Annotated in this window: 100 protein-coding genes and 1 riboswitch (2 of these 101 running past the window's edge); of the genes, 56 read left to right on the top strand and 44 right to left on the bottom strand. The window is 69.4% G+C overall.

Annotated elements, in window-relative coordinates:
* Positions 1-696, bottom strand: the 5' portion of a protein-coding gene (locus K0H49_RS19050; protein WP_219215808.1) for a metallophosphoesterase. Its footprint begins 111 nt before the window's first position; only the first 696 of its 807 coding nucleotides appear in the window; it begins with the start codon at positions 694-696; its stop codon lies beyond the left edge, outside the window.
* Positions 697-841: 145 nt separating this feature from the next.
* Here K0H49_RS19050 and K0H49_RS19045 point away from each other — a divergent pair, with 145 nt between their 5' ends.
* Complete coding sequence (locus K0H49_RS19045) at positions 842-1,015, top strand: hypothetical protein (protein ID WP_183028416.1); 174 nt, start codon at positions 842-844, stop codon at positions 1,013-1,015.
* A 7-nt stretch (positions 1,016-1,022) separates the two neighbouring features.
* Here K0H49_RS19045 and K0H49_RS19040 read toward each other — a convergent pair whose 3' ends face one another.
* On the bottom strand, positions 1,023-2,018 hold the full coding sequence (locus K0H49_RS19040; RefSeq protein ID WP_219215894.1) for a LysR family transcriptional regulator: 996 nt from the start codon (positions 2,016-2,018) through the stop codon (positions 1,023-1,025).
* Positions 2,019-2,128: 110 nt separating this feature from the next.
* Between K0H49_RS19040 and K0H49_RS19035 the strand changes: the two genes are divergently transcribed.
* Positions 2,129-2,674: a hypothetical protein gene (locus K0H49_RS19035; RefSeq protein ID WP_219215805.1), complete on the top strand. Its 546-nt coding sequence runs from the start codon at positions 2,129-2,131 to the stop codon at positions 2,672-2,674.
* Between the two features lie 71 nt (positions 2,675-2,745).
* On the opposite strand, the gene K0H49_RS19030 is transcribed toward K0H49_RS19035, so the two are convergent.
* The 3 genes from K0H49_RS19030 to K0H49_RS19020 form a co-directional block, all read right to left on the bottom strand.
* Positions 2,746-4,596, bottom strand: coding sequence for a phosphoenolpyruvate carboxykinase (GTP) (locus K0H49_RS19030; protein ID WP_219215803.1), 1,851 nt, complete (start codon positions 4,594-4,596; stop codon positions 2,746-2,748).
* 264 nt (positions 4,597-4,860) lie between these two features.
* Complete coding sequence (locus K0H49_RS19025) at positions 4,861-5,013, bottom strand: hypothetical protein (RefSeq protein ID WP_183028413.1); 153 nt, start codon at positions 5,011-5,013, stop codon at positions 4,861-4,863.
* 90 nt (positions 5,014-5,103) lie between these two features.
* Positions 5,104-6,303 (bottom strand): threonine ammonia-lyase, encoded by a 1,200-nt coding sequence (locus tag K0H49_RS19020; protein ID WP_183028412.1) that lies wholly within the window; start codon positions 6,301-6,303, stop codon positions 5,104-5,106.
* A 114-nt stretch (positions 6,304-6,417) separates the two neighbouring features.
* Between K0H49_RS19020 and K0H49_RS19015 the strand changes: the two genes are divergently transcribed.
* The 3 genes from K0H49_RS19015 to K0H49_RS19005 all read left to right on the top strand — a co-directional run bounded on the left by K0H49_RS19015 (position 6,418) and on the right by K0H49_RS19005 (position 13,112).
* Positions 6,418-8,742: an ATP-binding protein gene (locus K0H49_RS19015; protein ID WP_219215801.1), complete on the top strand. Its 2,325-nt coding sequence runs from the start codon at positions 6,418-6,420 to the stop codon at positions 8,740-8,742.
* Positions 8,743-8,825: 83 nt separating this feature from the next.
* Positions 8,826-10,397, top strand: coding sequence for a S41 family peptidase (locus K0H49_RS19010; RefSeq protein ID WP_219215799.1), 1,572 nt, complete (start codon positions 8,826-8,828; stop codon positions 10,395-10,397).
* 225 nt (positions 10,398-10,622) lie between these two features.
* Positions 10,623-13,112, top strand: a complete 2,490-nt coding sequence (locus K0H49_RS19005; protein ID WP_219215797.1) for a YadA family autotransporter adhesin — start codon at positions 10,623-10,625, stop codon at positions 13,110-13,112.
* 97 nt (positions 13,113-13,209) lie between these two features.
* Here the strand turns inward: K0H49_RS19005 and recQ are convergent, their stop codons facing one another.
* Positions 13,210-15,045 carry a DNA helicase RecQ gene (recQ, locus tag K0H49_RS19000; protein WP_374122382.1) on the bottom strand — a complete coding sequence of 612 codons (1,836 nt, stop codon included), beginning with the start codon at positions 15,043-15,045 and terminating at the stop codon, positions 13,210-13,212.
* 670 nt (positions 15,046-15,715) lie between these two features.
* Here recQ and K0H49_RS18995 point away from each other — a divergent pair.
* The 11 genes from K0H49_RS18995 to hutG all read left to right on the top strand — a co-directional run bounded on the left by K0H49_RS18995 (position 15,716) and on the right by hutG (position 27,999).
* Positions 15,716-16,732, top strand: coding sequence for a TauD/TfdA family dioxygenase (locus K0H49_RS18995; RefSeq protein ID WP_257624999.1), 1,017 nt, complete (start codon positions 15,716-15,718; stop codon positions 16,730-16,732).
* 49 nt (positions 16,733-16,781) lie between these two features.
* A complete protein-coding gene (locus K0H49_RS18990) occupies positions 16,782-17,717 on the top strand; it encodes an ABC transporter substrate-binding protein (protein WP_257624998.1) in 936 nt (311 codons plus the stop codon).
* A 13-nt stretch (positions 17,718-17,730) separates the two neighbouring features.
* Entirely contained in the window at positions 17,731-18,870 is a 1,140-nt protein-coding gene (locus tag K0H49_RS18985) for an amino acid ABC transporter permease (protein ID WP_219215791.1), read from the top strand.
* Between the two features lie 14 nt (positions 18,871-18,884).
* The gene (locus tag K0H49_RS18980; protein WP_219215789.1) at positions 18,885-19,628 is read left to right on the top strand and encodes an amino acid ABC transporter ATP-binding protein; all 744 of its coding nucleotides are present in this window, start codon (positions 18,885-18,887) and stop codon (positions 19,626-19,628) included.
* 4 nt (positions 19,629-19,632) lie between these two features.
* Positions 19,633-20,445 (top strand): histidine utilization repressor, encoded by an 813-nt coding sequence (gene hutC / locus K0H49_RS18975; RefSeq protein ID WP_219215787.1) that lies wholly within the window; start codon positions 19,633-19,635, stop codon positions 20,443-20,445.
* Positions 20,446-20,539: 94 nt separating this feature from the next.
* On the top strand, positions 20,540-22,111 hold the full coding sequence (gene hutH / locus K0H49_RS18970; RefSeq protein ID WP_219215786.1) for a histidine ammonia-lyase: 1,572 nt from the start codon (positions 20,540-20,542) through the stop codon (positions 22,109-22,111).
* 23 nt (positions 22,112-22,134) lie between these two features.
* Positions 22,135-23,847 carry a urocanate hydratase gene (hutU, locus tag K0H49_RS18965; protein ID WP_219215784.1) on the top strand — a complete coding sequence of 571 codons (1,713 nt, stop codon included), beginning with the start codon at positions 22,135-22,137 and terminating at the stop codon, positions 23,845-23,847.
* 16 nt (positions 23,848-23,863) lie between these two features.
* Positions 23,864-24,439 (top strand): HutD/Ves family protein, encoded by a 576-nt coding sequence (locus K0H49_RS18960; RefSeq protein ID WP_219215891.1) that lies wholly within the window; start codon positions 23,864-23,866, stop codon positions 24,437-24,439.
* Positions 24,440-24,441: 2 nt separating this feature from the next.
* Positions 24,442-25,656, top strand: coding sequence for an imidazolonepropionase (gene hutI / locus K0H49_RS18955; protein WP_257624997.1), 1,215 nt, complete (start codon positions 24,442-24,444; stop codon positions 25,654-25,656).
* Positions 25,657-25,795: 139 nt separating this feature from the next.
* Positions 25,796-27,181 carry a formimidoylglutamate deiminase gene (locus K0H49_RS18950; RefSeq protein ID WP_219215780.1) on the top strand — a complete coding sequence of 462 codons (1,386 nt, stop codon included), beginning with the start codon at positions 25,796-25,798 and terminating at the stop codon, positions 27,179-27,181.
* Positions 27,178-27,999, top strand: coding sequence for an N-formylglutamate deformylase (gene hutG, locus K0H49_RS18945; RefSeq protein WP_219215778.1), 822 nt, complete (start codon positions 27,178-27,180; stop codon positions 27,997-27,999). Before K0H49_RS18950 ends, hutG begins: the two co-directional genes overlap by 4 nt.
* Before the next feature lie 151 nt (positions 28,000-28,150).
* On the opposite strand, the gene K0H49_RS18940 is transcribed toward hutG, so the two are convergent.
* Complete coding sequence (locus K0H49_RS18940; RefSeq protein ID WP_219215776.1) at positions 28,151-28,939, bottom strand: class I SAM-dependent methyltransferase; 789 nt, start codon at positions 28,937-28,939, stop codon at positions 28,151-28,153.
* Between the two features lie 519 nt (positions 28,940-29,458).
* Between K0H49_RS18940 and K0H49_RS18935 the strand changes: the two genes are divergently transcribed.
* Together K0H49_RS18935 and K0H49_RS18930 are read left to right on the top strand one after the other, a co-directional pair.
* Entirely contained in the window at positions 29,459-29,896 is a 438-nt protein-coding gene (locus K0H49_RS18935) for a GNAT family acetyltransferase (RefSeq protein ID WP_219215774.1), read from the top strand.
* Positions 29,897-29,967: 71 nt separating this feature from the next.
* Positions 29,968-30,243, top strand: coding sequence for a hypothetical protein (locus K0H49_RS18930; RefSeq protein ID WP_219215772.1), 276 nt, complete (start codon positions 29,968-29,970; stop codon positions 30,241-30,243).
* Between the two features lie 80 nt (positions 30,244-30,323).
* Here K0H49_RS18930 and K0H49_RS18925 read toward each other — a convergent pair whose 3' ends face one another.
* The 20 genes from K0H49_RS18925 to K0H49_RS18830 all read right to left on the bottom strand — a co-directional run bounded on the left by K0H49_RS18925 (position 30,324) and on the right by K0H49_RS18830 (position 50,964).
* Positions 30,324-31,190 carry a fumarylacetoacetate hydrolase family protein gene (locus K0H49_RS18925; RefSeq protein WP_219215769.1) on the bottom strand — a complete coding sequence of 289 codons (867 nt, stop codon included), beginning with the start codon at positions 31,188-31,190 and terminating at the stop codon, positions 30,324-30,326.
* Positions 31,187-31,984 carry a short-chain dehydrogenase/reductase gene (locus K0H49_RS18920; RefSeq protein WP_219215767.1) on the bottom strand — a complete coding sequence of 266 codons (798 nt, stop codon included), beginning with the start codon at positions 31,982-31,984 and terminating at the stop codon, positions 31,187-31,189. The genes K0H49_RS18925 and K0H49_RS18920 overlap by 4 nt, the downstream gene beginning before the upstream one ends.
* Positions 31,985-32,023: 39 nt before the next feature.
* Positions 32,024-32,989 carry a Bug family tripartite tricarboxylate transporter substrate binding protein gene (locus tag K0H49_RS18915; protein ID WP_219215765.1) on the bottom strand — a complete coding sequence of 322 codons (966 nt, stop codon included), beginning with the start codon at positions 32,987-32,989 and terminating at the stop codon, positions 32,024-32,026.
* A gap of 36 nt (positions 32,990-33,025) precedes the next feature.
* Positions 33,026-34,372: a metal-dependent hydrolase family protein gene (locus K0H49_RS18910; protein WP_219215764.1), complete on the bottom strand. Its 1,347-nt coding sequence runs from the start codon at positions 34,370-34,372 to the stop codon at positions 33,026-33,028.
* Positions 34,369-35,223, bottom strand: coding sequence for an alpha/beta fold hydrolase (locus K0H49_RS18905; protein ID WP_219215761.1), 855 nt, complete (start codon positions 35,221-35,223; stop codon positions 34,369-34,371). The genes K0H49_RS18910 and K0H49_RS18905 overlap by 4 nt, the downstream gene beginning before the upstream one ends.
* 43 nt (positions 35,224-35,266) lie before the next feature.
* Positions 35,267-36,433, bottom strand: coding sequence for a CaiB/BaiF CoA transferase family protein (locus tag K0H49_RS18900; protein WP_219215759.1), 1,167 nt, complete (start codon positions 36,431-36,433; stop codon positions 35,267-35,269).
* Entirely contained in the window at positions 36,430-37,275 is an 846-nt protein-coding gene (locus K0H49_RS18895) for an IclR family transcriptional regulator (protein WP_219215757.1), read from the bottom strand. The genes K0H49_RS18900 and K0H49_RS18895 overlap by 4 nt, the downstream gene beginning before the upstream one ends.
* A complete protein-coding gene (locus tag K0H49_RS18890; RefSeq protein WP_219215755.1) occupies positions 37,272-38,432 on the bottom strand; it encodes a thiolase family protein in 1,161 nt (386 codons plus the stop codon). Before K0H49_RS18890 ends, K0H49_RS18895 begins: the two co-directional genes overlap by 4 nt.
* Before the next feature lie 20 nt (positions 38,433-38,452).
* On the bottom strand, positions 38,453-38,875 hold the full coding sequence (locus K0H49_RS18885; protein ID WP_219215753.1) for a Zn-ribbon domain-containing OB-fold protein: 423 nt from the start codon (positions 38,873-38,875) through the stop codon (positions 38,453-38,455).
* A 170-nt stretch (positions 38,876-39,045) separates the two neighbouring features.
* Complete coding sequence (locus K0H49_RS18880) at positions 39,046-39,732, bottom strand: ferredoxin reductase (protein ID WP_219215751.1); 687 nt, start codon at positions 39,730-39,732, stop codon at positions 39,046-39,048.
* The gene (locus K0H49_RS18875) at positions 39,729-39,965 is read right to left on the bottom strand and encodes a hypothetical protein (RefSeq protein ID WP_219215749.1); all 237 of its coding nucleotides are present in this window, start codon (positions 39,963-39,965) and stop codon (positions 39,729-39,731) included. Before K0H49_RS18875 ends, K0H49_RS18880 begins: the two co-directional genes overlap by 4 nt.
* A gap of 18 nt (positions 39,966-39,983) precedes the next feature.
* Complete coding sequence (locus tag K0H49_RS18870; protein ID WP_219215746.1) at positions 39,984-41,699, bottom strand: flotillin family protein; 1,716 nt, start codon at positions 41,697-41,699, stop codon at positions 39,984-39,986.
* Positions 41,700-41,739: 40 nt separating this feature from the next.
* Positions 41,740-43,845: an ATP-binding cassette domain-containing protein gene (locus tag K0H49_RS18865; protein ID WP_219215744.1), complete on the bottom strand. Its 2,106-nt coding sequence runs from the start codon at positions 43,843-43,845 to the stop codon at positions 41,740-41,742.
* Positions 43,832-44,659, bottom strand: coding sequence for an ABC transporter ATP-binding protein (locus tag K0H49_RS18860; RefSeq protein WP_219215742.1), 828 nt, complete (start codon positions 44,657-44,659; stop codon positions 43,832-43,834). The genes K0H49_RS18865 and K0H49_RS18860 overlap by 14 nt, the downstream gene beginning before the upstream one ends.
* Positions 44,656-45,918: an ABC transporter substrate-binding protein gene (locus tag K0H49_RS18855; RefSeq protein ID WP_219215740.1), complete on the bottom strand. Its 1,263-nt coding sequence runs from the start codon at positions 45,916-45,918 to the stop codon at positions 44,656-44,658. Before K0H49_RS18855 ends, K0H49_RS18860 begins: the two co-directional genes overlap by 4 nt.
* A 43-nt stretch (positions 45,919-45,961) precedes the next feature.
* Positions 45,962-46,999, bottom strand: coding sequence for a branched-chain amino acid ABC transporter permease (locus K0H49_RS18850; RefSeq protein ID WP_219215738.1), 1,038 nt, complete (start codon positions 46,997-46,999; stop codon positions 45,962-45,964).
* Positions 46,999-47,940, bottom strand: a complete 942-nt coding sequence (locus tag K0H49_RS18845; protein WP_219215736.1) for a branched-chain amino acid ABC transporter permease — start codon at positions 47,938-47,940, stop codon at positions 46,999-47,001. Before K0H49_RS18845 ends, K0H49_RS18850 begins: the two co-directional genes overlap by 1 nt.
* Before the next feature lie 33 nt (positions 47,941-47,973).
* The gene (locus tag K0H49_RS18840; protein WP_219215733.1) at positions 47,974-49,251 is read right to left on the bottom strand and encodes a metal-dependent hydrolase family protein; all 1,278 of its coding nucleotides are present in this window, start codon (positions 49,249-49,251) and stop codon (positions 47,974-47,976) included.
* Positions 49,252-49,294: 43 nt separating this feature from the next.
* Positions 49,295-50,080, bottom strand: coding sequence for an alpha/beta fold hydrolase (locus tag K0H49_RS18835; protein ID WP_219215731.1), 786 nt, complete (start codon positions 50,078-50,080; stop codon positions 49,295-49,297).
* Between the two features lie 14 nt (positions 50,081-50,094).
* On the bottom strand, positions 50,095-50,964 hold the full coding sequence (locus K0H49_RS18830; protein ID WP_219215730.1) for a fumarylacetoacetate hydrolase family protein: 870 nt from the start codon (positions 50,962-50,964) through the stop codon (positions 50,095-50,097).
* A 228-nt stretch (positions 50,965-51,192) separates the two neighbouring features.
* Between K0H49_RS18830 and K0H49_RS18825 the strand changes: the two genes are divergently transcribed.
* The 3 genes from K0H49_RS18825 to K0H49_RS18815 all read left to right on the top strand — a co-directional run bounded on the left by K0H49_RS18825 (position 51,193) and on the right by K0H49_RS18815 (position 54,134).
* The gene (locus K0H49_RS18825; RefSeq protein ID WP_219215729.1) at positions 51,193-52,134 is read left to right on the top strand and encodes a helix-turn-helix domain-containing protein; all 942 of its coding nucleotides are present in this window, start codon (positions 51,193-51,195) and stop codon (positions 52,132-52,134) included.
* Between the two features lie 74 nt (positions 52,135-52,208).
* Positions 52,209-53,243: a homocysteine S-methyltransferase family protein gene (locus K0H49_RS18820; RefSeq protein WP_219215726.1), complete on the top strand. Its 1,035-nt coding sequence runs from the start codon at positions 52,209-52,211 to the stop codon at positions 53,241-53,243.
* 90 nt (positions 53,244-53,333) lie between these two features.
* The gene (locus tag K0H49_RS18815) at positions 53,334-54,134 is read left to right on the top strand and encodes an SH3 domain-containing protein (RefSeq protein WP_257624996.1); all 801 of its coding nucleotides are present in this window, start codon (positions 53,334-53,336) and stop codon (positions 54,132-54,134) included.
* Here K0H49_RS18815 and K0H49_RS18810 read toward each other — a convergent pair.
* Positions 54,131-55,048 carry a LysR family transcriptional regulator gene (locus tag K0H49_RS18810; RefSeq protein WP_219215724.1) on the bottom strand — a complete coding sequence of 306 codons (918 nt, stop codon included), beginning with the start codon at positions 55,046-55,048 and terminating at the stop codon, positions 54,131-54,133. The genes K0H49_RS18815 and K0H49_RS18810 overlap by 4 nt on opposite strands.
* A gap of 102 nt (positions 55,049-55,150) precedes the next feature.
* Between K0H49_RS18810 and K0H49_RS18805 the strand changes: the two genes are divergently transcribed.
* From K0H49_RS18805 to K0H49_RS18790, 4 genes are all read left to right on the top strand, one after another.
* Positions 55,151-55,597, top strand: a complete 447-nt coding sequence (locus tag K0H49_RS18805) for a PACE efflux transporter (protein ID WP_219215722.1) — start codon at positions 55,151-55,153, stop codon at positions 55,595-55,597.
* Between the two features lie 46 nt (positions 55,598-55,643).
* Positions 55,644-57,863, top strand: coding sequence for an ATP-dependent DNA helicase DinG (gene dinG, locus K0H49_RS18800; RefSeq protein WP_219215721.1), 2,220 nt, complete (start codon positions 55,644-55,646; stop codon positions 57,861-57,863).
* A 529-nt stretch (positions 57,864-58,392) separates the two neighbouring features.
* Positions 58,393-58,469: riboswitch (S-adenosyl-L-homocysteine riboswitch) on the top strand.
* 23 nt (positions 58,470-58,492) lie between these two features.
* A complete protein-coding gene (gene metH / locus K0H49_RS18795; RefSeq protein WP_219215719.1) occupies positions 58,493-61,255 on the top strand; it encodes a methionine synthase in 2,763 nt (920 codons plus the stop codon).
* Positions 61,256-61,406: 151 nt separating this feature from the next.
* The gene (locus K0H49_RS18790) at positions 61,407-62,075 is read left to right on the top strand and encodes a glycine zipper 2TM domain-containing protein (protein ID WP_374122380.1); all 669 of its coding nucleotides are present in this window, start codon (positions 61,407-61,409) and stop codon (positions 62,073-62,075) included.
* Between the two features lie 3 nt (positions 62,076-62,078).
* Here the strand turns inward: K0H49_RS18790 and K0H49_RS18785 are convergent, their stop codons facing one another.
* Positions 62,079-63,047 carry a LysR family transcriptional regulator gene (locus K0H49_RS18785; protein ID WP_219215715.1) on the bottom strand — a complete coding sequence of 323 codons (969 nt, stop codon included), beginning with the start codon at positions 63,045-63,047 and terminating at the stop codon, positions 62,079-62,081.
* Positions 63,048-63,170: 123 nt separating this feature from the next.
* Here K0H49_RS18785 and K0H49_RS18780 point away from each other — a divergent pair, with 123 nt between their 5' ends.
* Both K0H49_RS18780 and K0H49_RS18775 read left to right on the top strand, forming a co-directional pair.
* A complete protein-coding gene (locus tag K0H49_RS18780; RefSeq protein ID WP_257624995.1) occupies positions 63,171-64,034 on the top strand; it encodes an oxidoreductase in 864 nt (287 codons plus the stop codon).
* A 147-nt stretch (positions 64,035-64,181) separates the two neighbouring features.
* A complete protein-coding gene (locus K0H49_RS18775) occupies positions 64,182-64,595 on the top strand; it encodes a hypothetical protein (protein WP_219215714.1) in 414 nt (137 codons plus the stop codon).
* A gap of 36 nt (positions 64,596-64,631) precedes the next feature.
* Here the strand turns inward: K0H49_RS18775 and K0H49_RS18770 are convergent, their stop codons facing one another.
* Positions 64,632-65,546: a LysR family transcriptional regulator gene (locus K0H49_RS18770; RefSeq protein WP_219215712.1), complete on the bottom strand. Its 915-nt coding sequence runs from the start codon at positions 65,544-65,546 to the stop codon at positions 64,632-64,634.
* A 145-nt stretch (positions 65,547-65,691) separates the two neighbouring features.
* Here K0H49_RS18770 and K0H49_RS18765 point away from each other — a divergent pair, with 145 nt between their 5' ends.
* Positions 65,692-67,227: an MFS transporter gene (locus K0H49_RS18765; protein ID WP_219215710.1), complete on the top strand. Its 1,536-nt coding sequence runs from the start codon at positions 65,692-65,694 to the stop codon at positions 67,225-67,227.
* Positions 67,228-67,299: 72 nt separating this feature from the next.
* Here K0H49_RS18765 and K0H49_RS18760 read toward each other — a convergent pair whose 3' ends face one another.
* Positions 67,300-68,046: a sterol desaturase family protein gene (locus tag K0H49_RS18760; RefSeq protein ID WP_219215708.1), complete on the bottom strand. Its 747-nt coding sequence runs from the start codon at positions 68,044-68,046 to the stop codon at positions 67,300-67,302.
* Positions 68,047-68,354: 308 nt separating this feature from the next.
* Between K0H49_RS18760 and K0H49_RS18755 the strand changes: the two genes are divergently transcribed.
* Positions 68,355-69,173, top strand: a complete 819-nt coding sequence (locus tag K0H49_RS18755) for a zinc ribbon domain-containing protein (RefSeq protein ID WP_219215706.1) — start codon at positions 68,355-68,357, stop codon at positions 69,171-69,173.
* Positions 69,174-69,177: 4 nt separating this feature from the next.
* On the opposite strand, the gene K0H49_RS18750 is transcribed toward K0H49_RS18755, so the two are convergent.
* From K0H49_RS18750 to K0H49_RS18740, 3 genes are all read right to left on the bottom strand, one after another.
* On the bottom strand, positions 69,178-70,365 hold the full coding sequence (locus K0H49_RS18750) for an amidohydrolase family protein (protein WP_219215705.1): 1,188 nt from the start codon (positions 70,363-70,365) through the stop codon (positions 69,178-69,180).
* A complete protein-coding gene (locus tag K0H49_RS18745; protein WP_219215703.1) occupies positions 70,311-71,075 on the bottom strand; it encodes a TetR family transcriptional regulator in 765 nt (254 codons plus the stop codon). The genes K0H49_RS18750 and K0H49_RS18745 overlap by 55 nt, the downstream gene beginning before the upstream one ends.
* A 149-nt stretch (positions 71,076-71,224) precedes the next feature.
* Positions 71,225-71,998, bottom strand: a complete 774-nt coding sequence (locus K0H49_RS18740) for a ferredoxin--NADP reductase (protein ID WP_183029137.1) — start codon at positions 71,996-71,998, stop codon at positions 71,225-71,227.
* 342 nt (positions 71,999-72,340) lie between these two features.
* Between K0H49_RS18740 and K0H49_RS18735 the strand changes: the two genes are divergently transcribed.
* The 11 genes from K0H49_RS18735 to K0H49_RS18685 all read left to right on the top strand — a co-directional run bounded on the left by K0H49_RS18735 (position 72,341) and on the right by K0H49_RS18685 (position 86,039).
* Complete coding sequence (locus K0H49_RS18735) at positions 72,341-73,963, top strand: 6-hydroxynicotinate reductase (protein WP_219215701.1); 1,623 nt, start codon at positions 72,341-72,343, stop codon at positions 73,961-73,963.
* A gap of 13 nt (positions 73,964-73,976) precedes the next feature.
* On the top strand, positions 73,977-74,876 hold the full coding sequence (locus K0H49_RS18730) for a UPF0280 family protein (protein WP_219215699.1): 900 nt from the start codon (positions 73,977-73,979) through the stop codon (positions 74,874-74,876).
* 22 nt (positions 74,877-74,898) lie between these two features.
* Positions 74,899-75,540, top strand: coding sequence for an amino acid synthesis family protein (locus K0H49_RS18725; protein ID WP_219215697.1), 642 nt, complete (start codon positions 74,899-74,901; stop codon positions 75,538-75,540).
* A gap of 28 nt (positions 75,541-75,568) precedes the next feature.
* A complete protein-coding gene (locus K0H49_RS18720) occupies positions 75,569-76,153 on the top strand; it encodes an amino acid synthesis family protein (protein ID WP_219215695.1) in 585 nt (194 codons plus the stop codon).
* Between the two features lie 55 nt (positions 76,154-76,208).
* Positions 76,209-77,414 (top strand): ABC transporter substrate-binding protein, encoded by a 1,206-nt coding sequence (locus K0H49_RS18715; protein WP_219215693.1) that lies wholly within the window; start codon positions 76,209-76,211, stop codon positions 77,412-77,414.
* A gap of 98 nt (positions 77,415-77,512) precedes the next feature.
* Positions 77,513-79,435, top strand: coding sequence for an ABC transporter permease (locus tag K0H49_RS18710; protein WP_219215691.1), 1,923 nt, complete (start codon positions 77,513-77,515; stop codon positions 79,433-79,435).
* An 88-nt stretch (positions 79,436-79,523) separates the two neighbouring features.
* Positions 79,524-80,321, top strand: coding sequence for an ABC transporter ATP-binding protein (locus K0H49_RS18705; protein WP_219215689.1), 798 nt, complete (start codon positions 79,524-79,526; stop codon positions 80,319-80,321).
* A 2-nt stretch (positions 80,322-80,323) separates the two neighbouring features.
* A complete protein-coding gene (locus tag K0H49_RS18700) occupies positions 80,324-81,058 on the top strand; it encodes an ABC transporter ATP-binding protein (RefSeq protein ID WP_219215688.1) in 735 nt (244 codons plus the stop codon).
* A 34-nt stretch (positions 81,059-81,092) separates the two neighbouring features.
* Positions 81,093-81,800: a bifunctional nicotinamidase/pyrazinamidase gene (gene pncA / locus K0H49_RS18695; protein WP_219215686.1), complete on the top strand. Its 708-nt coding sequence runs from the start codon at positions 81,093-81,095 to the stop codon at positions 81,798-81,800.
* Between the two features lie 13 nt (positions 81,801-81,813).
* Positions 81,814-82,290, top strand: a complete 477-nt coding sequence (locus tag K0H49_RS18690; protein WP_219215684.1) for a (2Fe-2S)-binding protein — start codon at positions 81,814-81,816, stop codon at positions 82,288-82,290.
* Entirely contained in the window at positions 82,287-86,039 is a 3,753-nt protein-coding gene (locus K0H49_RS18685; protein WP_219215682.1) for a molybdopterin cofactor-binding domain-containing protein, read from the top strand. The genes K0H49_RS18690 and K0H49_RS18685 overlap by 4 nt, the downstream gene beginning before the upstream one ends.
* Here K0H49_RS18685 and K0H49_RS18680 read toward each other — a convergent pair.
* Positions 86,036-86,944, bottom strand: a complete 909-nt coding sequence (locus K0H49_RS18680) for an acyltransferase (RefSeq protein WP_219215680.1) — start codon at positions 86,942-86,944, stop codon at positions 86,036-86,038. The genes K0H49_RS18685 and K0H49_RS18680 overlap by 4 nt on opposite strands.
* A 213-nt stretch (positions 86,945-87,157) precedes the next feature.
* On the opposite strand from K0H49_RS18680, the gene K0H49_RS18675 reads away from it, so the two are divergent.
* Positions 87,158-88,342, top strand: coding sequence for a fumarylacetoacetate hydrolase family protein (locus K0H49_RS18675; RefSeq protein ID WP_219215678.1), 1,185 nt, complete (start codon positions 87,158-87,160; stop codon positions 88,340-88,342).
* Between the two features lie 19 nt (positions 88,343-88,361).
* Here K0H49_RS18675 and K0H49_RS18670 read toward each other — a convergent pair whose 3' ends face one another.
* Entirely contained in the window at positions 88,362-89,891 is a 1,530-nt protein-coding gene (locus K0H49_RS18670) for a YifB family Mg chelatase-like AAA ATPase (protein WP_219215676.1), read from the bottom strand.
* 218 nt (positions 89,892-90,109) lie between these two features.
* Between K0H49_RS18670 and K0H49_RS18665 the strand changes: the two genes are divergently transcribed.
* From K0H49_RS18665 to K0H49_RS18615, 11 genes are all read left to right on the top strand, one after another.
* A complete protein-coding gene (locus tag K0H49_RS18665) occupies positions 90,110-90,841 on the top strand; it encodes a TorF family putative porin (RefSeq protein WP_219215885.1) in 732 nt (243 codons plus the stop codon).
* Positions 90,842-90,899: 58 nt separating this feature from the next.
* On the top strand, positions 90,900-91,238 hold the full coding sequence (glnK, locus tag K0H49_RS18660) for a P-II family nitrogen regulator (protein WP_140844855.1): 339 nt from the start codon (positions 90,900-90,902) through the stop codon (positions 91,236-91,238).
* Positions 91,239-91,272: 34 nt separating this feature from the next.
* Positions 91,273-92,688 (top strand): ammonium transporter, encoded by a 1,416-nt coding sequence (locus K0H49_RS18655; RefSeq protein WP_219215674.1) that lies wholly within the window; start codon positions 91,273-91,275, stop codon positions 92,686-92,688.
* 212 nt (positions 92,689-92,900) lie between these two features.
* Positions 92,901-93,824 (top strand): SMP-30/gluconolactonase/LRE family protein, encoded by a 924-nt coding sequence (locus tag K0H49_RS18650; protein ID WP_219215673.1) that lies wholly within the window; start codon positions 92,901-92,903, stop codon positions 93,822-93,824.
* Positions 93,825-93,865: 41 nt separating this feature from the next.
* On the top strand, positions 93,866-94,972 hold the full coding sequence (gene glcE / locus K0H49_RS18645; protein WP_219215883.1) for a glycolate oxidase subunit GlcE: 1,107 nt from the start codon (positions 93,866-93,868) through the stop codon (positions 94,970-94,972).
* Between the two features lie 10 nt (positions 94,973-94,982).
* Positions 94,983-95,789 (top strand): YoaK family protein, encoded by an 807-nt coding sequence (locus K0H49_RS18640; RefSeq protein ID WP_219215671.1) that lies wholly within the window; start codon positions 94,983-94,985, stop codon positions 95,787-95,789.
* Positions 95,790-95,836: 47 nt separating this feature from the next.
* Positions 95,837-97,063, top strand: coding sequence for a glycolate oxidase subunit GlcF (gene glcF / locus K0H49_RS18635; RefSeq protein ID WP_219215669.1), 1,227 nt, complete (start codon positions 95,837-95,839; stop codon positions 97,061-97,063).
* Positions 97,064-97,137: 74 nt separating this feature from the next.
* A complete protein-coding gene (locus K0H49_RS18630) occupies positions 97,138-98,157 on the top strand; it encodes an AraC family transcriptional regulator (protein WP_219215667.1) in 1,020 nt (339 codons plus the stop codon).
* A 52-nt stretch (positions 98,158-98,209) separates the two neighbouring features.
* Positions 98,210-99,109 carry a LysR family transcriptional regulator gene (locus K0H49_RS18625; RefSeq protein WP_219215666.1) on the top strand — a complete coding sequence of 300 codons (900 nt, stop codon included), beginning with the start codon at positions 98,210-98,212 and terminating at the stop codon, positions 99,107-99,109.
* 207 nt (positions 99,110-99,316) lie between these two features.
* Entirely contained in the window at positions 99,317-100,126 is an 810-nt protein-coding gene (locus K0H49_RS18620; RefSeq protein WP_219215664.1) for a hypothetical protein, read from the top strand.
* Positions 100,127-100,257: 131 nt separating this feature from the next.
* Positions 100,258-100,689 (top strand): carboxypeptidase-like regulatory domain-containing protein, encoded by a 432-nt coding sequence (locus K0H49_RS18615; protein ID WP_219215662.1) that lies wholly within the window; start codon positions 100,258-100,260, stop codon positions 100,687-100,689.
* Positions 100,690-100,704: 15 nt separating this feature from the next.
* On the opposite strand, the gene K0H49_RS18610 is transcribed toward K0H49_RS18615, so the two are convergent.
* Complete coding sequence (locus K0H49_RS18610; RefSeq protein ID WP_219215660.1) at positions 100,705-101,190, bottom strand: glutathione peroxidase; 486 nt, start codon at positions 101,188-101,190, stop codon at positions 100,705-100,707.
* 37 nt (positions 101,191-101,227) lie between these two features.
* Entirely contained in the window at positions 101,228-102,532 is a 1,305-nt protein-coding gene (gene lplT / locus K0H49_RS18605) for a lysophospholipid transporter LplT (RefSeq protein WP_219215658.1), read from the bottom strand.
* Positions 102,533-102,708: 176 nt separating this feature from the next.
* On the opposite strand from lplT, the gene alr reads away from it, so the two are divergent.
* Positions 102,709-103,815 carry an alanine racemase gene (alr, locus tag K0H49_RS18600; protein ID WP_219215656.1) on the top strand — a complete coding sequence of 369 codons (1,107 nt, stop codon included), beginning with the start codon at positions 102,709-102,711 and terminating at the stop codon, positions 103,813-103,815.
* Between the two features lie 6 nt (positions 103,816-103,821).
* Here the strand turns inward: alr and K0H49_RS18595 are convergent, their stop codons facing one another.
* From K0H49_RS18595 to K0H49_RS18580, 4 genes are all read right to left on the bottom strand, one after another.
* Positions 103,822-104,814 (bottom strand): 2-dehydropantoate 2-reductase, encoded by a 993-nt coding sequence (locus K0H49_RS18595; protein WP_219215654.1) that lies wholly within the window; start codon positions 104,812-104,814, stop codon positions 103,822-103,824.
* Between the two features lie 21 nt (positions 104,815-104,835).
* Complete coding sequence (locus K0H49_RS18590; protein WP_219215652.1) at positions 104,836-105,579, bottom strand: class II aldolase/adducin family protein; 744 nt, start codon at positions 105,577-105,579, stop codon at positions 104,836-104,838.
* Between the two features lie 240 nt (positions 105,580-105,819).
* Positions 105,820-106,809, bottom strand: coding sequence for a Bug family tripartite tricarboxylate transporter substrate binding protein (locus K0H49_RS18585; RefSeq protein WP_219215650.1), 990 nt, complete (start codon positions 106,807-106,809; stop codon positions 105,820-105,822).
* A 169-nt stretch (positions 106,810-106,978) separates the two neighbouring features.
* Positions 106,979-107,794: an aldolase/citrate lyase family protein gene (locus tag K0H49_RS18580; protein WP_219215649.1), complete on the bottom strand. Its 816-nt coding sequence runs from the start codon at positions 107,792-107,794 to the stop codon at positions 106,979-106,981.
* Positions 107,795-107,883: 89 nt separating this feature from the next.
* On the opposite strand from K0H49_RS18580, the gene radA reads away from it, so the two are divergent.
* The 3 genes from radA to K0H49_RS18565 are packed head-to-tail and all read left to right on the top strand — an operon-like array spanning position 107,884 to position 111,273.
* Entirely contained in the window at positions 107,884-109,275 is a 1,392-nt protein-coding gene (gene radA / locus K0H49_RS18575; RefSeq protein WP_219215647.1) for a DNA repair protein RadA, read from the top strand.
* Positions 109,276-109,300: 25 nt separating this feature from the next.
* Entirely contained in the window at positions 109,301-110,818 is a 1,518-nt protein-coding gene (locus K0H49_RS18570; protein ID WP_219215644.1) for a BCCT family transporter, read from the top strand.
* Positions 110,819-110,844: 26 nt separating this feature from the next.
* On the top strand, positions 110,845-111,273 hold the full coding sequence (locus tag K0H49_RS18565; protein ID WP_219215643.1) for a glycerate kinase: 429 nt from the start codon (positions 110,845-110,847) through the stop codon (positions 111,271-111,273).
* Positions 111,274-111,282: 9 nt separating this feature from the next.
* Here K0H49_RS18565 and K0H49_RS18560 read toward each other — a convergent pair whose 3' ends face one another.
* Entirely contained in the window at positions 111,283-112,542 is a 1,260-nt protein-coding gene (locus K0H49_RS18560; protein ID WP_219215640.1) for an O-antigen ligase family protein, read from the bottom strand.
* 2 nt (positions 112,543-112,544) lie between these two features.
* A protein-coding gene (locus tag K0H49_RS18555; RefSeq protein WP_219215639.1) for a recombination-associated protein RdgC crosses the window boundary here: on the bottom strand, positions 112,545-113,346 show its 3' portion. 173 nt of this gene lie beyond the right edge of the window; only the last 802 of its 975 coding nucleotides appear in the window; its start codon lies off the right edge, out of view; its stop codon occupies positions 112,545-112,547.

Raw genomic sequence — 113,346 nt, 5'->3', positions numbered from 1 at the left:
GCAGTGCAGGTGGCCGTGCAGCCACAGCTGGGCGCGGGGCAGCAGTTCGTCCAGGCTGTTGCAGAAGCCGGCCGTGCCCGGGCGCAGGCCGTAGCGCGGATCGGCGCTGGCCAGGGTGGGCGCGAAGTGCGTCACGGCCACGGTGGTGCCGTCGAAGGGTTCGTCCAGTGCCTTGGTCAGCCAGTCCTGGCACGCGAGTGAGTGCTCTCTTTGCTGGGCCGCGAGAAAGGGATGGCCACCGCGCGTGGCCGCCGCCTTGACCAGGTAGAAGTCGGCCGCGCGCATCGCCTTGCCGCGCTTCTTGAGGCGCTCGCCCAGGTCGTCGGTGGGCGCCACCAGCGCGTCGAAATCGGCCCAGAGCGTGGTGCCGACGAAGCGCACGCCGCCGTGCACCACCGTCTCGCGTTCGAGCCAGGTGATGTCCAGTTCGGCGCACAGCGCGCGCAGGCGGGCGTGGGTGTCGTCGAGGTCCGCGCCGTCGTACTCGTGGTTGCCCGGCACATAGAAGACCGGGGTCGGCCAGCCATGGCGCGGCGAGAAGCGGGTCAGACCGAAGTCGTCGCCGGCCAGCCGGGAGCCCTCCTGGTAGGAGCCGACGTCGCCCGCCAGCACCAGCAGGTCGGCGCCCGGCGCGGGGGTGATCTGCAGGTTCGGGTGCGATTCCAGGTGCAGGTCGGACAGCAGTTGAAGCTTCATGGCCTCAGTCTAGAGGCTGCGGCCGCGGCGGGTTTCGGATCGCCCTATGCACAAGGCGCATGAAGTTGGCGTTGAAAGACTAGGGATAACCCTTATTCTTAAGGCAGTCCTTCCAACACCAGCGCGGGCAGGCCGCGCAAACACCATGTCCAGTCTGATCGCCCAAGTGGCCAGTTTCTTCCGTTCCTCCACCGCCCAGGTGCCGGCCAGCTACGCCGCCACGCTGATGGAAAGCGCCGACCTGCGCGCCGGCCTCGACGCGCACCACGCCCAGGAACTGCGCGAAGCCGCCAGCGCCTGGCTGCGCGTCGTCCGCTGAGCGTTCTTCAGCTTTTTTCGGCCCCGGCCACCGGGCCGGACCCCAGCAGCGAGCGCGCGAAAGCCGCCGCCGCCGAGCGCACCAGCGCCGCGCGCAACCATTCGTGCGCATGCCCGTGCTGTGCGCGCCGATGCCAGACCGCGTCCACGTGGACCAGCGGCTGGTCGAAGGGCAGGTCGCGCAGCACCAGTTGCGCGTCGATGCCGGTCACGCTCACGAAGTGGCGCGGCAGCACCGTCAGCAGGTCGGAATTCGCGACCACCCGGCCGGCGGTGAAGAACTGGTTGACCGTGACCACGATGCGCCGCTCGCGCCCGAGCGCCGCCAGCGTCTGGTCGATGAAGCCGTAGGGCCGGCCCGAAAAACTCACCAGCAGGTGGCGCGCGGCGCAGTAGTCGTCCAGCGTCAGCGGCTTCTGCGCCAGCGGATGGTCGCGCCGCATCACGCACACGTACTGGCCCACATAGAGGCGCTGGGCCTCGAAGGGCACGGCCACGCCGGTCTGGCCGCGGGCCGTGAGGCTGGCGATCACGGCCGGGAAATAGCCGACCGCCATGTCGGCCTCCTCGTTCTCCAGCAGCTGCCGCGGGTCGCGCGTGGTCAGCGGCACCACGCGCACCGAGATCGCCGGCGCTTCGGCTTCCAGGATCTGCATCAGGCCCGGCATCAGCTCGGCGGCGGTGGCGTCGGCCATGGCCAGCACGAAGGTGGTGTCGGCCACCGCGGCATCGAACTCGTTGGGCGCCAGCGTGTGCTGCAGCTGCAGCAGCGCGTCGCGCACCGTCGGCCAGAGCGCCAGCGCACGCGGCGTGGGCTCGACGCCCGCGCCCGCGCGGCGCACCAGTTCGTCGCCCAGCACCTCGCGCAGCCGCCGCAGCGCGTTGCTCACGGCCGGCTGCGTCAGCGACAGGTTGCGCGCCGCGCGCGTCAGGTTGCGCTCGGCCATCACCTCGTCGAAGACGCGCAGCAGGTTGAGGTCCAGCGTGCGGAAGTTGACGTTCATCATCGTTGTGAATGATAAACATCAAGAAGATAAAGTGGCGGAACACTAGGGTAAGCCCTAATATTCAGTCCATCGGCTTCGGCCATTCACCCCTTTGGAGGGAAATTCTCATGACCAGCTTTGTCCACGTTGATCAACCGGCGGCTCACCCGGGCGTCACCCGCGCCGAAGCCGTTTTTGACCATTTCCGTACCACCAGCCATGACGTCGACGGCTCGCGCGGCCTCGCGGCCCTGCTGCTCGCCGCCGTGGTCTCGGCCCTGCTCGTCGTTGCCGACAAGCTGGTGTCGAACATCGACGAAGGCGGCCTGATCGTCGCCTGGCTCGTGATGTGGGCCGTCGCCTTCGTGGTGCTGGCCTTCTTCGCCGGCACGGCCCGCACCCTGGCCGCCCGTGCGACCCAGGGCTGGAGCGCCTATGCCCAGCGCCGTGAAGCGGCCCGCAGCGATGCGCGCTTCCTGGCCTACGCCCAGCACGACGCCCGCATCATGAACGACATCCAGGCCGCCGTGACCCGTCACGAAGCCCTGACCGGCGAACCCGCCAAGGTGCCGGCCCAGTTGGCCCGCGCGATCGTTGCCCAGCGCTCGGCCGACGTGAAGGTGCCCACGCTGTACGAAGCGATGCGCCGCGTGAACCTCGGCAAGTACTATTGATCGCGGCTCCGGCCCCATGAAAAAACCGCCCCGAGGGGCGGTTTTTTGTGGGCGCTCGCTGGCTGGCGATCTCAGGCCGCGAGGCGCTGCTCGATCTCGGCCTTGGTGGCCGGCAGTTCCTTGGGCAGGTGGTGCGCCAGCTGCTGGAACAGCTCGCCGTGCAGCTGCAGCTCGGCCAGCCAGGCGGCCTTGTCGGTGCTGGTCACGGTCTCGAACTGTTCGGTGCTGAAGTCCAGGCCGGTCCAGTTCAGGTCCTGGTAGCGCGGCGACACGCCGAAGGCGTGCTCGGTGCCGGCGGCCTTGTCCTCGATCCGGTCGATCATCCACTTGAGCACGCGCATGTTCTCGCCGTAGCCCGGCCAGGCGAACTTGCCGTCGGCGCCCTTGCGGAACCAGTTGGTGGTGTAGATCTTCGGCAGCGTGGCGCCCGAGGCCTCGAGCTTCTTGCCCAGGTCGAGCCAGTGCTGGAAGTAGTCGCTCATGTTGTAGCCCATGAAGGGCAACATCGCGAACGGGTCGCGGCGCACCACGCCGGCCTGGCCGGTGGCCGCGGCGGTGGTTTCCGAGCCCATGGTGGCGGCCATGTAGACGCCTTCGGTCCAGTTGCGCGCCTCGGTCACCAGCGGCACGGTGGTCGAGCGGCGGCCGCCGAAGATGAAGGCGTCGATCTTCACGCCCTTCGGGTCGTCCCAGGCTTCGTCGAGCGCCGGGTTGTTGGTGGCGGCCACGGTGAAGCGGGCGTTGGGGTGCGCGGCCTTGGCGCCGGTTTCCTTGGCGATGGCCGGCGTCCATTCCTTGCCCTGCCAGTCGATGGCGTGGGCCGGGGCCTCGCCCATGCCTTCCCACCAGACGTCGCCGTCGTCGGTCAGCGCGACGTTGGTGAAGATCACGTCGCGGTTCAGGCTGGCCATGCAGTTGGGGTTGGTCTGCTCGTTGGTGCCCGGGGCCACGCCGAAGTAGCCGGCCTCGGGGTTGATGGCGCGCAGCGAGCCGTCGGCCTGGGGCTTGATCCAGGCGATGTCGTCGCCGATGGTGGTGACCTTCCAGCCGTCGAAGCCGGCCGGCGGGATCAGCATTGCGAAGTTGGTCTTGCCGCAGGCGCTGGGGAAGGCGGCCGCCACGTGGTACTTCTGGCCCTGGGGATTGCTCACGCCGAGGATCAGCATGTGCTCGGCGAGCCAGCCTTCGTCGCGGCCCATGGTCGAGGCGATGCGCAGCGCGAAGCACTTCTTGCCCAGCAGCGCGTTGCCGCCGTAGCCCGAGCCGTAGCTCCAGATCTCGCGCGTTTCCGGGTAGTGGACGATGTACTTGGTCTTGTTGCAGGGCCAGGCGACGTCCTGCTCGCCCGCGGCCAGCGGCGCGCCCACCGTGTGCACGCAGGGCACGAATTCGCCGTCGGTGCCCAGCACGTCGTACACGGCCTTGCCCATGCGGGTCATGATCTTCATGTTGACCGCGACATAGGGGCTGTCGGACAGCTCGATGCCGATGTGCGCGATCGGCGAGCCCAGCGGGCCCATCGAGAAGGGCACGACGTACATCGTGCGGCCCTTCATGCAGCCGTCGAACAGCGGCTGCAGCGTGGCGCGCATCTCGGCCGGCGCCATCCAGTTGTTGGTCGGGCCGGCGTTTTCCTTGGTGGCCGAGCAGATGTAGGTGCGGTCTTCCACGCGCGCCACGTCGGTCGGGTCGGAGGTGGCGAGGAAGGAGTTCGGGCGCTTGGCCGGGTTGAGCTTCTTGAAGGTGCCGGCGTCGACCAGCTGCTGGCACAGGCGGTCGTATTCCGCGGTGCTGCCGTCGCACCAGTAGATGTTGTCGGGTTTGCACAGCGCGGCCATCTCGGCCACCCAGGCGATCAGCCTGGCGTTCTTGACGTGCGGGGGCGCCTGAATGGGCAGGCCATTCATCACAGGTGCGTTCATCGAAAATCTCCGGAGTTGAAAATTCGTCTTTTCGAGCGGGGCTCGGAGTCGGCGGGAGAGCCGTTTGAAAAAACGTTTTCGGTCGGAGAGGCGATGGGGCGCAGGTGCGCGGGCGTTCGCGCTAAAGCCCGATCAGGCGCGGCACGAAGGCTTGAGATGACCGTCGCGAGCGGTCCGAGCTTGCGCCGAGGATCGCAGCCGTACTCCGGTACGGCGAGAACCGCAGGTGCGAGATCGGTCCGCGCAGCAGGTCAGCTCAAGCCTTCAAGCCATGTAGACGGCGATGGAGGCTAGCAACAGCATCAGCACGCCACCGACCAGCGGCAGCACGATCGGCATCAGGTGCACGACCGACTCGACCGCGTCTTTTTCAACGGTGGCAGCGTGGCCGGGTTCGACGGGCGTAGGGTTGGACATGGGGGATTCCTTTGAATTCTGGCAAGGCAAGACTGCCCGCATTTTAGCCAAGGGGCCCCGGCCGCCCTGCGAGGGCTTGCCCGGAGCAGGTCAATGCTGCTCCTCGGCCTCGAAGCCCGCCTGTCGCAAGGCGGACAGCACCGCCGCCAGATGCGCGCGCCCGCGGGTCTGCAGCACCAGTTCGATGTCCACGTTCTGGGCCGCCAGCATGGTGAAGGCGCGCTGGTGGTGCACCTCGTCGATGTTGGCGCCCGCTTCGGCCACGGTCGTGGTGATCCGGGCCAGCATGCCCGGCACGTCGCGCGCGCTCACGCGCAGCCGGGCGAGCCGGCCGGCGCGCACCATGCCGCGTTCGATGATCGCGGCCAGCAGCAGCGGATCGATGTTGCCGCCCGACAGCACCAGCCCCACGCGCTTGCCCTGGAAGCGCGCCGGATGCCGGATCAGCGCCGCCAGGCCGGCCGCGCCCGCGCCCTCGACCAGGGTCTTCTCGATCTCCAGCAGCATCAGCACCGCCTGCTCGATGTCGCCCTCGTCGACCAGCAGCAGGTCGTCCACATGTTTTTCGATCACTGCGCGGGTCAGCACGCCGGGCGTGCCCACGGCGATGCCTTCGGCGATGGTGCTGGTGCCCTGCGGGTGGTGGGTGCCCTGGACGGCGTTGACCATGGCCGGGAAGCGCGTGGTCTGCACGCCGACGATCTCGATGCCGGGCTTGCGGGCCCGCGCCGCGACCGCCATGCCGGCGATCAGGCCGCCGCCGCCGACCGACACCACCAGCATGTCGAGGTCGGGCACGGCGTCGAGCATTTCGAGCGCCACCGTGCCCTGGCCGGCCATGATGGCCTCGTCGTCATAGGGATGGACCAGCGCCAGGCCGTCGCGCTCCGACAGCTCGACCGCATGGGCGCGCGCCGCGTCCAGCGTGTCGCCGTGCAGCACCACTTCAGCGCCGAAGCTGCGCGTGCGCTCGATCTTCACGCCCGGCGTGAAGCGCGGCATCACGATGGTCGCGCGCATGCCCAGGCGCTGCGCATGGTAGGCCACGCCCTGGGCGTGGTTGCCGGCCGACATGGCCACCACCCCCTGGACGCCGCTCTCCGACAGGTCGACCAGCTTGTTGCAGGCGCCGCGCTCCTTGAAGGAGGCGGTGAACTGCAGGTTCTCGAACTTGAGGAACACCTGGGCGCCGACGATGTCGGACAGGGTGCGCGATTCGACGCAGGGCGTGGCCAGCAGCTGCCCTTGCAGGCGGGCCGCGGCGCGTTCGATGTCTTGGATACCGATCATGCATGGCATTGTGGAGGGAATTGCAACATCGGGACATTTACCGATGCGCTGTCTTCCACAACGCAAAACTCTGCGTTATGGTCGCGCTGGGATTCCTTCATTGGAGGTCGTCGAATGGTCAAGCGCGCGGGTATCGATGCGGTGACTGCTCCCTTGCGCGGGCAGGCACTGCCGTCGCCCGGACTCAAGGAAGCACCGGTGCTCGAGCTCATGTGTTCGCACTTCGTGCTGACGCTCGCGGCCAAGCAGGGCCCGCGCTTCAACGTGCGCCGCGACCTCAACGGCCTGCTCTCGCTGACCGGCCGCCACCTGGTGTGGCCCGCCCCGGTGCTGCAGCGCCTGCGCGAATTCCTCGGCCGCCGTTGCGCCGGCAACGAGGTCTGGAAGGGCGTCGAGGCCTTCGACGGCCGCACGCTGCTGGAGCGCCACGGTGTCTGGCGCGGCCCTTATGAAGAGGGCACGCTGTTCTTCTATCTCGACGAATACGTCAAGGACCAGCCCAAGGACCTGCTCACGGTGCTGTCGGTCACCCGCGACTGGCTCACGCATGCGCTGCGCAAGCAGTCGACGCTGGTCGAGAAGAACATCGAGGCGCTGGCCGGTTTGCTGCAGCTCAACAAGGCCGAACGCGCGCTGCTGCTCTACGGCACGCTGGCGCGCTACCAGCGCGACCTTCGCTCGCTGCTGGTCGAGTTCAAGGTCAACAACGCGCCCGAGGCCTATGCCGCGATCGCCGAGGTGGCGGGCGTGAGCGCCAGCGACGTGGGCGAGGCGCTGCGCGCCGGCTCGCGCCTCGAGCGCATCGGGCTGGTCGAGAACCTGATCTCCGAACACAACATCACCGACCTGGCCGACCTGATGAAGGTCAGCGAGAAGCTGCCGCCGGTGCTGATGCGCGAGTACCGCGACCACAGCGAGCTGATGGCGGTGTTCACCCGGCCGTCGGCCAAGAGCACGCTCACCATCGACGACTTCTCCTTCGCGGCCGAGGACGCGCGGATGCTGGTCACGCTGTTGCGCGCCGCGGTGTCGCGCAAGGAGCCGGGCGTCAACGTGCTGCTCTACGGGCCGCCCGGCACCGGCAAGACCGAGCTGGCCAAGGTGGTGGCGCAGGCCGCGGGCCTGGACCTGTTCGAGGTCGAGTACGCCGACCGCGACGGCAATTCGCTCTCGGGCCGCGACCGCTACCGCTCGCTGCAGATCGCCCAGGTCTTCCTCAAGGGCAGCGCCCAGGCCGCGCTGCTGTTCGACGAGGTCGAGGACGTGTTCCCGCCGATCAGCACCGAGGCCGCGCAGTTCATGGCCCGCGCCGAGCAGATTGCCGCGCCCGCCAGCGGCAGCGTGAGCGGCAAGGCCTGGGTCAACCAGATCCTCGAATCGAACGCCGTGCCCACGCTGTGGGTCACCAACCGCATCGAGCAGATCGACCCGGCCTTCCGGCGCCGCTTCGCCTACCACCTCGAGCTCAAGTCGCCGCCGCCCGGCGCGCGCGAGCAGCTGGTGCGCAAGACGCTCGAGGGCGTGACGGTGTCCGACGCCTTCACCGCCAAGCTGGCCGAACGCAAGGGCCTGACGCCCGCGCAGATCCGCACCGCGGTGCGCTTCGCGCAGCTGGCCAAGACCGACGACGCCTCGATCGAGGGCCTGATCGAGCGCCAGCTGAAGAACGCCGACCTGGCGCTGGGCACGCTCGACAAGGCGCACGGCGCGCGCCGCAGCGTGACCACCTACGACCTGGGCATGCTCAACGTCGAGACCCGCTTCGAGATCCCGCGCATCGTCGAGGCGCTGCGCGTGCGCGGCCACGGCACGCTGTGCTTCTACGGCGCGCCCGGCACGGGCAAGACCGCGCTGGCCGAGCACATCGCGCAGGCCATCGGCCGGCCGCTGATCGTCAAGCAGGCCAGCGACCTGATGAGCAAGTACGTGGGCGAGACCGAGCAGAACATGGCCGCCATGTTCAGGGAAGCCGAAGCCGAAAAGGCCGTGCTGCTGCTCGACGAGGCCGACTCCTTCCTGCAGGACCGGCGCGGCGCCCAGCGCACCTACGAGGTGACCGAGGTCAACGAGATGCTGCAGGGCATGGAGCGCTTCGGCGGCATCTTCGTCTGCACCACCAACCTGCTCGACCGGCTCGACCAGGCCGCGCTGCGCCGCTTCACCTTCAAGATCAAGTTCATGCCGCTGACCGCGCCGCAGCGCGAGCGCATGTTCGTGGCCGAGGCGCTGGCCGGCGACGCGTCGCTGCTGGATGCGGTGCTCCGGCAGCGGCTCGCGCGCCTGACGCAGCTGTGCCCGGGCGACTTCGCGGCGGTGAAGCGGCAAACGGATATCCTCGCGGCCGAGTTCTCGGCGGCCGAATTCCTCGACCAGCTCGAGGCCGAGCACCGCATCAAGCCTGAAGTGCGCGAATCGCGCGGCATGGGCTTCGTGCAATAGTCCGTACGGCGCAGGTCACACGGAGACAACACCTGAAACGGGCGCGCCACGAAGCGCCACCACCAGAAGAGAAAGAGGGAGTCATGGATCACCGGAATTCGGAGGGCGGCGCGCACGTCGCCCTGCAGGGCATGGCCCTGGCTGTCGTGTTGTCGATCGCCGGCTGCGGAGGCGGTGGCGGGGGGGGAGGCGATGCAGCGGCGCCGACGTCCGGCGCCGTCGCGCCGACCGCACAGGGCTCGGCCAGCCTGGCCGGTCTCTGCGCCGCGCCGCGCACCGGCATCGACCCGGGCACCGGGCGGGCCTTTGCCGATCGCGCGGGCACCGTGGCCGACGAAAAGAACTGGGTCCGCAGCTGGATCGACCAGACCTACCTCTGGTACGACGAGGTGCCGGCGAACCTCCTGGCCACCAGCTACACCACGCCGGTCGCCTACTTCAACGTGCTCAAGACGCCGGTGCTCACCGCGTCCGGCCGCGCCAAGGACCGCTTCCATTTCAGCTATCCCACGGCCACCTACGGCGATGTGCAGCAAGGCACCGAGGTCGGCTACGGCGTCGAGTTCGCCTTCCTGCAGCGCACGGCGCCGCGCACCATCCGTGTGGCCTATACCGAACCGAACTCGCCGGCGTCGCAGGCGGGCATCGTGCGCGGCGACACCCTGCTGGCCATCGACGGGGTCGACGCGTCCACCGCCAGCAGCCAGGCCGAGGTCGACCGGCTCAACAGCGCGCTGGCGCCGGCCACCAACGGCCAGAGCCACGCCTTCAAGCTGCGCGCCAAGGACGGCAGCGAGCGCACGGTCACGCTGGTGTCCGCCGGCATCGAGCGCTCGCCGGTGCAGAACGTGCGCACCCTCGACACGCCCGGCGGCCGCGTCGGCTACCTGCAGTTCAACGACCACGTCGCGAAGTCCGAAGCCCAGCTGGTGACGGCGATGGGCCAGTTGAGCGCGGCCGGCGTGACCGACCTGGTGCTCGACATGCGCTACAACGGCGGTGGCCTGCTGGGCATCGCCAGCGAGGTGGCCAGCATGATCGCGACACCCCAGGCGAGCCAGGGCGCGGTGTTCGAGAAGCTGCAGTTCAATCGCAAGAACCCTTTCGGACTGTCGCCCGCGGGGTCGTCGGTGCTGTTCCCGAGCACCACGCGTGGCTACTCGGTCACGGCCGGCCAGCCGCTGCCGCGGCTCGGCCTGTCGCGCGTGTCGGTGCTGGCCGGTCCCGACACCTGCTCGGCCAGCGAGTCGGTGGTCAACGGCCTGCGCGGCATCGGCGTCACGGTCGACCTGATCGGCGCCGCGACCTGCGGCAAGCCCTATGGCTTCTATCCGCAGGACAACTGCGGCACCACCTACTTCGCGATCCAGTTCCAGGGCGTCAATGCCAAGGGTTTCGGCGACTACGGCGACGGCATGGCGCCGACCTGCACCGTGTCCGATGACTTCGAACATGCATTGGGCGACCCGGCCGAGGGCCGTTTCGCGGCGGCATTGAGCTATCGCGCCAGCGGCGCCTGCCCGGTACCGGCCCAGGCCTCCGCGGCCCGGCGCAGCGCCGTGGCGGCACCGCTGCCCGAAACGACCGGCACGCCCTACCTCGATCGCAATGTGCTGCGTTCCAATCGAATCGTGGAGTCGATGGATCAGCCTTAGGGCGCGCGAATGCTGCGCGGAAGATTTGTAAACGCTTAGCGCAAATAGCGCACAAATCAATCCGATCACGGTTCGGAAGATGAGCCAATTCGTAGATTAAGTCACGAATTGCGGATGCGTTGCTGCCTCTCGGCCTATGGCGCCTGAGGAACCTCCCTACGATCCCCCCGGCGCGGCAACGCAGGGTGCGCGGTCGCCGTTTTAAAAAAACATTCAGGGATTGCAATGAAAACTCACTTTCGCCTCACGGTGCTGGCCGCCGCATTGGCCGTCTGCACCTTCAACACCTCGGCCCAGGCCGCGGTGACGAGCGTCATCGTCCAAAGCGGCACCGATTCCACTGCGGTGACCCCCACGGGCACCACCACGACCACCACCGCCGGCAATCCGCAACGGATCTACAGCACGGCCGATGACGGCCAGGGCAATGTGTCGCAGACCACCATGACCACGACGGCCACCGGCACGGTGGTCAATGACAGCGCCGGCAATGCTTCGGGAATCAATCAGACGGCGACGAATGCCAACTCTCAGGTCCGAGACGGTTCCGGCAACGCGTCGGCGATCGATCAGACAGCGACGACCAGCACAGTCGGGGTGAAAGACGGTAGCGGGAACCAGGCGGCGCTCTTTCAGACGGCGACGGGTTCGACCTCTTATGTCAACGACAGTGCCGGCAATCTGGCGACGATCGACCAGACGGCGACCGGCCATGCCGTCACGACGAAGGACAACAACGGCAATCTGGGATCGCTCCATCAGACGGCGACGAGCAGCGACGTTGGGGTGAATGACAACAACGGAAACAAGGCGTCGCTCAGTCAATCGGCGACGACCTCCAACTCTGTGGTCCAAGACGGCAACGGAAACCGTGCAACGCTCGAGCAGACGGCGACGGACAGCTCTCTCAGAGTGAACGATGGGAACGGAAACCAGGCGTCGCTCAATCAGACGGCGACGAGTTCCAGCACGGCGGTCCGCGACGCGGCCGGCAATGCGTCGGCGCTCGGGCAGACAACGACGGGCACCGTTCTCGGAGTGCTTGACACCGCGGGGAACTTTTCCGCCGTCCAGCAGACAGCGACGACCTTCAAATCGACCGTCCAAGACAGCGCCGGCAACTACACGCAGATCAACCAGACGCCCACGGAGATCTCGTTGCAGAGCCCGTCGTCGTCGGGGAACGGGGGGGGCTCGGTGGTCAACGTGCAGCCCGACGCTGCGCAGCTGCTTCACTTCAACGGTACGGCCCCCATCATCACGGGCACCGTTGCTGCCGATGCAGGGACCACCACTGGCACTTTCGACAACGGGACGGGCCGCCTGCTGAGCGGGACCGCCTCCGACTACGACGCCGCCAGCGGCACGAGCACCACCAGCACCGGCATTTTCTCCGGCGCTTCCCCGAACGCGTTGACCACTGGCATCCGCAGCAGTGGCGCCACGGGCACCAACACGATCCTGGGCAGTACCACGCTCACCGACAACCTGACGGTGCGGGGCACCACCACCACCAACGGCATCACCAACACGGGCGACATCAAGACCGACACGCTCACGACCACCGGCGCGGCGACCGTCGGTGGCACCTTGAGCGTGGCCGGTGCCACCACCACCAACGGCATCACCAACACGGGCGACATCAAGACCGACACGCTCACGACAACCGGCGCGGCGACCGTCGGCGGCACCTTGAGTGTGGCCGGTGCCACTACCACCAACGGCATCGCCAACACCGGCGATGTCAAGACAGACACGCTCACGACCACGGGTGCGGCCACGGTCGGCGGCAACCTGAACGTGGCCGGTACCACCACCACCAACGGTGTCACGAACACGGGCAACCTCACGACCGACACGCTCAAGACCAACGGCGCCGCCACCGTGGGCGGCAACCTGAGCGTGGCGGGCGCGAGCACGACCAACGGCATCACCAACACCGGCGACATCAAGACAGACACGCTCACCACCACGGGCGCGGCCACGGTCGGCGGCAACCTGAATGTGGCCGGTGCCACCACTACCAACGGCGTCACCAACGCGGGCAACTTCAAGACCGACACGCTCACCACCACGGGCGCGGCCACCGTAGGCGGCAACCTGAGCGTGACGGGCGCCACCACCACCAACGGCCTCACCAACACCGGCAACATCGCAACGACCACGCTGTCGACCACCGGTGGCGCCACGGTGGGCGGCAACCTGAGCGTGAGCGGTGTGACGTCGACCCAGGGCATCAACAACAACAACAAGACCATCAGCGGCGTCGCGGCCGGTGTGGCGGGCACCGATGCGGCCAACGTGAACCAGCTCAACCAGGTGGTGAACGACCAGGCCGTGGTGAACAACAACCAGGCCGTGATCAACAGCAACCAGCGCGTGGTGAACGCCAACCAGGCGGCCTTCAACAATGCGCAGGGCAATGCCAACGCGGCGCAGGCGCGCACCAATGCGCAGGTTCAGCAGCAGCTCAGCGACAACCGCAAGGTTTCCGGCACCGGCGTCGCGATCGCCGTGGCGGCCTCGTCGATGCCGGCGCTCGAGGCCGGCAAGAACTTCGGCATGGGCGTGGGCGTGGGCACCTTCGACGGCCGCTCGGCGGTTGCCGTGGGCCTGGCGGCGCGCATTTCCGAGTCGCTGCAGATCAAGCTCAACGTCGGCACCGGCACCGACGGCCGTGCGGCGGCGGGCGTGGGCGGCATGTTCTCCTGGTAAGCGGAAGGCGACGTCTCCACGGCGCCAGGCGCGCCGTCGGCGTCTTCAAAACCCGGCAGGCCTCAGGTCCGGCCGGGTTTTTTTATGGGTCGGAGGCTCAGAACGCGCTGCACACCCGCAGCACATCCGCCCCGTAGGCCTCGAGCTTCTTGGTGCCGATGCCGCTGATGCCCTGCAGGTCTTCCAGCGTGGCGGGAGCGCGTTCGGCAATGGCGGCCAGCGTGGCGTCGTGGAAGATCACGTAGGCCGGCAGGTTGTGTTCGCGCGCCACCTCGGCGCGCCAGGCCTTGAGCGCGGTGAAGCGCTTCTGGCCGGCGTCGTCCAGCGTGGCCGCCGCGGGTGAAGGCGCGCCGCGTGCCGCCTTCTCGCGCCGCGGCTTGCGCTCGGCCGGCGTCGACACCGACTCGCGCAGGCTCACCGCCTGCTCGCCCTTGAGCACCGCGCGCGAACCGTCGGTGAGCTGCAGCGTGTTGAAGGCTTCCGAATTCACCGCCAGCGCGCCGGTCGCGATCAGCTGGCGCAGCACGCCGCGCAGCTGCACCTCGCTGAACTCCGCGCCCAGGCCGAAGGTGCTGATGCTCTCGTGGCCGAACTGCTTGACCTTCTCGGTCGGCTTGCCGCGCAGGATGTCCATGATGTGGCCGGCGCCGAAGCTGATGCCGCTGTGCTGGTTCACGCGGTAGATGGTCGACAGCAGCTTGCGCGCGGCGTCGGTGCCGTCCCAGACCTGCGGCGGCGTGATGCAGTTGTCGCAATTCCCGCAGGGCGTGCTCTGCTCGCCGAAGTAGCCCAAGAGCCGCACGCGCCGGCAGTCGCTCGCCTCGGCCAGCGACAGCAGTGCATCGAGCTTGCCGCGCATGACCTGCTTGAACTCCTCGCCGGCCGGGCTCTCGTCGATCATGCGGCGCTGGTTCACCACGTCCTGCAGGCCGTAGGTCATCCAGGCGTCGGCGGGGGCGCCGTCGCGGCCCGCGCGGCCGGTTTCCTGGTAGTAGCCCTCGATGTTCTTCGGCATGTCGAGGTGGCCGACGAAGCGCACGTCGGGCTTGTCGATACCCATGCCGAAGGCGATGGTCGCGACCACCACGATGCCTTCCTCGCGCAGGAAGCGGTCCTGGTGCTTCTGGCGCACCGCCGAATCCAGGCCCGCGTGGTAGGGCAGGGCGTTGATGCCCGCGTCCTGCAGCGCGACGGCCACGTCTTCCACCCGCTTGCGCGACTGGCAATAGACCACGCCTGCATCGCCCTCGTGCTCGCGCTGGATGAAGCGCAGCAGCTGCGTGGTGGCGTCCTTCTTCTCGACGATGGTGTAGCGGATGTTGGGCCGGTCGAAGCTCGAGACGAACTGCTGCGCTTCCTCCAGCTGCAGTCGCTCGACGATGTCGGCGCGCGTCAGGTCGTCGGCCGTGGCCGTGAGCGCGATGCGCGGCACGCCCGCGTAGCGCTCGTGCAGCACGGTGAGCGAGCGGTACTCGGGGCGGAAGTCGTGGCCCCACTGGCTCACGCAATGCGCCTCGTCGATCGCGAACAGGCTCAGCTTGCCGCGTTCGTGCAGCGAGTCGAGCTGCGACAGGAAGCGCGGCGTGTTGAGCCGTTCGGGCGCGGCATAGAGCAGCGTGATCTCGCCGCGCAGCATGCGGCGCTCGACGTCCTGGGTCTGTTCCCAGTCGAGCGTGGAATTGAGGAAGGCGGCGTTCACGCCGGCTTCGTGCAATGCGCCGACCTGGTCGTGCATCAGCGCGATCAGCGGCGACACCACGATCGACACGCCATGCCCCGCACGCTGCCGCGCGATGGCCGGGATCTGATAGCACAGCGACTTGCCGCCGCCCGTGGGCATCAGCACCAGCGCGTCGCCGCCGCCCACGACGTGGTCGACGATGGCCTGCTGTGCACCCCGGAACTGGGTGTAGCCGAACACCTCGTGAAGGATGTCCGCGGGCGTGGCGCTGCCCTGGTTGTCGGTGGGATGGGGGAGGGTGGCGAGGGACACGCGGCCATTGTCCCCGATCGGTCCGTGTCGTGGCTGGCACGCGCTTTGCAATGTGTAGACATGAATGTCACAGAGGTTGTCTAGACAGACCGACTGGGTTCCTCCACCGTTGCCGGAGCGCTGTGACCAAGAATTTAACCTCTCATGTATAGACCAGAACATCGTCCGACCAGAATTCGCTCGTCTCCCCGGAGGCAGCCGCCTTCGGCCGATGTCGAAACCCCGATGTCATTCCAGATCAAGGCGATCCGGAACAGGGCCGGCAAGGCCGCGAGGGGCGCCCTCGCGGGCACGGCCGCTGCCTGTGGGTCAGCGCGTGGGAGACGGGCCCGCGGCCCTATTGCACCGGCGGCGTGCGCATGGTGCGCGAATGTCGTGCACGAGTGCCTCGCCGCGGTGCGTTTTTCGCAGGCGAAAATCCTGCCTAAGTGTTTCCCCTAGAACAAGCATCAACCAATTGCAAACCGCCAGGGGCGCGCGTATTGTCCAGCCTTGTCTAGTCAAGACTAGACAACAAAATTACCTCCCATCCCATTTGTCTCTTTCTCCTGGAGAACTCATGTCTGAGTCGAACTACATACAAGGCGCCTGTGTTTGGAAAGGCGCCGAGATGGTCGAGAACCATCGCTGGGTCAAGCAGTTTCCGGCGGCCGTGCTGGAACAGATCGATGCCGCGGTGGCGCAGTCCGCAGGCATCGATTGGAAGCACATCAACCGTCAGAACTTCCCGCTGCCCGGCTCCGAGGCCTACTTCGACGACGTGCGCGAAGAGCTCGAGAACGGTTCCGGTATGGTCAAGATGCGCGGCCTCGATGTGAGCCGCTACGACCAGGAGCAGCTGCGCCGCATCTGGTACGCGATGGGTGCGCACCTCGGCACGCAGATGTTCCAGAACAACCGCGGCGAAGTCATGCGCGAGATCAAGGACGAGGGCATGGGCGTGGGCGCCAAGCTGTATGGCGCGACGGTCGATGCTTCCGGCCGGCAGTTCCTGTCTTCAGGCGCACGCACCCTGTCGCCGGGCCAGCTGCGCTTCCATACCGACCGCTGCGACGTGGTGGGCCTGTTGTGCGTGCGCCAGGCGTCCGAAGGCGGCGTCAGCAAGCTGGCGAGCAGCGCCACGGTCTACAACGAGATCCTGCGCCGCCGCCCTGACCTGCATGCGCTGCTGTGCCAGCCCATCGCGCGCAGCCGCTTCGGCGAAGAAGCCGGTGGCGAGCACGTGGCCTACGACCTGCCGATCTTCGGCGTGCGCGACGGCAAGTTCACCAGCCATTTCTCGCTGACCTACATCGAGAACGCCCAGATGCTCCCCGGCGTGCGCAAGCTCACGGCTGCCGAGCACGAGGCCATCCAGATGCTGATGGCCGTCGCCGAAGAGCAGTGCTTCGAAATGCGCTTCGCCCCCGGCGACATTCAGCTGCTCAACAACCATGTGGTCTACCACGGCCGCACGGCCTTCAAGGACGACGTGAGCACCGGCCAGGACCGTATGCTCATGCGCCTGTGGCTGTCCATGCCCAACTCGCGCGCGCTGCCCGAAGACCATGCGGTCCTCTGGGGCGACGTGTCGGCGGGCAAGCCGCACGGCGGTATCGCGCAGCCGGCCGTGCCGGTCGCGGCCTGAGGCGCTTCGGCGCAACCCCCTCGGCATGTGCCGGCGCCTGGCGCCGTGCATGCCGCTGGGACGTAGATCCTTCATCCAACCATCGGCATCCCTCGAACAGGAACCCCCCATGAAGCAACTCGAAATCTCCCGCGCTGGTGCCGCCGTGTCCCGGCTGCGCAGCGCCCTCGTTCCCCTGGTCCTGATCGCATCGGCCGCGACTGCATCGGCGGCGCCGGACTATGGCAATTGCGAAGTGACGGGCGAAAAAGGCAGCGTCAAGTTGACGACCGTGGTGCCGGGGGCCCTCTCTGTTCGTCCGGCACTGCCGGCGCCCGGCTGGTGGAACGGCGACTCGCTCGACACCATAAAGGATGGCTTCGAGTACTGCATGGCCGCCAACATGGCCTACCGTGCAGGCCTCGACCGCGTGATCGTGGTGAGCCGCTCCTTCGCACAGATCCTGACCGGCCAGGCCCAGGGCTTCGACATCGCGCTGAGCGAGATCACCATCACCGAAGAGCGCAAGAAGGTCGTGAACTTCACCGAGCCGTACTTCGATTCGGACCAGGCCGTGCTCGTGAAGACCGGCACCAAGGTCGACAGCGAGAGCATCCGCAAGCTGCGCCTCGCCGCGCGTCAAGGCAGCACGACGCTGCAGTACGTGATGGAGAACATCAAGCCCGTCGAGCACCCGAAGGTCTATGCCGAGAACTCCGCGATGTACGCCGCGCTCGCGGCCGGGCAGGTCGATGCGGTGCTGTACGACACACCCAATGTGCTGGCACGCGCCAAGCAGTCCAACGGCATGCTGGAAGTCGTGGGCCGCTATCACACGGGTGAACAGTGGGGCGGCATCGTCAACAAGGATTCGCCGAACCTGCCGGTGTTCAACAAGCTGATCGCGGACTTCAAGAAGGACGGCACCTTTGAACGCCTCGCCGCTAAATGGCTCTCTCCCACCCTGGGCATGGATCCTTCCAAACTGCCCGTCCTGAAGCCCTGAGCACGTCCATAGCATGAGCAATGCAACACCTCGCGCCGTCGGCGCGACGGGCGGGCCGTCCGAGCAAGGGCGGCGCCTGAACATCGGCGGCCCTCCGGCCGCGCCCAGGGTCCTGTGGTTCACCGCGCTGGTCGTCGTGGCGATCGCGGTGGCCGCGAGCTGGTACACGATCGTCTCGGCCCGCAACGCGCTGCTCGGCAACGCGTTCGGCGGCTTCTGGATCGACCTCGTCGCGGTGCTCCTGGCCGTGGCGTCGGTGGTGGTCGTGTGGCCGCTGGCCAAGGCCTTCGGCCGCTGCAGTGCGGTGCGCCGCGCCGCCGCGGCCAAGGACATGGTCGCCGGGCGCGTGGCGCGCTCGGAGGCGCGCGACCTGAGCTGGATCGCCATCGGCTATACGATGGCCCAGCTGATCGTGGTGCTGGCCTTCCAGTTCCTGCTGGCCAACAACCAGGCGGTGGCGAAGACCTTCTTCCTGGTGCCGCTGATCACCAAGACCTTCCCGCTGGTGCTCAGCGCCTTCTGGGTCAACGTCAAGATCTTCCTGATCGCCGAAGTGCTGGTGCTGGTCTGGGGCCTGATCGTGGCGCTCGCGACCTTCGCCCCGGGCGCCGCGGGCAAGCCGCTGCGCATGATGGCGACCACGTACATCGACGTGTTCCGCTCGATGCCTGCGGTGCTGGTGATCTACCTGATCGGCTTCGGCATTCCGCTGACCGGCGTGCCGATCCTCAAGGACCTGTCGCTGACCACCTATGTGGTGATCGCGCTCACGCTGACGGTCGGCGCCTATGTGGCCGAGATCTACCGCGCGGGCATCCTGAGCATCCACTGGAGCCAGACCGCGGCGGCGCGTTCGCTGGGGCTGTCCCACATGCAGACGCTGCGCTTCGTGGTCGTGCCGCAGGGCGTGCGCCAGATCATCCCGCCGCTGCTCAATGCGTTCATCGCACTGCAGAAGGACACCGCGCTGGTCAATGTCGTCGGCGTGATCGACTCCTTCAACCAGTCGATGCTGATCGCGTCCAACTACTACAACCTGTCGGCCGTGACGACGGTGGCGTTGCTGTTCATCGCCATCTCGATCCCGCAGACGCGATTCGTCGAACGCATGATGCGACGCGACCGGGCCCGCATGCGTGCCGGCGGCGCTTGAGGAAAGAAATCGAAATGTCGTTCATTGAAATCCGGGACATCTCCAAGTCCTACGGCGACGTGCCTGTGATCAACGGCCTCTCCATGTCCGTCGAGCAGCACCAGGTCGTGAGCCTGATCGGCCCTTCGGGCTCGGGCAAGTCCACGCTCCTGCGCTGCATCAACGGGCTCGAGCCGATCCACAGCGGCGAGATCCTCGTGCACGGCGACCGCATCACCGGCCCGGGCGTCGACGTCGACGCGCTGCGCCGGCAAATCGGCATCGTGTTCCAGGGCTACAACCTGTTCCCCCACATGACGGTGCTGGAGAACGTGACGCTGGCACCGATCCAGGTGCTCAAGCAGCCCCGCGAAGCGGCCGAGGAGCGCGCCATGACGCTGCTCAAGCGCATCGGCCTGGCGCACAAGGCCAAGGAGTACCCGGACCGCATGTCGGGCGGGCAACAGCAGCGCGTGGCCATCGTGCGTGCGCTGGCCATGGACCCGATGGTGCTGTTGCTCGACGAGATCACCTCGGCGCTCGATCCGGAACTGGTGTCCGAGGTGCTGAACATCGTGCGCGACCTCGCGCAGGAAGGCATGACCATGCTGCTCGCGACCCATGAAATGGGATTTGCGCGCGAGGTCTCTTCCAAGGTGTGTTTTCTGTGCGATGGTTCGGTCTATGAAGAAGGCCCCCCGGAACAGATCTTTGGCGACCCCCAGCGTGAACGCACGCGCGGGTTCCTCCGCAGCATCCGCGAAGCCAAGCGCATCTGACGCCATGAACGCACGTGCCGGAGTCAACTCCAAGACCGCTGTCCGCGCGCGCCATGGTGCGGTGCCGGCGGTGGCCACCGGTGGCCAGCTGACGAGCGGCGGCGCGACGACGCTGCACGAACAGATCAAGGCCTACGTGACGCAGAAGATCCTCGATGGCACCTGGGCCACGGGGCATCGGCTGCCTTCCGAGCACGAGCTGGTTGCGCAGTTCGGCGTCTCGCGCATGACGGTGAACAAGGCGTTGCGCGAACTGGCCGGCAACGGCCGGATCGTGCGCGTCGCGGGCGTCGGCACCTTCGTCGCCGAGGCCAAGCCGCAGTCGACCCTGCTGCAGATCGCCAACATCGCCAACGAGATCCGTGCCCGCGGCCACGACTACAGCTGCCATTGCCTGCTGCAGGAGCGCGTGTCCGCGCCGCCGGACATCGCCGCCTGGCTGGGCCTGCTGCCGGGCCAGTCGGTGTTCCACGTGCTGTGCATCCACCTGGAGAACGAGGTGCCGGTCCAGTTCGAGGACCGCTACGTCAATCCCAAGATGGCGCCGGAGTTTCTCGACCAGGACTTCACGCGAACCACCCCCAGCGAATACCTGGTGGCGCACGTGCCGGTGGACCAGGTCGAGCACTTGGTCGATGCCGTGCTGCCGACGGCCGATCAGGCGCGGCGGCTCGAGATGGCGGTCGAAGAGCCTTGCCTGCAGCTGACCCGCCGGACCTGGTCCCAAGAGGTGCCGATCACCTGGGTGCGCTGCCTGCACCCGGCCTCGCGCTATCGCCTGGGCAGCCGCTTCCGGCCGGGGCCCGACCAAGAGTAAAAAAGCGGCTTCGGCGAGACGCACGCGCTCGACGTGCGTCTCGACTTGCGCCATACTTCGTCCTGACTTGTATATACCTGTCTAGAGCTAAACCATGACAAAGCCTTCCCTTTCGACCTTGACGCTGGCGTCCCAACCCCTGGGCCTGGCCGATCTGCGCCGTGTGCATGCCGGTGCAGTCCGGCTCGCGCTGGCCGACGAGCTGATCCCCGCGCTCGACCGCGCGCACCAGACCGTGCACGACATCGTGGCCGGCGGCGAGGTCGTCTACGGCATCAACACCGGCTTCGGCAAGCTTGCGAGCACCCGCATCGGCAACGACCATCTGGCCGAGCTGCAGCGCAACCTCGTGCTCTCGCACAGCGTGGGCACGGGCGCGCTGCTGTCGTCCGCGGTGGTGCGGCTGGTCATCGTGGCCAAGGCCATGAGCCTGGCGCGCGGCTACTCGGGCGTGCGGCCCGCACTGGTGCATGCGCTCATCGCGCTGTTCAACGCCGGCATCACGCCGGCCATCCCCGCCAAGGGCTCGGTCGGCGCCTCCGGCGACCTCGCACCGCTAGCGCACCTGGCCTGCGTGCTGATCGGCGAAGGCCAGGCCACCATGGCCGACGGGCGTGTGATCAGTGGCGCCGAGGCGATGCGCAGCATCGGCCTCGAACCCTTCGTGCTCGGCCCCAAGGAAGGCCTGGCGCTGCTCAACGGCACGCAGGTGTCGACCGGGCTGGCGCTGGCGGGCCTGTTCGGCGCCGAGAACGTGTTCGCTTCGGCATTGATGTCGGGTGCGCTGTCGCTCGAAGCCATCCAGGGTTCGATCAAGCCCTTCGATGCGCGCATCCATGCGGCACGCGGCCAGCCTGGCCAGATCGCGGTGGCCGCGGCCGTGCGCGAACTGCTCGAGGGCAGCGAGATCGTGCCGTCGCATGCCGATTGCGGCCGCGTGCAGGACCCCTATTCCATCCGCTGCATCCCGCAGGTCATGGGCGCCTGCCTCGACAACCTCGCGCATGCGGCGCGCGTGCTGGTGATCGAGGCCAATGCGGCCTCGGACAACCCGCTGGTCTTCACCGACACCGGTGAAGTCATCTCGGGCGGCAACTTCCACGCCGAGCCCGTGGCCTTCGCGGCCGACATCATCGCGCTGGCGGTGAGCGAGATCGGTGCGATCAGCGAGCGCCGGATCGCGCTGCTGCTCGACACCGGCCTGTCGGGCCTGCCGCCCTTCCTGGTGCACGACGGGGGCCTCAACTCCGGCTTCATGATCGCGCAGGTCACGGCCGCCGCGCTCGCATCCGAGAACAAGTCGCTCGCGCACCCGGCCAGCGTCGACAGCCTGCCCACCTCGGCCAACCAGGAAGACCATGTGTCGATGGCGACCTTCGCGGCGCGCCGGCTCGGCGACATGGTGGACAACACGGCCGTGGTTGTCGGCATCGAAGCCATGTGCGCTGCCCAGGGTATCGAGCTCAAGCGCGGCGGCGGCCTGAAGAGTTCTCCGCTCGTCGAAGCCGAATTCGCCAGGATCCGCACCCAGGTCGCCTTCCTCGAGCGCGACCGCTACCTCGCACCCGACATCGAGGCGATGCGCCAGTGGGCGCTGGCCGCCGATCTGCCGTCCGCCCTGCTGGCCTGCCTGCCCAGCCATTCGTCCAACGCCATTGCCGCCTAGTCGCAGTTGAGGAGAACCGAACCATGAACGCACCCGAAAAAATCGCCACCGACCCGCGCCACGACCCGACCCGCGTGATCCGCGCGCCGCGCGGCAGCACGCTGAGCTGCAAGAGCTGGCTCACCGAAGCGCCGTTCCGCATGCTGCAGAACAACCTCGACGCCGAAGTCGCCGAACGCCCCCAGGACCTGGTGGTGTACGGCGGCATCGGCCGCGCCGCGCGCAACTGGGAGTGCTATGACCAGATCCTCGCCTCCTTGAAGGAACTCGAGGACGACGAGTCGCTGCTGGTGCAGTCGGGCAAGCCGGTCGGCGTGTTCAAGACCCACGCCAATGCGCCGCGCGTGCTGATCGCCAACTCCAACCTGGTGCCCAAGTGGGCGAACTGGGAGAAGTTCAACGAGCTCGACCGCGCGGGCCTGTTCATGTACGGCCAGATGACGGCCGGCAGCTGGATCTACATCGGCGCGCAGGGCATCGTGCAGGGCACTTTCGAGACCTTTGTCGAAGCCGGTCGCCAGCACTACGGCAACGACCTGTCGGGCAAGTGGATCCTCACCGCCGGCCTGGGCGGCATGGGCGGCGCGCAGCCGCTGGCCGGCGTGCTGGCCGGTGCCTGCGTGCTGGCCATCGAATGCCAGCAGTCGAGCATCGACTTCCGCCTGCGCACGCGCTACGTCGACAAGCAGGCCAAGGACCTCGACGACGCGCTGGCGCTGATCGCGCACCACACGGCGAAGAAGGAAGCCGTGTCGATCGCGCTCCTGGGCAACGCGGCCGAGATCGTGCCCGAGCTCGCGCGCCGCGCCAAGGCCGGCACCGCCATCAAGCCCGACCTGGTGACCGACCAGACCTCGGCCCACGACCTGATCCACGGCTACCTGCCCGCGGGCTGGAGCGTGCCGCAATGGCAGGCCGCGATGAAGGACGCATCGCAGCACGCGGCGCTGAGCGCCGCCGCCGCCAGGTCCTGCGTGGTGCATGTGCAGGCCATGCTCGACTTCCAGGCCATGGGCGTGCCCACGGTCGACTACGGCAACAACATCCGCCAAGTCGCCTTCGACGAAGGCGTGGCCAACGCCTTCGACTTCCCCGGCTTCGTGCCCGCCTACATCCGGCCGCTGTTCTGCGAAGGCAAGGGCCCGTTCCGCTGGGTCGCGCTCTCGGGCGACCCGGAGGACATCTACAAGACCGACGCCAAGATCAAGGAGCTGTTCCCCGAGAACAAGCACACGCACCGCTGGCTCGACATGGCGCGCGAGCGCATCGCCTTCCAGGGCCTGCCCGCGCGCATCTGCTGGCTGGGCCTGGGCGAGCGCCACCTCGCGGGCCTGGCCTTCAACGAGATGGTGAAGAACGGCGAGCTCAAGGCGCCGATCGTGATCGGCCGCGACCACCTCGACACCGGTTCGGTCGCGAGCCCGAACCGCGAGACCGAAGCGATGAAGGACGGCACCGACGCGGTGAGCGACTGGCCGCTGCTCAACGCGCTGCTCAACACAGCGGGCGGCGCGACCTGGGTCAGCCTGCACCACGGCGGCGGCGTCGGCATGGGCTACTCGCAGCACGCCGGCATGGTGATCGTGTGCGACGGCACCGAAGCCGCGGCCAAGCGCATCGGCAACGTGCTGTGGAACGACCCGGCCAGCGGCGTGATGCGCCATGCGGACGCGGGCTACGACATCGCGATCGCCACGGCGAAGAAGCAGGACCTCAAGCTGCCGATGGTGAAGTAGGCGCGACGCCATGCCCATGCAACGCTTCTCGCGCGCGCAACTCCGGCCCACACCCTGGAAGAACGGCGGCGGCAGCACACGCGAGATCGCGAGCTGGCCGCCGGGCGCCGGGATCGAGGCCTTCGACTGGCGCGTGAGCATCGCGACCATCGCCGCCAGCGGCCCCTTCTCGGTGTTCGCGGGCGTGGACCGCACGATCATGCTGCTCGAGGGCGACGGCGTGCAGTTGCGTGCGGCCGAGGGCGGCCTCGACCACCGGCTCGACACACCCTTCGCACCCTTTGCCTTCAGTGGCGACGTCGCACTCGATTGCACGCTGCTGGGCAGCGCATCGCACGACTTCAACGTGATGAGCCGGCGTGCGCGCTGTCGCGCAGACGTTCGCGTCCTGGCCGATGCGCAATCGCTGCCTGTTGCATCCGGCGGCTTGCTGATGAGCCTGCACGGCCAATGGCGGGCGGGCGACCAGACACTGTCTGTTGGCGAAGGGCTCTGGTGGGCCGATGTCGCGATGGCGTGGGCACTGACACCCAGCGACGACGACGCACGCCTCGTCGCCGTGCGCTTCCATATGAAATCCCAGGAGACATGACGATGAACACCTTCGATGCCTCGCCTTCGGCCGACGGCCTGTGGACCGGCCTGCGGCTCGCCTCCGATGCCGGCGTGCAGGCCGCCATCGTGGTGGAACAAGGGACCGTGCGCTGGGTCGGCCCGCATGCCGAGCTGCCGGCGGCATTCGCATCGCTGCCTGCACACGACGGCGGCGACGCGCTGGTCACGCCCGGCCTCGTCGATTGCCACACGCACCTGGTCTACGGCGGCCAGCGCGCCAACGAGTTCGCGATGCGGCTGGCCGGCGCAAGCTATGAAGAAGTGGCCAAGGCGGGCGGCGGCATCGTCTCCAGCGTGCGCGCCACACGCGAAGCCAGCGAAGACGAACTGTTCGCGAGCGCATCGCAACGGCTGCAATCGCTGCTGGCCGAAGGCGTGTGCGCGATCGAGATCAAGTCGGGCTACGGCCTGGCGTTGGCCCACGAGCGCAAGCAGCTGCGCGTGGCCCGCCGCCTGGCCGAAGCGCATGGCGTGACGGTGCGCACCACCTTCCTCGGCGCCCATGCCTTGCCGCCAGAGTACGCGGGGCGCAGTGGCGACTACATCGACCTGGTGTGCAACGAGATGCTGCCCGCGCTGGCTGCCGAAGGCCTGGTCGATGCGGTCGACGTGTTCTGCGAGCGCATCGCCTTCTCGCTGGAAGAAACCGAGCGCGTGTTCCAGGCGGCGAAAGCCCTGGGCCTGCCGGTCAAGCTGCATGCCGAACAGCTGTCGGACATGGGCGGTGCGGCGCTGGCCGCGCGCTACGGCGCGCTGTCCTGCGACCACATCGAACACCTCTCGCAGGCCGGCATCGACGCGATGCGCGACGCCGGCACCGTGGCCGTGCTGCTGCCCGGCGCCTTCTACACCTTGCGCGACACCATGGTGCCGCCGATCGCCGCGTTGCGCGCGGCCGGCGTGCCGATGGCCGTCTCGACCGACCACAACCCGGGCACCTCGCCCGCGCTGAGCCTGCTGCTGATGGCCAACATGGCCTGCACGCTGTTCCGCCTGACGGTGCCCGAAGCCATCGCGGGCGTCACGGTGCATGCGGCACGCGCGCTGGGCCTGCAGGACACGCATGGCGCGATCGCTGCCGGCGTGCCGGCGAACTTCGTGCTGTGGGACCTGAATGAAGCCGCGGAACTGGCCTACTGGTTCGGGCAGCGGCCGGTGCGTGGTGTGGTGCGGCAGGGGAGGGTGGTGCTGTGAGCCGGTCTTGCCCCCTCTCCCTCTGGGAGAGGGCGGGGGTGAGGGCTGCAGCCTCACACAACCTGCGCCCGATCCACCGCCCATGCCCTCACCCTGCCCTCTCCCAGAGGGAGAAGGGCGTCCTTCTCCAACGACACCCATGACCCAATCCCTCATCGCAGCCCACGCCCTGCTCCCCACCGGCTGGGCCCGCAACGTCCGCCTGGCCTGGAACGACCAGGGCCGACTGACCCACGTCGAGCCCGACACCGAAGCCACGCCCACGACGAAGGGCCCGCTGATCCCGGGCACCCCCAACCTGCATTCGCACGCCTTCCAGCGCGGCATCGCCGGCCTCACAGAGTTCCGTGGCGCCGAGGCCAGTGACAGCTTCTGGAGCTGGCGCACGCTGATGTACCGCTTCGCCCTGCGGCTCGATCCGGCGCAACTCGAAGCCATCGCGCTCGGGCTCTATGTCGAGATGCTCGAAGCGGGCTACACGTCGGTGTGCGAGTTCCACTACGTGCACCACCAGGGCGACGGCCGGCCCTATGCCGACGATGCCGAACTCGCGCACGCGCTGATGCGCGCCGCGCAGCGCGCGGGCATCGGCCTCACCTTGCTGCCGGTGCTCTACCAGACCAGCGGCTTCGGCGCCAAGCCGCCCAACGAAGGACAGCGGCGCTTCATCCGTTCGACCGATTCGATGCTGCGCCTGCTCGAAAAGCTCAAGCCGCTGTGCGACGCCCAGGGCGCGCGCCTCGGCCTGGCACCGCACTCGCTGCGCGCGGTGCCGCCCGATGCGCTGCGCGAGGCGCTGGCCGGGCTCGACGCCATCGACGCCGGCGCGCCCGTGCACATCCACATCGCCGAGCAGACGCAGGAGGTCGACGACTGCATCGCCTGGAGCGGACAGCGCCCGGTCGCCTGGCTGCTCGACCATGCGCCGGTCGACGCGCGCTGGTGCCTGGTGCATGCCACCCACATGGACGCCGACGAGTACCGCCGCGCGGCCGCCAGCGGCGCCGTCGCGGGCCTGTGCCCGACCACCGAGGCCAACCTCGGCGACGGCCTCTTCGACCTGCCCGCCTGGCGCGCGGCGGATGGCGTGTGGGGCATCGGTTCCGACAGCCACATCTGCGTCAGCGCGGCCGAAGAACTGCTGATGCTCGAATACAGCCAGCGCCTGGCCACGCGCCGGCGCAACGTCGCGGCAGAACCGTCACAGCCCAACGTGGCCACGGCCATGACGCTGGCCGCGGTGCAAGGCGGGGCGCGCGCCTCGGGCCGTGCGCTGGGCGGCCTCGCGGTCGGGCAGCAGGCCGATTTCAGCGTGCTCGACGCCGCGCACCCCGCGCTCGCGAGCCTCGATGCGCCCACCATGCTCTCGTCGCACGTCTTTGCGAGCCACCGCAGCAACGCCATCGATGCGGTCTGGGTCGCGGGCCGCCCGCGCGTGCAGGCCGGTCGCCATCCGCTGCACGACAGCGCCACCGCCGGCTTCGTGGCCGCGCGCCGCCATTTGCTTCAGGAGGACAAGCCATGAGCTTTCACACCACCGAACCCGCCTTCCGCTTCCGCCAGGGCGCGCGCCCCTTGCTGATCTCGATGCCGCATGTCGGCACGCACGTGCCGCCCGCGCTGGCCGCGCGCTTCACCGAAGAGGCGCGCCAGGTGCCCGACACCGACTGGCACCTCGAGCGCCTCTACGACTTCGCCGACGCGCTCGGCGCTTCCGTGCTGGTCGCGACGCACTCGCGCTATGTGATCGACCTCAACCGCGCGCCCGACGGCGCCAGCCTCTACCCGGGCCAGAGCGTCACGGGCCTGTGCCCGGTCGACACCTTCGACGACACGCCGATCTATGCAGCGGCCGACGACGGGCCCGACGAGGCCGAGATCGCCGCGCGCCGCGACGCCATCTGGCACCCGTACCACGCCAAGCTCACCGAAGAGCTGGCGCGCATCAAGGCGCAGCACGGCATCGCCGCGCTGTGGGATGCGCATTCGATCCGCTCGGTGCTGCCACGCTTCTTCGAAGGCAAGCTGCCCGACCTGAACCTGGGCACCGGCAAGGGCACGAGCTGCGACCCCGCGCTCGCGCAGACGCTGCGCGGCATCGCGGAGAACGCGCCGGGCTACACCGGCGTGCTCAACGGCCGCTTCACCGGCGGCTACATCACGCGCCACCACGGCCAGCCCGCGCAGGACGTGCATGCGGTGCAGCTGGAGATGACGCAGTCGAGCTACATGCAGGAGGCGCTGCCCTTCGACTATCTGCCCGCGGCCGCCGCGGGCGTGCAGCCGCATGTGCGGCGCATGCTGGAGGCGGTGCTGGCTTTCGTCGAGACGCCGCGTGGCTGACAGGCCGGCTTCATTGGGGCGTACATGAGGCCTTCGCAACGAGATCGATACAGTGCGGGGCCGAGCTTGCTGCGCGTCTGCAAGCCGGCGATACAGGCGCAGGGCCGCGACGCCGAAGCACCTCGATCGCATGGCGTCGATCAGGTCCCAGTCAGCGCTTCACGGCGTTGAATGCCGCCGTCGTGTACGGCACCGTGAGGGATTCCTTGCCGCGCAGTGCCGGCGTCGCTGCGATCAGCGCTCGCACCTGGTCTTCGATCTTCGCGCGCTCCGGAGCCGCGAGCGCGGCGATGAAACTGGTCGATCGCACCCGATGGAGAATCACGTCTTCGACGGCACCGTGATGGCCGTGGGAGAAATGCTGTTCCTGCAGCGGCCCGAAGCCTGCGGCCGGAAACACCTTGCGCCAGGCCCCGGTGTAGTAGCGCGGTGCATCGCCTTCGGCCTGGTTCACGATGCGGTCGAGCTGCGCGACCCAATCCAGACGGGCATCCCGCATGTTCCATACGAGGCCCAGCTGACCGCCAGGCTTGAGCACACGCCGAATCTCGCTCAGCGCCTCGGCCGTGGCAAACCAGTGAAAGGCCTGTGCGCAGACCACCGCATCGACGGATGCATCCGGCAGCGACATGGCCGTCGCCGTACCCGATAGCGCCTCGACCTGCGGCAATGCATCCGAGAGCCTGGCAAGCATCGGCGCCACCGGCTCCACGGCAATCACCTTGGCGCCTGTTGCCACCAGGCGGGGGGTGAATTTTCCGGTGCCCGCGCCCAGGTCCACCACCGTCTTGCCTGCAGTCAGTCCAAGTGTGTCGCGCAGCCAAGCCGTGATCTCGGGCGGATAGTCGGGCCTGCCGCGCACATAGCTGTCTGCCGCGGTGAGATAGCCATCGGCTGCGGCGTGGTGGAGGGTCGAAGCGGTGGTGTGAGACTGTGGCATTTCAGCGTTCCCGTGCGATGGCCTTCAGTTTATGCCTCGCCCTTCCGGGGTCGTCGGGCGCTCGCCGATCACACGACGCCTGCCGGGGAAACGATGGCGGTTCATTGCGCAACTCGCCACAGGCGAAGCCGGTCATCTGCCTGAGCCAGTTCGTCATGCAGCCCTCTTGGCAAGGTGAGCGCCTGGCAGGCTTTCCGTACTGTCGCTTCCGGCCACTGAAAATCAGTGGCAGCGTTCACCGAGGATACGATCGTCGGTGGTTCTGGTTGAGAAACTGGGATTTGAAGCGCCGGTGGCGGTGCCAACCTACCATGGCTTCGGTCGTGACGGCCGTCAACCAAGGGCAACCCTTCAAGAAGGCCGTACATGCGCGATGACCCCCGGTGAGATCGATTCGGCGTCCAAACGAGGAATCTTCTGCCTGGCGAATCGGATCGAAGCGGGTGCGGCACTCGAAGCAATGCAGACGCTGGGCGCACCGGGTCCACGAAGCCATCACGCAGGGCAAAGGAATGAACCATGACTCGGATCGACCTGTACTCGAACGACACGCACAGAACGCAAGTCGTCTCGCTTTGGCAGCAGGTCTTCGGCCACGCGGGGGGCCATAACGATGCGTGTGTGGCCATCGACAAGAAAGTCGAAGCCAATGACGGATTTTTTTTCGTGGCCTTGCGGGACGGCAGGGTTATCGGCACCACGCTCGCCGGCTATGACGGGCATCGCGGATGGCTCTACAGCGTGGCGGTGCATCCGCTGTACCGCCAACGGGGCGTCGGCTCGGCACTGGTCGCCCATGCCGAGGCAGCACTCACGCGTCGCGGTTGCATGAAGATCAATCTGCAGATCGTGAGCGGCAATGAAAGCGTGGCGGCGTTCTACGAGGCGCTGGGTTTCGCTGTCGAACCGCGTGTGAGCATGGGGAAGAAAGTCGCTGCCAACATCCCGGGTGCCTGACTGTGCGACGCCACCGCTGGCCGCAGCTGAGAATCTCGGAAGCATGCATTGATCAACTCAGGGGTATGGCCATGACTACACTGCAGAAGCTGCGCGGAGACCCTAGGATCGAGATTCCCCTGCGGGGCCGAACGCTGACGATCTACGGGCAGGGCGCGCGACTGGGTCTGTTTTCCTTCGTGGCGACCGTGGTGCTTTTCAACTTGCCCTGGCATTGGATCCCCGGACTGGGCGACGTGCTTCAAGCGCTGGTTGCGGCAGCTGGCTTCTATCTTTCCGCAGCGCTGATCGGTTCGCTCAGGCCCACGGCCATGGACGCCGAGACCTCGTCACGACCCTGGTTCTGACACCACCGAACGTGACGCCCGTCACGCTGCCTCGGTTGCGAAGGTCCTGTCCATGGGCGCTCAGCAGCGCCGCCATTTGCTCAGGCCCGAGCCTCTGCCTCGTCCTCGATCCGGTTGCGCAGCACCCCGAGCCCGTCGATCTCCACCTCGACCGTGTCGCCGTGCTTCATCCACAGCGGCGGTTGGCGTGCCACGCCGACGCCGGCGGGTGTGCCCATGGCGATGACGTCGCCGGGCTCGAGCGTCATGCATTCGCTCAGCAGCACCAGCGTCTCCTGCACGCCGAAGAGCATGTCGCGGGTGTTCGCGTCCTGCACGGTCGCACTGTTGAGCCGGCACTGGATGCGCAGGCCTTCCGCACCCGGCGGCAGTTCGTCGGCCGTGGCCACGAAGGGGCCGAGCGGGCCGGTACCGTCGAAGTTCTTGCCCAGGGTCCATTGCGGCGTGCGGCGCTGGTAGTCACGCACCGAGATGTCGTTGAAGCAGGCATAGCCGAACACCGCGTCGAGCGCCTGCGGCCCGCTGGCCTGGTGCAGGCGTCGACCGATCACCACGGCCAGCTCGGCCTCGAAATCGAGCTGCTCGGAAATGCGCGGGCGCTTGACGGGCGCGCCGGGCGCAGCCAGTGAGGTGGCGCTGCGCAGGAAGATCCACGGATGTTCGGGGCGCTCGCGTCCGCCTTCCTTCGCATGGTCGGCGTAGTTGAGGCCCAGGCAGACGATCTTGCCCGGGCGCGCGACGGCGGGTGCGAGCTGGAGCGTGGCCAGCGCATGGCGTGGCGCGCTGGCGCGCACTGCCGACAGCAGCGCGCTCAGGTCGCGGCCTTGCGCGAGTGCCGTGCCCAGGTCGGTCACGCCCTCCGGGCCGGCGCCCAGATCGACCACATCGTCGCCTTCGATGGCGCCCAGACGCGGGCCTTGGGCGGAGAGAAAGGAGACCAGTTTCATGAGGATACGGTGCCTGCGGGTTGAGGGGGGCGTTTGCCGCCGCCGCCGTCGATGGTATGGATGGAACCGCTGATGTAGGCCGCGCGCGGCGAGGCCAGGAACACGATCAGGTCGGCCACTTCCTCGGGATGCGCGGGCCGGCCCAGCGGCAGTTCGTCGAACAGTTCCTGCACGCGCGCGTCGTCGCCCCAGCGTCGAATGGACTCGGCGCGTTTGAGCTGGCGTGAGCGTTCGGTGCCGACCGCACCCGGGTTCACGCCGACCACGCGCACGTTGTCGAACAGGCTCATCGAACCCAGCGAGCGCGTGAAGCTCATCAGGGCCGCGTTGGCGGTGGCGCCCGCGATGTAGCCGAAATTCGCGGCCTCGCCCGCGGCGCCGATGTTGTTGACGATCACGCCGCCGCGCCCGCGCAGGGTCTCGTAGGCCAGACGGCACAGCTGGATGTAGCCCATCAGCTTGAGCTCCCAGGCCTGGCGCCAGCGCACGTCGTCCACCTGCAGCAAGGTGCCGCCGGGAATGTCGCCCGCGTTGTTGACCAGGATGTCGATGTCGCTCAGGCGACGCGCGAAGGCCTGCAGCTGATCCGCATCGCGCAGGTCGGTGGGTGCGACCTCCACCGCTGCACCGTGTTGCGCATGCACCGCATCGGCCAAGGCCTGCAGGCGCGTCGCGTCACGCGCGCACAGCAGCAGGTGGGCGCCTTCGGCCGCGAAGGCGTGCGCGGTCGCGGCGCCGATGCCCGCCGATGCGCCCGTGATCGCGACCCGGCGGCCGCGCAGTTTCATGTCCATGGGAGTGCCTCCAGGCGTGCGGAGCACGCATCGATCGTCTCAGTCATTCTTGATCTTCGCTTCGCGCACCACTTCGCCCCATTTGCGCGTGTCGGCGGCGATCACGCGCGCGAGTTCCTCGGGCGTGCTGCCCACCACGATCACACCACGTTCCTGCGCGAGCCGGGCCACGTCGGGCGAGTGCAGGGCACGAACGATGTGCTCGTTGAGCTTGGCAGCGATGGCTGGCGGCAGATGCGGCGGCGCCACCATGCCGATCCAGTTGGTGGCCTCGAAGCCCTTGAGCACCGTCGAGATCGGTGGCACCTCAGGAGCCTGCGGCTGGGGTGTGGCGCTCGCCACACCCAGCGCCTTGATGCGGCCGCTCTTGATGAAGGGCATGGCCGCCGGAACGGTCTCGAACATGAGCTGCACCTTGCCCGAGAGCAGGTCCTGCATGGCGGGGGCACTGCCGGTGTAGGGCACGTGCGTCACGCGCGCCCCCACGGCCTGGTTGAGCAGTTCGCCTTCGAGATGGCCGCTGGAGCCGTTGCCCTGCGAGGCGAAGTTGAGTGCGGCGGCGTTGGCGCGCATGTAGGGCGGGAGCTCGGCGAGGCTGTTCACCGGCAGGCTTGCCGGCACCACGAGGATGTTCGCGAAGGTCACGGCCTGCGACAGCGGCGTCAGCTCCTGCGGCTGGTAGCCGAGGTTCTTGTAGATCAACGGGTTGATGGCCAGCGTGCTCATGGGCACAGAGCCGATCGTGTAGCCGTCGGGTTGTGCGCGGGCCACGAAGGCCGTGCCGATGGCGCCGTTGGCGCCGGACTTGTTCTCCACGATCACCGGCGTCGCCAGCGAGTCGCTCATCTGGCGCGCGACCGCACGAGCGATCATGTCGCCCAGTCCGCCGGGCGGGTAGGGGTTGACGATGGTGATCGCCTTGCCGGGCGCCGGGAACTGCGCCGAGGCCCAGGTGGCGCTGGCGGCCAGCAGCGTGATGAGAATGCACTTCAATTGTTTTTTCATGGTTGTCTCCGTCGGGTGGGAAGTGGAATCACGCACTCATTGCGTGCCCCGCACGCTGTGCCAGTGCAGCTCGGTGGCGGACACGGTCATGACCCGCTCCCAGGGCCAGCGCTCGATCGCATCGCGTGCCGGATGCAGGTCGACAGCACGCGCGGCCTTGAAGATCGCGCGGACGCGGTGCTGCTCCTGCAGCACGCGGATGTCGCGCGCGGGGTCGCCGTCGATCACCAGGATGTCGGCCCACATGCCCGGTGCCAGCACGCCGACCTGGCCGGGGTCGACCGTGAAGCCGGCATTGCGCGTGGCGCAGGTGATAGCCTCCAGCGGCGTCATGCCGATGTGCTCCACGAAGATCTCGAGCTCGCGCGCGTGCCACTGCCCGAAGGGCGTGATGGAGAAGCCGCTGTCGGTGCCCGTGATCAGGGTCACGCCGTTGCGGTAGGCATGGCGCAGCACTTTGATGGCCGTCTCGAAGGTGTGGCGGATGCGCTCGATGCGCCCGGCCGAGCAGCCCACCAGGTGGCCGTAGTCGGCGATGTTCGCCATGAAGGTCAGCGTCGGGCACAAGGGGATGCCGCTCGCGGCCAGGCGGTCGCACTGCGCCTGCGTCATGTAGTCGCCATGCATGATCCAGTCCATGCCGGCGTCGATGCAGTCGACCACCGCGACGCCGCTGCGCGCATGCGCGGCCGCGCGGCGGCCATGGCGGTGGGCCTCGTCGACGATCACCTTGAGCTCCTCGCTGCGGAAGGCCGGCACGCTGCCGCCGCCCGGCGTCAGGGTCGAGGATTCGCCGCTGGCCGCGACCTTGACGAAGTCGACACCGTTCTTCACCTGGCGCCGCACTTCGGTGAGCATCTGCGACACGTCATGCGTGAGTGCGCCCACGCCCGAGGGCGGCGTGCCGACCCAGCTGGGGAAATAATCGGCCAGGCCGGTCTGCGTGGTGAGGTACTTGCCGGCGGCCGACATGCGCGGGCCGTCGACGATGCCGGCGCGGATCGCATCGCGCACCGCCACGGCCACGTTCCAGCTGCCGCCCGGATCGCTCACCGAGGTCACGCCCGAGCGCAGCACCTTGCCCGCATGCCAGCCCGCGCGCAGCGCGCGGTATTCGGCCGAACCGTAGAGGTCCTGCTCCTCGATGCTGCGGGCCTCGCCGTAGCTCAGGTGGCAGTGGGCGTCGATCAGGCCGGGCATCACGGTCAGGCCCGTGGCATCGAAGGCGATGTCGGCGTCCGCGGGCAGCGGCACCGGCGCCGCCGCGTCGTCGACCAGCCGGACTTCGGCGATGCGGCCTTCGTCCATGCGCAGCCACTGCAGCGGCTGGGGCGGCGCACCGCTGCCATCGATGAGCATGCCGTGGGTGATGTAGCGGCTCATTGTCGGGCCAGCTCCACGTCGGCGATCGCGCGCGTGCCCAGCGTGCCGGCGAGGAATTCGTCGAGCAGTCGGTTGAAGGCCGTCGCGTTCTCGAGATAGGGCGAATGCGCGGTGTCGGCGATCACCGCCAGCCGGCTGCCGGGCAGCAGCGCGTGCGCGGCCTGGCCGATCGCCAGCGGCACGACCGGATCGACCGCGCCCCAGACCAGCAGCTTGGGCACGTCGACCGCCGCCAGCTGCGGTCCGGCCACGTCGTCGTCGAGGCGCTCGCCGATGTACCGGCCCAGGCGTGTCAACGCATCGACCGCACCCGGCGAGTTGTTGATGCGGTGCTCCTCGTCGATCCACTGCGGCGTGACGAGGCGCGGGTCGCGCACGATGCGGGTGAACTTGGTGGCCACCGCGTCGCGGCTCTGCTTGCTCGCGCCGCCCTGGATGCGCGCCCGCGCATCGGCGCCGATGGGCACCAATCCCATGCTGCCCACCAGTACCAGGGCGCGCACGGCCTGCGGGCGCGCCACGGTCAGCCGGGCCGCCACATGGCCACCGAGCGAGGTGCCGACCACCACCGCGGCCCGGCCCGGGCACATCTGTTCGAGAAAAGCCGCGGCGAAGTCGGCGTAGTCGGGCACGGTGCACAGCGCCTGCGCGTCCTTCTGCGCGAAGCCATGGCCCGGCAGGTCGATGGCAAAGGCGCGGCGACCGGCCGCGGCCTGCGCCGCGAGGTTGTGCGTCCAGCGTCCCGCGTGGTTGGCCGTGCCGTGCAGGAAGAGGATCGGCGGGCCGTCAGCCGGGCCGGCTTCGAGGACGCGGGTCAGCACGCCCTGCACGTCGAGGGGGTAGGTGATCATGGTTCGGGGTTCCTGAAGAAAGGAGAGGGAGCCGGGTGTGCGTTCAGGCGCCCAGCCATTCGCGCAGCACCTCGTCGGTGTCGCGGCCCAGCGGCGGCGGATGCCGCCCCGCAGGCGACGTCTCGCCGTGGAAGCGGATCGCGCTGGCCGCCACGCGCAGCGCGTCGCCGCTGTCGCTGTGCAGCGTCTGCACCATGCCTCGGGCCTGCGCATGCGCGCTCTGGAGCGCGCCATCGACGGGCGTGACCACGGCGGCTGGCACGCTGGCCGCCATCAGCCGTGCGGCCCAATCGGCCGCGTGGCGCTGCAGGAAGGCGGCGTCGAGTTCGGTCCACAGCGCATGGCGGTGGCGAAAGCGCTCGGCGTTGCTCGCGTAGCGCGCGTCGGCCAGCAGGTCTTCGCGCGCCAGCACGCGCGCCATCTGCTGCCACATGGCGTCGGTGTTGGCGGTGACGATGATGCTGGCGCCGTCGCCGGCGACAAAGGCCCGGTAGGTCGGGATCGAATCGTGCGCGCTGCCCTGCGGGCCGGGCACCTGGCCGGCGTGCAGGTAGTAGGCGGCCTGGTAGCTCAGCATCGCGAGCTGGCAATCGAGCATGGCGATGTCGACCCAGCGGCCCTTGCCGCTGGCGCGTGCCTCGGCCAGCGCCGCCAGGATGCCGATCACGCCATAGAGGCCGGCCGACAGATCGGCCAGCGGCACGCCGGCGCGCACCGGCCTGCCCTCGGGCTCGCCCGTGAGGCTCATGCCGCCCGAGAGTGCCTGCACCACCATGTCGTAGGCCGGCCAGTCGCGCCACGGGCCCTCCTGGCCGAAGCCGCTGATCGAGCACCAGACCAGCGCGGGCTTGGCGGCCGACAGTGCGGCATAGCCGAGGCCGAGCCGGTCCATCACGCCGGGCCTGAAGTTCTCGACGATGACGTCGGCCGCGAGCGCCAGGCGGCGCACGCGCGCGACGTCCTCGGGGTTCTTCAGCTCGGCCACCACGCTGCGCTTGTTGCGGTTCACGCCCAGGTAGTAGAGGCTGTCGGCGCCCGCGAAGTGCGGCGGAATGGTGCGCGCGAGTTCGCCCTGAGGCGGCTCGACCTTGACCACGTCGGCGCCCAGGTCGCCGAGGATCATGGTGCCGAAAGGGCCCGAGAGGAACTGCGTGAAGTCCAGCACGCGCAGGCCTGCGAGCGGCGCGGCGGCTGCCGCTGCGGTGCTCATCGGGCGGCCTTTGTGCGTTCCTCGGCCTGCCCGAGCGCACGCGAGAGGGCCTGCGCCTGCTGCCGCGCGGTGTCCGCCAGGCGCTCGTGCGCAGCCTTCGCATAGCGCAGCTCGGGCACGGTGAAGCCGAGGCTGCCGCAGACCGTGCCGCTGGCGTCGAATACCGGCGCGAAGATGCCCACCGCACCGGGAATCCGCTGGCCGAAGGTGTGGGCGTAGCCGCGGGTGCGGATCGGCGGCAGCGCGGCCAGCACGCGCTGCGCCTCGGCCTTGCTCAGCTCGCCGCGCTCGACTTCGGCGGCCACGATCTCCTGCGCGCGCTCGACCTCAAGCCAGGCCAGGATCGACAGGCCCGAGGCGCCCGTGGTCAGGCGCAGCGGCGTGTCCAGTGGCACGCGGTAGTCGAGCAGGTGGGTCGATTCCGCGGCACGGGCGAACTGCACACGCCAGGCCCGCGCATCGAGCAGGCAAAGGTAGGCCGATTCGTCGACTGCCTGCACGGCCGCCTGCAGGAAGGGCGCGGCCAGTGCGCGGATCGGCATCCGGCCCACCACATGGCTGGCCATGCGGAAGAAGGCCGGGCCCGGACGGAAGGTGCGCGTTGCGGCATCGCGCTCGACCATGTCTTCGCGCGCCAGCAACTCCAGCAGCCGGTGCATGGTGGACAGCGGCAGGTTGAGCCGGTCCGCCAGTTCCTTCATCGCGAGCGGCGCAGGCGCCGCGGCGATCTCGCGCAGCACCATCAGCACGCGGGCGACGGTGCCGGTCTCGCGTTCGGCGGTTGCGGTGCCGGGGGGCGCCCGTTTCGCGGGCGTGCCGTGGGGCAATCGCGCCGCGTTCATGCCGCGCTCCCGAAGATGTGGATGCAGCAGGCGCCGTGATCGAAGCCGGCCGTGCCGCCGCCGGTCACGTGCGTGAGGCCATGGCGCGCACCCGCCACCTGCCGCTGTTCGGCGCGGCCCTGCAGCTGGCGCACGATCTCGACGATCTGCGCGGCACCGCTGGCGCCCACCGGGTGGCCCTTGGAGAGCAAACCGCCGCTGGGGTTGACCACGCAACTGCCGCCCAGCGAGGTGGCGCCGTCGTGCAGCAGCCGGGGCGCCTCGCCGTGCGCACACAGGCCCAGCGCCTCGTAGTAGAGCAGCTCCGCGATCGAGAAGGCGTCATGGCATTCGAGCACGTCGAGGTCCTGCGGCCCGAGGCCTGCCTCCTCGTAGCTTTCGGCGCTGCAGCGCACCGTGATCTCGGGCGTGGTCATGTCGCGCGCGCCGCTGACGAAGCGGCCTGAGGTGAGATGGCTCGCGAGCACGCGCACCGGCCGCGCGATCGAGGCGTGGCGTCCGTCGGCTGGCCCGAGCACCAGCGCGGCCGCGCCGTCGCTGGCCGGGCAGCACTGCAGCAGCGTGAGCGGATCCGCCACGCGCCGCGAGGCCAGCACCTGCTCGACGGTGACCGGCTCGCGGTACTGCGCATAGGGCGTGAGCGCGCCGTGGCGGCGCGACTTCACGGACACCGCCGCGAGATCGTGCGCGGTGTAGCCGCCGTCGTGCAGGTAGCGCTGTGCGCGCATCGCGTAGAGCGCGGGCATCACCATGCCGTTGGCCACCTCGATGTCCTCGCCGTCGAGCGGCAGCGTGCCGCCGCCCAGCGCCGAAAGCTTTTCGACGCCGACCACCAGCGCGTAGTCGATCAGGCCACTGCCGATGGCCACCACCGCTTCGTGGAAGGCGGTGGCGCTGGACGAGCAGGCGTTCTCGACGTTGACCACGGGCAGGCCCGTAAGGCCGGTCTCGCGAGCGATGCGCTGGCCCATCATCCAGCCGCCCAGCGCCGAGCCGCAGAAGAGCTTCTGCAGCCGGTCGCGTGGCAGGCGGCACTCGAGCAGAGCCTCCAGCACGGCCGGGCGCGCGATGCGCGGCGCCGGGATATCGGGGTACTTCGCGAAGGGAACGATGCCCGTGCCCAGCACGCTCACGGGACGAAGAGTGGAAGTGTTCATGTGTCTTGTGGCGAGGGCCTTCAGGCGCCCAGGTGATAGCGGTAGGCGACCTCGCCGGTGCCCGTGCCGGCCGCCACGGCTTCGACGTGCAGCCGCGCCGTGGCGCCCGGCGCCCAGGACGTGTGTGGGTTGAGCTTGGCGAACAGGCGCAGCCCGCAGTCGAAGTCGGCGTAGCCGATCAGGTAGGGCGTCTGCCAGTGGCGCGGCGCGATGTGCACCTGCGTGAAGGCGTAGAGCGTGGCGGTACCCGCCAGCGCCAGGTCCTCGTTCTCCTCGCCCAGGCAGAAAGGGCAGACGTCCGTGCGCGGAAACGTCGGCTGGCCGCAGGCCCGGCATCGGCTGGCCCGCAGCGCAAGCGCGCCGTCGGCAGCGCGCATCACCTGTGCTTCGGGCAACAGGGCCCCTTCGATGGCAGCACCGCCGCTTTGATGGATTGGCATCATTCGTGTCTAACTTCCGTTAAATGGAAGTTAATTCCTATGAATGAAAGTATAAAAATCCACCGGACAAGATGCGTCCCGGACAAACCCTCCGTTTCACTGAGTGGAAACGGGGGTCGATCGATGAAGGGTGGGGAGGCGACCCGCGCCGCGCTGCGCCAGCGCAGCCTCGCTCAGCGGGTGCCGAAGGCTTCGATGTGCAGCCGTTCTTCGGGCCAGCCGCAGCGGCGTGCCGCCTCGACGGCTTGCGCGACGAAGGCGGTGGGGCCGCAGGCGTACACGTGCGACAGCCATGGCACGCGCGCGAGCGCGGCCGTGAAATCGAGTCGTTCGCCTACGCCGCGGTGGCTGAAGTGCCAGCACACCCGGTGCGCATAGGGCGCGGCGCGAAGTTGCGCGGCGAATGCGGCGGCGTGCACGCCGCGGGCGGCGTAGTGCAGCGTGAAGGGGGCGCCCTGGCGGTACAGCTGATGCGCCATGGCGACCAAGGGCGTGATGCCGATGCCGCCGGCCAGCAGCAGCGAGTGCACCGCACCGGCGGCCAGCGGGAAATCGTCCCAGGGGCCGCGCGCGGGGAGCACGTCGCCCTCGCGCAGGCGTTCATGCACGGCGGCCGATCCACCCAGCGATGCGGGCTCGCGCAGCACGGCCAGCAGGTAGCGGTGGCGCTCCGTCGGCGCATTGGCGATCGAATAGCTGCGCGCGATGCCGCCGGGCAGCGTCAGTTCGAGCGAGCCACCGGCCATGAAGGCCGGCAGCTTGCCGCCATCGAATGCGACCAGCTCGAGCCCGACCACACCTTCGGCCTCATGCCACTTGCGTAGCACGCGCACGGGGAAGGAAGCGTCGTCATCCGTCATGGCTTGCGCAGGCCCCAGTAGATGCGGCAGTGCTTGCAGGCCTTGCCGCAGCAATGCTGGGCCGCCGACACAGGCACGCCGTTGAAGGTGGCCTCTGGTGCATCGCGCCGCGGCGCAGGCGCGGGCGCGGGCGGTGCGGCGTCCAGCGGCCGGGCGGGCACCGTGCCCGGCACGGTGGGCGCATCCGCGCGGACGATCCGGCCGAAGAAGGGACGGGACGGCGGCGCGGTCAATGGATCACCTCCGCGCCCTCAGGCCGCCTCGGGGCTGTCCCCGTCGCGCGCCGCGGTGCCGGTCGCATGCGTGAGGCGCGCATCGTGGGCGAGCGCGGCGGCCGGCAGCATCGACTGCGCCATGCCGTCGAGTCCATGGCGGGGCTCGACACCGATCTCGCGCAGGAGGCTGTCGATCAGCGGCGCCTGGGCGCGGTAGCGCAGCGCGGAATCGACCACCTGCTCGGCCAGGCCCTGCGGGCCCGCGCCGTCTCCGGGACCCCCCATGCCGCCATGCCCGCCCAGGCCCGTGACGTTGAGGATCTTGATGCCCTCGATGCGCTCGATGGGCTTGACCGACTCGCGGATGATGCCTTCGAGACGATCGACCAGGTGCAGGCGGAAGGCCGAGGTGCGTGCATCGGGTGTCAGCATGTTCTGCGCCTCGTTCATCAACCGCGCGGCATCGGCATCGGCTTCGGCGCGGATGCGCGACGACGCGGTACGGATGCGCTCGGCATCGGCCTCCGCCTCGGCCTGCAGGCGGATCGCCTCGCCGCGTGCCACGGCCGCGTTGCGTTCGGCGCCCACCGCCAGTTGCAGCCGCAGCGCTTCCTTCTCGCCGGCCTGCGCGGCGCCGATCAGGTCGATGGCCTTGCGGCGCTCGGCCACCTCGACCTCGCGCAGCGTGGCCACGCGCTCCTCGGCCGCCACGGCCTCGCCGCGCGCCGCCTCGGCCAGCGCCTGCGCCTGCGATTGGCGGCGCGACTGCTCGGCGATCGAGATGTTGCGCTGCTGCTCGGCCAGGTCGAGCGCGGTGCGCCGTTCCACCTCGCTGGTCTGCAGCGCGCGTTCCTTGTGGATGCGTTCCTGCTCGGTGGTCTGCTCCGAACGGATGCGCGCAGCATCGATCGCCTGGGTGGCGACGATCTGCACCTCCTCGGCCTCGCGTTCGCGCTCGGCGCGCTCGCGCGAGAGCTCGGTGCGCTGACGCACACGGGCGATCTCGATCTCGCGCTGCTGCGAGAGCCGCGCGTACTCGCTCTCGCGGTCGATCTCCAGCACCTGTTTCTCGGTCGCGAGGTTCATGTTGCGGATCGCGATCAGCGTGCTCTGCTCGACGTCGTTGCGCTCCTTCTTGCGCCGCTCGATCTGCTCGGTGAGCCGGGTCAGGCCCTCGGCGTCGAAGGTGTTGCTGGGGTTGAAGAACTCCATCGGCGTCTGGTCGAGCTCGGTCAGCGAGGCGGCCTCGAGTTCCAGCCCGTTCTTGAGCAGGTCCTCGGCGACGGCCTCGCGCACGGCGCGCACATAGGTGCCGCGGTGCTCGTGCAGGTCCTCGAGCGTCATCGTGGCGGCCACGGTGCGCAGCGCATCGATGAACTTGCCCTCGAACAGCTCCTTGAGGCTGTCGACCTGCAGCGTGCGTGGGCCCAGCGTCTGGGCCGCGGCGGCCACGCCCTCGCGCGAGCCCTGCACGCGCACATAGAACTCGGTCGTGACGTCGACGCGCATGCGGTCCTTGGTGATGATCGCGCTCTGCTGGCCGCGCGCCACCTCCAGCCGCACGGTGCCCATGTTGACCGGCGTCACGTCGTGGATCACCGGCAGCACGAAGGCGCCGCCGTCGAGCACCACACGCTGGCCACCCAGGCCGGTGCGCACGAAAGCGCGGTCCTTCGACGAGCGTACGTAGAGCCACCGGAAGAGCCAGTAGAGGATGACGACGACGATCGCGATCGTCAGCAACGTCAGCAAGAAAATTCCAAAATCGGTGCCGTTCATGGTGTCCTCGGGTTCAAGCTTGCAAGGCATCGCGCGCGCGGCTGCGCTGGCGCGGATCGTGGGGAGTGGAGACGGGTGCGGTGGCGATCTCGCGCCAGGCGCGGCCCAGGCTGTCGGCAAAGCGCGGATCGTCGAAGGCCAGGCCCGTCTCCTGCAGCCGGTGCGTGGGGGTGGCGCGGAACTGGCGCGCCAGCGTGCGGTGCAGCGCGAGCTGCGCGGGCGCGGCGTCTTGGTAGAGCCCGAGCCGCCGCAGCGCCTGTCCGCCGACCGCGGGCAGCAGCAACCGCACCGGGCCGACCAGACCGTTGAGCTGCGCCGCATGGTGCGCGGCCACGCGCTCGGCCTCGGCCGTGTCGAGCGGCAGGAAGACCTCGCCTTCGCCGTTGCGCCCGGCCGCGCGTCCGTGCAGCGCCGAGGGCATCGCGGCTTCGCTGGCGTAGTGCAGCAGGTCCAGCGCGAGGCCGGCGCTCAGGTAGGGCAGGCCGGTACGCGCCAGACGCGTGAAGCGATCGCCGCCGGCGTCGGGGCGCGCCGGGGGCGGCGCCAGCGCGGTGCGCGCCACGTCCAGCGGGGCCAGGTCGATCACGCCGGCCAGCAGGCCCGAATCGATAAGACCGGGCAGGCTGCGCTCGCCCGCGGCGTCCATGCGCAGCAGCAGGCATTCGTGGGCCGGCTCCAGCGTGCGCACCAGTTGGCGCGCGACACCGTCGCCGAGGTCGGCGGTGGTGATGCACACCACGGGCCTGCCGGTGGCGGCGGGCGCCTGTTGCGCGACCAGCGCGGCGAGGCTGGCCGCCACCTGCGACAGCACAGCCTGGCTCACGCGGTTGAACGCGCCCGGCAGCGTGCGCGCCGTGAAGGCCTGCGCGGTGGGCTGCGGGTCGCCGCCGCGCACGCCGACGACGAACTTGGGCAGCGCCATCGGCAGCCCTTCGACCACGGCGCGGGCCAGCGCCTCGTCGCCGGGGCCGGCGAGCACCAGCAGGCCGGCCAGATCGTCGCGGGCGCGCAGTTGCGCGCGCAGCGTGTCGGCCGCCTGGCCCTGCGCCATCGCCATGGGCACAGGGGCCAGCACGCAGCGCCGTCCGGCCTTGCTCAACTGCTGCTGCACGCACTGCAGTTCGGCCTGCGCTCCCGCCAGGTCGAGCAGATGCACCGCCGGGCCGGCGGGCGCCAGCGTCGAGGCCCTGTCGATCGGCGGTGCGGGCCGTGCGTCGGCGACGGGCTCTGGCAGGCCCTGCGTGGCCGGTGCGCTGCGCGCGACATCGAAGTCGTCGTCGGCGGCACGCCGCACGCGCAGCACGACCTGCGCGGTGGTAAGCGCGGCCGATGCAGCGGCATCCACCGGCGCCTCGGTGGCTTCGCCATGCGCCGCGGCGCCGGCCTGCAGCCCGAGCAGGCGCTGCTGTAGCGCGCTGTCGGCCGCCAGCGCCTGTGACGACACGGTGTGTGCGACGCGGCCGTTGACCATCACCGCCACCCGCTCGGCCACCTCCAGCGCGACGCCCAGGTTTTGCTCGATCAGCAGGATCGAGATGCTGCCTTCGTCGGCCAGCGCCTTGAGCAGCGTGGCCACGTGCTCGACGATGACCGGCGCCAGGCCTTCGGTCGGCTCGTCCATGACCAGCAGGCTGGGGTTGAACAGCAGCGCGCGGCCGATCGCCAGCATCTGCTGCTCGCCTCCGGAGAGCTGCGCGCCGCCGTTGCGCCGGCGCTCGGCCAGGCGCGGGAACGCATCGTAGACCCGGGCCACGGTCCAGGCGCCGCGCCTTGCGGTGCGCGAGGCCAGCTGCAGGTGTTCGTCGACCGTGAGCGAACGCCACACGCGCCGGCCCTGTGGCACATAGGCCACGCCCAGGCGCGTGATCTCGTCGGGCGCGAGGCCGCGCAACTCGTGGCCGCGGAAGCGGATCGAGCCGGTGGCGGGCGCCATGCCGGTGATGGCGCGGCACAGCGTGGTCTTGCCCATGCCGTTGCGCCCGACCACCGCCAGCACGCCCGCGTCGAGCGCGAGCGAGACGGACTGCAGCACGTGCGCCTGGCCGTAGTGCACGTCCAGGCCCTCGATCACCAGTGCCGGCGCACCCGTGCGCTTGGTGGAATCCTCAGTGGTGCGCATGACGGCCTTCTCCCATGTAGATCGCGTGCACGTCGTCGTTGCGCTGGATTTCCTCCGGCGTGCCGTGCACCAGCACACGACCGTTGTGCATCACGGTCACGCGGTCGACCACCGACAGCGCGATGTCCAGGTCGTGCTCGATGATCACGAAACCGATGTGCCGCGGCAGGCCGGTGAGCAGTGCCATCAGTTCGCGGCGTTCTGCGGGCGAGAGGCCGGCGGCCGGCTCGTCGAACAGGATCAGCCGCGGCGAGCCGGCCAATGCCATCGTGATTTCCAGCTGGCGCTGCTGGCCGTGCGACAGCGCAGCCACCGGCGTGTCGGCCAGCGCTTGCAGCCGGCCCTGCGCGATCAGCGCCTCGGTGGCCTCGCGCGAGGGCGCGCCGGCCGCGGGCCGGCGCAGGCTAAGCCGGCCCGCGGCGACGCCGCGCACTGCGAGGAATATGTTGTCGCGCACCGAAAGCTCGCGAAACAGCAGCGAGGTCTGGTAGGTGCGCCGCAGCCCGCGCCGCACGCGCTCGTGCGCGGGCAGGGTGGTCACGTCCTCGCCGAACAGCTGCACGCGCCCTGCCGTCGGTGGGAAGTCGCCGGTGATGGCGTTGAACAGCGTCGTCTTGCCCGCGCCGTTGGAGCCCAGCACGCCGTAGCGCTCGCCGGCCCGCACGGTAAAGGAGACGTCGTCGATCGCACGCAGCGAGCCGAAGTGCCGGCTCACCGCGTGCAGCTCCAGTGCGTTGCCGGACAGGAAGCCGGCCGCGCTGCCGTGGCTGCCGCCGGCCTGCGCCGGCAGGGTGTCGCTGCGTGCGGTGATCACTTGCACTCGGGGTTGGTGCGGCTGCCCAGGCCCATCTTCGCGAAGTCTTCCTTCGACAGGCCCAACTGCTGGTTCACGTTGGGCGTGACTTTCACGACCTTGTTGTACAGCGTGCCGTCCGGCGCTTTGGCCACTTCGGTCAGGAAGATGCTGGCGATGGCATTGCGGTTCTCGTCCAGGCGCACTTCGCCGGTGGGCGTCTTCACCGGCACTGTGGCCAGCGTCTTGCGCAGTGCTGCCTGCTCGTTCGACAGGTCGCCCTTGACGGCGTCGAGCGCATCCAGCATGGCCAGCGTGTTGACGTAGTAGCCGTGCGCGAACAGCGAGGGGCTCGAGAACCCGTCCTTGAACTGCGCCTTGTAGGCGGCCACGAACTTGCGCCACTGCGGGTCGTCCCAGCTGTCGGCGATCGGGCTGGCCGAGGGCGTGCCTATCAGCGCGTCGCGGCGCTTGCCCTTGTAGCTGAGCACGGTCTGGTCGACCGTGATCGAGCCGCCGATGAAAGGCTTGCTGCCGCCCAGCTGTTCGTACTGCGTGAGGAAGTTGACCGCGTCGGCGCCGCCCAGCGCCACGTAGACCGCATCGATGCCGTCGGGCAGCTTGGCGATCACCGAGGAATAGTCCTTGGTACCCAGCGGCACCCAGGCCTTGTCCACCACCCGTCCGCCGGCCTTGCAGAATTCGGCCATGAAGCCCTGGACCTGCGAGTAGGGGAAGGCGTAGTCCTCGGCGATCACCGCGACCTTCTTGAAGCCCTTCTGCACCGCATAGGAGCCCAGGCCCACCATCCATTGCGCACCGTCGGTGCCGAAGCGGAAGAAGTTGGCGGCCGGCTCGCGCAGCGTGGTCTCCTGCGCGGCCGAGGAGCCGTTGAGGAAGGTCACGCCCGGCCGCGTGCGCGCGTAGTTCTTCACCGCGATGCCCTCGGAGCCCGAGGTCGGCCCGACCACGATGTCCACCTTGTCCTGCTCCACCAGCTTGCGCGCGGCCGACAGGGCCGAGTCGGGGCTGCCGTTGGACGAGCTCTTGATCAGCTGGATCGTCTTGCCGCCGGCCTTGTAGTCGCGCTCCTTGAGCGCCAGCTCCATGCCGCGCATGCCGTCCTGGCCGAGCACGGTGAACGCGCCCTCCATCGAGGCGAGCGCGCCCACCTTGATCGTCTGCGAGGGCTGCTGCGCGAAGCCGGCGCCGGTGCCGAACGCCAGGGTCAGCGCCAGCGGCAGCCGGCACAGGCGGGAAGTTGCGTATCGATGCGTCATGCGTGTCTCCGTTGTGTTTTTTGGAAGGAAAGCCCAGGCCCTGTCAGCGCCCCTGGTCGCGCGAGGCCGGGCGCAGAAAGCCTCGCAGGCGGGATGCGAGTCCGAGCACGCCGTCCGGCGAGACCAGGACCACGAGAAGGAAGACGCCGCCGATCACCAGGTTGAAGCGCTCGCGGCTCACCAGGTCGATGGCGAAGTTCTGCAGCAGCACGAACACCGCGGCGCCCACGAATGCCCCGACCGGATGCCGCATGCCGCCGAGCACGGCGATCACCAGCACGTTGATCAGCGCCGCGGTAGAGACGCTGCCCGGCGAGATCTGGTGGTTGTAGAAGACGAACAGCACGCCGCCCACGGCCGCGATGAAGCCGGCGATCGCATGCGCGAGCAACCGGTGCGCGGTGACGCTGAAGCCCAGCGAGGCCATGCGGCGTGGGTTGTCGCGCACGCCCTGCAGCGCGATGCCGAAGGTTGAGCGCGCCAGATAGCCGACCCCGATGGCGAGCGCTCCCGCGACCGCCAGGCACAGGTAGTAGAAGGGCACCGGCGCGCTCAGGTCGATGCCGGCCAGCGGCGTCGCCGTGACGCCCGAGAAGCCCTGGTAGCCGTTGAAGACCGCGTAGTTCTGCTGCGTCAGGTAGAAGAAAGCGACGCCGATGGCTAGCGTGATCATGATGGTGCGAATGCCCTCGGTGCGCATCGAGAGCGTGCCGATGGCCACGCCGGACAAGGTCGCGATGGGCAGTGCCAGTGCGATCGCCAGCCAGCGCGGCCAGCCCAGGCTCACCGTGTCCACCGCCGAGACGCCGAAGATGCAGACCAGGTAGGCTGCAAGACCGGCCACCGTCATCTGCGCCAGGCTCACCATGCCACCATAGCCGGCGAGGAAGCTCAGCGACAGCGCGATGGTGCCCAGCACCAGGCTCTGTGCGCCGATCTGGTAGGCCCAGAACGAGGGCACCAGCAGCGGGTAGGCCAGCAGCGCGACCAGCAGCAGCGCCCACCCGGGGGTGCTCGCGGGCAGGCGCCAGGCCGGTGCGGTGCGCAGGGGTGTGCGGGAAGAAGAGGTGGAGGTGTCCATCACCGGTTGGCTCCGAGAAGGCCGTTTGGACGGAACGCGAGCGCGACCACCAGCAGCACGAAGGTGAAGACCACGCCGTAGGTCGGTACGTAGGCCAGGCCGAAGGTCTCGGCCATGCCGATCAGCAGCGCACCCACGGCCGCGCCGGAGATGCTGCCGATGCCGCCCACGATGACCACGATCAGCGAGGCGAGCAGGTAGCGCACGTCCTCGCCCGGCGCGATCGACAGCGCGGTGCCGCCGATCACGCCGCCCAGGCCGGCCAGCCCCGCGCCGATCGCGAAGGCGATGACGAACAGGCGCTGCACCTTGACGCCGCTGGCCGACAGCATCTGCCGGTCGTCGACGCCGGCGCGGATCATCATGCCGACCACCGTGCGGTTGAGCATCAGCCACAGCAGCAGGCCGATGACGACCGCCACCACGAGCATGAACAGGCGGAAGGTCGGGTAGGCCACCACCAGTGGCAAGGACAGTCGGGTGTCCAGCCATTCCGGTGGGCTGAACTGGTAGACGTCGCCGCCCCAGATCCACATGAAAAGGTCGGCCATCACGATCGACAGGCCGATGGTCACCAGCGTCTGGCGCATCTCCTGGCCTTCCATGCGGCGGAAGATCAGCATCTGCATCGCAACGCCGGCCAGCCCCGCGGAAAGGAAGCCCGCGACGAGGGCCAACGTCCACGAACCGGAGTACGTGCCGACGCTGTAGCCGACGTAGGCGCCCATCAGGAACAGCGCACCGTGCGCGAGGTTCACGTTGCGCATCAGGCCGAAGATCAGCGTGAAGCCGCTGGCCACGAGGAAGTAGAGCCCCGCCAGCGTGAGGCCGTTGAGCAGCGTGAGCACGAAGAGCTTGGCGTTGTGGGCCAGGCCGGCGGCGCTCAGGGCGAGCAGCACCAGCGCGAGCGCGGCCCACGCCGTTCGTTGTCGGACGTTCATAGGGGTCTGGGGTGTGCGTGCGGCCCGGGGCCGTCAGTAGGGGCGGCCACCGCCGCGCGTCTCTGTGACGGCGGGGGACTTGTGGAACTGTCCGTCCTTCATGACGGCCAGGATGCGCTCGGGCTTCTGCAGCACCGAGATGTCGGCCAGCGGGTCGCCATCGATCAGCAGCAGGTCGGCCAGGAAGCCGGGCCGGATCTGGCCGAGCTCGTGCGGGCGCATCATGATCTTGCCGCCCTCGCGCGTGGCCGACAGCAGCGCGTCGGTGGCGCTCATGCCCACGTACTTCATGAAGTACTCGAGGTCCTTGGCGTTGGTTCCGTGGCGCACCCAGGCGAAGCCGTAGTCGCCGCCCGGCAGGATCTTGATGCCGCGCCGGTGCAGGCGCTTCATCGTCTCGATCGCGATCTCGAGCTCGCGGTGGTAGCCCATCTGCTCGGCCACCTCGGGCGTGATGCCCCATTCGGCCGCGTGGTACGAGGTGTTGATCAGCCAGGCCAGGCCGGGCGCGACGAAATGCTTGTCCTTGTTGGCCTCGAGCATGTCGAGCGCTTCCTCGTCGGCGAAGCTCGCGTGGTAGATCACCTCGATGCCGTGTCGCACGCACTGCTTGACCGACTCCGCTGAACGCGCATGCGCGGCCACGCGCTTGCCGAAGCGCTTGGCCTCGCGCACGCACATCGCGACTTCCTCGTCGGAGAAGGGCGTGAACTCGGCCGGGATGCCCGCGATGTACTCGCCCGAGAGGTTCAGCTTGACCGAGTCGACCCCGTACTTGATGAACTGGCGTACCGCGCGGCGCATCTCCTCGGGGCCGCTGACCACGGTGCCGAAGCTCAGCTCCTCGAATGGCAGGTGCGGCCGCGTCTCGTCGCCCAGGCCGCCCTGCACCGTGATCTCCTGGCTGGCCGCCAGGTAGCGCGGACCGGGAAACTCGCCCGCATTGATCGCATTGCGCGTGACCACGTCGAGGCGAGGTTTGGCGGTGGCCGCGCCGACGCAGGAGGTCCAGCCCATGTCGAGGTAGCGCTTGGCCACGCGCACGCACCACAGGATGTGCTCCTCGGGCGGCATCATCTGGATCGACGACAGGTTGGGCTGGTCGTTCCAGGCGAAGTGCGTGTGGGCCTCGGTCATGCCCGGCATCAGGAAGGCACCGGCCGCATCGATGGTCTGGCGCGCCTGGGCGCCGCTGGCGCCACCGCGGCGAACCTGCGTGATGCGGTTGCCCTCGATGTGCACCTCGCCGCTGAAGGGATGGTCACCGCTCGCATCGAAGATGCGTGCGTTGGTGATCACGATGTCGCTCATGCTTGTCTCCGTCTTTGTTGTGCAGCCGTCGCGCGGGCGGCGGCTAGGCTCGCGCGAGGAAGTCGGCGAGCAGGCGTTCGCATTCCTGCGGCCGCTCGAAGGTGGTCCAGTGGCCGCAGCGGTTGAGCACCTGCACGCGCGCGCCGGCGATGCGCTGGGCCATCGCGTGCACGTGGCTCGGCGGTGCGACGGCGTCCTCGTCGCCTGTCACCAGCAGCGTCGGCACCTTCAATGCCTCGAGATCGGCCGACTGCGCGTCGGCCAGCGCCTCGCAGCTCTTTGCATAGCCCTGCGGGTCCTGGCGCATCACGCTCTCTCGCACCAGCGCGCAGGCGATCGGCGACGACTCCCTGGTGGCCGCCGCGGTGGCGGCCTGCACGATCTGGTCGGCGATCAGCTGCAGGCCGGGCAGGCCTTCGCTGGCCGCCTTCTGCGCGCGGGCGCGGATGTTGGGGCGTGCCGCTTCGGGCGGACAGACGAGCGGGCCGAACAGCGCCAGGCTGCGCACCAGCGCAGGCTGCTGCACTGCGAGGTGCTGGCAGACGATGGTCCCGAGCGAGTGCCCGAGGAAGTGCGCGCCGCGCACCGACAGGCGCTCGCAGACGCGGGCAATTGCGTCGACGAAGACCTGGATCGACAGCGCGCCATGCGCGGCACCTGCAGAGCGCGCGCTGCCCGGCAGGTCGATGCGGATCACCTGGAAGCCGCGCAGCGCCTTCATCACCGGGCTCCAGTTGTTGCTCGAGCCGCCGAGGCCGTGCACGCACACCACCGGCGTGCCTTCGCCCTCCACCTCGACGGCCAGGCCGTCCACGAAATGCGTCGTCATGCTGGGGCTCCCGCTCAGACGAACTTGTTCTCGATGGCGCCCAGGCCGTCGATCTCGATGCGCACCACGTCGCCCGCCTTCAGGTAGCGCGGCGGCTTCATGCCCATGCCCACGCCGGCCGGCGTGCCGGTGGCGATCACGTCGCCCGGATAGAGCGTGATGCCGCGCGAGACGGTCTCGATCAGCGTCGGGATGTCGAAGATCATGTTCTGCGTCGGGCCTTCCTGGCGCAGCTCGCCGTTGACCCAGCAGCGCACGCGCGTCTGGCGGCCGTCGAGCTCGTCGGCGGTCACGATCCACGGGCCCATCGGGCAGAAGGTGTCGAAGGACTTGCCCATGTCCCACTGCTGGTGGCGCATCTGCACGTCGCGCGCGGTCACGTCGTTGACCACCGTGTAGCCGAACACGTAGTCCATCGCGTCCGCGCGGCGGATGTTCTTGCCGCCCTTGCCGATCACCACCGCGAGCTCGGCTTCGTAGTCGATCTGCGTCGACACGTCGGTCGGCACCAGCACGTCGTCGAAGGGGCCCACCACGCACTCGGGCACCTTGGTGAAAACGATGGGCCACGACTCGGGATCGGTGTCGTTGTCCTTGAACACCGAGGCCGACAGTTCCTTCGCATGCGCGTGGTAGTTGCGGCCCACGCACCAGAGGTTGCGCCGCGGCAGCGGCAGCGGCGCGTCGAGCTGGGACAGCACCAGCGCCACTTCGGGGCCGGCCGCGGGCGGCATCGGCTCGCCGCTGGCCAGCAGTTCGATCACGCTGAGGATGCCGCGCTCGGACTGTTGGGGCGACAGTGCCAGGGGGGCGATGTGGGTGCCGTCGGCGGACAGACGTCCGACGTGGGCTCGGCCGTGGATTCGGTAGGTGGCAAGGCGCATGAAGCTCTCCGTGTTGATGCACTCGATGGCGGGGCGGGGCGGGGCGGACACAAGCCATGTGCCTCGCGATGGGAGGAATGTAGGCATGCATCGGCGAGGCCGCTTATCGCTGGATCGGGTGGCTTATCGCTGAGTCCGGCGGTGTTGTTGGGACTTTCCCGAAGCCGGTGCGACGCGCCGGTTGCACGCAATCAGAATCCGCTCCAACCCACAGACGGAGCAAGCGCCATGGCAGAGTTGGAAGCGTTCGCCCTGCACGAAGGCGCCTTCGGGCGAGCGGTGGTCCTCAACCTCGAGGCCGATCTCGTGCCCCATTCGCACAGCGAAGCCCACATCGCGTTCTGGCTCGGCGGCGCGCGTGCGCAGGCGCGCATCGGCAGCGAGGTGCTGCAGTACAGCGACCAGGTGGCGCTGGGCGTGAACGCCTTCGAGCAGCACGACATGACGCTGCTCGACTCCGATGCACCGTCGGTGTTCCTGTGCTTCTACATGTCGCGGCCATGGCTGGAGGAACGCCGCCTTGCCACCGGACGGCCGCTGGCCTTCACCTCGGCGCGCGTGCCCATCAACGCGATGATCCGGCGCGCCTGCTGGACCGTGCTCGACCTGATGCTCAACGCCCACGAGCCGCGCGCGCGTGTCGACGACGAGGTGGAGCAGTTGCTGGGCGCGGCGATCGAGGCATCGGTCGCCTATCCCGACCATGGCATGCGCGTGAACGCACATCCGAGCCTGGACCATCGGCTGCGCCGCGCCATCGCGTACATGCGCGAGCACGTCGGTGACAAGACGCCGGTGGACGACATCGCGGCCAAGGTGGGGCTGTCGCGGGCGCACTTCTTCGCGCTCTTTCGCGACCAGCTGCACACCACGCCGCAGGTCTTCTGGAGCGCGGTGCGCGTGGAGGAGGCGATCCGCAGACTGCTTTACGAAGGCGAGTCGCTGACCGCGGTGGCGATGGACCTGGGCTTCTCCGCGCCGAGCAACTTCTCGCGCTTCTTCAAGGGCCACACCGGTGTCCGCCCCTCGACCTATAGACGTGCGGCGCTGGCGCCGTCGCCCGTGGGCAGCGTGACGGGGCTGCCCAACGATCGCGAAGCCGTGGACTTGGTGCTGCCCCGGCCGTCGCAGCAGCAAGGGCCGTGGGCTGCACCCTGGACGCGGCCGTGAGCCGAGCACGGCCGCGTCGGCGACGAGCATCCCTTCGGAGGCATCGGCCGGGCCGAGCGCCTAGAATTTCGGCAATGAAACCCGTCGCGTACACCCGAGCCCAGGCGCTGCCCGCCATCCTCTCCCAACGCATCGCCATCCTCGATGGCGCCATGGGCACGATGATCCAGCGCTTCAAGCTCACGGAAGCGCAGTACCGCGGCGAGCGCTTCAAGGACTTCGAGCGTGACGTGAAGGGCAACAACGAGCTGCTCTCGCTCACGCGGCCCGACGTGATCTCCGACATCCACGAGGGCTACCTCGCGGCCGGTGCCGACCTGATCGAGACCAACACCTTCGGCGCGACCACCATCGCGCAGGAGGATTACAAGATGGCGCACCTGGCGCGCGAGATGAACCTCGCATCCGCGAAGCTCGCGCGCGCGGCCTGCGACAAGTTCAGCACGCCGGACAAGCCGCGCTTCGTGGCCGGCGCTCTGGGCCCGACGCCCAAGACCGCGAGCATCAGCCCCGACGTGAACGATCCCGGCGCGCGCAACATCGACTTCGAATCGCTGCGCGCGGCCTACTACGAGCAGACCGAGGCGCTGGTCGAGGGCGGGGCCGACGTGATCCTGGTCGAGACCATCTTCGACACGCTCAACGCCAAGGCCGCGCTGTTCGCGGTCGACGAGTACTTCGACAACTCGGGCCACCGGCTGCCGCTGCTGATCAGCGGCACCGTGACCGACGCCTCGGGCCGCATCCTCAGCGGCCAGACCGTCACCGCCTTCTGGCACAGCGTGCGCCATGCGCGCCCGCTGGCGATCGGGCTGAACTGCGCGCTGGGCGCGGCGCTGATGCGGCCCTACATCCAGGAACTGGCGCGCGTGGCCGAAGACACCTTCATCAGCTGCTACCCCAACGCCGGCCTGCCCAACCCGATGAGCGACACCGGCTTCGACGAGACGCCCGACGTCACCTCGCGCCTGCTGCACGAGTTCGCGGCCGACGGCCTGGTGAACATCGTGGGCGGCTGCTGCGGCACCACGCCCGACCACATCGCGGCCATCGGCAAAGCCGTGGCGCCGCTGCCGGGCCGCACGCTGTTCTACCGCGAAGCGGCCTGAAGCCGATCGCGGCGGGCCGGGCGGTTGGCGCCTCGGCCGATTGACAGCGCTTCGGCGCGACGCCTACCCTGCAAGGGAAGGAATCCCGACATGATGAACAAGCTTGCCTGGCGCTGGATCGGCATCGGCTCGATCGCCCTCTCTCTTCCGCTCGCGGCCGCCGCGCAGCAGGCCTTCACGCGCGGTGCGCTGAACCTGCGCGCCGGCCCGGCGCCCGACTATCCGGTGGTCGCCACGCTGGGCGGCGGCCAGCCGCTCGAGGTGATGGGGTGCACCAACGGCTACAGCTGGTGCGACGTGGTGCTGCCCGACGGGCTGCGCGGCTGGGTCTACGCGCCCAGCCTCGACTACGCCTACGAACAGCAGCGCGTGCCGCTCGCCACCTACGGCGCGGTGATCGGCGTGCCGATCGTGGCCTTCACGTTGGGCAGCTACTGGTCGAATTACTACCGCGACCGGCCCTGGTACGGCGACCGCCGCTGGTGGGGCCAGCGCCCGCCGCCGCCGGTGCAGGGCTGGCGCCCGCCGCCCCCGCCGCGGCCCGAATGGCGGCCCAACCCGTGGCGCCCCGGCGGCCCGGGGGGGCCTGGCCCCGGCTTTCGCCCACGTCCCGATCCGCGCCCCACGCCCGGCCCGGGTTTCCGGCCGCCGCGCGACGACGGCTTCCGGCCCCGGCCCGATCCGGGCGTGCGCCCTGGCAGGCCGCCAGGACCTCGCCCGGAGGTCCGGCCGGACCGGCCGCGCCCGCAATCCAACGGGGGCCTGTACATCCGGGGGCAGGGCGGGCCCCGTGAAGGTGGGGGCGGCAGGCCGCAAGGCCCGGGGCGGGGCGGCGACCACCGGGGCGGTGGCGATCACCGCGGCGGCGGCGAGGGCCGCCACGGACGCTAGGTCTTTTCAGCCTTTTCGGCTTTTGCGCTCCCCTTGTCGCGCGCGATCAGCGCGACGAAGCGCTGCGCCCCCAGTCCCAGCGGCCGCTCGCGCGACCACACCACGTCGACCCACAGGTCCAGCCCGTTGCTCAGGTTCTCGAACGGAATCTCCAGCAGCGCGCCGGCCGCCACGTGCGGTTTGACGAAGTTGCGCGGCAGCCAGCCCCAGCCCAGGCCGGCGGTGAGCAGGCTCAGCGCGGCGAGTGCGTTGTCTGTGCGCCAGACATGGCGGCCGAACACGAAGCGCGGGTCGCTGGTCGCGAGGTCGCGGCCCGCCACCACGATCTGCCGCGTGTTGTGCAGGTGCTCCTCGCGCAGCCGCCCGCCGGCCGCGGCCAGCGCCGGATGGTCGGGGGCCATCACCGCCACCATGGTGTCGCTCGCGACTTCCTGAAAACCTTCGCGGCCGTCCAGGCTGGGCCGCTCGAACACCACCGCGAGCTGGGCGCGCCCTTCGTGCAGCAGCGCCAGCGCGTCGGCCTGGGGCGCGGCCAGCACCTCCACTTCGAGCAGCGGGTATTCCTGCGCCAGCGCGGCCAGGGCGCCGCTCCACGGAGCGGCCAGCAGTTCGGGCGCGATGGCCAGCGTCAGCCGGTTCTCCAGGCCCTGGGTCAGCGCCAGCGCCTGCACCTCGAGCTGCTTGAACTGCGCCGCCAGCAGGCGGGCCTGCGGCTCGAGCGAGCGCGCGGCGGCCGTGGGCCTGGGCTCGCGGCCGCTGCGATCGAACAGGGGCAGGTCGAGTTCGGCTTCCAGGCCGGCGATCGCCATGCTGACGGCCGAGGGCACCCGCCCCAGCGAGCGCGCGGCGGCCGAAAAGGAGCCGTGGTCGAGCACCGCCAGGAAGACCTGCAGGTTGTCGGAGGAAAAAGCCATGGGCGGCCGACCTGTCAATTCAACTGATAGAAGATGACTTTATATATCAGAAAGAGACACATAAAGTCCAGACCTGTTCACCGTTTCTATTCGAGGTTTCTCATGCAAGGGCTCAAGCGCCGCGTCGTCTACATCACCCTCTACGAGGGCATCGCCATCGTGGCGGCCAGCATCGGCCTGGCCCTGATGTCGGGCCAGGGCCTGGCGCATTCGAGCGTGCTGTCGGTCATCGCCTCGGCCATCGCGGTGTGCTGGAACCTGACCTTCAACTGGCTGTTCGAGCGCTGGGAGTCGCGCCAGGTCGTGCGCGGGCGCAGCCTGCGCCGCCGCATCGCCCACGCCATCGGTTTCGAGGGCGGCCTGATCGCCTTCCTGGTGCCGGCCATCGCCTGGTGGCTGGACATCAGCCTCTGGGCCGCGCTGGTGATGGACCTGGGCCTGGTGGTCTTCTTCCTGGTCTACACCTTCGTCTTCAACTGGGCCTTCGACACCCTCTTCGGCCTGCCGGCCTCGGCCACCGATCCCAAGGGCGCACCGCAGCCGGCCTGAAGCCGCAGGAACGGCCCCCGGTCGCGGGTCGTGCAACACTCGCCGCATGTCTTCTTTGGAATGGGCCGCGTCCGCCCTGCAGGCGTTCGATGAGGTGGTTCAGGCCAGCGAGGGTTTCCGCGGCCGCGAGGGCCAGCGGCGCATGGCCGAGCAGGTGGCCAACACGCTGGGTGCCGCCACGCTGGGCAAGGTCGATGACGACGAGGCGGCCCCGCCGGTGCGCGCCATCGCCGTGATCCAGGCCGGCACCGGCGTCGGCAAGTCGCTGGCCTACTGCGCACCGGCCATCGCGCTCGCGCTGGCGCGCAACACCCGCGTCGTGATCTCCACCGCCACGGTGGCGCTGCAGGAGCAGCTGGTCCACAAGGACCTGCCCGCGCTGGCGGCGCTGCTGTCGCAGCCCTTCCGCTTTGCGCTGGCCAAGGGCCGGGGCCGCTACGTGTGCCAGCAGAAGCTCGAGCGCCTGACGGGCATGGTCGGCGAACTCGACGAGGAAGACGACGAGGAGGGCGGCTACGACCTGTTCGCCGACGAGCAGGCCCACGAGGCCGCGGCCCGCGCCACCCGTCCCGCGCACGAGGTCGAGGCGCGGCTCAAGTTCTACACCGGCATCGCACAGACCCTGTCGACCGGCGCCTGGGACGGCGACCGCGACACGCTGGCCACGCCGCCCGCGGCCGAAGCCTGGCTGCCGATGGCGGCCGACGCCGCCTCGTGCAGCGGCAAGCACTGCCCCTCGTTCAACCAGTGCGTGTATTACGAGCGCCGCAAGGCGCTGGTCGGCGCGCAGGTCATCGTGGTCAACCACGACCTGCTGCTCGCCTCGCTGGGCAACCGGCAGCTGCCCGAACTCGACAACTCGCTGCTGGTGCTCGACGAGGCCCACCACCTGCCAGCCACCGCGCTCGCCCAATTCGGCTGCCGCATGGACCTGGGCCAGCACGCCTGGGCCGAGCGACTGGCCCGGCGCGCGGTGCGCGTGGGCGTGCGCTTCGAAGTCACCGAGGTGGCCGACATCCCGACCCACGCGGCGCAGATGCGCCAGGCGCTGCAGGACACCGAGCGGCTGGTGATGGACCTGTACGGCGACGCCCTGCGCGCCGGCCTCGACGGCCCGGCCGCGCGCGGCCCCGCGCGGGCCCGGCTGCCGCTGGGCGCGCTGCCCGAGGTGCTGCAGGGTCCGCTGGGCCGGGTGGCGCATCACGCCTCGGGTTTCCTGGAAGCGCTGCGCGTGATCGCCAACGCCCTGCGCGCCGAGATGCGCGAGCAGCCCGCCATGGCGCGCAAGCTGTCGACGATGTACGCCCAGCTCGGCGCGCTCGCGCCGCGCCTGGAGCAGATGCTCGACACCGCGCAACTGCTGCTGCGCGATGCCGCGCCCGACGCGGTGCCGGCCGCCAAGTGGTTCACGCTCGAGGTCTATGGCGACCGCGAGGTGCTGCAGGCGCACGCGAGCCCGCTGCTGCCGGGTGCCACGCTGCGCCATCAGCTCTGGAACAAGGTGCGCGGCGCGGTGCTGACCTCGGCCACGCTCACCAGTTGCGGGCGCTTCGACTTTTTCCTGCGCGAGTCGGGCCTGCACGGCGACGAGGCCGCGACCACGCTGGAAGTGCCCAGCCCCTTCGACTACGCAGTGCAGGGCCGGCTGATCGCGGTCGAGACCCGGGCCGATCCGCGCGACGCTGCCGGCTACGTGGCCGAGATGGTGCAGGCCCTGGTGCGCGACCTGGCCGATGTGCGGCACGGCGCGCTGGTGCTGTTCACCTCGCGCGAGCAACTGCGGCTGGCGGTCGAGGCGCTGCCCATGGCGCTGCGCCCGCGCGTGCTGCTGCAGACGGCGCTACCGCGCCAGCAGTTGCTGGCCACGCACCGCCACCGCGTGGGCGAGGGCCTGCCCTCGGTCATCTTCGGCATGCAGTCCTTCGGCGAGGGGCTCGATCTGCCGGGCAAGCTGTGCGAATCGGTGTTCATCGCCAAGCTGCCCTTCGCGCCGCCCGACGACCCGGTGGGCGAGGCGCGCGCCGAATGGCTGCGCACCGTGGGCCGCGACCCCTTCACCGAACTGGTGGTGCCCGCCACCGCGATCCGCCTGGCGCAATGGGTGGGCCGCGCGATCCGCAGCGAGGACGACCGGGCCAGCGTGTACTGCTACGACCGGCGGCTGGTGCGCACCTCGTACGGGCAGCGGCTGCTGCAGGGGCTGCCGCCGTTTGCGTTGACGACGGTGCGGGCGGGGGAGGCGGCGGGGGAAGCGGCCGCGGCTTGAGATATTTCTCCCTCTACGCAGGAAAGTGGAAGGAGGGTCATGCCGTGTTCGCGCGGTGGCCGTTTGGCTGTTCACTCCCTCTCCCTCTGGGAGAGGGCAGGGGTGAGGGCGTCAGCCTCACATCACGCGTGCCTGATCCACCGCCCATGCCCTCACCCTGCCCTCTCCCAGGGGGAGAGGGAAAAGAAGAATGCACCACGCGCGCGTCCACGTCGGTGGGCGGCATGCCTTGGGGCGGCTGTCGAGCCTGCGGCGAGCACCGCAGCGGCGGGCGGATCAGGGCCGCGCATGTTTGAGCGCAGCGAGTTTGCGCGGACCCCGCCCGGCGCGAGGCGCAGCAGCGAAGTCCGAAGGACCGCAGGCGTCTGCCGCCCCAAGGCATGCCGTCCGCCGACGCCCCTCGACCGATGCACCCCAAGCCACCGCCCATGCCCTCACCCTCCCCTCTCCCAGAGGGAGAGGGGAAAGAAGGCCCCCGCTGCAAGCCCCTCATCTGCCTCACACCCGGAATCCCGCCTAAAATCCCCACCCCCGAGGAGCGTTGCAGCGGCCGGCTTCACAGCCCCGCCAGGCTCGGGTCTGTCCCCGCAACGACGCTCACCTGAACCTTGTGCATCCAGGTGAGTTCCATGTCCGTTCCTTCCCCGTCCGTCGCTACCGCCGAAACCGTTCCCCCGATGAAGCTGTCGGGCCTCGAGCCCGTGCTGATCGGCGACGGCACGCTGTTCGTCAACATCGGCGAGCGCACCAACGTCACCGGCTCCAAGGCCTTCGCGCGGATGATCCTCAACGGCCAGTTCGAGGAGGCCCTGGCGGTCGCGCGCCAGCAGGTCGAGAACGGCGCGCAGGTGATCGACATCAACATGGACGAGGCCATGCTCGACAGCAAGGCCGCGATGGTGCGCTTCCTCAACCTGATCGCCTCGGAGCCCGACATCGCGCGCGTGCCGATCATGGTCGACAGCTCCAAGTGGGAGGTGATCGAGGCCGGCCTGCGCTGCATCCAGGGCAAGGGCATCGTCAACTCGATCAGCATGAAGGAGGGCGAGGACCAGTTCCGCCACCATGCCAAGCTGCTGCGCCGCTACGGTGCCGCCGCGGTCGTGATGGCCTTCGACGAGAAGGGCCAGGCCGACACCTACGAACGCAAGATCGAGATCTGCGAGCGCGCCTACCGCATCCTGGTCGACGAGATCGACTTCCCGGCCGAGGACATCATCTTCGACCCCAACATCTTCGCGGTCGCCACCGGCATCGAGGAGCACAACAACTACGCGGTCGACTTCATCGAGGCCACGCGCTGGATCAAGCAGAACCTGCCCGGCGCCAAGGTCTCGGGCGGGGTGTCGAACGTGAGCTTCAGCTTCCGCGGCAACGACCCGGTGCGCGAAGCCATCCACACCGTGTTCCTGTACCACGCGATCAAGGCCGGCATGGACATGGGCATCGTCAACGCCGGCATGGTCGGCGTCTACGACGACCTCGAACCGGTGCTGCGCGAGCGCGTGGAGGACGTGATCCTCAACCGCCGCCCCGACGCCGGCGAGCGCCTGGTCGAAGTCGCCGAAACCGCCAAGAGCGGCGCCAAGGACGAGAGCAAGCGCAACGACTGGCGCGGCACGCCCGAGGCGCCGGTCACGGTCGGCGCGCGCCTGAGCCATGCGCTGGTGCACGGCATCACCGACTTCATCGTCGAGGACACCGAGGAGGCCTACCGCGAGATCCTGGCCAAGGGCGGCCGCCCGCTGCATGTGATCGAAGGGCCGCTGATGGACGGCATGAACGTGGTCGGCGACCTGTTCGGCGCCGGCAAGATGTTCCTGCCGCAGGTGGTCAAGTCGGCCCGCGTGATGAAGCAGGCCGTGGCTCACCTGCTGCCCTACATCGAGGAAGAGAAACTGCGCGACGAGGCCGCCGGCCGCGACGTGCGCACCAAGGGCAAGATCATCATCGCCACCGTCAAGGGCGACGTGCACGACATCGGCAAGAACATCGTCACCGTCGTGCTCCAGTGCAACAACTTCGAAGTGGTGAACATGGGCGTGATGGTCCCGTGCCACGAGATCCTGGCGCGCGCCAAGGTCGAGGGCGCGGACATCGTGGGCCTGTCGGGCCTGATCACGCCGAGCCTGGAAGAGATGCAGTACGTGGCCGGCGAGATGCAGCGCGACGACCATTTCCGCATCAAGAAGATCCCGCTGATGATCGGCGGCGCCACCACCAGCCGCGTGCACACGGCGGTGAAGATCGCGCCGCACTACGAAGGCCCTGTCGTCTACGTGCCCGACGCCTCGCGCAGCGTGAGCGTGGCGCAGTCGCTGCTGTCCGACCAGGCGACGAAGTACATCGACGAGCTCAACGCCGACTACGACAAGGTGCGCCACCAGCACGCCAACAAGAAGCAGGTGCCGCTGTGGCCGCTGGCCAAGGTGCGGGCCAACAAGACGCCGATCGACTGGTCGAACTACACGCCGCCCGTGCCCAAGTTCATCGGCCGGCGCATCTTCAAGAACTACGACCTGACCGAGCTCGCGAAGTACATCGACTGGGGCCCCTTCTTCCAGACCTGGGACCTGGCCGGGCCCTTCCCCGCGATCCTCAAGGACGAGATCGTCGGCACCGAGGCCGTGCGCGTCTATGCGGATGGCCAACGCATGTTGAAGCGCCTCATCGAGGGCCGCTGGCTCAGCGCGAGCGGCATCGTCGGCTTCTGGCCGGCCAACACCGTCAACGACGACGACATCGAGCTCTACACCGACGAGACCCGCAGCGAAGTCGCGCTCACCTGGTACGGCATGCGCCAGCAGACCGAGAAGCAGGTGATCGAAGGCGTGATGCGCCCGAGCCGCTGCCTGGCCGACTTCGTCGCGCCCAAGGACAGCGGCCTGAAGGACTATGTCGGCATGTTCGCCGTGACCGCGGGCCTGGGCGTGGAGAAGAAGGAGAAGTACTTCGTCGACGACCTCGACGACTACTCGGCCATCATGCTCAAGGCCCTGGCCGACCGGCTGGCCGAGGCCTTCGCCGAATCGCTGCACCACCGCGTGCGCACCGACCTCTGGGGCTATGCGGCCGACGAGGCGCTGAGCAACGAGGACATGATCGCCGAGAAGTACCGCGGCATCCGCCCCGCGCCGGGCTACCCGGCCTGCCCGGACCACAGCGTCAAGCGCGCGATGTTCGAGGTGATGCAGTGCGCCGACATCGGCATGACGCTGACCGAGAGCCTGGCGATGACGCCGGCCGCCAGCGTCAGCGGCTTCCAGCTGAGCCATCCGCAGGCGGTCTACTTCAACGTCGGCAAGATCGGCCACGACCAGCTGGCCGACCAGGCCGCGCGCCGCGGCCAGCCCGAGAGCGAGCTCGAGCGGCTGCTCGCGCCCAACCTCTGAGCCTTGTTCCGACGGGGCTTGCAAGCCCCGGCTGACGCGGCACGCGTGCGGGGGCGTCCATGCTGGCGCTGTCGCGCCGTTGGCGGCGTGCAGCCAAAGGACACAAGTGATGGACAGCTTTTCTTCTTCCCCATCCTCCCCGGAGACACCCGTGCGTCCCGGCGCGCCCAAGGCGCTGTGGGGCGTGATCGGCGCCCTGGCCGTTGCCGTGGTGGCGCTCGGCGGCACGCTGCTGTACCAGCGCGGCGGCGCCTCTTCGATTGCCTCCGCCCCGCCACCGGCCGCCGTGGCCCCCTCGCAGCCCCCGCAAGGCCCCGCCGACGGGGGGACGCCCCCCATGGCTGCGATGGCGCCTGAACCGGCCCGCGCGCCCGTACCCGCGCCGCTGCCCGCGCCTGCCCCCGTGGCCCAGGCCGTGATGCCACCTCCGGCGGTCGGCAATGCCGCCGCGCCTGCGCCCGTGCGCCGCGCCGCGCCGGTCTGCACCGTCTGCGGTCGCGTCGAGTCGGTCCAGGTCGTGAAGCGCGCGGCGCCCGCGACCGGCGTCGGTGCGGTGGCCGGCGGCGTGCTGGGCGGCGTGATCGGCAACCAGTTCGGCCATGGCGGCGGACGCACCGCTGCCACGGTGATCGGCGCGGTCGGCGGCGGCTATGCGGGCAACGTGGTCGAGAAGCGCGTCCGCACCGAGACCTTCTACCAGGTGCGCGTGCGCATGGACAACGGTTCGCTGCGCACGGTCGAGACGCGTACCGCGCCGCCCATCGGCAAGCCGGTCACGCTCAAGGGCCAGGTGCTGCGCCCGGCGGATGGGCGCACCTGAGCCTCAGCGACGTGCCGCTGCCTTGCGCCGCCGCGGCGCCTTCGCCAGGTCGCGCGGCGTGAGCACGAAATCCTCGTTGTCGCTCAGCTGCGCCGCCGCTAGGTCGATGAAGGCCCGCACCCGCGCTGGTTGGGCCACGCGGCTGCCGTAGTAGACGTAGAGCCCCAGATGGTTGGTGACGTGTTCGGTCAGCAGCGGCAGCACCTGGCCTGAGCGGATCAGCGGTGCCGCGGTCGCGCCCACCAGCTGGCCGACCGCTTCCCCGGCCACCACGGCCTGGGCCTCCAGGTCGATGTCGTTGGTGCAGAACACCGGCGCGATGGCGCGCGACACGATCTCCTCGCCGACCTTGAATTCCCAGGGCATCACCTTGCCCGTGGCCGGATGCCTGAAGCCGCTGCAGCGGTGCCTGGCGAGGTCGTCGATGTGCGTCGGCGTGCCGAAGCGCGCCAGGTAGGCCGGCGCGGCGCACACCACCAGCTGCACGGGCATGAGGCGGCGCGCGATCAGTCCGTCCTGCGGCGCGCTGCCCACGCGAAAGCCGATGTCGACCCGCTCCTCGACCCAGTTGCCGACGCGGTCGTCGAGCTGCACGTCGGGCTCGATCTGCGGATGCCGCCGGCAGAATTCCTCGAGCACCGGCCACAGGATGCGCAGCATGGTCGCGCGCGGCGCCACGATGCGCAGCGGGCCGGCGATCTCCTCGCGCCCGCGGCGTGCGCCCTGCAGCGCGCGCTGCAGCGTGCTCAGGCCGGGCTGCGCGGCTTCGAGGAACTGGCTGCCTTCCTCGGTCAGGCTCAGCTTGCGCGTGGTGCGGTGGAACAGCCGCACGCCCAGGTGCGATTCGAGCTGCGCCAGCGCCTGGCTCGCGGCCTGCGGCGTGATCGCCTGCGCGGCGGCGGCCTGGCGCAGGCTGCCCAGCTCGGCGGCCTGGATGAAGGTGGAGATCGCGCGCAGTTCGTTGAAGGCCATCGCTCGATTATCACGATTGCCTTGTGAATGAAGCGTGTGAATGTGGGCTATTCGGATGCGGTTCCAAAACCTACATTGGCCTCACTGCAACGTTCTTCCACCTCTGCATCGAAGGAAACCGACATGACTGCCACCACCACCACCACCGAATTCCCACGCGTCTGGATGATCACCGGCGCCTCTCGCGGCCTCGGCGCCCGCATGGCCGAAGCCGCGCTCGCCCATGGCGACGCCGTGGTCGCGACGGCGCGCGACGCGGCCTCCGTCGCCCAGCGCTTCGGCGACCATCCGGGGCTCCTGGGCGTGTCGCTCGACGTCACCGACGAGGCGCAGATCGCGCAGGCCGTCGAGGCCGCGCTGGCGCGCTTCGGCCGCATCGACGTGCTGGTCAACAACGCCGGCTTCGGCCTGCTGGGCGCGGTCGAGGAGGCCACGGCCGACGAGGTGCGCAAGCTCTACGAGACCAACGTGTTCGGCCTGCTGAACGTGACGCGTGCCGTGCTGCCGTCGATGCGCGCGCAGCGGCGCGGGCACGTGCTCAACCTGTCCTCGCTCGGCGGCCACCAGTCGGGCCCGGGCTTCGGCATCTACTGCTCGACCAAGTTCGCGGTCGAGGGGCTGACCGAGGCGCTGCACAAGGAGCTGGCGCCGCTGGGCATCCACGTCACGGCGGTGGAGCCGGGCTACTTCCGCACCGAGTTTCTCGAGGGCAATTCGCTCACCGTCTCGCCGCGCCTGATCGCGGACTACGAAGGCACGGCGGGCCAGGTGCGCGTGGCCGCGCGCGCGATCAGCCTGAACCAGCCGGGCGATCCGCAGAAGCTGGCGCAGGCCGTGCTGGCGCTGGTCGGCTCGCCCAAGCCGCCGATGCGCCTGCCGCTGGGCACCGACACGCTCAAGGTCATCGGCGACAAGATCGCCTACCTCGAGCGCGAGACCGCCGAGTGGGCCACGGTGGCGGCATCGACCGACTACGCGCCGGCCTGAGGAGGCACCGGGCTGTTCCGCGGATCGCACATCGTCACGCCGGCCGCGGTCCGCCTCACCCTCGCCCAATGGTGCATTTGCATCATTGCGAACGGCGTCGTCGTTGCAAATACTTTGCCCCACATCAATCAACTCATCGGGGATGCAATGAACGATTCGGCCAAGCGGTTTTTGACGGTGTCTTTCCTGGCATGCAGCGTGTTGGCGCTGGCGGCCTGTGGCGGCGGGGGCTCCGACGACAGCGACAGCAGCACGCCCTCGGGCGGCTCCAGCAGCTCCGGCTCCGGTTCCGGCGCGGGAACGGATGCGCTGGGCTATTCGAAAGTCTCCTACCAATACAGCTGCCAGGGCGTGCCGGGGACGAAGACCATCGAGGTCAGCAACGGCCCCTGCATCACGCAGCAGAAGGCTTACATGAAGGCGACGACGTGCAACGAGCCCGATGCGAACTACTCGTTCAACACGGTCGGCAAGCCCTTCTACCAATGCGCGGTGAACAACACGACCGATGCCAAACTCAAGACGTACTACCAACAGTACCTGACCTTCTACAGCAAGTGACCGGCCCAGGGACCGCCCTGCCGAGCCGGCGGCCGGCTATCCTGCGGCCCGCATCCTCGGTGCGGTCGCATCGGCGTCGTTGAACAGCCGCTCGCACGCGAAGTCGACGAAGGCCCGCACCTTGGGCGACAGCTGCCGGCTCGACGCCCAGAGCGCCGAGAACTGGCCCTGGCGCACCACGTGCGGGCCCAGCACGCACTGCAGCTCGCCACGGCCCAGCGCATCGCGCGCGAGGAAGTCGGGCATGTAGGCCACACCCAGGCCGGCCACGGCCGCGCCGAGCATGGCTTCCATGTTGTTGGTCGCCAGGCACAGCGGCAACTGCGCGGGCAGGCCGGCCAGGTCCCATTCCTCGATCCGGCCGTCGGTCACGAACTTGTAGCGCAGGCAGAAGTGATGCGCGAGGTCGGCCGGCGTCTGCGGCACGCCGGCGCGCGCCAGGTAGGCGGGCGAGGCCACCAGCACGAAGTTGAAGGGGCCGAGCCGGCGCGCCACCAGGCCGGAGTCGACCAGCTCGCCGCTGCGGATCGCCACGTCGACGTTCTCGGCGATCACGTCGACCAGCCGGTCGTTGAAGTCGAGGTCGAGCTCGATCGCCGGATAGCGCGCCTTGAACTCCGGCAGCACCGGCAGCAGGAAGCGGTAGCCGATGGTCGGCAGGCTCACGCGCAGGTGGCCGCGCGGTGTGGCGACCGCGTCCTGCATCATCGCGTGCGCATCGTCGAGCTCGTCGAGGATGCGGCGGCAGCGTTCATGGAACAGCGCGCCTTCGGTCGTGAGCCGCACCTGGCGCGTGGTGCGGTGGAACAGGCGCAGGCCCAGCTGCGTCTCGAGCCGCGCCACGTTCTTGCCCACGGCCGAGGCCGAGATGCCCAGCTGCCGGCCGGCGCCCGCGAAGCTCAGCAGGTCGGCCGCCCGCACGAAGGATTCGAGTCCGCTGAAGCTGTCCATGGGTGCGAGAGGATTGGCAACCTGAGGTTGGGGGTGTGAGGAATCGGGCCGCTATTTTCATTGCATTGAATCCTTTCTATCTTCTCCCCACGCCCCGGTCGGGCGTTTTCGGTCCGTCATTCCGTCCCCGCGTGAAAGCTCAGCGATGTCTGCCCCTTCTTCCTCCTCCTCTTCCGCCGCCAGGAACTGGCTGCTGGCCGCCGTCTGCCTCGCCGCGCTGGGCATGCCGCTGAGCTTCACCGGCCCGGCCGTCGTGCTGCCCGCCATCCACGCCGCGCTGGGCGGCAGCCCGGTGCAGCTCAACTGGGTCACCAACGCCTTCATGCTGAGCTTCGGCGCCACCCTGCTGGCGGCCGGCGCGCTGGCCGACGCCTTCGGGCGCAAGCGGGTCTTCCTGCTCGGGCTGGCGGTGGTGGCGCTGAGCTGTTCGATGCTGACCTGGGCACCGGGCATCGTGGCCTTCGACCTGGTGCGCGCGCTGCAGGGGCTGGGTTCGGCGGCCGGCTTCGCGGCCGGCACGGCCGCGCTGGCGCAGGTGTTCGACGGGCCGGCACGCACGCGGGCCTTCAGCCTGATCGGCACCTCCTTCGGCGTGGGGCTGTCCTGCGGCTCCATCCTCTCGGGCTGGCTGGCCCAGACCTTCGGCTGGCAGGCGGTGATGCTGAGCCCGGGCGCGGTCAGCTTGCTGGCGCTGTGCATCGCCGCGCCCGGCATGCGCGAATCGCGCAACCCGCAGGCCCAGGGGCTGGACCTGCCCGGCGCTTTGAGCTTCACTGCCGCGCTGAGCCTGCTCACCTTGGGCGTGCTGCAGGCGCCCGACAGCGGCTGGGGCAGCCCGTGGGTGCTGAGCGCGCTGGCCGCTGCGGCGCTGACGGGCGCAGCCTTCGTCGCCATCGAGCGGCGCGTCGCGCATCCGATGCTCGACCTTTCGCTGTTCCGTTTTCCACGTTTCGTCGGCGTGCAGCTGCTGGCGGCGGCGCCGGCCTACGGCTTCGTGGTGCTGCTGGTGCTGCTGCCGCTGCGCTTCATCGGGCTCGAAGGGCGCAGCGCGCTGGAGGCAGGCGGCTTCATGTTCGCGCTGTCGGGGCCGATCCTGGTGGTGCCGACGCTGGCGGCCTGGCTCGCGCAGCGCCATTCGGCCGGCGTGCTGTCGGCGCTGGGTCTGCTGATGTGCGCGGCCGGCCTGTTCTGGCTCAGCCGTTGTGCGCCCGGCACGCCGCTGCAGGGCATGGTGGGGCCGCTGCTGCTGATCGGCGCGGGCATCGGCCTGCCCTGGGGCCTGATGGACGGCCTGGCCGTGAGCGTGGTGCCGCGTGAACGCGCGGGCATGGCCTCGGGCATCTTCAACACCGTGCGCGTGGCGGGGGAGGGCATCGCGCTGGCGCTGGTCGGCGCGGGGCTGACGGCGCTGGTGGCGCGGCAGCTGGGCCATGTACCGGGACATGCCGCGCAAGCCGCCTCGCAGGCCGCGCAGCGCGTGACCACCGGCGACCTGTCGCAGGCCCTGGCGCTGTTGCCGGGGCTGGGCCGTGCCGAGCTGCTGCAGGCCTACGGTGCGGCCTTCGCGACGCTGCTGTGCGTGCTGGCGGCGGTGACCGTGTTGACGGCGCTGGCGGTGTTCGCCTTCCTGCGGGACGAGCAGCAGCCGTGCGCGGCCGCGGCCTCGGCATCTACCGCCTGACCCCCTTGGTGGTCGACGGGATGAATCGTGCGCGACACGAGGAACGTGCCCCGTGTGGCCGGGCTGCAGCGCTCAGAGTCCGATCGTCAGGCGGGCCAGCGGGACCTTCTCGGCCACGCCGAATTCGAGCGTCGATGCGTCGATCTCCTTGGGCGAGCGGAACGTGCCGAACATCCTGTCCCACACGGACAACAGCACGCCGAAATTGCGCTGGTAGTGCGCCGGCTGCTTGCTGTGGTGGATCTCGTGGCTGCGCGGCGTGACGATCAGCCAGTCGAGCGCGCCCAGCTGCCAGCGCACGTTCATGTGCATCCAGGAGTTCGTCAACGCGTTCATGACGAGCAGGCCGCTCGCGATCCACCAGGGCGAGACGTCGATCAAGGGGCTGGCAAAGATGTAGGGCAGGTTGAACAGCGTCTGCTGCAGGATCGAACCGCGGGTGCCGGACAGCCAGTACACGCGGTCCGGCATGTGATGCCAGCGGTGCACCCGCCAGAGCCAGGGGAGGTGGACCAGCCGGTGCATCCAGTAGGCACCGAAATCCGCCACGACCAGGTACAGCAGCAGCCGCGCCCACAGCGGCCATTCGCCCAGCAAGGCGGGCCAGGGTCCGCGCAGGCCGATCCACCGATTGAGGAAATGCGCCGCCTGCGCCACGACGGCGACATAGAACAGGGCGGCGAGCACGTCGCGCAGCACGATGGCGCGCCGTGGCATGGGCCGCGCCCCCCAGCGCAACTCCACGAAGCCGAAGCTCAGGATCAGGCCGATGAACAGGATCCCGTAGAACAGGAACGGGTTGGTAACGAATATCGACACGACCGACACCCCGCTTGGTGATGAGTTTCCGTGCAATCGACAGTGGAACGGCCCCGACCCCCCTCCACACCCGCAGGCGGCAGGGGCCAAGGTCGCACCGCAGGCACATCGCAACTCCCGTGCCATTTGTCGATGGACCGGCGGTGGGGCTGCCTTCGCGGCGAGCGATCTTAGCCGGAGGTGACGGCGGTCGCCATGGCACGACGGGCACAGCGACAGCTCCTCTTCGGAGCGCGGCAACATGTGGAAACCTGCTGCCGATACCCGCCGGCACTCCCGGCGGGCGCTTTCGTGCAAAGTGCAGTGCTATGTTCAACACCACGTCCTCGACGACCGTTTGCGCGGCTTGCGGCCGGAAGAACCCTGCCAACGCCCGCTTCTGCGTGGCGTGCGACGCCCGGCTGGGCGCCGAGCCCTCGATCGGTGCCGCCGCCGCGCCCGTGCCGCCCGACGGTCCGCACGATGCGTCGCACGCCGTGCCGTCGCGGCCGGCCGCGTTGGACGCATCGGCGGCCGCCGACACCGGGGCAATCTGGGTCAAGCTCTGCATCGGTGGCCTGGTGGTCCTGCTCGGCTTCATGGGCTGGGCGCTCTACATGCTGACGGACAGCAAGGTGCCGCAGCAACTGCCGACCGGCCAGAGCGCCGCGGTCCCCGAGGTGCCGGCGATACCATCGCCACCCGCATCGCCACCCGCATCGCCGCCGCCGCCGGTTGCCACCGCGCCGGCGCCATCGCCTTCACCGCCCCCGGCGGCCCGGCCCGCGACTGCCGGCGCTGCGGTCGCGCCGTCCGACGTGTTCCCCTACACGCCGCCCACGGCCGCGCAGCAGCGGCGTGCCGCGCGTGCGCGCTCCCGGCCGGCACCGGTCGATGCGGTGGCGCCAGGGGGTGAAGCCTCCGCCGGCGCCTGGGTCGAGCCCTCGCGGCCGCCCGCGGTGACTTCGTCGCCGACCTACCGCGACGACGGGCCGCCAATCGTGCCGGGCCCCGGGCCCGCCGTGGGCGACGCCACCGTTCCCGCCGGTGTGCGCGGCACGGCACGGCCGGCCGATCCGGGGCCGCCCGTGGTGGACGGGCCGGGCCCGCACTACGATTTCTCGACGCCCGGCGCGCGCGGGCGCTAGGGCCTCAGAGCACCACCGGCACTTCGGTCGCCGGCGGCGTGTTGCGGCTGCGGCCGCTGCGCACGATGCCGTCGATCATCACCATGCCCACGCCCGGGATGTCGCCCAGCGCCACGCTCTCGAGCAGGCCGGGCGCGGGCGAATGCTGGGCGCGGTCCATGAACACGAAGTCGGCGTCGCGGCCCACCTCGATCAGGCCGCAGTTGAGGTTGCGGATGCGCGCGGTGTTGCCGGTCGCGAAGCAGAACACCTGCTCGGCCGGGATGTTGGCGAAGGCCGAGATGAAGGACACCATGCGCAGGATGCCCAGCGGCTGCACGCCCGAGCCGGCCGGACCGTCGGTGCCCAGGATCACGCGGTGCGGGCACTTGAGCTCGATCGCGGCGCGGGCCGCGGCGATGGCCGTCTTCTCGTTGCCGTTGTGCACGATCTCGATCGCGCGCGAGGACTTCTCGCACAGCTCGCACACGTGCGCTTCCGGCAGCGAGGTGTGGCCGCCGTTGATGTGGCCGATCACGTCGGCGTCGGCCTCGAGCACCACGTCCTTGTCGATGTAGCCCGAGCCCGGCACCGAGGGACCGCCCGTGTGGATGGTGCTCTGGATGCCGTACTTGCGCGCCCAGGCGACCATCTCCTTGGCCTCGTAGCCGGCCTTGACCGTGCCCAGGCCGACTTCGCCCAGCAGGCTCACGCCGGCCTCGGCCAGTTCCTTGAAGTCGCTCTCGACCATGCCCTTCTCGATCACGGGCGCGCCGGCCAGCACCTTCACGCCGCTGGGGCGGAAGTTGTCGTAGGCGCGCTGCGCGGTGATGGCCAGGGCCTTGAGGCCGACGATGTCCTTGGGGCGCCCCGGCAGGTGCACTTCGCCGGCCGAGATCATGGTGGTGACGCCGCCGTTCATCGAGGAGTCGATCCAGCCGAGCTGGCTCTGGCGTGGGGTCCAGTCGCCGAACACCGGGTGCACGTGGCTGTCGATCAGGCCCGGCGCGACCGTGGTCTGGCGGCAGTCGATGACGGTCTTCGCGCCCTCGAGGTCGCAGTCCTTCTCCTTGCCGACCGCGACGATCAGGCCGTCGTTCACCACGATGGTGTCGGCGTCCAGGATGGGCTTGTCGATGTCGCCCGAGAGCAGCAAGCCTATGTTCTTGATGACGACCTTGCCCGACTTTGCGCCGGCTGCGATTTCTGCCATGTCAGTTCCTCGTGGGGTGGGGTGGGTTCTGTGTTCTCGTTCTCGTCGGCGCGCACGGTGCGCAGCACGGTCTCGACGATGAAGTCTTCCCAGTGCGCGACCGCCTCCGGCGTCTCGAGCGGTTCGCCGAGGAAGGTCGTCAGCGTGTGCCGGTTCGAGGTGTAGAAGTAGCCGGTGGCCGCGATCAGCAGGTAGACGTCGCGGGCCGCCAGGTCGGTGCGGAACAGGCCCTGCGATGCACCACTGGCGAGCAGTTCGCGCACGATCGTGACCGCGCGCGACGAGTACTCGCTGGCGCGCAGCGACTTCGCGATGTGCCGGCCCTTGTGCAGGTTCTCGGTGTTGAGCAGCGTGACGAACTCGGGGTTCTTGCGGTAGTAGCCCAGCACGAAGTGGATCACCGTCGTCAGCGCCTCGACCGGGCGCGAGGTGTCGAGGTCGATCGCCGCCTCGGCCTCGTCCATGCGCCGGTAGATGCCTTCGAGCACCGCAATGAAGAGGCCTTCCTTGCTGCCGAAGTAGTAATAGATCATCCGGTCGTAGGACTTGGCGGCCTTCGAGATCTTCTCGACGCTGCCGCCGTCGTAACCGTAGCGGGCGAACACCTTGGTGGCCGCCTTGAGGATCGCGTCGCGCGTGGCCTGCGCCGCTGCTTCGCGCACGCCGGTCTTGCGCTGGGGCTTGGCGGCGGGCTTGCGGGTGGTGGACATGCGGATGAAGGCGGGAGCGGAGAGCGGACGCAGAGGGCGCGCAGACTACGCAGAAGGCGCGAAAGAATTCAGAAGAAATTCTTCCGGTCTTCCTTTCGCGTCCTCTGCGAATCCTTTGCGTCCTCTGCGTCCGGCTGTCCGCATGGGGTTTATTTCTCGGCGAAGGCGCGTTCGACGACGAAGTCGCCGGGCGTGCTGGTATTGCCTTCCTTGAAGCCGCGGCCCTCGAGCATGTGCTTGAGGTCGACCAGCATGCCCGGGCTGCCGCACAGCATCACGCGGTCTTCGGCGGCGTTGATCGGCGGCAGGCCGAGGTCGTCGGTGAGCTTGCCGCTCTCGACCAGCTCGGTGATCCGGCCCATGTTGCGGAACTCTTCGCGCGTCACGGTCGGGTAGTAGAGCAGCTGCTTCTCGATCATCTCGCCCAGGATCTCGTGCTTGGGCAGGTGGTCGCTCACCAGGTCGTGGTAGGCCAGTTCGTCGACCTGGCGCACGCCGTGCACCAGGATGACCTTCTCGAATTTCTCGTAGGTTTCCGGGTCGCGGATGATGCTCATGAACGGTGCCAGGCCGGTGCCGGTGCCGAACAGGTACAGGCGCTTGCCCGGCAGCGTGTAGTCGATCAGCAGCGTGCCGGTGGGCTTGCGGCCCACGATGATCGTGTCGCCGACCTGGATGTGCTGCAGCTTCGAGGTCAGCGGGCCTTCATCGACCTTGATGCTCAGGAACTCGAGGTACTCCTCGTAGTTGGCGCTGGCGATGCTGTAGGCGCGCAGCAGCGGCTTGTTGTTCACCTTGAGGCCGATCATGGTGAAGTGGCCGTTGGAGAAGCGCAGCGCGGGGTCGCGCGTGGTCGTGAAGGTGAACAGGCGGTCGGTCCAGTGGTGAACCGAGAGGACGCGTTCTTCGCTGAATGCACTCATGGGATGACTCGAAAAAAAGTGGACGAAATGGCAGGCGACGAGGGCTTGCGGTACCTGGCTGGCAGCGTCAACCGGCGGGCTCCGCCCGATTGTCGGTCACTGCGCACCAAGTCTGGGCCCCGAGGCCTGTTCAACCTGTCGCCGATCCCCGGAAACAGCTTGAACGGACCCTAGGAAAACACCCATGCAAGCATCGGGCCGGATCGGTACATTTCATGCGTCCAATGTAGTGAACACCACATGAAAGTGGAGTGGATGCTACACAAATGACAAATTGCGCACAAGCGTGGAACCGGCATGTTTGTTGCACGTGCTGCAGGACGCTTCAAGAGAGATGCCACGATGACTGAACACACCAAGACAGATGGCCTGCCGGGCATGGACGTTCCCACGGCCGCCGATACCGCGGGCTTCGGCAAGGCGCCGCCGCGCAGCGAAAAAATGAGCGTCGCCAAGGTCGAGTGCAACGCCTGCCCGGTGCTGTGCCAGATCTCCGAGGGCCGCACCGGCGCCTGCGACCGCTATGCCAACCGCGCCGGCGTGCTGGTGCGCGTCGACCCGGTGGTGCTGCTGCGGCGCGAACTCCAGAGCCCCGCGCCCGCGCTGGTGCCCTTCGCGCGCGAAGGCGCCGAACCGGCGGCCGAAGGCGACGATGCGGTGGAGGCCGACTGGAACGGCGACCTGCTGCATGCCGACGAGGTCTTCGTGACCGGCGTCGGTTCGTCCACCACCTACCCCGACTACAAGCCCGCGCCCTTCATCGTCGGCTCGAAGGCGCAGGGCGTCGACATGGTCACGGTCGTGACCGAGGGCATCTTCAGCTACTGCAGCTTCAAGGTGAAGATCGACACCGACCGCTTCCTCGGCGCCGAGCAGGCCAACGTGCGCTACAAGGGCGAGGTCGTGGGACACGTCACCACGGCCGAGTACGGCTCGCAGATGCTGTCGCTGGGTGGCGTGCACCACCTCACCGGCGGCAGCAAGAAGGAAGGCCGGATGACGGCCGAGCTGATGCAGCGGCTGGGCAACAAGCAGCCGGTCGAGTGCACCATCGACGGCGGCTCCAGCCTCGTGATCCAGGCCGGCAAGGCGCCGATCGTCAACGGCGTGGAAGAGCAGCGCATGCGCGTGGGCTGCGGCTCGGCTGCGGTCGGCATCTTCGCGCGCCAGTTCGCGGGCGTGGCCGACGAGGTGGTGGTGGTCGACGACCACATCACCGGCGTGCTCACGCAGCACCAGGCCGGGCGCTGCCTCGACATGCCCGAGTCCGGCATCAAGATGCTGGGCCGCAAGTCCACGCCCGGGCGCTACTTCCAGGTGGCCAATCCCGGCGACGGCTGGGGCGGCACCGACATCGCCGATCCGCTGGCGATCATCGAGGGCTGGGAAGAGGGCGTGGCCAAGCCCGGCCTGCGCCTGCTCATGACCTCGACCACCGGCGAGCACGCCCAGTGGTACGTGCTCGACGAGGCGCTCAAGCCCGTCGAGCAGCCGATGCCGCCCGAGGTGCGCCGCATCGTCGAGCGCATCGGCGAGAACTGCGAGCCCTCGCTGTGCACCGTGCTCTTCCTCGGCGGTGCGGGCGGCAGCCTGCGCGCCGGCGTGACCGAGAACCCGGTGCTGCTCACGCGCGCCATCAAGCGCGCACTGGTCAACGTGACCTGCGGCGGCGCGCCGGCCTATGTCTGGCCGGGCGGCGGCATCACGGTGATGGTCGACGTCATGCGCATGCCCGACAACAGCTTCGGCACCGTGCCCACGCCGGCCATCGTCGCACCCATCGAATTCAGCATGCGGCTCGAAGACTACGCGGCGCTGGGCGGCCACGTCGAGCATGTGTTCCCGCTGCAGGAAGCGCTGTCGCGCGGCGCCTGGCAGGACGACGGTGCGCCGACCGCGCGGCAGTGGGTGCGCATCGACGATGCGAATCCCTGGCCGCTGGGCCAGCCCCCGATGCTGGGCTGACGCCGGCCGTTCCATGCACGCCGAACGCCGCCAGCTCGACGCCCAGCGTTGGCACTTCCAGCACGGACCGATCGATCTGCTGATCGAGGCCGAGGGGGAAGCCGCGGCCGTGGCCGATGCGCATGCGGCGGCCTGGGCGCGCTTCGAGCCGCTGCTGGCCGAGCTGGTGCGCGAGTTGCCCGCGCTGCGCGCGCCCGTCGGTGCCCACTGCCCGTTGCAGGGTCCGGTCGCACAACGCATGTGGCAGGCCTGCGCGCCGTTCAGCGAGGCCTTCATCACACCCATGGCCGCGGTCGCGGGCGCGGTGGCCGAGGAGATCGTCGCGTTCTACCGCCGGCCCGGCATCGAGCGCGCCTGGGTCAACAACGGCGGCGACATCGCGCTGCACCTGGCGCCGGGGCGCTCGGCGCGCGTCGGGCTGTTCGCCGACCTGGCGCGCTTCGACCTGCGCGACACCGGCCCGCTCGCGACCGACGGCCAGTTCGAGATCCGGGCCGACCAGCCGGTGCGCGGCGTCGCCACCAGCGGCTGGCGCGGCCGGAGTTTCTCGCTGGGCATCGCCGACAGCGTGACGGTGCTGGCCGCGACCGCGTCGCAGGCCGATGCCGCGGCCACGGTGATCGCCAATGCAGTGGACGTCGACGATGCCGCGATCCGGCGCCTGCCGGCGCGCGACTGCAAGGACGACAGCGACCTCGGCGACATCCCGGTCACGGTCGAGGTGCCGCCGCTGGCGCCCGACTCGGTGCGCCGTGCACTCGATGCGGGCGCGCGCCGTGCGCAGGCGCTGCAACGGCAGGGCCGGATCTGGGCCGCGGTGCTGGTTTGCCAGGGGCAATGGCGCCAGGTCGAACCCTTATGCTCCATCCGCGCCAACGTGCCGGCTGCTGCAGTTGGTTCAGTATTTGCTTAACGAAAAGACAGGCCTTCATTCCATGATCGATATCCGTCGCGTCTTCACCCATGTCGAGCACATCCACCACGAGTTCGGCCCGCGCGCCGCGACGCCGCTGGTGCGTGGCGCCGTCGGCGTGGTGATGACCAATCCCTTCGCCGGCCGCTACGAGCCGGACATCCTGCCGATGATGGCGCTGCTCGACCCGGTGGGCGTGGACATGGCGCACCGGCTGCACGCGGCCATGGACGTGCCGCTCGAAGCCATCTCCACCTACGGCAAGGGGGCCATCGTCGGCGCCGCGGGCGAGCTCGAGCACGGTGCGCTGTGGCATGTGCCCGGCGGCTACGCGATGCGCGAACTGCTCGGCTGGAAAGGCGACCGCGCGGCCTACACCGCCGGCAAGGCCGAGGACAAGAGCGGCCAGCCTGGCAACGCGCTGTCGATCGTGCCCTCGACCAAGAAGGTGGGCCCGCCCGGTGCCGCGCTCGACGTGCCGCTGACCAACATCAACGCCAGCTATGTGCGCGGCCAGTTCGACGCCATCGAGGTGCGCGTGCCCGGCGCGCCGGCGGCCGACGAGATCGTCTTCATCCTCGCGATGAGCACCGGCTACCGTGTCCATGCGCGCGTCGGCGGCCTGCTGGCGAAAGACATCAGCAAATGGGACGGCCTGCGCTGAGCCCGAGACAACCAAGGAAGATCAAGACATGACCGCCAACATCCGCAAGCTCGTCATCCAGGTCGACGAGACCCGCAAGGAAATGGGCCAGGACGTCACGCCGCCCACGCGCCGTGCCGTCGCCATCGCCGTGATCGAGAACCCCTACGCGGGCCGCTACAGCGAGAACCTCGACGAACTGATCGCCATCGGCGAGGAACTCGGCGCGCTGCTGGGCCAGAAGGCCGTGGCCGCGTTGGGCATCGCGCCCGCCGACGCTCAGAGCTACGGCAAGGCCGCGATCGTGGGCGAGGCCGGCGAGCTCGAACATGCGGCCGCGATCCTGCATCCCAAGCTGGGCGCACCGCTGCGCGTGGCGGTCGAGAAGGGCGCCGCGCTGGTGCCTTCGGCCAAGAAGCGCGGCACGCTGGGCACCGCCATCGACGTGCCGCTGGGCCACAAGGATGCGGCCTTCGTGCGCAGCCACTTCGACGCGATCGAAGCCCGCGTGTCCGATGCGCCGCGCGCCAACGAGATCGTGGTGGCCGTGGCCGTGACCGACAGCGGCCGTCCGCTGCCGCGCATCGGCGGGCTGCAGCATGGCGAGATCAAAGGCCAGGACGGCCTGCGCTGACCCCCCGCACCCTCGCATTGTTTTTTCTGTGTCCGACCTCTTCAGGAGTTTCCCGATGAACCCATTGCGTCATGTCTTCAGCGCGGCCGCCGTCGCCACGCTCGCCACCGCCCTCGTTCCCGCGCATGCGCAGGGCGTGATCAAGATCGGCGAGATCAACAGCTACAAGGCGCAACCGGCCTTCCTCGAGCCCTACAAGAAGGGCATGGAACTCGCGATCGACGAGATCAACGCCGCGGGCGGCGTCAACGGCAAGAAGCTCGAGCTCATCAGCCGCGACGACAACGCCAACCCCGGCGACGCGGTGCGCGTGGCCGAGGAACTGGTTTCGCGCGAGAAGGTCGACGTGCTGACCGGTGCCTTCCTGTCGAACACCGGCCTGGCGCTGACCGACTTCGCCAAGCAGAAGAAGTTCTTCTACCTGGCGGCCGAGCCGCTGACCGACAAGATCGTCTGGAGCAACGGCAACCGCTACACCTACCGCCTGCGCCCGTCGACCTACATGCAGGTCGCGATGCTGGTGCCCGAGGCCGCCAAGCTCAAGAAGAAGCGCTGGGCGGTGGTCTACCCCAACTACGAGTACGGCCAGTCCTCGGTCGCGACCTTCAAGCAGCTGCTCAAGGCCGTGCAGCCCGACGTGGAGTTCGTCGCCGAGCAGGCGCCGCCGCTGGGCAAGGTCGACGCGGGCAGCGTGGCGCAGGCGCTGGCCGATGCCAAGCCCGACGCGATCTTCAACGTGCTCTTCGGGGCCGACCTGTCGAAGTTCGTGCGCGAAGGCAACACGCGCGGCCTGTTCAAGGGCCGTGAAGTGGTCAGCGTGCTGACCGGCGAGCCCGAGTACCTCGACCCGCTCAAGGACGAAGCGCCCAACGGCTGGATCGTGACCGGCTACCCGTGGGATTCGCTCAAGACGCCGGAGCACAAGGCTTTTGCCGACGCCTACCAGGCCAAGTTCAAGGACTACCCGCGCCTGGGCTCGGTGGTCGGCTACAGCGCGATCCACTCGCTCGCGGTCGGCATCAAGAAGGCCGGCAGCACCGACACCGAGAAGCTGATCGCGGCCTTCAAGGGCCTGCAGGTCGACAGCCCCTTCGGCAAGTTCAGCTACCGCCCGCAGGACAACCAGTCCACCATGGGTGCGTACGTCGGCAAGACCAAGAACGAGAACGGCAAGGGCGTGATGGTCGACTACGTGTACCTCGACGGCGCCAAGTTCCAGCCCTCGGACGAAGAAGTCAAGAAGATGCGCCCCGCCGAGTAACTGCGGCTCGCCCCCGAGCGACGCGCACGGCGTGTCGCCTCGGGCGGCCGCGTGCGGCGGCCCCCACGAATGAATAAAGCGTCCCCCAAGGATCCCCGATGAGTTTTTCAGGTTTTGTCGTTCAGTTGCTCAACGGGTTGGCCGGTGCCTCCTCGCTGTTCCTCGTGGCGGCCGGTCTTTCGCTGATCTTCGGTGTGACGCGCATCGTCAATTTCGCGCACGGCTCCTTCTTCATGGTGGGCATCTACGTGGCCTACACGCTGGTCGAGAAGCTGGGCGGCAGCCTGGGCTTCTGGCCGGCCCTGCTGCTCGCCGCCGTGGTGGTGGGCGTGCTCGGCGCGCTGATCGAGGTGCTGCTGCTGCGCCGCATCTACAAGGCACCCGAACTCTTTCAACTGCTGGCCACCTTCGCGCTGGTGCTGGTCATCAAGGACGCGGTGCTCTGGCTCTGGGGCCCCGACGAACTGCTGGGCCCGCGCGCGCCCGGCCTGCGCGGCTCGGTCGAGATCCTGGGCCGGCAGTTCCCTTCCTACGACCTGTTCCTGATCGTGGTCGGCCCGGTGGTGCTGGGCCTGGTCTGGCTGCTGCTCACGCGCACCCGCTTCGGCACGCTGGTGCGCGCCGCCACGCAGGACCGCGAGATGGTCAGCGCGCTGGGCGTGAACCAGGCCTGGCTGTTCACCGCGGTGTTCGCGCTCGGCGCGCTGCTGGCCGGCCTGGGCGGCGCGCTGCAGCTGCCGCGCGAACCCGCGACGCTGGAGATGGACCTGAACACCATCGGCGCCGCCTTCGTGGTGGTGGTGGTGGGGGGCATGGGCTCGCTGCCCGGCGCCTACGTCGCGGCGCTGCTGATCGCGGAACTCAAGGCGATCTGCATCTGGCTGGGTGTGGTCAACATCTTCGGCTTCGCCGTCTCCTTCTCCAAGCTCACGCTGGTGGTCGATTTCCTGGTGATGGCCGTGGTGCTGGTCTGGCGCCCGTGGGGCCTGATGGGCCGGGCGCAGGCGCCCAGCCGCTACGTGGGCATGCAGGAAGAACCGCTGCGCCGCGCGGGCCGCGGCTACGTGATCGGCGCCGCGCTGTTCGCGCTGGTGCTGGCGGCCGTGCCGCTGCTCACGGCCAACGCGCCCTACACCGTGGTGCTGATGATCGACCTGCTGATCGCCGCGCTGTTCGCCGCGAGCCTGCACTTCATCATGGGCCCGGCCGGCATGCACTCCTTCGGCCACGCGGCCTACTTCGGCCTCGGTGCCTACGGCGCCGCACTGCTGGTGCGCTCCAGCGGCATGCCGATGGAACTGGCGCTGGTGGCCGCGCCACTGATCGCCGCGCTGGGCGCCTTCGTCTACGGCTGGTTCGCGGTGCGCCTGTCGGGCGTGTACCTGGCCATGCTCACGCTGGCCTTCGCGCAGATCACCTGGGCCGTGACCTACCAGTGGGACAGCTTCACCGGCGGCAGCAACGGCCTGACCGGCGTCTGGCCCTCCGAGTGGCTGTCGGACAAGCGCGTCTACTACTGGGTCACGCTGGCGCTGGTGGGCGGTGGCGTGTGGTGGCTGCGCCGCGTGCTGTTCTCGCCCTTCGGCTATGCGCTGCGCGCGGGCCGCGACTCGGTGCTGCGCGCCGACGCGATCGGCATCGACGTCAAGCGCATGCAGTGGGCCGCCTTCGTGGTGGCGGGCACGGTGGCCGGCCTGGCCGGTGCGCTCTATGCATTCTCGAAGGGCAGCATCTCGCCCGAGTCGATGGCGGTCGGCAAGTCGGTCGACGGCCTGGTGATGGTGCTGCTGGGCGGCATCCAGACGCTGGCCGGCCCGGTGGTGGGCGCCGTGACCTTCACCTGGCTGCACGACACCGTGGCCCGCAACACCGATTACTGGCGCGCGATGCTCGGCGCGATCATCCTGCTGCTCGTGCTGCTGTTCCCGCAGGGGATCGCGGGCTCGATCAAGCAGATGGTCGATCGCCGGCGCAAGAGCGCCAAGGCCGAAGCACCGGCGCTCGGGGAGGTGAAGGCGTGAAGGTCAGGGGGCTTTCTTTCCACGCCGTCGCCGCTCCGGGCGCCTTGCCCTGCGCGCCTGCGCGCACCGCTTTCCAACGAGATTCCCGATGACCCTCCTGCAAGTCACCAACCTGGGCAAGTCCTTCGGCGGCGTCAAGGCCGTCGACGGCATCAGCTTCGACCTCGCGCCCGGCGAGCTGCTGGCGCTGATCGGCCCCAACGGCGCCGGCAAGTCCACCACCTTCAACATGGTCAACGGCCAGCTCAAGGCCGACCAGGGTTCGATCAGGCTCGGCGGCCAGGAACTCGTGGGCCTGAAGCCGCGCGAGATCTGGCGCATGGGCGTGGGCCGCACCTTCCAGATCGCCGAGACCTTCGCCTCGCTGACCGTGGTCGAGAACGTGCAGATGGCGCTGCTCTCGCACGACGGCAAGCTGTTCTCGATGTGGCGGCGCGCGGCCGACCACCGGCGCGAGGACGCGCTGGCGCTGCTCGAGCAGGTCGGCATGAAAGCTCAAGCCGATCGGCCCTGCAGCGAGCTGGCCTACGGCGACGTCAAGCGCGTCGAGCTGGCCATCGCGATGGCCAACGCGCCCAAGCTGCTGCTGATGGACGAGCCCACCGCGGGCATGGCGCCCAAGGAACGCAATTCGCTGATGGCGCTGACCAAGGAGCTGGTGATCCAGCGCGGCATGGCCGTGCTCTTCACCGAGCACAGCATGGACGTGGTGTTCGCCTATGCCGACCGCATGATCGTGCTGGCCCGCGGCCGGCTCATCGCGCAGGGCAAGCCGCTGGAGATCCGCGACCATCCGAAGGTGCAGGAGGTGTACTTCGGCAGCGGCAAGACATTCGAAAAAATCGCAGAGAAAGCCGCGCAAGTCAATGCCGCGGTGGGAGCCTGAGCATGAGCACGCACGAGACACTGCTGTCGGCGAAATCGGTTTGCGCCTGGTACGGCGCCGCACAGATCCTCTACGACGTCGACCTCGAGGTGCGGCGCGGCGAGGTGGTGGCGCTCATGGGCCGCAACGGCGCGGGCAAGTCGACCACGCTCAAGACATTGATCGGCATGCTGGCCAAGCGCAAGGGCAGCGTGAGCTTCCTGGGCCAGGACATCTCGAAGAGCGAGCCGCACGTCGCGGCCCGCCTGGGCCTGGGCTTCGTGCCCGAGGACCGGCGCGTGTTCACCGACCTCACGGTGATGGAGAACCTCGAGGTCGGCCGCCAGCCCGAACGCCGCTGGAACGACGGCAGCGCCGCGCCCGTGTGGACGCCCGAGCGGCTGTTCAAGCTGTTCCCCAACCTGGGCGAGATGCCCCACCGCCCCGGCGGCCGCATGAGCGGCGGCGAGCAGCAGATGCTCACGGTCGCGCGCACGCTGATGGGCAACCCCTACCTGGTGCTGCTCGACGAGCCCTCCGAAGGCGTGGCGCCGGTGATCGTCGAGCAGATGGCCAACATGATCCTCGAGCTCAAGGCGCAGGGCGTGAGCATCCTGTTGTCGGAGCAGAACATGCACTTCGCCGAGCTGGTGTCCGACCGGGCCTACGTGCTCGAGAAGGGCCAGATCCGCTACCAGGCCACGATGGCCGAACTGGCGGCCAACGACGAAGTCCGTCGCGCCTATCTCAGCGTCTGATCCCCTTCCTCATCACCTCGTCAGGAGTTCCACCATGCACCGCAGAACCGTTCTCCAAGCCGGCGCCGCCCTCGGGCTGGTCGCGCTGTCGCCGCAGCTCTTCGCCGCGGGCAAGCTCAAGCCCGGCGGCAAGGCCGCGCTGATCGTGGTCGACGTGCAGAACTGCTTCCTCGAAGGCGGCACGCTCGCGGTCAAGGGCGGCAACGAGGTGATCCCGGTGATCAACGCGCTGGCGCCGTCGTTCGAGAACATCGTGGTCACGCAGGACTGGCACACCGCGGGCCATGCCTCCTTCGCGAGCACCTATTCGGGCAAGAAGCCCTTCGAGACCACCAAGCTCAACTACGGCACGCAGGTGCTGTGGCCCGACCACTGCGTGCAGGGCACCGAGGACGCCGCGCTGGGCAAGGAGCTCAAGGTGCCGACCGCGCAGCTGATCATCCGCAAGGGCTTCCACAAGGAGATGGACAGCTACTCGGCCTTCGAGGAAGCCGACCACAAGACTGCGACCGGCCTGGCCGGCTACCTCAAGGCGCGCGGCATCAAGACCGTGTTCGTCACCGGCCTGGCCACCGACTTCTGCGTCGCCTGGACCGCGATGGATGCGCGCAAGGCCGGCTTCGACGCCTACGTGATCGAGGACGCGACGCGCGGCATCGACCTCAACGGTTCGCTGGCCGCGGCCTGGAAGCAGATGGCGTCCAAGGGCGTGAAGCGCATCCAGTCCTCGGACATCGGCTAGGCCAGGCGCTGCGTTGGTCGAACTCGCCCTCGTCGTCAACTCGCGCGCGACCACGCTGGCCGTGTCGCACGAGGCGACGCTGCTCCATGTGCTGCGCAACGAACTCGGCCTCAACGGGCCGAAGTACGGCTGCGGGCTCGGCCAGTGCGGCGCCTGCACCGTGTGGGTCGACGGCGTGGCGGCGCGCAGCTGCGTGATTCCGGCGCATGGCGTGGAGGGGCGCGAGATCACGACCTTGGAAGGACTCGGTTCGCGCGCCCACTGGCACCCCGTGCAGCAAGCCTTCGAAGACGCGCAGGCCGCCCAATGCGGCTACTGTCTCAACGGCATGGTGATGCAGGCCGCGGCCCTGCTGGCGCGCGAGCCGCAGCCCAGCGAGGCGCGCATCCGCGCCGAACTCTCGGGCAACTTCTGCCGCTGCGGCACGCACGTCGAGATCGTGCGCGCGGTGCAGCTCGCGGCCGAACGCATCGCCGGCGGCGCGGCATGAGCGCGCGGCGCGCCGACCTGCCGCACACCCGCGGCGACTTCCTCTCGGCCGAGGGCGTGCTGGTCGTGAGCCGGCCCACGCCGCCGCCGATGGCGCCGGCCAAGGGGCAGCCGATCGCGGTCGCGGGCAACCCGGCCGAGGGCGACGAGATCCTGATCGCGGTGTGGGACGACGGCAGCGTGACCGCCCTCAACGGCCACGTCGACCTGGGCACGGGCATCCGCACCGCGCTGGCGCAGATCGCGGCCGAAGAGCTCGACGTGCCGCTCGGTGCCTTGAACATGGTGCTGGGCGACACGGCGCGCGCGCCCAACCAGGGCGCCACCATCGCCAGCGCCTCGATCCAGATCCACGCCGTGCCCTTGCGTGCCGCCGCGGCGCAGGCGCGCGCCTGGCTGCTGGCGCGCGCGGCCGCGTACTTCGGCGTGGCGGTGGATGCGCTGCGCATCGACGACGGCGTGGTCAGCGTCAAGGCCGACGCGGCACAGCGCCTGCCCATCGGCGCGCTGGTCGCGGGCCAGCGCACCGTGCTCACGCTCGACCTCCATGCGCCGCTCAAGGACGCGGCAGACTACAGGCTGGTCGGCACGCGGCAGTCGCGCGTCGACATCCCGGCCAAGCTCGCGGGCGAGCTGGTGTTCGTGCACGACATGCGCGTGCCCGGCATGCTGCACGGCCGCGTGGTGCGCCCGCCCTATGCGGGCGCGGACCACGGCGACTACATCGGCAACACGCTGGAGTCGGTCGACGAGGCCTCGATCGCGCACATCCCCGGCATCCGCGCGGTGGTGGTGCTGCGCGACTTCGTCGGCGTGGTGGCCGAGCGCGAGGAACACGCCGAGCAGGCGATGCGCGAACTGCGCGTGCGCTGGAAGGCCTGGCCCGGCATGCCCGACCTGTCGGACGTGGCGCAGGCCTTGCGCGACAACCCCGCGACGCAGCGCCTCTTGGTCGACGACGGCGATGTCGACGGCGCCCTGGCGCGCGCCGCGCAGCCGATGCGGCGCACCTATGTGTGGCCCTACCAGATGCATGCGTCGATCGGGCCGTCGTGCGCGCTGGCCGACTGGCGCGCCGACGCGGCCGACGGTTTCCAGCTCAAGGTGTGGGCCGGTTCGCAGAACCCGCATGTGCTGCGCGCCGACCTGGCCAAACTCATGGGCCTGCAGGACCTGCAGATCGACGTGGTGCGCATGGAGGCCGCGGGCTGCTACGGCCGCAACGGCGCCGACGACGTGGCGGCCGACGCCGCGTTGCTGGCGCGCGCGGCCGGCGCGCCGGTGCGGGTGCAGCTCTCGCGCGAGCAGGAACACGCGTGGGAGCCCAAGGGCGCCGCGCAGTTGATGGAGGTCAACGGCGGCCTCGACGCCGAGGGCGGCATCGCGGGCTACGACTTCGAGACTTCGTACCCGTCGAACGGCGCGCCCACGCTGGCGCTGCTGCTCACGCGCACGGTCGAGCCGGTGGCGCAGGCCTACGAGATGGGCGACCGCACCGCGCGCCCGCCCTACACGGTCGACAACCTGCGGGTGAAGGTCAACGACATGGCGCCGATCGTGCGTGCCTCGTGGCTGCGCGGTGTGTCGGCACTGCCCAGCTCCTTCGCGCACGAGTCGTACATCGACGAACTCGCGACCGCGGCCGGCGTCGATCCGGTGCAGTTCCGGCTGCGCCACCTGCACGACCCGCGCGCCGCCGAGCTGGTGCAGGCCACGGCGCAGAAGGCCGGCTGGCGCATGCGCACCGGGCCGCAGGAGAACGCGGACGGTGGGCTGGGCGAGGGCGGCGACATCCTGTTCGGCCAGGGCTTCGCGTATGCGCGCTACATCCACAGCAAGTGGCCGGGCTTCGGCGCGGCCTGGGCCGCCTGGGTGGCCGACGTGGAGGTCAACCGCGTGACCGGCGAGGTGCATGTGCGCCGCGTGGTGGTGGGGCACGACGCCGGGATGATGGTCAACCCCGCGGGCGTCGAGCACCAGATCCACGGCAACGTGATCCAGACCACCAGCCGCGCGCTGATGGAAGAGGTGCGCTTCGCGCCGCAGCAGGCCGGCGGCGCGCCCGCCGGTGAAGTCATGGTGGGCCGGCCGGCCTCGGGCGTGGTGGCCAACCGCGAGTGGGGCGGCTACCCGATCCTCAACTTCCGCCAGGTGCCGGTGATCGAGGTGATGCACATGCCGCGCCAGGGCGAGGCGCCGCTCGGCGCGGGCGAATCGTCCTCGGTGCCGGGCACGGCCGCGATCGCGAACGCGATCTTCGATGCGACGGGTGTGCGCTTCCGGTCGCCGCCGTTCACGCCGGAGACGGTGCTGGCCGCATTGAACCGGGCTTCACTCCCTCCCCCTCCGGGGGAGGGCGGGGGTGGGGGCCTGCGGCCTGGGCAGGGCGAGGCGGTGCCGCCCCCATCCCCGCCTTCCCCCAAAGGGGGAAGGAGCAAGGCAGACATGCCTTGGCCGCAACGCAAGGGCGTCTGGGCCACCGGCGCCGCCCTCGTCATCGGCGGCCTCAGCGTGGTCGCCGGGCTGCTGGGCTGGCGCTCGGCCATCGCGCCGGTGTCGCTCACCGCGCCGGTCTACAGCGCCGTCACCGTCGAGCGCGGCCGCGTGCTCGCGGCGATGGGCGACTGCGCGGTGTGCCACACGACCGCCGGCGGCACGCCCAATGCGGGAGGCCGCGCGATGGACACGCCCTTCGGCACGATCTACACCACCAACCTCACGCCCGATCCCGAGACCGGCCTGGGCCGCTGGTCCTTCAGCGCCTTCCAGCGTGCGATGCGCGAGGGCGTCTCGCGCGACGGCCACCACCTGTACCCGGCCTTTCCGTACACGGCCTTCGCCAAGACCACCGACGACGACCTGCAGGCGCTCTACGCCTACTTCATGTCGCTGGCGCCGGTGGTCGCCGCGACGCCGAAGTCGGATCTGAAATTCCCCTACAGCGTGCGACCGCTGATGGCCGGCTGGAACGCGCTGTTCCACGATCCCGCGCCCTATGCGCCGGTCGCCACGCAGAGCGCCGAATGGAACCGCGGCGCCTACCTGGTCAACGGCCTGGGCCATTGCGGCGCCTGCCACACGCCGCGCAATGCGCTGGGCGCGGAGCAGGGCGGCAGCGCCTTCCTGTCGGGTGCGATGGCCGACGGCTGGGAAGCGCCCGCCCTCACCGGCCGCTCGAAGTCGGCCGTGCCCTGGGATGCCGAGTCGCTCTACCGCTACCTGCGCAACGGCCACGCGCCTGCGCACGGCACCGCCGGCGGGCCGATGGCCGAGGTGGTGCGCGAGCTGGCCCAGGTGCCCGATGCCGACATCCGCGCGATGAGCACCTACCTCGCCTCCTTCAACCCCGCGGTGCCCGACCCGCAGGCGCTCGCCACGCAGGCCGTGCAGGCCGCGGCCGCCAACAAGGGCCGTCTGATGGGCGCGCCGCAGCGCCTGTTCGACAACGCCTGCGCGGCCTGCCACCACGATGGCGACGGCCCGACGCTGCTGGGCGTGAACGCGCCGCTCGCGCTCAACAGCAACCTCACGAGCGACCGGCCCGACAACCTGCTGCGCACCATCCTCGACGGGGTGCGTGAGCCGGCCTCGAAGGACATCGGCTTCATGCCCGCCTTCCGCGAGGCGCTCGACGATGCGCAGATCGCCGAGCTGGCCGGCTACATGCGCGCGCGCTTCGCGCCGCAGGCCGCGCCTTGGCCCGAACTGGCGAAGGATGTGGCGCGCGTGCGCGCGGCCGCGCCGCCTTAACGCTTGTTCTTCGCGGACGCGAGCATCGTCTCGATCTGCGCGTCCTTGAAGGCCCAGATGTCGGCCAGCCAGCGGTGGAAGCTGCCGCGGAAGGTCGAGTCGGCCTCGTAGTCGCCGCGGCTCAGTTCGGCCGGAATCGGCACCTCGCGCGCACGCAGCATCACGCGCGTCGTGCGGCCGCAGAGGAAGTCCCAGAAGCTGGGCACGCGGTCGGGATAGACGATGGTCACGTCGATCAGCGACTGGAACTTCTCGCCCATCGCGTCCAGCGCCAGCGCCAGCGCGCCGGCCTTGGGCTTGAGCAGGTGGCGGTAGGGCGAGGACTGGCCCTGGTGCTTGGCCGCGGTGAAGCGCGTGCCTTCGGCGAAGTTCATCACGCTGGTGGGCACCAGCGCGAACTTCTCGCAGGCGCGGCGCGTGGTCTCGCGGTCCTGGCCGCGCAGCGCGGGGTTCTTGCGCAGGTCGGCCTTCGAATGGCGCTTCATGAAGGGGAAGTCCAGCGCCCACCAGGCCAGGCCGATCACCGGCACGTAGATGAGTTGCTGCTTGAGGAAGAACTTGAGCAGCGGGATGCGCCGGTTCATCGTGTGCTGCAGCACGAAGATGTCGACCCAGGACTGGTGGTTGGCATTCACCAGGTACCAGCCGCGGTAGGCCAGGCCCTCGACGCCCTGCACGTCCCAGGTGGTGCGCTGCGTGAGCCGCATCCAGCCGCTGTTGCAGGCGATCCAGGCGGTGGCGATGGCGTTGAGCAGCGGGTCGATGCCGCGGCGCACCGCGGCGAAGGGCAGCAGCAGCTTGACCAGGGAGAGCAACAGCAGCAGCGCACACCAGAACAGCGTGTTGATCACCAGCAGCAGGCCGGCGATGACGCCGCGGACGAACGGGGGGAGGAATCCAAGCATGGGTGTCGGTGCGGAAGAGAGGGGGGTGCGGCGCGCGCAGAAGGGTCGATTGTGCGCATGGCGCGAAGGCAGCAGATGATGCAGCGCAAACGCGCTCGCCAAAGCCCCTCGCTTCGCAGGTCCAAGGGCAGGCGTTATCGTTGCGGACTGCGCCGCCCGGGCCTTCGTCCGCGCGCGTCGCGTTCTTCCATTCCAAGATTCCAGAGACACACCATGCCCCTTGCCCTCGATCCTTCTTCCGCCCTCCCGCGCGACGCCGCGACCGCCACGCTGGTCGGCCGGATCTGGCTGCCCGACGTCGGGCCGGTGCTGGTCGCGGTGCATGGCGACCATCTGCACGACCTGTCGCGCGTGGCGCCCACCATGAGCCAGCTGCTCGAAGGCGATGCGCCGGCGGTCGCGGTGCGTGCGGCGCTGGAAGACGGCATCGCGCCGCGCATCGCCGCGCTGGCGGAGGTGATCGCCAACAGCGACGAGAGCGCCCGCGACGCCACGCAGCCCTGGCTGCTCGCGCCCTGCGACCTGCAGGCCGTCAAGGCCAGCGGCGTGACCTTCGTCGAGAGCCTGCTCGAACGCGTGATCGAGGAACAGGCCCGCGGCGACGCCTCGCGCGCCGAGGCCACGCGCCAGGCGCTGGGCAGCGTGCTCGGCGACAACCTCGCGGGCATCGTGCCGGGCTCGCCCGAGGCGGCGCGCGTGAAGGAGGTGCTGATCGCGCAGGGCGCCTGGTCGCAGTACCTCGAGGTCGGCATCGGCCCCGACGCCGAGATCTTCACCAAGGCCCCGGTGCTGGCGGCCGTGGGCACCGGCGCCGACGTGGGTATCCATGCAGGTTCGGTCTGGAACAACCCCGAGCCCGAGGTGGTGCTGGCCGTCAACAGCCGCGGCCAGACCCTGGGCGCGGCCCTGGGCAACGACGTCAACCTGCGCGACTTCGAAGGCCGCAGCGCGCTGCTGCTGGGCAAGGCCAAGGACAACAACGCTTCCTGCGCGATCGGCCCCTTCATCCGCTTGTTCGATGCCGGCTTCGGCATCGACGAGGTGCGGCGCATCACGGTGGCGCTCAAGGTCCGGGGCCCCGAGGGCTTCACGCTCGAAGGCGCGAGCTCGTTGTCGAAGATCAGCCGCGACCCGCTCGACCTGGTCGGCCAGGCCATCGGCGAGCACCACGACTATCCCGACGGCCTGATGCTGTTCCTGGGCACCATGTTCGCGCCCACGCAGGACCGCCACGGCCCGGGCCAGGGCTTCACGCACGTGGTGGGCGACCAGGTGACCATCTCGGCGCCCGAACTCGGCGCGCTGGTCAACCGCGTGGTGCACGCCGACCAGGCGCCGCGCTGGACCTTCGGCATCACGGCGCTGATGCGCAACCTGGCCAAGCGCGGGCTGCTCTGAGAGGACCCGGCCGGCGCGCTCAGCGCAGCGCGCGTCGGTACTGCACGGCTTCGGCCACGTGCGCCGGCTGCACCGCCTCGGCGCCCGCCAGGTCGGCGATGGTGCGCGCCACCTTGAGCGCGCGGTGCGTGCTGCGCGCCGACCAGCCCAGCCGGCTCGACGCCGTGTAGAGCAGTTGCAGCCCGTCGGCGGTCAGCGCCGCATGGCGGTCGATGGCCGTGCCCTGCAGCGCCTGGTTGGGCGTGCCCTGGCGCGCCATCGCGCGCTCGCGCGCAGCCACGACCCGTGCGCGGATGGCGGCGGTCGACTCGCCCGGCGCGGCATCGAGCAGCTGCTGCGGCGCGACGGCCGGCACTTCGACATGCAGGTCGATGCGGTCGAGCAGCGGCCCGCTGAGCTTGCCCTGGTAGCGGGCGATCTGGTCGGGCGTGCAGCGGCAGGCCTTGAGGGCCGAGCCCAGGAAGCCGCAGGGGCAGGGGTTCATCGCGGCGATCAATTGGAAGCGCGCCGGGAATTCGGCGCGCCGTGCGGCCCGCGCGATGGTGATCGTGCCGGTCTCGAGCGGCTCGCGCAGCGCCTCGAGCGCGGTGCGCGCGAACTCGGGGAATTCGTCGAGAAAGAGCACGCCCTGGTGCGCCATGGAGATCTCGCCCGGCCGCGGGGGCGAACCGCCGCCCACCAGCGCCACCGCGCTGGCCGTGTGGTGCGGGCTGGCCGTCGGGCGGCACATCCAGCGCTCGAGGGCGAAGCGGCCGCCGAGGCTGGCGATGGCGGCGCTCTCCAGCGCCTCGTCGACCGTCATGGGCGGCAGCAGGCCGGCGAAGCGCTGGGCCAGCATCGACTTGCCCGAACCCGGCGGGCCCACCATCAGCAGGCCGTGCTGGCCGGCCGCTGCGATCTCGAGCGCGCGCTTGATGCCCGCATGGCCCTTGACGTCGGCCAGGTCGGGGCCGGGCGCGGCCGGCACGCCCAGCCGGGGCTGGACGCGCGCCCAGCCTTCGGCGGCCGGTGCGTCGGGCGCGCCTTCGGGCTGCGGCAGGAACTGGCCGACCACGTCGAGCAGGTGCTGCGCGCCGTAGACCTCGGCGCCGGGCACCAGCGCGGCTTCCTGCGCGCTGTCGGCGGGCAAGACCAGGCGGGTCGCCACGCCCCGCGTGTGCAGCGCCAAGGCCATGGCCAGCGCGCCCCGCACCGGCCGCAGATGGCCCGAGAGTGAGAGCTCACCCGCGAATTCGTGGCCGGCCAGCCGGGCCGTCTCGATCTGGCCGCTGGCCGCCAGGATGCCGAGCGCGATCGGCAGATCGAAGCGGCCCGAGTCCTTGGGCAGGTCGGCCGGTGCGAGGTTCACCGTGATGCGTTTGTTGTGGGGAAACTCCAGCCCGGCGTTCTGGATGGCGGAGCGCACGCGCTCGCGCGCTTCCTTGACCTCGACTTCGGCCAGGCCCACCAGCGTGAAGCTGGGCAGGCCGTTGGCCAGATGCACCTCGACGGTGACACTGGCGGCTTCAAGCCCCAGCAGCGCACGGCTTTGCACCAAAGACAGACTCATTCCGCTCCCTTTCCCCAACATGGTGCGCGCCGGAGGGCCTCTGGGGGCAAACCTCACATTGGTGCGCAGCCTGGATTTGAAACACGCCGGTAACGCGGCGCAACGGCCTTTTCCCCCTGAATGGCCAGCCCGGTGACAGTCGGTCTGGCGCATTTGGCACGCTCCCTGCTTTGAGAAGGTTCCCCCTACCTTCCAATTCCCCGAGGAGCCGTTCGATGATGCACCGTAAAACCGCCCAGGCCCTGGCCGTGGCCGCCCTTGCCGCCCTGCCGATGTTCGCGAGCGCACAGCTGACGGCCAACGTCGCCCTGACCAGCAACTACAAGTTCCGCGGCCAGGACCAGGATTCGAGCAAGAGCAAGGCCGTCAAGCCGGCGATCCAGGGCGGCTTCGACTACGCCTTCGGTGAGACGGGCTGGTACGTCGGCAACTGGAACTCCAGCGTCGACTGGCTGCCCGGCAACAGCATCGAGAGCGATCTCTACGGTGGCTACAAGTTCTCGGCCGGCGGCATCGGCTGGGACCTGGGAGCCCTGACCTACATCTACCCCGGCAACAAGAACGGCAACACCACCGAGCTCTACGCCGCCGGCAGCTACGGCCCGCTGACGCTGAAGTACTCGCACACCATCTCGAAGGACTACTTCGGCTGGGCCGGCGAGAACTCGGGCTCGGGCCTCAAGGGCCAGAACACCGGCTACCTGAACCTCGGCTTCGCCCAGGAAGTGGCGCCCTCGCTGACGCTCAAGGCCAACATCGGCTACACCCGCTTCGCCAGCGACATCAAGGACCTGGGCGTGCCCAACTATGTCGACTACGCCGTGGGCGTGTCGTACGACTTCGGCAGCGGCGTGGCGCTGTACGGCGGCGTGCAGGGCGCCAACAAGAAGGCCTTCTTCGGCGACGTGAACAAGGCGCGCGCCATCGTCACGCTCAGCAAGACGCTTTAAAGAACAAGGCGCGGCCCATGCTGCCGCGCCGCCCCTTTTCATCTCCAGGAGAAATTCCATGAAGTTGGTCACAGCCATCATCAAACCATTCAAGCTCGACGAGGTGCGTGAAGCCCTCTCGACGATCGGTGTGCAGGGCATCACCGTGACGGAAGTCAAGGGCTTCGGTCGCCAGAAGGGCCACACCGAGCTCTATCGCGGCGCCGAGTACGTCGTCGACTTCCTGCCCAAGGTCAAGATCGAAGCGGCCGTGGCCGACGAACTGGTCGAGCGCGTGATCGAGGCCGTGGAGGGCGCAGCGCGCACCGGCAAGATCGGCGACGGGAAGATCTTTGTCTACAACCTGGAGCAGGTCGTGCGCATCCGCACCGGCGAAACCGGCCGCGAGGCCCTCTGATTCCAGCGCATCACGGCACGAAAGAACAATCGACATGAAAAAACTGCTTGTCTCACTGGCGCTCGGCTTGAGCGTGCTCACCGCCGGCGTCTCCGGCTTCGCGCAAACACCGGCGGCGGCTGAACCCGCCGCATCGGCGCCCGCGGCTGCAGCACCGGCCGCCGCACCCGCCCCGGTCGCCGCGGCGGCCCCCGCTGCCGCTGCACCCGCCGCAGCCCCGGTTCCGAAGGTCGATTCGGGCGACACCGCCTGGATGCTGACCTCGACCCTGCTGGTCATCCTGATGACCATCCCCGGCCTCGCACTGTTCTACGGCGGCCTGGGCCGCTCGAAGAACATGCTGTCGGTGCTGATGCAGGTCTTCGTCATCTTCTCGCTGATCAGCATCCTGTGGGCCATCTACGGCTACAGCCTGGCGTTCTCGGGCGACGGCAACTTCATCGGCGGTCTGGACAAGATCTTCCTCAAGGGCGTCACCACCGAGACCTTCGGCGCGCTGACGACCATCCCCGAACACGTGTTCATCGCGTTCCAGGGCACCTTCGCCGCCATCACCGTGGCGCTGATCGTGGGCGCCTTTGCCGAACGCGCCAAGTTCTCGGCCGTGCTGCTGTTCGCCGTGATCTGGTTCACCTTCAGCTACCTGCCGATGGCGCACATCGTCTGGGGCGGCGGCCTGCTGGGCAAGGACGGCGCGCTCGACTTCGCCGGCGGCACCGTGGTGCACATCAACGCCGGTGTGGCCGGCCTGGTCGGTGCCTACATGGTCGGCAAGCGCCTGGGCTACGGCAAGGAAGCCTTCACGCCGCACTCGCTGACGCTGACCATGGTCGGTGCCTCGCTGCTGTGGGTGGGCTGGTTCGGCTTCAACGCCGGCTCGGCGGGTGCGGCCAACGGCGCGGCCGGCCTGGCCTTCATCAACACGGTGCTGGCCACCGCCGCCGCGACGCTGTCGTGGATCCTGGGCGAGAGCATGCACAAGGGCAAGGCCTCGATGCTGGGCGCCGCTTCGGGTGCCGTCGCCGGCCTGGTCGCGGTGACGCCGGCTGCCGGCTTCGTCGGCCCGATGGGTTCGATCGTGCTGGGCCTGCTGGCCGGCCTGGTCTGCCTGTGGGGTGTGAGCGGCCTCAAGCGCATGCTGGGCGCCGACGACGCGTTCGACGTGTTCGGCGTGCACGGCGTGGGCGGCATCCTGGGTGCCATCCTGACCGGCGTGTTCGCTTCGCAGAGCCTGGGCGGCACGGGCGGCCTGACCCCCGACACCTTCTCGATGGGTGCGCAGGTCTGGGTGCAGGTCAAGAGCGTCGTGTTCACCATCGTGTGGTCCGGCGTGGTGGCCTTCATCGCCTTCAAGATCGCCGACCTGGTCGTCGGCCTGCGTGTGACGGAAGAAGAAGAGCGCGAAGGCCTCGACATCTCCTCGCACGGCGAGACCGCATACAACAGGTAACACCCCCGAGGGTCCAGGCGCACTGCGTGTCGCCTGGCCCTTCCCCCTCAAGGGGGCAACACCGGCGGCCCGGCAGAGCCGGTTCCGCGGTGTTCCTGGAATGGAATCAGACGAGTTTTCACGCGAGAGTCTCCTCGGATGTTCAGCCCGCACCGCTTCGGCGTCGCGGGCTTTTTTTTGTCTGCGGCACCCGCGCCCCCACAATCGATGCGATGAACTGGACACCTCTCGAAAACAGCCTCTGCCAGCTTGGCGAATCCCCGTTCTGGCATCCGCAGGAACGCGCGCTCTACTGGATCGACATCGTGGCGCGCGAGGTGCTGCGCACGCGCGGCGAGGGCGCTTCGGCGACGGTCGAGCGCTGGCGCTTGCCAACCGAGCCGGGCTGCATCGCGCCCGCGCGCAGTGGCGGCCTGGTGCTGGCGCTGCGCGACGGCATCTACCGCGCGAAGGCCTGGGGCGGCGAACTGGCGCTGCTGGCGCGCGCCGACTACGACACCCGCACGCTGCGCTTCAACGACGGCAAGTGCGATGCGCTCGGCCGCTTCTGGGCCGGCACGGTGAACGAGGCCAAGGACGGGCCCAGCGCCGCGCTCTACTGCCTCGACGCACGCGGCGGCCGCACGCCGGTGCTCACGCGGATGGCGAACGAGGCCACCACCGCCAACGGACTGGGCTTCTCGCCGGACGCGCGCACGCTCTACTGGGCCGACACGCCCTCGCATGCGGTCAAGGCCTGGGACTGGGCGATGGACACCAACACGATGTCGAACCCGCGCGAGTTCGCGCGCTTCGATGCCAAGCCTGCCGGCTGGACGCCCGAATCGACCCAGCACTACGACGGCCGACCCGACGGCGCGACCGTCGACGCGGCAGGCCACTACTGGGTCGCGATGTTCGAGGGCGCGCAGGTCGTGCATCTCGATCCCGCCGGCCAGCGGGTCGAGGCGCTGGCATTGCCCGCGCAATGCCCGACCATGCCCTGCTTCGGCGGCGACGACCTGCGCACGCTGTTCGTCACCAGCGCGGCCAAGGGCCGCAGCGAGGCCGAGCGCGCGCGCCTGCCGGCCTCGGGCAGCGTGTTCGCCACGCGGGTCGCGACGCCGGGCCTGCCGGTGCATTTCTTCGAGGATTGACCCGGGCCTGGATGTCCACCCTCGGCGGTACCATCGACCGCATGGACTCCGAGCTTCAAACGATCGTCGAGCGCATCCGCGCCGCCCGTGCCGACGCCACGCCCTTGCGCATCCGCGGCGGCGGCACCAAGGACTTCTACGGCGAAGCGGCGCAGGGCGAAGGGCTCGACACCCGCGTGCTTTCCGGCATCCGCAGCTACGAGCCCAGCGAGCTGGTGGTCACGGTGCGTGCCGGGACCCTGCTGTCCGAGCTCGAAGCGCTGCTGGCCGAACAAGGCCAGTGCCTGCCCTTCGAGCCACCGCATTTCGAGGCCGGCGGCACCGTCGGCGGCATGGTGGCCGCAGGGCTCTCTGGCCCGGCCCGCGCCAGCGTGGGCGCGGTGCGCGACTACGTGCTGGGCGCCACGCTGGTCGACGGCCGCGGCGAGGTGCTGAGCTTCGGCGGCCAGGTGATGAAGAACGTGGCCGGCTACGACGTCTCGCGCGTGCTGGCCGGCTCGCTGGGCGTGCTCGGGTTGATCGCCGAAGTCAGCCTCAAGGTGCTGCCGGTGGCGCCGGCCGAAGCCACGCTGCGCTTCGAGTGCGGCCAGGCCGAGGCGCTGGACCTGCTCAACGGCTGGGGAGGGCGGCCCCTGCCGCTCAACGCCAGCTGCTGGGTCGAGGACCAAGGGCAGGGCGTGCTCTACCTGCGGCTGCGCGGCGCGGTGGCGGCGGTCGATGCGGCCTGCGCGCAGCTGGGTGGCGAACGTCGGCCCGATGCGCCGGCCGACTGGATCGCCTGCCGCGACCAGCGCCTGCCGTGGTTCGCCGAGGCGCATGGCGTGCATGAACTGTGGCGCCTCTCGGTGCCGCAGACCGCGCCGGTGCTGACCTTCGACGGCGCGCCGCCCTTGGTCGAATGGCACGGTGGCCAGCGCTGGTACCGTGCCGCGCCGGGCGAGGGCGCGCGCTTGCGCGCCGCGGCTGCTGCGGTGGGCGGCCACGCCACGCTGTTCCGTGCCGCCGATCAGACCGCGCCCACGCTGCCGCGCTTCGAGCGTCCGTCGCCCCCGCTGCTGCGCATCCACGAGGCGCTGCAGCAGGAGTTCGACCCGGCCGGCGTGTTCGACCGCGGCCGCCTGTACCGCCGCGACGCGACGGCGTCCTGACGCCACCGCCATGCGCCGCCTGCTCCACCTCACCGGCCGGCATCGCACGGCCTCGGTCGACCGGCTGTTCGGTCTGCTGCTGGCCTTCAATGCGGGCGCGGTGAATGCGGGCGGGCTGCTGGTGGTGCACATGTACACCTCGCACATGTCGGGCTTCGCTTCGCAGCTGGCCGACGGGCTGGTGCTGGGCAGCGTGTCGCTGCTGCTGGGGGCGCTGGGCGCGCTGCTGGCCTTCGTCGTGGGCGCCGCGTCCACCGCGGTGATCGTGCACTGGGCTCGCCAGCACCACCTGCGCAGCGCCTTCGCCATGCCGCTCATGCTGGAGGCCGCGCTGCTGCTGGTCTTCGGTTTGCTGGGGGCGGTCACGCTGACCTGGCCGACGCTGTTCGCGGTGCCGCTGACCGTGCTGCTGCTGGCCTACATCATGGGCCTGCAGAACGGCCTGAGCTCGAGCATGTCGCACGGCAGGATGCGCACCACGCACATGACCGGCCACATCACCGACCTGGGCCTCGAGCTCGGCCGGCTGGTCTACCGCAACGCACCCGGCACGCCGCCGGCGCAGTGCGTGCGGGCCAATCGCGCGGCGCTGCGCTTCTATGGGGGCCTGCTGGCCATGTTCATCGCGGGCGGCGTGGTCGGCGCGGCAGGTTTCAAGTATGTGGGCTTCGTCTGGGTCGTGCCGCTGGCCTCGCTGCTGCTCGCGTTGTCGCTGCCACCGTTCCGGCGCGACCTGCGGCGCTCGGCCTACCTGCAGCTGCTGCTGGCCTCGCTCACGCGCCGCTTCCGCCCCCGTGCGACGCCGCCACCGCCCTAGCCGTCCGCCCGACAATCCGCAGCAGAAGAACAAGACAAGCCTCCCACATGCAAACAGAACTCGCCCCCGAATTCAAGGACCGCGCCGATGGCCGCGAGGCCGAAGCCATCCTGCGCAAGTGCGTGCACTGCGGCTTCTGCACCGCGACCTGCCCGACCTACCAGCTGCTCGGCGACGAGCTCGACGGGCCGCGCGGGCGCATCTACCTGATCAAGCAGGTGCTCGAGGGCAAGGAACCCACGCGCAGCACCCAGCTGCACCTCGACCGCTGCCTGACCTGCCGCAACTGCGAGACCACCTGCCCGAGCGGCGTGCAGTACGGCCACCTGGTCGACATCGGCCGCAAGATCGTCGACGAGAAGGTGCCGCGCCCGGCACTGGAGTCGGCCACGCGCTGGCTGCTCAAGGAGGCGCTGCCCTCGCCGCTGTTCGGGCCGGCGATGAAGCTGGGCCAGTCGGTGTGCGGCCTGCTGCCGGCGGCGTTGAAGGCCAAGGTGCCCGCCAGGCAGGACGCCGGCGCCTGGCCGACGCGTACGCATGCGCGCAAGGTGCTGATGCTCGCGGGCTGCGTGCAGCCGTCGATGATGCCCAACATCAACAGCGCGACCGCGCGCGTGCTCGACGCCGCCGGCATCCAGGCGCTGGTCGCGCCCGAGGCGGGCTGTTGCGGCGCGGTGAAGTTCCATCTCAACGACCAGGACGGCGGCAAGGCGCAGATGCGTGCCAACATCGACGCCTGGTGGCCGCAGGTCGACAGCGGCGCGGTCGAGGCGATCGTGATGAACGCCTCGGGCTGCGGGGTCACGGTGCGCGAGTACGGCCACCTGCTGCGCGACGACCCGGCGTATGCGGACAAGGCCGCGCGCATCAGCGCGCTCACGCGCGATCTCAGCGAGCTGCTGCCCGAACTCGTCCCGGTGCTCGTGTCCCGCGTGAAGGCGCCGCAGGGTGTGGTCGCCTACCACCCGCCCTGCACGCTGCAGCACGGCCAGAAACTGCGCGGCGGCGTCGAGGTTTCTCTGCGCGCGCTGGGCTTCGATGTGCAGGTCGCCAAGGTCGAATCGAACCTGTGCTGCGGGTCGGCCGGAACCTATTCGGTGCTGCAGCCCGAACTGGCCTACCCATTGCGCGACCGAAAACTCGGGCATTTGCAGCAATTGCAGCCCACGGTCATTGCGTCGGCCAACATCGGCTGCATCACGCATTTGCAAAGCGGGAGCGCGGCGCCGGTGCGACATTGGGTCGAATTGCTGGACAGCGCTTTGTCCAATTGAAAACGAAAACGCTCGTTCCATTGAATGGAAAGCGGTAATTGACAATTCATTAAGGCTCGCCAGAAAATGGATCAATGTCCCTGGCGGCGCCGCGAATTGAATACCACAGCACCGACGATCTGGCGCCCGGCGACCGCTTCGGCTTCTGGGCCGACGAACTCGGCCGAAAGATCGGCCTGGCCCGCTACGACAGCCCGCAGCGCACGGCGTTCAGGCAGAGCCTGAACATCCTGGATGCCGGCCCGATCTGCGTCATGCGCGCGCAGGGCAGCGGCGTTGACCTCTACCGCTCGCAGCACAGCCTGTTCAAGGACGCGGCCGAGTACTCGCTGCAGCTGGTGCTCAAGCTGGGCGGCGAAGGCGGTTCGCTGATCGAACAGGGCCACCGGAAGACCGCGTTCCAGACCGGCGACCTGGTGGTGAACGATTCGCGCCAGGCGCTGCGCCTGTGTTCGGGGCAGGCCACCGACGCGCTGCTGATCGGACTGTCGGCACCGCTGGTGACGCGCTGGCTGGGCCCGGCCGAGCAGATCGCCGGCCACCGCTTCGACACCCAGCGGGGCTGGGCCGCGATGCTGGCGGGCTACCTGCGCGCGCTGCAGATCGACCACCTGGCCACCGTGGCCGATCCTCGGCAGCAGACCCTGGTGGCGGACCATGTGCTCTCGCTGCTGTCCTTCGCGATGGCGCAGGAGGGGCTGCTGAAGGACGGCCGCGAGCCCGTCTCGCCGCGCGACCAGGTGCTCCACCGCCGGATGCTCGCGTGCATCGGCGAGCGCTACACCGACACTGCGTTCGACGCCTCGGCCTTGGCCGCGCAATTCAACGTGTCGGTGCGCTACGTGCACAAGGTGTTCGCCTCGGCCGGGCGCGGCAGCACCTTTCTCGGCACCTTGCGGCAGGAGCGGCTGGCGGCGGCCGACCGCCTGCTGCGCACGCGCGCGCCCTCGACGACGGTGGCCGATATCGCCTGGCAATGCGGCTTTGCCGACCCGGTGAATTTCGGCCGTGTGTTCCGTCAGCAGAAGGGCATCACGCCCGGCGCGCTGGCACGGAAATCCGACGTAATTCACGAAGCCTCGCCGTCGAATTGAATCGCCTCGTCTTTGCGGCATCGCGCGGCGAAAGGTCCATGAGAATGCGCGGATGGACCAACTCGCCGCCATGAAATCCTTTCGCGCCGTGGTGGAGACCCAGGGTTTCTCCGCCGCGGCGGCGCAGCTGCAGGTTTCCCACACCGCCGTCTCGCGCCAGGTGCAGCAGCTCGAGGCCCTGCTGGGCGTCCAGTTGCTCAACCGCACGACACGGCGCTTCGCGCTCACCGAGGCGGGCCAGACCTACTACGCGCACAGCCAGCAGATCCTCGACCAGCTCGAGCAGGCCGCCTTCGCGGTCACGCAGCACCAGGGCAAGCCCTCCGGGGTGCTGCGCATCAATGCGCCGATGTCCTTCGGGCTCGAGGAGCTCTCGCTCTGGCTGCCCGCGTTCCTGGCGGCTCATCCCGGCGTGTCGGTGGACCTGGTCTGCAACGACCGCTTCGTGGACCTGATCGAGGAAGGCTTCGACGTCGCGTTGCGCCTCGCCTACCAACTGTCCGACTCGACGCTGGTGGTCAAGCGCCTCGCGGTCTGCGACGAGTGGTGGGTGGCCACGCCCGGCTATCTGCAGCAGCATGGGGTGCCGCAGCGGCCGGCCGACCTTGCCGCGCACAACTGCCTGGTCTATTCGCTGATGCAGAAGGCGACCCAGCCCCATTTCACCGGGCCCGACGGCAGCGGGCACAGCGTGACCGTCCGCGGCAGCCTGCAGGCCAACAGCGGCATCGCCCTGCGCGCCGCGGCCCTGGCGGGTCTGGGACTGGCCCTGTCGCCGGCCTTCCTGGTGCACCGCGAGGTCGCGCGTGGCGAACTTGTGCGGGTGCTCGCCGACTACCGTCAACCGCCCCTGACGCTGAGCGCGCTCTATCCGCAAAGCCGCCATCTGTCGCCCAAGGTGCGGGCGCTGGTCGACTACGCCGCCGAACACTACCGCACGCCGCGCTGGTGAAGAGACCGGCCCTTGACGCAGCGATTCGGGCACACTGCGCGAGGACTTGATAGTTTTTGTATCTTTGCGCAAATTGCATATCGGCGGTTCCCGATTCGACTAACGCTGTGCGGAGCCTAAAACTAAAGTCTGAGCATGCCGCGCCATCTGTCATGCAGCCTCGCGGCGGCGGGTCCTGGAGGGGCCCGGGCTGCGCAGGAGACACTTATGCAATCCAAGCTCTTCAGGCGACAGCGCGTGGCGATCCTCGATCCGGATCTGCGTGGCCGCGAGCACGCGCGCCGAGTGATCCGCGCCACGGGTCACGCGCCCTACGTCTTTGCCAGCATCGAGGAAATGCAGGAGGTCGAGGCGGCCGAGCGGCCCTTCGCGATGGCCTATCTGGGATGCGCGGACGGCGACGAGGTGATCGAGCAGACGGTGCGCGAGGTGCGTGCCTGCCTGGGTGACACCCTGCCATTGCTGCTGGCCGTCAGGCCCATCGCCGTCCGGCGCGTGGCGCAGGCATCGACGATCGCCGCCGATCAGGTGATCCCGCTGCAGCCGCGTTTCAGCGAGCTCTACCTCGAAATCTCGGAGTTCATGTGGACGCATGCACCCCATCCGCAGCAGACGCTGCTGAGCTGGGGCGATTTCCGTTTTCGACCCGCAGCCAAGACCGTCCAGATCGGCGAGGCCGCGCCGATGTCGCTCTCGATCTTCCATTTCGAACTGGCGCTCGAACTGTTCCACAACGTGGGGCGGAATCTGTCGCGGCGCTGGCTCAACACGATGCTCGCACCACCATCCCGCGCGATCTCCGCGGCATCGCTGCAGGAGGGCGTGAGCCGGCTGCGTCAGTTGCTGAACCTGCAGACGCCCGCGGCGTGGCAGATCAAGTCGCTCGAAGACGGCGCGGTCCGGCTCGACGCGGTCACACCGGCGCTCGACCTGCCCGCGCCGAGCATGCCGGCCTTTCGCGCCGCGAACCGGGTGCGCACCGGCCGCGATCTGCAGAGCCTGATGACGCTTTCCTGAGCCGGCGCCGACCGGACCTGCCCGGCTGCCACGACGGATGGGCGCACGGCCGAATGCGGCGTGCGCCGACTTGCCAGGCAGCGGCCAAGGGTGAACATGCGATGCGTTCACCCTGCTGATGGAGTTCCGCCATGATTTCTCTCGCTTTGCACTTGCGCCGTGGGCTGATGGCCTGCGCCGTCCTGTCCCTTTCGACCGTTGCCCTGGCCCAGCCGGCGGGGGCCCTGCCGCCGATGCGCGGGGAGGGCGCCGCGCGCTACGTCTGCGGCGGCATCGGACTGGACGAGTCGACCGCCTTCCGCTCTGCGATGAAGGACCATCCGCTGTCCTTGCTGTTCGCGCGCGCCGACGGCGCCTATCTGGCCGAGGTGCGGGTGCGCATCGAGGGCGCCGACGGGCGGCCGGTGCTGGCCCTGCGCGCCGGCGGCCCGGTCTGCCTGATCGACCTGCCGGCCGGCCGCTACGTGGTCCACGCGGAGGCGGAGGGCGAAGTGAAGCAGCAGTCCGTCACGGTCGGCACCGGCAACAAGACCGCGGATTTCCGCTTCGGCGGCAAGGGCTGAGGGCGGCGCCGGGCCTCAGCCCGCGAGCGCCTTCTCGATGTCCTGGGCCAGCGAGGCCGGCTTGTCGAGCGGCGCATAGCGCTTGAGCACCTGGCCGTCGCGGCCCACCAGGAACTTGGTGAAGTTCCACTTGATGGCGGTGCTGCCCAGCAGCCCCGGCTTTTCCTGCGTGAGCCAGCGGTACAGCGGCGCCGCGTGGGCGCCGTTGACGTCGATCTTCTCCATCATCGGGAAGCTCACGCCGTAGTTCTTCGTGCAGAAGGCGCCGATCTCCTCGTTGCTGCCCGGGTCCTGCGAGCCGAACTGGTTCGACGGGAAGCCCAGCACGATCAGGCCCTGCTTTGCGTACTGCTGGTGCAGCGCCTCGAGGCCGGCGAACTGCGGCGTGAAGCCGCATTGGCTCGCAGTGTTCACGATCAGCAGCACCTGACCGCGGTAGGCGCCGAGCGCCACGGGCTGGCCGTCAATGCGTTGGGCGTCGAAGTCGTAGACGGTGGTCATGGCGGCGTTCAGGAGTGGCGAGGCCTCGAATCTACGCCTAGTGGTGCTTGTCGCTGCGCGCGATGTTCAGCAGATGCTCGACTTCGTCGGGGTACTTGCGCAGGTTGTTCTCGTGCCAGCGCTTGATGAGCCACATGAAGCCCGCCACCACCACGCCGAAAGCCGTGATCGCCGAATAGGCCGACAGGCCCAGCCCGGTGCAGGCGCTGTAGAAGGCACCGAGCACCAGGATGCAGGCCTGCTCGTTGAAGTTCTGCACCGCGATCGAACGGCCGGCGCCCATCAGGTTGTGGCCGCGATGCTGCAGCAGGGCGTTCATCGGCACCACCAGGAAGCCGCCCAGCCCGCCCAGCAGGATCAGGAAGGGCACCGCGACCCAGATGTTGTCGATGAAGTTCATGCCGATCACCAGCAGCCCCATGCCGATGCCCATCGGGATCACGCGCGTCGCCATGTCCAGCCGCATCTTGACCGAGGCCACCACCGCGCCCACCGCGGTCCCGATGGCCACCACGCCGGTCAGCGAGGAAGCCTGGGCGGTGCTGTAGTTCAGTGCCAGCGAGGCCCACGCCAGCACGATGTACTTGAGGTTGCCGCCCGCGCCCCAGAAGAGCGTGGTGGTGGCCAGCGAGATCTGGCCCAGCTTGTCGCGCCACAGGCGTGCGTTGCAATGCCAGAAGTCGGGCAGCAGCGCGACCATGTTGCGCGCGAAGCTGTGCTGCGCATTGGCGCGCAGCGGCCGCATCTCGACGCCGGTGTGCGGGATGCGGGTGTTGAACCAGGCGGCCAGCATGTAGACGAAGATCAGCGCGGCGATCGCCGCTTCGGGCGCGGTCTCGATGCCGGTGTCGATGAAGGGCAGGTCGATCGCCAGCAGGTGGCTCGAGACCGCGTGGCCGACCAGCAGGCCGCCCAGCACGATGCCCAGAATGATCGAGGCGATCGTCAGCCCCTCGATCCAGCCGTTGGCCTTGACCAGCTGCGAGGCCGGCAGCAGTTCGGTGAGGATGCCGTACTTGGCGGGCGAGTAGGCCGCGGCGCCCAGGCCCACGATGGCGTAGGCCAGCAAGGGATGCGAGCCGAACAGCATCATCAGACAGCCGACCACCTTGATCGCATTGCTGATGAACATCACCCGCCCCTTGGGGAAGGCATCGGCGAAGGCGCCCACCAGCGGCGCGAGCGCCACGTAGAACAGCGTGAAGATGGGGACCAGGGCTGCGCGCTGCCACTCGGGTGCGCCAGAGGTTCGCATCAGTTCGACGGCCGTCACGAAAAGCGCGTTGTCGGCCAGTGACGAAAAGAACTGCGCCGACATGATGGTGTAGAAACCGCGCTTCATCGATGGGCTGGCTGGCCAGGGGGCTGGCGACTTGGTTAGGGCGGTAGAAGAAAGGCTTCGCTCACAGGCGAATGCGCGGTTATAGCATGGGGGTGCGATGCCAAAATGGTGCGCCAAGGCCGTTGTCCCTCGGTGTTTCCATGGGTTTCCTCCCGGTCAGAAAGGTTCAGTTTTCCGTGCCCCGCCCGATCCTCGCCACCATCCACACCGACGCCCTGCGCCACAACCTGGCGCGGGTGCGCCGCAATGCACTCGATGCGCGGGTCTGGGCCGTCGTCAAGGCCGATGCCTATGGCCACGGAATCGAGCGGGTCTTCGATGCCTTTCGCGCCGCCGACGGCTTCGCGCTGCTCGACCTGGCCGAGGCCGCGCGCGTGCGCGCGCTCGGCTGGCGCGGGCCGGTGCTGCTGCTCGAAGGCGTGTTCGAGGCGCGCGACCTCGAACTGTGCTCGCGCCTCGATCTCTGGCATGCGGTGCATTGCGATGCGCAGATCGACATGCTCGCGGCCCACAAGACGCAGGTGCCGCAGCGGGTGTTCCTCAAGATGAACTCCGGCATGAACCGGCTGGGCTTCACGCCCGAACGCTTCCGTTCGGCCTGGACCCGGCTCAACGCGCTGCCGCAGGTCGACGAGATCTCGCTGATGACCCACTTCAGCGATGCCGACGGGCCGCGCGGCGTGGCCGATGCGATGGCGGCCTTCGCGCATGCCACGCAGGACCTGCCCGGCGAACGCTCGGTCGCCAACAGCGCCGCTGTGCTGCGCCATGCGCCGCAGACCCGCGCCGACTGGGTGCGCCCGGGCATCGTGCTGTATGGCAGCGCGCCCGACTTCCCCGAACACGACGCGCAGCATTGGCAGCTGCAGCCGGGCATGACCCTGTCGACCCGGCTGATCGGCGTGCAGACGCTGCCGGCCGGTGCCAGCGTGGGCTACGGCTCGACCTTCGTGGCCGACGCGCCGATGACCATCGGCATCGCGGCCGTCGGTTATGCCGACGGCTACCCGCGCCATGCGCCGACCGGCACGCCGGTGCTGGTGAACGGCGTGCGCACGCGGCTGGTGGGCCGCGTGAGCATGGACATGGTGATGGTCGACCTCGACCCGCTGCTGCAGGCCGGCCAGCCCGCGGGCTTCGGCAGCGAGGTCACGCTGTGGGGCCGCGCGAGCGGCGGCGCGCTGCTGTCGATCGACGAGGTGGCGCGTGCCGCGGGCACCGTGGGCTACGAACTGATGTGCGCCGTGGCGCCGCGCGTGCCGGTGGCGGTGGACGAAGGCTGAGGCGCGTCAGGCGGCCGCGGCCGGGTAAAGCCCCAGCCCGCGCGCCTGCAGCCGCGCCAGCCCCAGCAACGCATCGGTGAAGGGGGTGGGCACGCCGCTCAGCTGACCGAGCTCGCGCACCGCGCCGACCAGCGCGTCGAGTTCTACCGCGCGGCCGGCTTCCACGTCCTGCAGCATCGAGGTCTTGAAGGCGCCGAGCTTGCGCGTCACCGCATGGCGGTCCTCGGGCGTCTCGGCGATCGGCAGGCCGATGCGCGCGCCGATGGCCTGGGCTTCGCGCATCACGGTCGAGACGAAGTCGCGCACCAGCTCGTCGGCCAGCACCAAGTCGGTGGTGGCGCCGGTCAGCGCGCTGATCGGGTTGACCGTCATGTTGCCCCAGAGCTTGTACCAGACGTCCTTCTGGATCTGCGGCGACACGCGCGCCTCGATGCCGCCACGCACCAGCAGCGCGACCAGCGCGCGCACGCGCTCGGTGGCTTCGCCCGAGGGCTCGCCCACGATCAGCCCGTTGCCGAAGTGGTGACGCACCACGCCCGGCGCATCGAGCGAGCAACTCGCATGCACGACCGCGCCGACCACGTGGCGCGCGGGGATCGCGGCGGCGATGGCGCCGTCCGGGTCCACGGCAGCCAGCCGGCGGCCCGCGAGTTCGCCACCGAAGCCGCCGTCGAGGAACCACCAGGGCACGCCGTTCATGGCGGTGAGCACGATGGTGTCGGGGCCCAGCAGCGGCGCGATGCGCTGCGCGACGCCGGCCAGCGCCGGTGCCTTGACGGCGATCACCACCACGTCCTGCACGCCGAGCGCGGCCGGGTCGGCCACCGCGTGCACGGGAATCCGCGTGCGCTGATCGCCGCGCACCAGCACCAGGCCGTCGCGCTGCAGTGCGTCGAGCGTGGCGCCGCGCGCCACCACATTCGGACGCTCGCCCGCTTGCGCGAAGGCGGCGCCGATCCATCCGCCGATCGAGCCGGCACCGTAGATACAGATTTTCATGGGTGCGATGGTGCCAGAGCTTCAGTCGCGGTAGCCGGGATCGATGCGGTCGACCTGGCGCACCAGCGCATCGAACATGTCCTGTCCGCCGGTCTCGAGCGAGTGGAACTGCAGCGCATCGCGCGCGCAGCCGCGCGCCACCGCGTCGCTGATCGCGAGGCCCGCGCCCATCGACAGCGTCGCGCGCTGGATGTCGCAGGCGCGCTGCAGCGTCCAGAGCACGGCGAAGGTCTGCGGCAGCGTGCGGCCCCAGGCCAGCAGGCCGTGGTTGCGCAGGATCACGGCCGGCTTGTCGCCGATGCTGCGCAGCAGCCGCGGGCCCTCGTCGGCATGCACCGTGATGCCCTCGAAGTCGTGGTACGCCACGCGGCCGTGCAGCTGCGCGCTGTAGAAGTTGCTCTGCTGCAGCCCGCCCTCGACGCAGGCCACGGCCATGCCCGAGTCGGTGTGGGTGTGCATCACGCAGTGCGCGTCCGGCAGGCCGTCGTGGATCGCCGCATGCACGGTGAAGCCCGCGGGGTTCACCGGATGCGTCGAGCCGTCGAGCACCCGGCCCTGCAGGTCGATCTTGACCAGGTTGCTGGCCGTGACCTCGCTGTAGTGCAGGCCGAAGGGGTTGATCAGGAACTGCTTGCTCCCGTCCGCGCCGTCGGCCAGCCGCACCGTGATGTGGTTGTAGATCAGCTCGGTCCAGCCCAGCATCGCGAAGATGCGGTAGCACGCGGCGAGCTGGAGGCGCGCCGCGCGTTCGTCCAGATGGTTCATCGGCACCCCTCAGGGATCATGTGCGTCCACCCGTGTCGGGTGACGTTGTTCGTGGAACACCGCGGAACCGGCTTTGCCGGGCCGCTGGTGTTGCCCCCGGAGGGGGAAGGCGAAGCGACACGCAGTGCGCGAGCCCTCGGGGGAGAGCCAGTGACACCGCGGAACCGGCTTTGCCGGGCCGCTGGTGTTGCCCCCCTGAGGGGGCGTCGGCTACACGAAGTGAGCCAGCTCGGGGGTGGGTCAACCTTCTGCCGTGAAGCCGACTTGTTTCACGATCGGGCCCCACTTGGCCGTGTCCTTCCTGATCAGCTCGGCCAGCTCGGCCGGCGTCGAGGACATGGCTTCGAGGCCGAAGGTGCCCAGGCCGTCGACCACGTCCTTGGAGGCCAGCGCGGTCTTCATCGCGGCGTTGAGTCGCGCCACGACTTCGGGCGTGGCCTTGGCCGGCAGGAAGAAGGCGAACCACTCGCTGTGGGCCATGTCCTTGATGCCCTGCTCGCCGAAGGTCGGCACGTCGGGCGCGAAGCGGCTGCGCTTGGCACCCGAGACGCCCAGGATGCGCACCTTGCCGCTGGGCAGGTGCTGCGTGATGTCGCCGATCGGGCCCGACACGGCCGAGATGTTGCCGCCCAGCAGGTCGAGCATCGCGGGCTGCGTGCCGCGGTAGGCCGCGTGCTTGAGCTCCACGTCGCCGCTCTTGCCCAGCAGCGCGCCGATGAAGTGCGGCGTCGAGCCGGCAGCGGGTGAGCCGAAGTTGGCGCCGGCCGGGTTGGCCTTGGCCCAGTCCAGGAACTCGGGCACGGTCTTCACGCTGGCCGGCACCGAGGGGCCGACCGCGAAGCCGAAGTCGAACACGCAGCCCAGCGACACCGGCGCCAGGTCGGCCTGCGGGTCGTAGGGCAGCTTCTTGTAGATGTGGGGGTAGATCGTCAGCATCGACGTCGGCGTCTGCAGGATGGTGCCGCCGTCGGCCGGGCGGCCCTTGACGTAGGTGATGGCGATCTGGCCGCCGGCGCCGGTGCGGTTCTCCACCACGGCGACCTTCGCGAACTCGGGGCTGATCTTCAGCGCCATGCGACGGCAGATGGTGTCGGAGGTGCCGCCGGCCGCGAAGCCGGTGACGAAGGTCGTGGTTTCGAGCCCGGCCTGGGCGAAGGCCTGTTGGCCGATGCTGGCCAGCAGCGCCGACGCGCCCGTGGTCTGCAGCAGATGGCGGCGGGTGAAGTTCATGCGGGTTGTCTCCGAAGGTTGAAGCCGGGCCGCGTCACGCCGGGAAGAAGCGGGCGCGTCCGATGGGGTCGCGGCGCAGGGAAGGCCCCGTGCGCGCGCAGGACACACATTTTTCCAGTTGTGAACCCTTCGGTACCCCCGCGTTTACGCCACGTTGGCGCGCTATTTTTCAGTAGCTGCCCGCGCTCGGCGGCGGCGCATCCTGCTTGTAGAGCGCGAGCAGTTGCTTCGCCGCGGCCGTCAGCACCATGGTGTCGATGCCGACCGCCACGAACAGCGCGCCGGCCGCCAGCCACTTGCGCGCCTGCGCCTCGGTGGTCGAGAGGATGCCCGGCGCCTTGCCGGCCTTCAGGATGCGCGCAATGCCGTCGGCGATCGCGGCCTGCACCTCGGGATGGTCGGGCCGGCCGGGAAAGCCCATCGAGGCCGACAGGTCGGCCGGGCCGATGAAGATGCCGTCGACGCCGGGCGTGGCCGCGATCGCGTCGAGGTTGTGCATGGCTTCGGCCGTTTCGGCCTGCACCAGCAGGCAGGCCTGCGCGTTGGCCTCGTGGATGTAGTTCGGATGTTCCTGCCAGCGCGAGGCCCGGGCCAGCCCGGCCCCCATGCCGCGGATGCCCTCGGGCGGGTAGCGCAGCGCCTGCGCCAGCTGCGCGGCCTGTTCGGCGGTGTCGACCATCGGGATCAGCAGCGTCTGCGCGCCGATGTCCAGGTATTGCTTGATCAGCGCCGTCTGGCCCACGGGCAGCCGCACCACGGGTTGCGAGCGGTGCGGCAGCGCGGCCCAGGCGCTGGACACGGCCTGCAGCTGCGCCAGCACCGAGCGCACGTCGTTGGGCGCATGCTCGCCGTCGAGCAGCAGCCAGTCGTAGCCGACGCCGGCCAGGATCTCGGCCGCATAGCCGTCGGCCAGGCCGACCCACAGGCCGATCTGCGGGCGGCCCTCCTGCATGGCTTTCTTGAAGGCATTGATCGGTGTCTGCATGGCGTGTCTTTTCTGGATCGGAAGTCCGGGGAAGGCGATTATTGAATGCGCCCGCGGATCGCGCCGCGCGTGCTGCCTACACTCTGCCGATGGCCAAGGAAAAAACCAACTACGTCTGCACCGAGTGCGGCGGCGCCAGCGCCAAGTGGCTGGGCAAGTGCCCGAGCTGCGGTGCCTGGAACACGCTCGTCGAACAGGTCGCGCAACCCGCCGCCACGAGCGCCAACAACCGCTTCAACACACCCTTCGCCGCGCTGGGCGGCACGGCCGCCCTGGCGGTGCTGTCGGAGATCGAGGCCAGCGACATCGATCGCACGCCCACCGGCATCGACGAGCTCGACCGCGTGCTGGGCGGCGGCATCGTGCCCGGCGGCGTGACGCTGATCGGTGGCGACCCGGGCATCGGCAAGTCGACCTTGCTGCTGCAGGCGGTCGATGCGCTGCAGCGCGCCGGGCAGAACGCGCTCTACGTCTCGGGCGAGGAGAGCGGCGCGCAGGTCGCGCTGCGCTCGCGCCGGCTCGGCCTGGACCATTCGCAGGTGCAGGTGCTGCCCGAGATCCAGCTGGAGAAGATCATCGCCACGCTCGACGCGCACCGCCCGGCGATCGCGGTGATCGACTCGATCCAGACCGTGTATTCCGACCAGCTCACCTCGGCGCCCGGCTCGGTGGCGCAGGTGCGCGAGTGCGCGGCGCACCTCACGCGCTTCGCCAAGGCCAGCGGCACCGCCATCGTGCTGGTCGGCCACGTCACCAAGGAGGGCGCGCTGGCCGGCCCGCGCGTGCTCGAGCACATGGTCGACACGGTGCTGTACTTCGAGGGCGACACGCACTCCAGCTTCCGGCTGGTGCGCGCGATCAAGAACCGCTTCGGCGCAGTCAACGAGATCGGCGTGTTCGCCATGACCGAGCGTGGCCTCAAGGGCGTGAGCAACCCCAGCGCGATCTTCCTGAGCCAGCATCCCGAGCCGGTGCCGGGCAGCGTGGTGATGGTCACGCTCGAGGGCACGCGGCCGATGCTGGTCGAGATCCAGGCGCTGGTCGACAACGGCGGGCCGAGCCCGCGGCGGCTGTCGGTGGGCCTGGACCGCGACCGCCTGGCGATGCTGCTGGCGGTGCTGCACCGCCATGCGGGCGTGGCCTGCATGGACCAGGACGTGTTCGTCAACGCGGTCGGCGGCGTGCGCATCAGCGAGCCCGCGGCCGACCTGGCCGTGATGCTGGCCATCACCTCCAGCCTGCGCGGCAAGCCCATGCCCAAGGGCTTCATCGCCTTCGGCGAAGTCGGCCTGGCCGGCGAGGTGCGGCCGGCGCCGCGTGGGCAGGAGCGCCTGAAGGAAGCCGCCAAGCTGGGCTTCAGCGTGGCGGTGGTGCCCAAGGCCAACGCGCCCAAGAAGGGCTCGAAGGAGATCGAGGGCCTGACCATCCATGCGGTCGAGCGCATCGAAGAGGCGATGGACGTGGTGCGCCGCCTCGACTGACCCCTGCATTCAACAAGGAACGACCATGCAACTCATCGTCTCCGCCGGCCTCATCGCCGCTGTCGTGCTCTGGGGGCTGGTGTCGCCCGCCACGCTCGACAGCGTCTTCAGCTCGCTGCTGGCCGACATCACGCGCAGCTTCGGCTGGTTCTATCTCTGGGTCGTGCTCGGGCTGGTGGTGCTGGCCTTCTTCCTGGCCGTGAGCCGCTACGGCGACCTCAAGCTGGGCGACGAGGACGAGGAGCCCGAGTTCTCGGTCGGCGCCTGGTTCGCGATGCTGTTCGCCGCGGGCATGGGCATCGGCCTGGTGTTCTGGGGCGTGGCCGAGCCGGTGTCGCACTACGTGAAGCCGCCGCCGGGCATCGCACCCGGCACGCCCGAGGCTGCCGGCGTGGCCATGCGCTATGCCTTCTTCCACTGGGGTTTCCATCCCTGGGCGATCTACGGCATCGTCGGCCTCGCGATCAGCTTCTTCACCTTCCGCCGCAAGGCGCTGCCGCTGGTGAGCTCGGCCACCGAGGCCTTGCCCTGGCCCTTCGTGCGCCGGCTGTCGCCGGCCTTCAACGTGCTCGCGGTGGTGGCCACGGCCTTTGGCGTCGCGGCCTCGCTGGGCATGGGCGCGACGCAGATCAACAGCGGGCTGCACACCGCCTTCGGCCTGCCCATCGGCCCGCTCGTGCAGTCGCTGGTGATCGTGGTCACGACCGCGGTGTTCATCACCTCGGCCGTGAGCGGCGTGGACCGTGGCGTCAAGTGGCTGTCGATCGGCAACCTGGTGCTGGCCGGGTTGCTGGCGCTGGTGGTGCTGTGCCTCGGGCCCACGGTGGCCATCATCGACACCTTGACCAACACGCTGGGCGCCTACATCAGCGAGTTCGTGCGCATGAGCCTGCGCATGTCGCCCTTCCGCGAGAACTCCTGGGTCGGCGACTGGACCATCTTCTACTGGGCCTGGTGGCTGGCCTGGTCGCCCTTCGTGGGCCTGTTCATCGCGCGCGTCTCGCGCGGCCGCACGGTGCGCCAGTTCCTGGTGGGTACGGTGCTGGCGCCCAGCCTGGTGGGCTTCGTCTGGTTCGCGATCTTCGGCGGCACCGCGCTGAACCTGGAGATCTTCCACGGCGTGCCGCTGGCCGAGGCGGTCACGGCCAATGTGTCGACCACCATGTTCGTGATGTTCCAGGCCATGCCCATGGGCATGGTGCTGTCGGGCGTGGCGACGGTGCTGGTCTTCGTGTTCTTCGTCACCTCGGGCGATTCCGCGACGCTGGTGCTGGGCACCATGAGCACCGGTGGCAATCCCAACCCGCCGAACCGGGTCAAGGTGGTCTGGGGCGTGCTGGTGGCGGCCATCGCGCTGAGCCTGCTGCTGGCCGGCGGCCTCAAGGCGATCCAGACCGCGACCATCGTGTTCGCGCTGCCGTTCTCGGTGGTGCTGGTGCTGATGGCGATCTCGGTCACGCTGGCCATCCGCGAGGACTGGGAGGCCGAGCAGAAGCGCGACCGTGCACTGCGCCGCAAGATGCGCGAATTCGTGCGGGATTGAAAACCCGCTTCGGGCGGGCGGTGACAATGCGGGCCATGAATTTTCAGAAACTCTTTGTTCCGCTGACCGGCCTGCTGCTGCTCGGCCTGGCCTTCTACCGCTACGGATGGGGCGGTGTGGCGGTGGTGACCGGTGGCATCGTGATGTTCCTGCTGCTGCACTTCACGCGCACGATGACGGTGCTCAAGCGTGCCTCCGACCGGCCGATCGGCTATGTCGCGAGCGCCGTGATGCTCAACGCCAAGCTCAAGCCGGGCGCGACGCTGCTGCACGTGGTGGCCATGACGCGCTCGCTGGGCGAGCTCAAGACGCCCAAGGAGCAGCAGCCCGAGACCTACCGCTGGACCGACGGCGGCCTGTCGTACGTGGAAGGCATCTTCCAGAACGGCAAGCTGCAGAGCTGGGTGCTGACCCGTCCGCCGGCCGAGGACGACGCCGCGGCCGGCGGGCACTGAGCGAGGCGCTCAGGCGGCAGCGGGTGCCGCCGGTTCCCTGCGCGCGTTCAGCAGCACCAGCGAGATCGACAGCGACAGCATGATGCCGTAGTAGGTGTGGGCGAAGTTCACGTTGGTCAGGCTCGCGCTCATGTGCATGAACAGCACGCCCGCGAGTTGCCAGCGGGCCTCGGCGGCCTGGCGCTCCAGCCGGCGCACCGCCAGCGCCAGCCCGCCGATCCATGCCAGCACGGCCGCCACCCCCAGCAAGCCGTGGTCCATCGCCGCGTGCAGGTACTGGTTGTGGACGTGGCCCAGGCTCAGGATCATCGGCGACTGGGTCTTCTCGCCCAGCGCCTTGATGCGCCGCTTGCGCTCTTCGCCGCCGATGCCGATCAGCGGTGAACTCTCGAAGCCGCGCACAGCCATCTGCCAGAGGTAGATGCGGGCGCCGACCGAGCTGTTGGCGCCGTCGCCGGGCTTGTGGGCCTCGGCGGCCAGCTCGAATTCGTGCGCGGCCTGCGTGATGCGCTGCGTCGAGGTCTGGATCACGTGCGGCAGCAGCGTTCCGGCTGCCACCAGCACCACCGCGAGCGCGATGCCCAGCCCCACGCCGTGGCGCGTGACGCTGCGGCGCCGCAGGATCGCGACGCCGTAGAACAGCACCGCCCAGAGCACCACGCCATAGGCGCCGCGCGTCTGCGACAGCACCACCGCGACCATGCCGACCAGGGCTGCCACCATCCACGGAAGGCGCATCCGCAGCGGCCGCGTCGCATCCAGCGTCCGGGGCAGCAGCACGCAGACCATGAAGCCCACGGCCACGGCCCAGGGGATGACGTTGGTGGGATAGCTGTCGCGGTCGTCGCCCTTCCAGGCCGCCAGCCCGGCCGCGGCGACGCAGCCCAGCGACAGCGCGTGCGCCAGGATGTCGCGGAAGTTCTCGCCGAAGCGGAAGCGTCGCACCATCCCCAGCGTGGCGGCGGCCGCCAGCATCAGGCGGATCGGTGCATGCAGTTCATCCCAGGGATCGCCCCAGATGGCAGTGGCCAGGGTCTCGAAGGCCAGGCCAATCCCGCAGGCGATCAGCCAGGTCCGGGCGGCGCTGTCCTCACCTGGCGCGATGTCGATGCGCGGCCGGCGCAGCGCCGCCCAGGCCCCGAACACGCAGAAGAAGACCCAGCCGGCGCCCGCCGTCTTGGTCGACAGCGGTGCGATGGCCATGGTGGCCAGCACCAGCCACAGCCCCCACGGCGGTTCCGGCTGGAGCCGGTTCGCGATGGACGCCATGCTCAGAAGGGCGCGTCGTCGGCCTCGGCCGACGTTGCCGATGCCACGGCAGGTGCGGCCGGCTCGGCCACGGCCGCCGTGAAGGCCGCCTCGCCGCCCAGCGCTTCGAGCAGCGCGGGCACCATTTCACCGAGTTCGCCCGTGGCGATCGCGGCGTCGGCGTCGAAGTTGTCTTCCTTCTTGCCGTCCTGGGCTGCGTCGGTGCCTTCGATGAACACGATCTTGCGCAGCTGCATGGTCTCGCTGAGCTCGAAGGACACGCGGTCTTCCCAGGTCATGGCCAGCCGCGTCGGGCGCTTGCCGTCGGCGATGTGCTGGCGCACTTCCTCGATGTCCAGCGCATGCTTGGCGTAGCGCACCACCGACTTCGATTCATCGGTGGCCTTGAGCTCGCATTCGCGGTCGATGGTGAAGCCGGGGGGCGCTTCCTGGCTCGAGAGCCAGTTCGACATCGCGGTGGCCGGCTCGATCTGGGTGTTGATCTGCGTCACGGCGAAGCCTTCGAGCGCCTTGACCAGGCTGGTCACGATCTCGTCGGCGCGCGCCGCGTTGCTGGCATTGATCACCAGGCGGCGTTCCTTGGGGTCGATCCAGACCGCCACGCGGGCATGGCGGGTGAAGGCCATCGGCAGCAGTTCGTGCGTGATGTCTTCCTTGAGATCGCGCTTTTCCTTCTTGCCGGGCTTGCGGCCGGTGGTGGCCTCGATCTGCGCGCAGCGCTCGTCGACCTTGCGCCGCACCACCGAACCCGGCAGCGTCTTGGCCTCGATCATGAACTCGAGCAGCCACTGGCCGCCCACCGAT

The organism is Variovorax boronicumulans (assembly GCF_019352895.1).
GTDB lineage: Bacteria > Pseudomonadota > Gammaproteobacteria > Burkholderiales > Burkholderiaceae_C > Variovorax > Variovorax boronicumulans_A.
This window is presented reverse-complemented; position numbering and strand designations above follow the sequence as displayed.

Excerpts from the sequence above, each read along its gene's own strand:
- K0H49_RS19045 (WP_183028416.1), top strand. The coding sequence starts at position 842 with ATGTCCAGTCTGATCGCCCAAGTGGCCAGTTTCTTCCGTTCCTCCACC.
- K0H49_RS19040 (WP_219215894.1), bottom strand. The coding sequence starts at position 2,018 with ATGAACGTCAACTTCCGCACGCTGGACCTCAACCTGCTGCGCGTCTTC.
- K0H49_RS19035 (WP_219215805.1), top strand. The coding sequence starts at position 2,129 with ATGACCAGCTTTGTCCACGTTGATCAACCGGCGGCTCACCCGGGCGTC.
- K0H49_RS19030 (WP_219215803.1), bottom strand. The coding sequence starts at position 4,596 with ATGAACGCACCTGTGATGAATGGCCTGCCCATTCAGGCGCCCCCGCAC.
- K0H49_RS19025 (WP_183028413.1), bottom strand. The coding sequence starts at position 5,013 with ATGTCCAACCCTACGCCCGTCGAACCCGGCCACGCTGCCACCGTTGAA.
- K0H49_RS19020 (WP_183028412.1), bottom strand. The coding sequence starts at position 6,303 with ATGATCGGTATCCAAGACATCGAACGCGCCGCGGCCCGCCTGCAAGGG.
- K0H49_RS19015 (WP_219215801.1), top strand. The coding sequence starts at position 6,418 with ATGGTCAAGCGCGCGGGTATCGATGCGGTGACTGCTCCCTTGCGCGGG.
- K0H49_RS19010 (WP_219215799.1), top strand. The coding sequence starts at position 8,826 with ATGGATCACCGGAATTCGGAGGGCGGCGCGCACGTCGCCCTGCAGGGC.
- K0H49_RS19005 (WP_219215797.1), top strand. The coding sequence starts at position 10,623 with ATGAAAACTCACTTTCGCCTCACGGTGCTGGCCGCCGCATTGGCCGTC.
- K0H49_RS18995 (WP_257624999.1), top strand. The coding sequence starts at position 15,716 with ATGGTCGAGAACCATCGCTGGGTCAAGCAGTTTCCGGCGGCCGTGCTG.
- K0H49_RS18990 (WP_257624998.1), top strand. The coding sequence starts at position 16,782 with ATGCCGCTGGGACGTAGATCCTTCATCCAACCATCGGCATCCCTCGAA.
- K0H49_RS18985 (WP_219215791.1), top strand. The coding sequence starts at position 17,731 with ATGAGCAATGCAACACCTCGCGCCGTCGGCGCGACGGGCGGGCCGTCC.
- K0H49_RS18980 (WP_219215789.1), top strand. The coding sequence starts at position 18,885 with ATGTCGTTCATTGAAATCCGGGACATCTCCAAGTCCTACGGCGACGTG.
- hutC (WP_219215787.1), top strand. The coding sequence starts at position 19,633 with ATGAACGCACGTGCCGGAGTCAACTCCAAGACCGCTGTCCGCGCGCGC.
- hutH (WP_219215786.1), top strand. The coding sequence starts at position 20,540 with ATGACAAAGCCTTCCCTTTCGACCTTGACGCTGGCGTCCCAACCCCTG.
- hutU (WP_219215784.1), top strand. The coding sequence starts at position 22,135 with ATGAACGCACCCGAAAAAATCGCCACCGACCCGCGCCACGACCCGACC.
- K0H49_RS18960 (WP_219215891.1), top strand. The coding sequence starts at position 23,864 with ATGCAACGCTTCTCGCGCGCGCAACTCCGGCCCACACCCTGGAAGAAC.
- hutI (WP_257624997.1), top strand. The coding sequence starts at position 24,442 with ATGAACACCTTCGATGCCTCGCCTTCGGCCGACGGCCTGTGGACCGGC.
- K0H49_RS18950 (WP_219215780.1), top strand. The coding sequence starts at position 25,796 with ATGACCCAATCCCTCATCGCAGCCCACGCCCTGCTCCCCACCGGCTGG.
- hutG (WP_219215778.1), top strand. The coding sequence starts at position 27,178 with ATGAGCTTTCACACCACCGAACCCGCCTTCCGCTTCCGCCAGGGCGCG.
- K0H49_RS18940 (WP_219215776.1), bottom strand. The coding sequence starts at position 28,939 with ATGCCACAGTCTCACACCACCGCTTCGACCCTCCACCACGCCGCAGCC.
- K0H49_RS18935 (WP_219215774.1), top strand. The coding sequence starts at position 29,459 with ATGACTCGGATCGACCTGTACTCGAACGACACGCACAGAACGCAAGTC.
- K0H49_RS18930 (WP_219215772.1), top strand. The coding sequence starts at position 29,968 with ATGACTACACTGCAGAAGCTGCGCGGAGACCCTAGGATCGAGATTCCC.
- K0H49_RS18925 (WP_219215769.1), bottom strand. The coding sequence starts at position 31,190 with ATGAAACTGGTCTCCTTTCTCTCCGCCCAAGGCCCGCGTCTGGGCGCC.
- K0H49_RS18920 (WP_219215767.1), bottom strand. The coding sequence starts at position 31,984 with ATGGACATGAAACTGCGCGGCCGCCGGGTCGCGATCACGGGCGCATCG.
- K0H49_RS18915 (WP_219215765.1), bottom strand. The coding sequence starts at position 32,989 with ATGAAAAAACAATTGAAGTGCATTCTCATCACGCTGCTGGCCGCCAGC.
- K0H49_RS18910 (WP_219215764.1), bottom strand. The coding sequence starts at position 34,372 with ATGAGCCGCTACATCACCCACGGCATGCTCATCGATGGCAGCGGTGCG.
- K0H49_RS18905 (WP_219215761.1), bottom strand. The coding sequence starts at position 35,223 with ATGATCACCTACCCCCTCGACGTGCAGGGCGTGCTGACCCGCGTCCTC.
- K0H49_RS18900 (WP_219215759.1), bottom strand. The coding sequence starts at position 36,433 with ATGAGCACCGCAGCGGCAGCCGCCGCGCCGCTCGCAGGCCTGCGCGTG.
- K0H49_RS18895 (WP_219215757.1), bottom strand. The coding sequence starts at position 37,275 with ATGAACGCGGCGCGATTGCCCCACGGCACGCCCGCGAAACGGGCGCCC.
- K0H49_RS18890 (WP_219215755.1), bottom strand. The coding sequence starts at position 38,432 with ATGAACACTTCCACTCTTCGTCCCGTGAGCGTGCTGGGCACGGGCATC.
- K0H49_RS18885 (WP_219215753.1), bottom strand. The coding sequence starts at position 38,875 with ATGATGCCAATCCATCAAAGCGGCGGTGCTGCCATCGAAGGGGCCCTG.
- K0H49_RS18880 (WP_219215751.1), bottom strand. The coding sequence starts at position 39,732 with ATGACGGATGACGACGCTTCCTTCCCCGTGCGCGTGCTACGCAAGTGG.
- K0H49_RS18865 (WP_219215744.1), bottom strand. The coding sequence starts at position 43,845 with ATGCGCACCACTGAGGATTCCACCAAGCGCACGGGTGCGCCGGCACTG.
- K0H49_RS18855 (WP_219215740.1), bottom strand. The coding sequence starts at position 45,918 with ATGACGCATCGATACGCAACTTCCCGCCTGTGCCGGCTGCCGCTGGCG.
- K0H49_RS18850 (WP_219215738.1), bottom strand. The coding sequence starts at position 46,999 with ATGGACACCTCCACCTCTTCTTCCCGCACACCCCTGCGCACCGCACCG.
- K0H49_RS18845 (WP_219215736.1), bottom strand. The coding sequence starts at position 47,940 with ATGAACGTCCGACAACGAACGGCGTGGGCCGCGCTCGCGCTGGTGCTG.
- K0H49_RS18840 (WP_219215733.1), bottom strand. The coding sequence starts at position 49,251 with ATGAGCGACATCGTGATCACCAACGCACGCATCTTCGATGCGAGCGGT.
- K0H49_RS18835 (WP_219215731.1), bottom strand. The coding sequence starts at position 50,080 with ATGACGACGCATTTCGTGGACGGCCTGGCCGTCGAGGTGGAGGGCGAA.
- K0H49_RS18830 (WP_219215730.1), bottom strand. The coding sequence starts at position 50,964 with ATGCGCCTTGCCACCTACCGAATCCACGGCCGAGCCCACGTCGGACGT.
- K0H49_RS18825 (WP_219215729.1), top strand. The coding sequence starts at position 51,193 with ATGGCAGAGTTGGAAGCGTTCGCCCTGCACGAAGGCGCCTTCGGGCGA.
- K0H49_RS18820 (WP_219215726.1), top strand. The coding sequence starts at position 52,209 with ATGAAACCCGTCGCGTACACCCGAGCCCAGGCGCTGCCCGCCATCCTC.
- K0H49_RS18815 (WP_257624996.1), top strand. The coding sequence starts at position 53,334 with ATGATGAACAAGCTTGCCTGGCGCTGGATCGGCATCGGCTCGATCGCC.
- K0H49_RS18810 (WP_219215724.1), bottom strand. The coding sequence starts at position 55,048 with ATGGCTTTTTCCTCCGACAACCTGCAGGTCTTCCTGGCGGTGCTCGAC.
- K0H49_RS18805 (WP_219215722.1), top strand. The coding sequence starts at position 55,151 with ATGCAAGGGCTCAAGCGCCGCGTCGTCTACATCACCCTCTACGAGGGC.
- dinG (WP_219215721.1), top strand. The coding sequence starts at position 55,644 with ATGTCTTCTTTGGAATGGGCCGCGTCCGCCCTGCAGGCGTTCGATGAG.
- metH (WP_219215719.1), top strand. The coding sequence starts at position 58,493 with ATGTCCGTTCCTTCCCCGTCCGTCGCTACCGCCGAAACCGTTCCCCCG.
- K0H49_RS18785 (WP_219215715.1), bottom strand. The coding sequence starts at position 63,047 with ATGGCCTTCAACGAACTGCGCGCGATCTCCACCTTCATCCAGGCCGCC.
- K0H49_RS18780 (WP_257624995.1), top strand. The coding sequence starts at position 63,171 with ATGACTGCCACCACCACCACCACCGAATTCCCACGCGTCTGGATGATC.
- K0H49_RS18775 (WP_219215714.1), top strand. The coding sequence starts at position 64,182 with ATGAACGATTCGGCCAAGCGGTTTTTGACGGTGTCTTTCCTGGCATGC.
- K0H49_RS18770 (WP_219215712.1), bottom strand. The coding sequence starts at position 65,546 with ATGGACAGCTTCAGCGGACTCGAATCCTTCGTGCGGGCGGCCGACCTG.
- K0H49_RS18765 (WP_219215710.1), top strand. The coding sequence starts at position 65,692 with ATGTCTGCCCCTTCTTCCTCCTCCTCTTCCGCCGCCAGGAACTGGCTG.
- K0H49_RS18755 (WP_219215706.1), top strand. The coding sequence starts at position 68,355 with ATGTTCAACACCACGTCCTCGACGACCGTTTGCGCGGCTTGCGGCCGG.
- K0H49_RS18750 (WP_219215705.1), bottom strand. The coding sequence starts at position 70,365 with ATGGCAGAAATCGCAGCCGGCGCAAAGTCGGGCAAGGTCGTCATCAAG.
- K0H49_RS18745 (WP_219215703.1), bottom strand. The coding sequence starts at position 71,075 with ATGTCCACCACCCGCAAGCCCGCCGCCAAGCCCCAGCGCAAGACCGGC.
- K0H49_RS18740 (WP_183029137.1), bottom strand. The coding sequence starts at position 71,998 with ATGAGTGCATTCAGCGAAGAACGCGTCCTCTCGGTTCACCACTGGACC.
- K0H49_RS18735 (WP_219215701.1), top strand. The coding sequence starts at position 72,341 with ATGACTGAACACACCAAGACAGATGGCCTGCCGGGCATGGACGTTCCC.
- K0H49_RS18730 (WP_219215699.1), top strand. The coding sequence starts at position 73,977 with ATGCACGCCGAACGCCGCCAGCTCGACGCCCAGCGTTGGCACTTCCAG.
- K0H49_RS18725 (WP_219215697.1), top strand. The coding sequence starts at position 74,899 with ATGATCGATATCCGTCGCGTCTTCACCCATGTCGAGCACATCCACCAC.
- K0H49_RS18720 (WP_219215695.1), top strand. The coding sequence starts at position 75,569 with ATGACCGCCAACATCCGCAAGCTCGTCATCCAGGTCGACGAGACCCGC.
- K0H49_RS18715 (WP_219215693.1), top strand. The coding sequence starts at position 76,209 with ATGAACCCATTGCGTCATGTCTTCAGCGCGGCCGCCGTCGCCACGCTC.
- K0H49_RS18710 (WP_219215691.1), top strand. The coding sequence starts at position 77,513 with ATGAGTTTTTCAGGTTTTGTCGTTCAGTTGCTCAACGGGTTGGCCGGT.
- K0H49_RS18705 (WP_219215689.1), top strand. The coding sequence starts at position 79,524 with ATGACCCTCCTGCAAGTCACCAACCTGGGCAAGTCCTTCGGCGGCGTC.
- K0H49_RS18700 (WP_219215688.1), top strand. The coding sequence starts at position 80,324 with ATGAGCACGCACGAGACACTGCTGTCGGCGAAATCGGTTTGCGCCTGG.
- pncA (WP_219215686.1), top strand. The coding sequence starts at position 81,093 with ATGCACCGCAGAACCGTTCTCCAAGCCGGCGCCGCCCTCGGGCTGGTC.
- K0H49_RS18685 (WP_219215682.1), top strand. The coding sequence starts at position 82,287 with ATGAGCGCGCGGCGCGCCGACCTGCCGCACACCCGCGGCGACTTCCTC.
- K0H49_RS18680 (WP_219215680.1), bottom strand. The coding sequence starts at position 86,944 with ATGCTTGGATTCCTCCCCCCGTTCGTCCGCGGCGTCATCGCCGGCCTG.
- K0H49_RS18675 (WP_219215678.1), top strand. The coding sequence starts at position 87,158 with ATGCCCCTTGCCCTCGATCCTTCTTCCGCCCTCCCGCGCGACGCCGCG.
- K0H49_RS18670 (WP_219215676.1), bottom strand. The coding sequence starts at position 89,891 with ATGAGTCTGTCTTTGGTGCAAAGCCGTGCGCTGCTGGGGCTTGAAGCC.
- K0H49_RS18665 (WP_219215885.1), top strand. The coding sequence starts at position 90,110 with ATGCACCGTAAAACCGCCCAGGCCCTGGCCGTGGCCGCCCTTGCCGCC.
- glnK (WP_140844855.1), top strand. The coding sequence starts at position 90,900 with ATGAAGTTGGTCACAGCCATCATCAAACCATTCAAGCTCGACGAGGTG.
- K0H49_RS18655 (WP_219215674.1), top strand. The coding sequence starts at position 91,273 with ATGAAAAAACTGCTTGTCTCACTGGCGCTCGGCTTGAGCGTGCTCACC.
- K0H49_RS18650 (WP_219215673.1), top strand. The coding sequence starts at position 92,901 with ATGAACTGGACACCTCTCGAAAACAGCCTCTGCCAGCTTGGCGAATCC.
- glcE (WP_219215883.1), top strand. The coding sequence starts at position 93,866 with ATGGACTCCGAGCTTCAAACGATCGTCGAGCGCATCCGCGCCGCCCGT.
- K0H49_RS18640 (WP_219215671.1), top strand. The coding sequence starts at position 94,983 with ATGCGCCGCCTGCTCCACCTCACCGGCCGGCATCGCACGGCCTCGGTC.
- glcF (WP_219215669.1), top strand. The coding sequence starts at position 95,837 with ATGCAAACAGAACTCGCCCCCGAATTCAAGGACCGCGCCGATGGCCGC.
- K0H49_RS18630 (WP_219215667.1), top strand. The coding sequence starts at position 97,138 with ATGTCCCTGGCGGCGCCGCGAATTGAATACCACAGCACCGACGATCTG.
- K0H49_RS18625 (WP_219215666.1), top strand. The coding sequence starts at position 98,210 with ATGGACCAACTCGCCGCCATGAAATCCTTTCGCGCCGTGGTGGAGACC.
- K0H49_RS18620 (WP_219215664.1), top strand. The coding sequence starts at position 99,317 with ATGCAATCCAAGCTCTTCAGGCGACAGCGCGTGGCGATCCTCGATCCG.
- K0H49_RS18615 (WP_219215662.1), top strand. The coding sequence starts at position 100,258 with ATGATTTCTCTCGCTTTGCACTTGCGCCGTGGGCTGATGGCCTGCGCC.
- K0H49_RS18610 (WP_219215660.1), bottom strand. The coding sequence starts at position 101,190 with ATGACCACCGTCTACGACTTCGACGCCCAACGCATTGACGGCCAGCCC.
- lplT (WP_219215658.1), bottom strand. The coding sequence starts at position 102,532 with ATGAAGCGCGGTTTCTACACCATCATGTCGGCGCAGTTCTTTTCGTCA.
- K0H49_RS18595 (WP_219215654.1), bottom strand. The coding sequence starts at position 104,814 with ATGAAAATCTGTATCTACGGTGCCGGCTCGATCGGCGGATGGATCGGC.
- K0H49_RS18590 (WP_219215652.1), bottom strand. The coding sequence starts at position 105,579 with ATGAACCATCTGGACGAACGCGCGGCGCGCCTCCAGCTCGCCGCGTGC.
- K0H49_RS18585 (WP_219215650.1), bottom strand. The coding sequence starts at position 106,809 with ATGAACTTCACCCGCCGCCATCTGCTGCAGACCACGGGCGCGTCGGCG.
- K0H49_RS18580 (WP_219215649.1), bottom strand. The coding sequence starts at position 107,794 with ATGCAGACACCGATCAATGCCTTCAAGAAAGCCATGCAGGAGGGCCGC.
- radA (WP_219215647.1), top strand. The coding sequence starts at position 107,884 with ATGGCCAAGGAAAAAACCAACTACGTCTGCACCGAGTGCGGCGGCGCC.
- K0H49_RS18570 (WP_219215644.1), top strand. The coding sequence starts at position 109,301 with ATGCAACTCATCGTCTCCGCCGGCCTCATCGCCGCTGTCGTGCTCTGG.
- K0H49_RS18565 (WP_219215643.1), top strand. The coding sequence starts at position 110,845 with ATGCGGGCCATGAATTTTCAGAAACTCTTTGTTCCGCTGACCGGCCTG.
- K0H49_RS18560 (WP_219215640.1), bottom strand. The coding sequence starts at position 112,542 with ATGGCGTCCATCGCGAACCGGCTCCAGCCGGAACCGCCGTGGGGGCTG.